The organism is Sorangium sp. KYC3313 (genome assembly GCF_052075895.1).
In the GTDB taxonomy this organism is placed as follows: domain Bacteria; phylum Myxococcota_A; class Polyangia; order Polyangiales; family Polyangiaceae; genus Sorangium; species Sorangium cellulosum_B.
Genome location: NZ_CP197255.1, coordinates 5,743,636 through 5,858,978 on the forward strand (window position 1 = coordinate 5,743,636; position 115,343 = coordinate 5,858,978).

A 115,343-nucleotide genomic window follows, 5' to 3' on the forward strand; every position below is an offset into this window, starting at 1 on the left:
GGAGGGCACGCGGTGGAGCTGTCCGACGGCGATCCGATGATCGCGCCGCTCCGGCCGCTCCTGGCCGCCGCGCCGGCGTCCGCGATCTTCGTGCCCATCCGCGTCGGCGCGGCGACCGTGGGCGGCGCTGCGCTGTTCTCGCACGAGGCGCCCCTCGGCGGGCGGGAGCTCGACCTGGCCGAGCGGCTGGCCGAGGTCCTCGCGCTCACCGTGGAGTCGTTCCGCACCGAGCGCGTCGTCTTCGAGCTCTTCGCGCGCGCGATGCCCGACCTGCTCGCGCAGGCGCCGGGCCAGCCGGCGGCGGCGCCGGGCGGGCGCGCAGCGTCGAGCGCGGAACCTCCCATCCCGGAAGGGGCGGCCCCGCCGCCCACCTCGCTCCGCGCCGCGCTGGAGCGGCACATCCACGCGCTGCGCCTCACGCCCGAGTACCGCCGCCGCCTGGAGCTCGCCGCGGTGGTGGGCAGGCTCGCCGAGCGCGGCGAGGCGGAGGCCCGCCTGGCTCTCGACCTCCTCGCGCGGATCGACGCCTACGCGAGCGGCGCCGGCGATGCAGGGGAGCCGGCCTCCGCGGGGGAGGGGAGCTCCGCGTGACCATGGCCTCTCCGGCAGGACCGGGCGGCGAGCTCCACGGTGCGCCACGCCCGGGCGCGCGAAGCGGCGCCGGCGTGCGCGTCGCGCTGATCGACTCCGGCGTCGATGCCTCGCACCCCGCGCTGCGCGCAGCGGCGCTGCGGCACGTCGCCCTGGTCCAGCGCGGCGCTGGCGGTGGCGCGCACGGGGTCGCGCCGTGCGCTCCGGGAGATCTCAGCGGGCACGGGACGGCGTGCGCGGGCATCGTCCACCGCATGGCGCCCGCGGCCGAGATCACGAGCGTTCGTGCGCTCGGTGACGACGGGCGGTGCTCGCGTGACGGGCTCGTCGCCGCGCTGCGCTTCTGCGTCCGCGAGCGATTCTCCGTGGTCAACCTGAGCCTCGGCATCGACATCCCGAAGAACGCGCCGCTCCGCCCGGGCGACTACCGCTCGCTGGTCGAGCTCTACGAGGTCGCGGACGCCGCCTACACCGCGGAGGTAGTGCTCGTGGCCGCCGGCCCGAACGCGGCGGCGTTCCGCACCTATCCAGGGCGCTTCAAGTCGCTGATCGGCGTCGGCAGAGGGGCCTTCCAGGACCCGGAGGGGCTCCGGAGCGAGCTCACGCTCGATCACGAGATCCTCGCGCCCGGCGACGAGGTGCTCGCGCCCGCGCCCGGCGGCGGCGAGCGGCGCTGGACCGGTACGTCGTTCGCGGCGCCCCACGTGACCGCGCACGTCGCGCGCATCCGCGCCGCGTGGCCGGAGCTCTCGATCGAGGCGGTGAAGGCGGCGTTGCACGGGCTCGCGCGTGGGGCGCGCGGCGACGGGGTGGAGGCGCGCGGTGCTCCCGCTTGATCCGATCGACAGCGTGTCGCCGCTGTCGCCGCTGTCGCGGCTGCTGCGGAGCGCGCCGGGCGCAGAGGTCCGCGCCGAGCTCGATCGCGTCGAGGCGCTCCTCGGTGCCGGCCGCGATCCTGCGGCGGCGGTGCTTGACGGCGGGCCGCTCGTCGCGGCGGCGCTCGGCTTTGGGCGCGGCGCGCTCGCGTTGCGTGAGGGAGCGCTGGACGCCGCCGTGCTGCACCTCGAGGGCGCTGCCGCGGCGTTCGACCGAGGAGGGGCCGCCGAGGCGCGGGACCTCGCGCGGTGCGAGGCGGCGCTCGCTCGCTTGCGCCGCGACGCACGATCGGCCTGTGCGTCCGCCATCGAGGAGCTCGACGCCATCGCGGCCGCAGGCGATCCCGGACGCCGCGCCGCGGTCGTCGCCGCCCATTACCGCGGTACGGCCGAGCGGCTCCTCGGCGACGCGGCGGCTGCGCAGCGCACGCTGCTGTCGGCGCTGCGCCGCTCGGAGCCGTTCCTCGGCGAGCGCGCGCAGATCCTGAACTCGCTCGGCACGCTCTACGTGACCCTCGGCGCGCACGGCGCGGCCGAGGCGCTGCTCGAGCACGCGGCCGAGCTCCACCGCCGCCGGGGCGACGCCGTGGGCGAGGCGATCGCCTGCGGCCAGCTCGGCGCGGCGGCGCTCGGCCTCGGCGCCCTGGAGCGCGCCCGAGCCCCGCTCCAGCGACAGGAGTGGCTGTGCGCGCGCCTGGGCGACGCGTTCGGCCGTGCGCGCGCACTCACGTTCCTCTCCGAGCTTGCGCTCGAGCTCGGCCGCGCCGACGACGCCCTTGCACTCGCGATCTCCGCCCGCGACGTTGCCGAGCACGCTGTGCCGCCACTCCGAACCTGGGTCGCTTACGCTTCGAGGGCGATCGGGCGCGCGCGGCGGGATCTCGGCGATCCGGGCGCGGCGGCGGCGCTGGATGAGGCGGGCGCACTCTTCCGCGCGCTCGGCCTTTCGCTTGGCGAGGCGCTCGCCGCCTGGGATCGCGCCTCGACCGAGGCGCTCGCGCTCGCGGAGCCAGCGGACTGGTTCTCCGCCGCCTGGTCGCTCGGCTCCCTGGGTCTGTCCTCGCGGGTGGCGCAGCTCCTCCGGGAGTGTCTGGAAATTAAGGAAGCCGCGCCGCTCCAGGAGAAGGGAGGGCCAACGTCGGACGGCGAGGCCCGCGAGCGGGCGCTTGCCGCGGCGGCGCAGACCTCGCCTCACGTGGCGATGCAGCGCGAGGTCGAGCTTGTTTACGATCGTCCCGACCACCTTGCCGCGATCGCCGCTCGCAGGACGGCGGCTCAGCGCAACCTCGGTCGGCTCGCGGCGTTGACGCTCGCCCGGCCGGGGCTCATCGTCGCCGCGATCGCGGCATCGCCCCTCGGTGCCCGTGGCCGCGCGCTCCCCCCCGAGCGCGCGATGGCGGTCTGCGTGGCCGACCTGCCCGGCCTCGCGGTATGGATCTGGCCGGCGGCTGCCACACCGGCCACCATCGGCAACGATCTCGCCGTGCTGCGCGCGACGCTGGGCGAGCCGCTGCGCGCAGCGCTGGCGTTCGCGCCGGCAGGGCGCGTGCTGTGTCCCCCGTTCGCGGGAGACACTGGCGCGGAGCTCGATGCGGTCGAGCTCGTTGGTCTGATAGCGCTGCCCGTCGTGCTCGCGCCGGGCGAGCTTCGCCTAGATCCGCGGCTCGGCTGGGACGGCGACGCTCGCGCGAGCGTGGAGGCACTGGGATTCGTCGTCACGAACAACCCGTGCCATCCAGGTTGACCCGCGAGCCGCGCGCGCTGCCTCACCCAGGTTGTCCCTGCCCTTTTACCCTCGACGAAGTACCTACATCGTGAGCACAGCATCGGCCATGTTGGCGCCGTGAAACGTGCACATCCACCACGTCCCTGCCGGGAATACCACGCTGCGCACGCCGGCTCGCCACCGCTCGAGCGCCGCGCGGTACAAGGCGCGAAATCCGCGTACAGCGGCACGAGCCGAGCGCCACGCGTCACCCTGCTTGGGGCCGACAGCAAACGTCGGATTGCCAGCGCGCGGCGCCTCGAGGCTCGTGATGCGCTCATGGGGCGAGACCTTGCCGGCTTGTTCGGCGCCGAGGAAGCGGCCCCCTCGCTGCTTCACCTCCGCTTGCGCCTGCAATTCTTGCCTCTCGAGCTCGGCGGCGATGGCCTGGCGAAAGTCTTCCGCGCTGTCTTGCTCGATGGTCGGCGGCAGCGTGATTGACAGCGTTGCTTCCTCCGGCCACTGTGGATTTTGGGGGTCGAAGTATGCGGCGGGACGCGCCGCGCACAACACGCCCCTGCCGATCTCGCCCACCTTCACCTTGGCGCCCGGCCACTCATGCGCATGCGGGACGAGTCCAGCGGCCACAGGGTTTGCGAGGACATAGGCGATCTTCTCCACGACGGCCGCGCGTGTCAGCAGCCGCACCACGCTCGTGGCCTCATGATCCCATACCGGCCCTTCCCACGCACGGAGCACCTTCGTGCCGAGCGCGACGATGCGATGGAAGAACTGCAGGAAGCGCGGCAGAACGCCGTTCACGTCGGTCACGACGAGGTGCAGGTGCGTCGACATCGCGCAATGCGCATGGACCTTGATGCCGTAGCGGCGGGTCGAGACCGCGAGGGCGTAGACCAAGAGCTGAGTGATGGCTGCGTCGGGGCGGAAGAGGAGATGTCGGCGCAGGACGCGACGGGTGATCAGGTAGGTTACGCCGGGCGCGATCTGGCGGGGCTGGCTCATGGTCGGGCAGAATTCCAAGAGCCGTGCCGGCGATCGTGGTGAACGATTTCAAGTGCTTACCAAGTCCTTACCGATGCCTGCAGGTGGCGGCGCCATGGCGGACCGTGCTCCGTCACCCCGTGGGTCGGGCCAACCTGGGTGGGTCGACCTGGCTCGGGTCAACCTGGTTCGATCTGGCTCGGGTCAACCTGGTTGGGTCAGGTCAACCTGGTTGGGTCGCGCCCGCGTGGTTGGGTCGCGCCCGCGCGGATCGCCTTGCTGAGCCAGGAGCGCAGCCAGCGATGGCCCGGATCGTCGTGCACACGCTCGTGCCAGACCGCCGAAGATCGGTCCACGCCGAGCTCGACGGGGGGCCGGGCCGCGCGTAGGCCAAAGGGCGTCGACACCGCCGCGACCATCGCTGGACACGTCACCACGAGGTCCGAGGCCGCGATCAGGAAAGGCACCGTCACGAAGTGCTGGACCTGCGCGACGATCCGCCGCCGCCGCCCACGAGCTTCCAGCGCGCGATCGACGAGGCTGCCCGGCATGCCGTGCGGAGCGACCAGCACGTGCCCGAGCTCCAGGTAGCGCTCCAGGGTCAGCCGCCGTGACGCTGCGGGGTGGTCCCTGCGCATCAGCGTCACGAATCCCTCCTCCGGCAAGCGCAGCTGTCGTGACGACGGGGGCACGAGGAACTCCGGGACGAACGCCAGATCCGCCGTTCCCCGCTCGAGCCGCCTCACGAAGTCCGCATCGGCGCGGTCGACCTGCACCGTGATGTACGGTGCCTCGCGCGCCAGCATGGGCAAGAGCCGCGGCAACGCAACCGCCTCCAGCAGGTCGTTGCCGAGCAGCACGAAACGGCGCTCGGACGTCGCTGGGTCGAACGGCGCGCCGGCCTGGACCGCCGCCCGCAAGCTCGCGAGCGCCTGAGCCAGCGGGTCGGCGAGCGCCTCGGCGCGCGGCGTGAGGGCCAGCAGCGGCCGCCCCGGAGCGAGCAGCGCATCGCCGAAGAACTCGCGCAACCGCCCGAGCCGCTGGCTCGCAGCCGACTGCGTGATGCCGAGCCGCTTCGCCGCGCGCGTCACGTGCCGCTCGCGCAGCAGCACGTCAAGCGCGAGCAGGAGATTCAGGTCGTCGGGGAGTGCCTCGATCATTAGACACAATAATATATCATATTAGAGAGATGTCTTTTACTAATCGTCAGAACCGCCTCAGTCTCTGCGCATGGCCGTCGCTCGCGGAGCCCGGTCAAACGTCCTCTGGAGGATGGAGCGCATCATGGAGAGGAAATTCAAGGTCTCGCGGCGGCGCCTGCTGGAAGGCGTCGCGACGCTCGCCGTGGCGGCGGGAGCGGGCTGGTACGCTGCCGGCCGGGGTGTGTTCGACGCTCGGACGGGCGAGCCGTTCGCCCCTTGGACCGCGTTCCGCGGGCAGCGCGGCGGCGAGCTCGCCGAGCTCGTGCGCGCGGCGGTGCTCGCCGCGAGCCCGCACAACACGCAACCCTGGCTGTTCGAGGTCCACCCGGATCGCATCGACGTGTTCTCGGACAGGTCTCGATCGCTCGGCACCATGGATCCGTTCCTGCGCGAGATGCACATCGGGCTCGGTTGCGCGATAGAGAACCTGGCGCTCGCGGCGGGTTCGATGGGATGGGCCCCCCGCGTTGAGCTCGAAGCCGGCCCTCTGCCGGGCTCCGACCCGGAGGGATCTCGCGCTCTCGAGCGCACGGCGCCGCGGGCGATCCGGGTGGCGAGCGTCCGTATCGAGCCAGGCGCAGCGGCGTCCCCGCTCGCGGAGGTCATCGCACGGCGACACACGAACCGCGGCCCGTATCAGGCGCAGCGTGTGCCTGGTTCGGCGCTCCAGGAGCTCTCGCGCCTGAGCGAAGCGGGCTCCGATGGTGAGGTCGTCTGGCTGGAGCACCCCGATCAGCGCGAGAGCTTCGCCGCTCACACGCTGCGGGCCACCGAGACCATCGTCCGCGACGCGGCGATGGTGCGGGACAGCGACGCGTGGTTCCGGCTGGCGCCGGAGGCGGTACCGAGCCATAGAGACGGGCTGACCCTCGATGTGATGGGGCTCGGCCCGCTGCTCACCGCGGCGGTCAAGCTGCTGCCGCGTCCGTCGGCGGAACAGATGCACGACGACTGGCTCCGCGTCACCCGCGAGGTCCACCTCGCCGGCGATCCCGGCGTCGGCGTCATCGCGGTCCGCGACCGCTACGACCTGGGCGCGACGCTCCGCGCCGGGCGCCTGTGGCAGCGCATGCATCTCTGGGCGACTGCGCGTGGCATCGCGATGCACCCGCTGAACCAGGTGCCAGAGGTCATCGACCGGGAGCGTATGCTCGGACGAGCGCCGGCGATGGAGCGCTCGTTCACCGAGGCGCTGGGTCTAGGCGACCGGCAGCTCACCTTCGCGTTCCGGCTGGGCTTTCCGGAGCGAGAGGGCGTGTGCGGCCCGCGCCGCGCAGCGGAGGAGGTGATCCGCGCCGCGTGAGCGTCGCGCTCCGGCTGGCGTGCTGACCGAGCGCGGCGAACCCTGGACGTCGAGGAACGACCGTCACAGCACGGCGATGCCCTGGGCGCCGCCGCCGGGCGTCAATCCACCCGCCTCCCCGCGCGGGATCAGGTCGCCGTCGCGGCTCACCTGGAATCGGGAAGTCGCCGCCCGAGTCGACCACGTCGAGCAGCGTCAGGCCGTGCGGGCCGACGCGGAACATCGACACCTCGCTGCTGCCCGCGTTCACGGCGAACAGGAGCTTCCCGTCCTCGCTGAGGACGAGCGAGCTCTGGGATCCGAGCGCGTTGATCGGCCGGGTCGGCGCGCGGAGCCCTCCGGTTGCGTACGTGCCGGCGTACGAGAGCGAGCCGTCCGACGCCCGGTCATACGCCGTCACGGAGTTGCCGTCTCCGGCGTTGGTCATGACGAAGATCTGGCCGCGCCGGTGGACGCCGTTGCCGTGCGCCATGGCGTCGCCGGGCGCGCCCGCCGCGAAGAGACCGAAGCTCAGGGCCGTGATGCCCATCGTGCTGCGAAACATGAGAAAGCTTCTGGGGAACGGCGCCGTGAACTCAGCGGCGCGGGCTTGTCGGTGCGTCGATCGTCGAGGCGCATCTCGGTCGTGACGACGGGCACGGCGCGCCCCGAGCTCGTGGGCGCGCGGCTCTGCGCGCTCCGCCGGGCGGGTTCATCCGCGGCTACGCGGAAGCCCCTCCGCGGTTTCGCTGCCGTCGACCGGCCCGCTCCGGCGCGCCTCAGCCCTTCACCCGGGCGCCGATCCGCCTGCGATGCCAAAGCCACCCCAACCTGGGTAGCCAAAGCCACCCCAACCTGGGTCGGGTCGACCCCGGGGTCGCCTGCCGCCTGCCGCGCCAACCTGGGTCGGGTCGCCCCCTGCCCCAACCTGGGTCGCTCCGCTGGGTCGCTCCGCTCCACGCTCTGCTTCTTGCGTACCTGAGCAACCGTTCGCCGGGCGCCACGGCACCCCCGCCCTCGGCGGCCCGGATCCAGCGCGAGGTGCCGCGGAAACCACGCTTCTCCCACGGCGATGACGCGTGGCATCGCCGATGCTTCGGACGCGATCGCGAAAGTCCATCCACTCTCCAATGGGAGTTGAACCATGTCCGTCCCGAACGCCCCTCTCCCTGGAACCCCCGAAGCTCGCCGGCCCGCCCGCGGCTGCGAGCCCGACGCAGGCGCCAGTGTTCGGGACGAGTTCCTCACGCTCGCGTCGCACGAGCTCCTGACGCCGCTGACCTCGCTCAGCTTGCAGGTGCAGCGGATGAAGCGGCTGAGCGAGCAACGGGCGGAGGACGGGTCAACGTGGGTCGCCTCGCTCGAGGTCGTCGGCCGGCAGGTCAACCGCCTCACCCGGCTCTGCGATGACATGCTCCAGGCGATCCGGCTCCGATCGTGCCCGCTCGATCCCGAGCGCGAGGCCGTTGATCTCGGGGCGCTCGTCCGGGAGGTGATCGCCGGGCTCCCGGTGGAGCTCCGCTCCCCGTCCTCCACGATCTCCATCGACGCGCCGGAGGGCATCGTCGGCCGCTGGGACCGCGAGCAGATGGGACGCCTCGTGTTCCATCTCGTCAAGAACGCCATCCAGTTCGGCGCGGACCGGCCGATATCCATCGAGGTGAAGGCCTGTCCCGGCGGAGCGGAGCTCCTCGTCCGCGATCGAGGCGCGGGCATCGCGGAGGAGGACCAGGCCCGCATCTTCAGGTGCTTCGAGCGCGCGGGCGGCGTTGCGCACTTCGGCGGCCTCGGGCTCGGGCTCTACATCGCGCGCGAGATCGTGCGCGCTCACGGCGGAACCATCGGCGTGGAGAGCTCGCCGGGCTGCGGCTCGACCTTCATGGTCGAGCTCCCCCTCGAGCCCGAGCCCGCCAGTCGGGCCGCCATCTCGCTCGCTCCCTGACACCGTCGCTCCCTGCGACGCCCGCCCACACGCCGTCGCCCTCCCCATCCCCTCGTCGAGCGCCCGCCCACACCGCGAGGCGCCGCGCATCCCCCACCATCGACGCGAGCTCGCCGGTCGCGCGCGACGCGCCCGACGCCCGCCGCCACGCGAGGTCCGCCGCGCGAGGCAGCGCAGGCGTGCGCCCTCCCTGGCACGCACTCCATTGCTCGATCGTGCAGCGGTCCGCGCGCTCATCCCCGCTCGCGCGACCAGCGCGCCGATATCCCCGTGAATCTGCGTGGGCGCGGCCGGCACGAGGTGTGCTCTGATTCACGTGAGAGCAGGGGCCAGATAGGCAATCCGCGTTCGGCGAATGCGCGAGCGAAGCAGCGCCGATCGATGGGGCGTCGTCGTGGCGCCCGCGTCGCAGGGAGAACCATGAAGATCGAAGCGACCGGCGACCTCATCCGCATTGTGCTCGGCAAAGAGGTCACCTATCCATCGTCTCGGAGGCTGCGAAGAACACCGAGGCGCACGGCGCGCGTCATCCCACGAGCGTTCGACCCGCCGACCTCGCGGAGCTCGGCGGGGAGAGGAAGGCTTGCGGCCGCACCGCCGCCTACCTCCGCGCGAGCGTCCACGCCAAGCCCGGCTGTCTGCGGCCCGCCCTCAGCGTCTGCCCTGCCCTGGCGCCGGTCGCCCTCTTGCCGATGCACGCCCTCGGCGTGCGCGTGATCGACGAGACGCCTCGCTGGGGGCTCTCGTTCGATGTCGTCGGGCGGATGCGCGGCTGGCAGGCCGTCTGCGAGGCGACCACCGGGCGCTTCCTGTTCTATGAAACGACCGCAGGAAGGCGTGGAGATGGGGGGCGCCTGTTCCGCGCGGGCGGCCGCGTGACAGCGCCGTGGAGGCCGGCGGGGAGCCGGCCTCATCCCCTGTCCAGGAACCGAGGAGGAACCGCGTGCGAGAGTTCGATACGATCGTGGCCGGCGCCGCCATCACCGGCCTCTACTGCAGCTTTCGCCTCGCCCGGCGGGACCCCCGCCGCACCGTCTGGCGCTTCGAAGCCTCGGAGCGGTTCGGGGGCCGGATCGAGACGGTCGACCTCGATGGTTTCCTCGCCGAGCGCGGCCTCATCCGGGATCAGGGCACGTCGCGCGCGTGGACGCGCGTGGAGAAGGGAAGGGCAGAGCGGCCAGCCAGCGTGGCCGGCCGCTCCCCGGCCGCGCGCTACGGCTCCCGGGGGGGCGCGTACCCGAGCCGCTTGATGCCGAGCGCCTTGAGCTTGTACACGAGCGTGCGCAGCGGCATGCCCAGCGCGCGCGCCGCCTCCGTCTGGTTCCCGCTCGCCTTGCGGAGCGCCTCGACGATCAGCTCGGCCTCGCAGCGCTGCAGCCGCGTCTTCAGGTAGTCCCCGCCCGGGGACGCGGCGGTGAGCTCTCCGACCTGGTACGGCAGCTCCCCCTCCGCCGCCGGCTCGGAGGAGGGCGCCGCCCGGGCGCGCTCCGGCAGATCCTCCTCGGCGATCCACTCGCCCTCGGCGATGACCACGGCCCGCTCGATCGCGTTCCGCAGCTCCCGCGCGTTCCCCGGCCAGGAGTACGCCCGGAGCCGCGCGAGCGACTCGGGGTCGAAGCCGCGGATCGACCGGCCGTTCGCCTGGTTCGCCTGGTCGAGGAAGCGCAGCGCGAGCGGCTCGATGTCCTCCGGGCGCGCCCGGAGCGGCGGGATCGTCATCGTCATCGTGTTCAGGCGGTAGAACAGATCGCTGCGGAACGCGCCGGACGCGCACATCGCCTCGACGTCGCGGTGGGTCGCCGCGACGACGCGCGCGTCGACGTCGATCGGCTTGTTCGAGCCGACGCGGGTCACCTGCCGCGTCTCGAGGACGCGCAGGAGCGCGGCCTGCACCGCGGCCGGCAGCTCGCCGATCTCGTCGAGGAAGACCGTCCCGCCGTCCGCCGCCTCGAACACCCCTCGCTGCTGCTGCCACGCGCCGGTGAACGCGCCGCGCTCGTGGCCGAAGAGCGTGCTCTCGACGAGCTGCTGCGGGATCGCCCCGCAGTTGACGCACACCATCGGCTTGCCGCTCCGCGGGCCGCTGTCGTGGATCGCCCGCGCCACGACCTCCTTGCCCGTCCCCGTCTCGCCCAGCAAGAGGACCGGGATCGACGAGCGCGAGACCCGCTTGACGATCTCGAAGACGCGGCGCATCGCGGAGCTCACGACGACCGGCTCGAAATTGCAGGTGCCCGGGTTGCTCTTCCATGTCCCGCCCGGCGCCGAGCGCACCGGCTGCTCCACCGTCGCGCTGCGCACGGCGCTCCAGCACCGATCGAGCAGCTCCTCCGCCACGGTCCCCGCGTCGGGGAACGTCGCGAACCCCGCGAGCACGACGGGCGACCCGCCCCCGGGCGGCGCGGCGAGCGCGCGCGCCACGTCGAGCGCCACCTCCGTCCCGGCCTCGAGCAGCAGCGCCGCCACCACGTCCGAGCTGTAGAGCGCGATCCGGTCCACGGGGCGCAGCAGCGCCCGCACGCGCGGGAACAGGTGGCTCACGTGGGCGCCGGGCTGGCGGGCGACCCGGGCCATCACGACGGCGAAGCTCCGCCCGAAGTACCGCGCGCGCTTCACCTCCTCCTCGAGGGCGACGCGGAGCTGCTCGTGGCTCATCAGCCCTGGCAGCTCGTCCTCGGCCGCCGTGATCGAGCGGACGGCGACCACCACCTTGCCGAGGATCACCTCCTCGCCCGGCTTCACCTCGCCTCGCGTGATGCGCTCGCCGCCGAGCCACGTGCCGTTGGTCGAGCGCAGATCCTCGATGACGACCTTGTCGCCGGACTGGGTGAAGCGGGCGTGCTCGCGCGAGAGGCTGACGTCGCCGATCTGGACCTGCGAGGGCGGCGCCCGGCCGATCACGACCGGCGCGCCCGGGCTCAGCACGGCGCGCTCGGCGCCGTCGCGGTGGTAGACGAGCAGGGCGACGCGCCGATCGTCCTGCCTCACCCCCTGGATCGCATCGATGAAGCTGCTGGACAGCGGCGTTGTCTCCGGGCCGATGTCCGTCTCGCGAATGACTGCCACGCTGCTCACCCCCTTCTCACGCGACCTCGCCCCCGGGCACGCGGGCGGCGCGTCGCGCGCGCTCCCGCGGCGTGCGCCGGCGAGCCCGCTCGCCCGTGCTCCAGGCAGGCGCCCGCTGACGCTGAATTGCGCATCAGCACGGGCGTCTCCGGCGGGCGGCGACGCACCAGCTTGTCCATCAGGGTCCGGTGTTCATGAAGCGCATCCCACGCACCCCGCGCCTCCAACGCGTCCAATGCACCCGGCGCACCTTGCAATTCAAGCACCACCTGGGCGTCGAGCTCGCTGGTGACAAGGAGACGGTGTTCCTGATCGGCGAGCGTGAGCGCACCATGCCCGGCCTCCGGCACTTCTGGCCCCGCTTCGGGCCGGGGCGCCTCTACGACGTTCCGGTCCGCCTCGGGTGGCTCGAGCGGGCGAACCGGGAAGAGGACCTGAACCCTGTGCCGCTGGTCGTCTAGAACATCGAGCCGTTTGGAAACAGAGAAATGGACGCCAAGACGCCAAGAGACGCCAAAAAAACAACAAAAATCTTGGTGTCTCTTGGCGTCTTTTGGCGTCTTGGCGGTTCAACTTCTCGCTGTTTGCATGCGACTTCAACCCGATTGTCGCTCCAGGCCAGGTTCGGTGGATCCGACGGAAGCAGAAGAGGAGAACTCCCGTGCGCGACGGCTATCGCATCCTCGACGCGGATCGTCACGTGATCGAGCCGCTCTCTTTGTGGAAGACCCACCTCGAGCCGGAGCTCCGCGCTCACGCGCCGTACCTCGCGTACGCCGGCGACGGCGAGCCCCTGGCCGACCGCGTGGCGCACCTCGGGCCGGAGGGGCTGCTCCGGCTCCCCCCGCAGCCGATCGTGGATGGCCGGCCGGTCTATCACCGCATGAGCGCGCGGACCTGGCGCGCGATCGCCGCCGCCGGCCGCCGGCGGCTCGGGGCGCTCGCGTCGCTCGGGCCGCTGGATCAGCCGCGAGCGCAGCTCGACGACATGGATCGCGAGGGCATCGACGTGGCGTTCCTCTACCCGACGCTCGCGCTGGCGCTCCTCGGCATGACCCCGCTGGAGCCCGCCCTGGCGAGCGCGCTCGCCAGCGCGTACAATACCTGGTTACGGGGCTTCTGCGATCACGACCCCTCGCGCCTCCGGGGCGTGGCCCTGATGAGCCCGCACGATCCGGCGCAGATGGTGCCCGAGCTCGCGCGCGCGGCCGCGCTCGGCTTCCGCGCCGTCGTGCTCCGGCCGAACCCCGTCGCGGGGCGGACGCTGGGCGACCCTGCTTACGAGGCGTTCTGGGCCGAGTGCGAGCGGCGCTCGATCGCTGTCGCCATCCACGAGGGCACCCACGCCTCCTTGCCGGCGGCCGGCGCCGATCGCTTCCGCACCCGCTTCGCCCTGCACGCCTGCTCGCACCCGATGGAGCAGATGATGGCCTTGCTCGCGCTGATCGAGGGCGGCGTGCTCGAGCGCCACCCCGGCCTGCGGGTGGCCTTCCTCGAGGCCGGCTGCGGGTGGCTGCCCTACTGGCTCTGGCGCCTCGACGAGATCGAGTACCGGGGCCTCGCCGAGGAGGTCGCGCCGCACGTCCGCCGCGAGCCGTCCGCGTACTTCCGCCGCCAGTGCTTCGTCGAGATCGAGCCGGACGAGCCGTGCCTGGAGCAGGCGATCCCATGGCTCGGCGAGGACAGGGCGATCTTCGGGACGGACTTCCCCCACATCGATCACGACGCAGGCATGGTGGAGCGGGCGCTCGCGCTCCGCCGCAAGCTCCCCGGAGAGGGCCTCCGCAAGATCCTCTGGGACAACGCCGCCAGCTTCTACGGCATCGACGGATGACTCAGCAGATGATGCAAGACGAACCGGGGTCGCCCGTGAGCTCGGCCAGCGCGACGGGCCGATCCTCCAGCTCCGGCGGCGGTGGAATATAGAGCGTGATGGCGCCCGCCGACGGGTCCCAGCCCCTGCGCTGCTCGCAGAAGCGCAGCGCGTCGCCGCCCGGCGAGCCTGGCTCCCCCGCCTCGCGGACGGTCAGCTCGACGCCTGGCGGCAACGCATAGCCGCAGCGAGCCATCAAGTACCCCCGCGGGTCGCTCTTCAACCGATCGCGCTGCGTCGGGTCTTCCCAGCAGAGCGCGACGGCGCGCAACCAGGCTCCTTCCAGCTCCGAGAGCCCTTCCTCCATCGCTCCTCGCTCGCGCGGGGGCGGCGCCTCCTCGCTGGGATGCGCGGGAGCGCCGTCGGTCTCCGCGATCCTGGACGTGGACTTGGATGACTGATGGGAAAACATGGCCACCTCCAATCGCCGGTGCCGCAGGCCCTGGCGTGGGATATGGAGCTCATGGAACCGGCGCCGCGCGCCGTCGAGCCCCTCGCGCATCCAGCGCAGATAAACGCAGCTGCAAATGCGCTGAAAGCGACCGGGGCGCCGCCGCGGTAGATCAATCGGTCACTTCCTGGAGCAGCGCCCGCGCCCTGGCAAAATCGGGAAGATCGGCGCACTCCACAGGCCAGTCGGTGAGCTGCTTGAGCAGGGGGCGCGCCTCGTCGCGCCGGGCCTGCTGCACGAGCAGCTGGCAGAGCGCCAGCGTCGAGCGCAGCTCGAACGTCCTCGCGCCCTGCTCCCGCGCCACGGCGATCGATCGCCGCAAGCACCGCTCGCTCTCCTGCTCCGCGCCGGCGCCCAAGGCGTGAAGAGACAGCCCCTTCATGCGGTAGAGCTCCGCGACGTAGTACACGTCCCCCGACTCCTCGGCGAGCAGCAGGCAGCCCGCGAGCTGCTCCACCGCGGCCTCGTGCTGCCCGCGCTCGGCCTCGAGCTCTGCCACGAGAGAGAGCCAGTACGGCAGGCCGCTCTGCTGGCCGCCGTCCCGGATCGTCTCGATGTGCTGTCTCAGCTGCTCGAGGTCTCGCTGCGTCCAGCAGCGCAGGGCCCAGCAGTGAGCCGTGACCCAGAGCTGATGATGCTCCGTCAGCTGGAGGAGGGCGTCGATCATCGCCGAGACCTGCTCCCGTTCGCGGGCATAGTGGTAGACGCCGGCCAGGTGGAGCAGCGCCATCCCGAGGCTGTTCAGGTGATCGAGCTCGCGTGCCCACGCCACCGCGGCCTGCCCGTGGGCGAGCGCCTGAGCTGGACAGCCCATCAGGTAGAGCACCACCGCGAGCGTGTACTGGGCCCACACCTTGACGTCGACGCCGGAGAAGAAGGCGTGCTCTCGATGGGCCTGCGGGTCGTAGAGCGCGATGCCGCCGTCGAGTTGCTCGCGGGCCTCGGAGAGCTTTCCTTCGAAGAACGAGCACTGTCCCAGCAGCACCATCGACGAGACCAGCTGCGCGGCGTCCTGCGACCGCCTGGCCAGGTCGAGCCACCGCTCTGCTGTCGCCCGCGCCTCGCGGCGATGGCTCAGCATATGGTGGTACCAGAACATCGCCCACAGCGTCGGCGGGGTCATCGAGCTCTCCCCGAGCTCGCCGCTCAGCTCCTCGCAGCGGTGGACCGCCGCCTCGAGCTCCCTCGGCATGTACCCGCGCCGGCGTACGAGCGCCAGGATCAGCAGGCCGTTCAGGCGCAGCTCCAAAAGCGCGCGCTCCCGCGCGTCCGCGATCGCCGACAGCCAGCCGAGCGCCTGCGTCACGTGGACGATCGCCTCGGTGTCGTCGGCGTTCGCGGGCCGCTTCAGCGCGCGCTCCGCCGCGATCTCCGCGTACGCGATCGCCCGCTCCAGCTGCTCGGCCGCCGCGTGGTGGTGCGCGAGCAGCTGGGGCCGCGCCGCGACGATCTCGGGGAAGCGCGCCTCGAGCGTCCGGGCGATGATCGCGTGCACCTTCCGCCGGCTCCGCTTCGAGAGCGACTCGTAGGCCGCGTCCCGGATGAGCACGTGCTTGAACTGGTACGTCGGGTTGTTCAGCCGCCGCTTCCTGTGGATGAGATCCGCGGCCATCAGCCGCTCGAGGTCCTCCTGGACCTGCTCCCCGTCGAGCGAGGACACGGCGCAGAGCACCTCCTGGCAGAACTCCCGGCCGAGCGCCGCGGCGACGCGGGCCGTCTCCTTGGCCCTGCCGAGCCGGTCGAGGCGCGCCACCAGGAGGCCCCGCAGCGTCGTGGGGATCGCGAGCGCCGAGAGCGGCTCGGCGAGGCGGTAGTGGTCCCCCTCCTCAACGAGCGCCCCGGACTCGAGCACCATCCGCGTCAGCTCCTCGACGTAGAGCGGGACGCCGTCGGTCCGGTCGACCACCTGCGAGAGCACGGGCCCAGGCAGGGCGCGGCCGCCGGCGAGGCGCGCCACCAGGTGCTCGACGTCCGACCGATCCAGGCGGCTCAGCTGGATCTGGAGCATGCTCGACATCGACCAGGGCGGCGAGAACTCGGGCCGCGCTGTGAAGACCGCCATCAGCCGCGCCGAGGGCACGTCGGCGATCATCACGCCCAGCCACTCGAGGGTCGTCGGATCGGCCCACTGCAGGTCCTCGACCAGGAACAGGACGGGCTGCTCCTCGGCCATGTCGAAGAGCATCGTCACGAGCACGTTGAGCGTCCGCTCCTTCTGCCGCGGCGGCGGGTCCAGCGGGGCGGCGTAGCGCCCGTCCAGCGGGATCGACAGCAGCGCCGCCAGCAGCGGCGCCGTCTCCGGAAGGTCGAAGCCGCGGCGCGCGAGGAGCGCCTCGAGCCGGGCGAGCCGGCGCCCCGGCGCGTCGTCCCGGCCCGTCTCGATCAACCGCTCCAGGAGCTCGATCAACGGGTAGAGCGCGCTGCTCCGCTGATCGGGCACGCAGCGGCACTCCAGGCAGCTGTGCCGCTCGCCGCGGAGCCGCCGGACGAGCTCCCCGGTGAGGCGCGACTTGCCGATCCCGGGGCCGCCGGTGACGAGGATGCTCTGCCCGATGCCCTGCCGGACCTGGCCCCAGCGCTGGAGCAGGAGATCGAGCTCCTGGCTCCTCCCGATCAGCGGCTCGGTGTCGCGGCCGGCGATGTCCTGGTCCTGGGCCGGGGGAGGGATCTCCTGCCCCATGCGGTAGATCGCGAGCGGGCGCGCGACGGACGAGAGATCGGGCGGCGCCATCGGCTCGAGCGCGAACCGGCTCCGGAGGAGCCTGAAGGTCTCGCCGCTGACCACGACCGTGCCCGGCGCCGCGACCGCGCTCAGCCGGGCCGCGATCTGCGGTGTCGTCCCGAGGTGCTGCGTGTACCGATGGAGCTGGCCGGCGACCACGAGGCCGGTGTGGAGCCCGATCCGGACCTCGAGCGCCACGCCCCGCGCCGCCGTGAGCTGCGCGCTGCGCGCCTCCACGTCCGCCACGACCTCCAGCGCCGCGCGGGCGGCGCGCCGGGCGTCGTCCTCCTGCGCGGAGGGATAGCCGAAGTGCAAGAGGACCTGATCCCCCAGCGCGCCGGCGAAGCGCCCCCGGTGGCGGCGGGCGATCTCGGCGCAGGCGTCCTGTTGCTCGTCGAGCAGATCGTCGATCTCCTCGACGTCGGTGGTCTTCAGCCCCGGGCCCGAGGCCGTGAAGGTGCAGCAGACGACGGTGAGGGGCCGCCGCTCGCCGTCGGGTCGCTCCAGCGCCGGTGCCTCTGGCTCCGGCGGGGCCGGCGCGTCCACGCGCCGGGGCGTGGCCGGAGACGGCATCGTCTCGGCCGCCGCCTGGCCGCTCGGCGGCGCCCGGAACTCCCGCGAGGGCGCGTCGAGCGGCGCCGTCTCGCTCGCGACGCGGCGCCACGGGCTCGCGTCCGCCGCGCCTCGGGTCGGGGCCGGCGGCGAGCGCGGCGCTCGCGCGGGCTCGACGAGGTCCTCGCGGCTCAGCGCGTCCACGTCGCAGGCCTCGAGCTCGCGCAGCAGGCTCGAGGCCGTGACGACGCGCGCGGCCATGTCCTTGAGGGTCGCGCGCCGGAGGAGGGCGCCGAGCGGGTGCCCGAGCAGCGCCGGGGGGATCGGGATCGGCTCGGGGCTGGCCTGCCGGAAGAGCACCTCTTGCAGCGACCTGCCGGTGATCGACGGCCTGCCGGTGAGGCACTCGAGGAAGACGAGCCCCCAGGCGTACAGGTCCGAACGCACGCTCACCGGCTGTCCGAGGAGCTGCTCCGGCGCCGCGTAGGCGGGCGTGCAGAGGATCTCGTTGCTCGGGGTGAGCTTGGGATCCACGCCCTCCATGGCCCCGGCGATGAGCGCGCCGATGCCGAAGTCGAGCACCAGCGCGTTTCGCCGCGCGCCGGTCGAGACGATCATGATGTTGCTGGGCTTGAGGTCGCGGTGGACGACATGCTGCCCGTGGGCGCAGCCGAGGGCGTCGAGGACCTGGAGCATCAGGTACCGCGCCTCGCGCGGATCGAGGGCGATCTCTTCGGCCAGCACCTCCGCCAGGTTCTGGCCGGGCACGAACTCGAAGATGGTGTAGAGGGTGCCGTCGTCCGTCTGTCCGGCGTCGATGAGCCGGACGATGTTGGGGTGGTGGAGCTGCGCGCAGAACCGCGCCTCCTGGTGGAAGCGGGCGCAGCGCCGCGCGACGTCGGCGGATTTGCTGCCCCGGATCGGGTGCATGACCTTGATGGCCACCGTCTGTCCGGTGGCGAGCTGACGCCCCTTGTAGACGTCGGCGAAGCCGCTCTCGCGCAGCGCGGAGACGATCTCGTAGCGCTCCTGGAACACGGCGCCCGAGGCGATGGCGCTGCGGCTCATCCCCTCTCCCTCCTTCGGGCGGCCCGGCGCGACCGGGGGAGCGGGCATGAGCCGGGGAGGGCGGCGCGCAGCGCCGGCCGGCCCGCCTCATCGATGAGGCGTCTGGACAGAGCGGCTGTCGATCTCGTCAGCACACCTTGTCCACGGCCGACCTCGCTGCTCACGTTGGTTCATATAGGGTGGTACTCCGCCGACGTCCGTCGATGCCGATCGGGTTCCGGCGCTTCGGCGAAGAAACCCCGGAAGACGCTCGCGCCCGGCCGGCTCCGTGGGGATCGGCTTCGGGGATCCGGGCAGGCGCGCGCAAGCGCGCCGCTCGCGGGGCGGCGGCCGAGCTCCGCCTGCATGTTCGATTCGGCTACAATCTTCTATCGTGACTGCTGTCGCGGCGACCGAGCAAGTCGCGGTGAACAGCGGCGAGTTGACCTCTGGCACGGCCGGTGAGAGGGCGGTGAAGCGGACTTCGTCGGCGCTCGACGCGCGCGGGGAGCCGAGAGCGTTCCTTGGGCGGTGAGCGACGATTCAATGCTTTTCAATCCTTTGTGGAAGGAGCACGAAACATGCTGAGGCAACTGGCGACCCACATCGTTCTGCTCGCGCTCGCGGCGGCTGGTCCGGTCGCGTGCGGGGGCTCGGGTGACAGCCCCGCGGACGCCGGCAGCGTCGCCAGCGGGAGCGGCGGCGCCGCGGCTTCCGGCGGACAGACCTCGGGGAGCGGCGCGACCGGCGGAGGCGAAGACGGCGGAACGGGCGGCAGCGCCTCGGGGAGCGGCGGCGCGGACGCGGGCGAAGCAGGCACCGGTGGCGCGGGCAACGGCGGCGCGGGCGCAGGCGAAGCGGGCACCGGCGGCGCGGGTGACGGCGGCACGGGCGCGGGCGCGGGCGGCGCGGGCGACGGCGGCGCGGGCGGCGCGGGCGCCGGCTGCCCGGGGACGGGGGGAATCACCTACACGCTCGCGAAGGTCGCCTCGCCGACGGCGGAGCAGCAGTCTGCGTACGACAAGATCACGAGCGCGATGGATGAGGCGCTGTCGTACTACAACTGTCAAACGAGCATCGAGAAGCGCCTGTCGGTGTCCTACGTGCCGTCGGTCGCGACGGCCGATGGCAACGTCAATGGGTCCATCCGGTTCGGCGCGACGAGCTCCATGAACTACATCACCGCGATGCACGAGATCGGTCACACCCTGGGGGTCGGCAGCCGCGAGTTCGGCGCGCTGGTGGTGGACGGCGTCTTCACGGGCGAGGCGGCGACGCGCCAGCTCAGGGCCATCACGGGCAACGAGAGCGACGTCGTGCACGCGGACACGCAGCACTTCTGGCCGTACGGCCTCAACTACACGACCGAGGTCAAGACGACGGACGATCTCGTGAACCACTGCAAGATCGTGGTCGCCATCCGCGAGGACATCGGGTTCTGACGGAACGATTCCGCGGGAGAGAGCTCTTGCGATCCGTCGGATCGCAAGAGCTCTCGCATCTGACCCATGAAGAGCGCGCCCCCGGCGCAGGCGCGGGCGGGTCAGTACGTGAGCGAGGGTGTCGTGCAGCCCAGGCCGAAGGCGCCGATGGCTCCGCCCTCGACGACGGTCTGAACGAGGTTCGCGACCTGGTCTGCACCGCAGAAGGTGTCCGGGAACTCGCCGCCGCCGTCGCCGCCCACGCCGTCCGGCCACGTGACGGGGCCGAGCTCGACGCGGAGATCGCCGGGAGGTCCCGTCACGAGGAGCGGCGCACAAGCGATGAAGAGGAGATCGAGGTACCTGCCAGATGAGCCGCTGAAGCCCACCACCACCTCGTTCCCCGGGCACAGCATCTCCCAGGGCTCGGTGCCCTCGCTGCCCCGGAAAGGGGTCATGTCGCCGGGCATCGTGGTGATGGTGTACGGGCCGTCTCCGGTGAGCTCCAGGTGGCCGCACTGCGCCTGGATCTTGGCATGGATGAGCGACTCCCCCAGCGGTCCGAGGGACCCCCGAAACCCGAGGAGCACCTGGCTCTCCGGGCACCGGTCCATGGCAGGGGTGGCCGTACCGGGGCTGCCGCGCACCTCCGTGTAGGTCTGCTCCACGACGTCGACGCCTGTCGGCGCCGGGCACGGCTCCCCGTCGCACGCGCCGCCGCCCGCGCCGCCCGCCTCACCACCGCCGCCCGCGCCGCCCGCCTCACCGCCGCCGCTCGCGCCGCCCGCCTCGCCGCCGCCGCCCGCCTCACCGCCGCCGCCGCCCGGCCCGCCACCCCCATCGCCAGGCGGGGCGCCGCCTCCTCCGCTCGCGCCCACGCCGTCGAAGGTCAGGCTGCCGATACCCGAGATCGCGTTGCATCCGGCGAGGACGAGACCGGAGATCAGCGCGGAGAGGCCGAGCAGATGGCGCGTCACCGAGACCAAGTACCCGATCCGCGGCCGGACCGGTAGCTGGTCACCCGAATGCCACGCGGACATGGCGTGGAACGAGACGGCCAGCACCCCGGCCGGGAACGCCGCCGCTTCGTCCTCGATCGCGGTGGGCTCGGCCGCGACATCGACGCCTGTCGAGCCCCGATGGGCACCCCATGTGCGCGCGCCGGCTCGCACGTCCGAGAATCACGACCGATGGAGCGCTGAAAGGCAACGGATCCCAATAAGATTCGGTTCGATGATCCGACAGGTCTTCGGCGCCACCCGCTTCAACGCGCCCGGCAACTTCACTGGTCTCGATTTTTCTCCGGACTCCAGAACGCTCGTGGCCCTCGTGACCGGCGAGGAGCGCACGAAGGTGCATCGCTTCGCGGTCGACGACGGTCGTGCCCTCGACGAGCAGACGGTGAGCGGTCGCTTCACTGGCGTCTCCGCGTTGCCTGACGGCGACCTTCTCCTGTGGGCGCGTGGCTCCATCGCGCGCCTCGGCCAGGACGGCGAGCTCTCGTGGAAGCTCGGAGAGAAGGCGACGAGGAAGTTCGCCTTCGCGACCGTGAGCGCCGACGGTGCGACCGTCGCGACCTACGGCGGAGACTCCGTCGCCAGCGTCTTCGACGCGCGTACCGGCAAACGACTTCACGACCTGAGCGAGCCCGCAGGGGAGATCTTCGCGTTCGCCTTCTCACCCGACGGAGCGAGGTTTGCGACCGGCGGACAGAAGGGCATCGTCCGCGTCTTCGATCGCGAGTCGAAGAAGGAGCTCGCCCGACGAAAGAGCTCCAAGATCCTCGTACTCGCGTTCTCACCCGAGGGCAGCGTGCTCGCCGGCGGCCACGGACAAGGCGACGTCCACCTCTGGGACGGCGCATCGCTCGAGCCCGTACGCTTCCTGGGCTCGCATCGCTTCCAGGAAGATTACGGCTCGGGCGAGCAGGACCGGGGGCCGGCCGGCTGTCGCTGGCTCGCGTTCCTGGCCGACGGCAAGACGGTGGTCTCACAGGGCAACGATCGCTGCTTTCGCTGGTGGAACCGCAGCGGCGCGGAGATCCGTCGCGTCCGCACGCCTCGCCGCCACGCGTACGGCCAGGGCCCCGCGATGGCGCTCTCGCGCGACGGGAAGTGGCTCGCCGCCGGCTCGACGGCGTCTGGCATCGGCCTCTGGACCTCGGACGGTGAGCCGGCTTCGAGCGAGCTCGGGATCGACGCGCCACGCGCGATCGCGCTGAGCCGTGAACGCGTCGTCGTCTCCGGCTCGTCGGGGATCTGGTCCTGGCGAAGGACCGACGGCGCGGTCAGCGAGCGGCGCGCGAGCGGCCCGGCGGCGCTCGCGAACCTCCCGCAGGGAGAGCTGCTCCTCGTCGCGCCCGAGAACGCCGTCGTGGTGCGCGAGATCAGCGACGAGGGCGAGGCGATCTTCGCGAACGACGCGATCTCTCCCCAGGGCGTGGTGGCGGTCTCGCGCGACGGAAAGACGGTGATGCTCCCCGTCGCGTCGAACGTCGAGCTCTGGGACCGCGCGCGCGGCGTCCGCACCGCGACGCTCTCGCACGACGCCAAGGTGTCGGCCTGCACGTTCGGGTCCGACGACACCTGGGCCGTTTCGGTGTCCGACGCGGTCCGGATCTGGCGGCTCGACGATCCGGAGACACCCGTCCATACGATCGAGCTGGAGCGCGGCGCGCCCGAGCGCTGCGGCGGCGTCGCCGTCTCGCGCGCCGGATGGATCGCCGTCAGCATCGAGCGTGACATCAGCAATCATTCGTCGGACAGCGCGCTCGTCTTCATCGATCCGCGTTCGGGCGAGGTGACAGCGACCCTCTCCCATCCAGACAAGCGCCTCGGGCAGGTCGCGTTCGTCGACGATGTCCGCGCGGTCGTCGTCGACTCCGCGGGCCGTACGAGGACGGCCGACGCCGAGGAGGGCCAATGGCTCGACGAGCCCGGGGCTCCGGAGGACGTCGAGTTCCACGGCTTCGAGATCCTCCCGCTCACCGCCTCGGAGGACGGGACCGAGATCGCGTACATCGACGGGCACGGCAACCTCGCCATCCGCGCGATCGAAGGCACGAAGAAGCGTGTCACTCCCTTCGATCTCGGCTTCACCCCGCTGGCGGAGAAGAAGCCGCAAGGCATGTTCGAGAGGCGCCTCGCCGGGACATGCATCCTCTACGCAGGCAGATTCCAGAGCTCGGCGATGGATGTGCGCACGTCGCGCGAGCTCCGCGAAGACATGCTGCTCGAGCTCGGCGGCACGGTCGCGAAGAAGGCGAAGGACGCGACGCACTTCGTCGGCGCGCATATTCCGTACGTGGAGCACGTCCCGTCGAAGGCGGAGACCGAGATCGACGCGCGCATCGCCAGGGGCGACAAGGTCATCAAGCTGAGCGAGAAGAAGCTCATCGAGATGCTGCTTCCTACGTTCGAAGAGTCGCGCGCGATGCTGCGCGGTGAGGTCAAAGACGGCATCGAGCGCTGGAACCGCTGGCGGTCGCGCTGGCGCACGTTGAGCGGCGGGTTCGTGCAGCTCCCGGGCATCGATCTCACGGGAGCCGACCTGCGAAAGGCAGACCTCGCGGTGATCCCGTTCGAGGAGGCGAAGCTCTCGAGCGTGCGCCTCGAGGGGGTCAATCTCTTCGACTGCGTCTTCCGCCGCGCCGACCTCCGCGGGGCGGATCTCGAAGGCGCTCGCTGCGGCCGCGTCGTCTTCTCGAACGCCGACCTCCGCGAAGCGAAGCTGGCCGGCGCCGAGTTCACCGGCGCCGAGTTCGACGGCGCCGACCTCCGCGGCGCCGACCTCCGCGACGCGGACCTGCGGTACGCGAAGCTCACCGGCGCCAAGCTCGACGGCGCCAAGCTCGACGGCGCCAGGCTCCCGCCGTAGAGCTACCCGGGCGTCGAGCTGAAAGTCGCCGCCGGCGACGGCGAAGTCAGCCTGCCGCGGGCGCGCAGAGAAGCGCTCGAGCTGCACAGGAGCCGTGTGATCGTGCGATAGGGCACAAAAATGGGTGCGCAGGAGGGCTGCCGGGGCCGCGCAGGAGCCATGCGATCGTACGATAGGGCACAAAAATGGGTGCGCAGGAGGGTCGCGGGGGCCGCGCAGGAGCCATACGATCGTACGATAGGGCACAAAAATGGGTGCGCAGGAGGGTCGCGGGGGCTGCGTAGGAGGGCGCCGAGGCTGCACAGGAGGGCGGCGCGGCTCTGGCCGGCGCGCGCCGGCGGGGATCACTCGAGGTACGCGGCCAGGCCGAGCTTCTGATCGCGGACAGCGCCGGCCATGACCTTCGCGATCTGCTCCGCGCCGGAGCGCGAGAAGTGCGTGTGATCATCGCAGAAGAACTCGCCGACGGGGCCGTTTGTCGTCGCGCTCACGTCGCCCCCGGGGACCGGGCAGAAGCCCAGGGTGTCGTAGAGCGCGACGCTGAGCTCGTGCAGGTCGATCACCGGCACGCCGTACTCCTTGCCCGCCTCGTGGGTCGCGGTCACGTAGCCGCCGCGCGTCCCCCGGGCCGTGCTCCCGCTGCAGGAGATCGCGCTCACGGGGGTCACGAACACGGGCTGAGCGCCTCGCTCCTTCGCGGCGCGGGCCATCATCCCGTAGCTCGACTTGAAGGCGTCGAGCCCCACGTGCCGATCGCACGTGCGCGAGCCGTCGTTGATGCCGAACTGGATGAACAGATAATCGCCCCGCTTCATGCCGTCGAGCATCTGGACCCACCTGGCCTGCAGCAAGGGCTCGCCGCTCGAGTCGCGCGCGAGCTCGCACTCCCCCGCGCTATCCATGGTGGTCTGCACGTTGTAGAGCCACGTGCGCACGCTGCGGCCGCCGACGGCGCTGTTCACCACGGTGACCCGGTCGTCGAAGAGCGCCGCGAGCTGGCCGCCCCAGCCGGCCGGGCAGGGGGTCTGCCCGTTGGCGACTGTGGAGTCCCCCGCGATCCAGATCGTGATGTCCGGCAGCGGCCCCGCGCCGCCCGCGCCGCCCGCGCCGCTGGCGCCCGCGCCGCCGCTGCCGCTCGGCCCACCTGAAGATCCCGCCGAGCCTCCCGAGCCGGCGGGCGCGTCGCCGCCGGCCCCCGCGCTGCCCGTGGAGCCGGCCGAGATCGCCGTGCTGCCCGCGCTCGCGCTGCTCCCTTCCGGCTGGGAGCTCCCGCCCGCGCCGCCCGTCCCCCCGCCTCCGCCGGCGCCGCCCGGGGCCGCCTCCGGATCAGGGGAGCAGGCGGCGGTGAGCAGCGCGAGGCAGGACACCAGGGCAAGCATCCGGCTGCGCGTGCGGGCGGTCGATCGAACGTTCCAGTCCATGAACATGCCTTTCCTCCAGTCACGACACGAGCATCAGCCCATCCACGCCGGATGGCGCTGGCCCTTCGCCTCCCGGTCCCGCAGGCCGCCAGGGCACGCTCGGTCGAGGTGCCGGGCCGGCGGCACGACGAGCGCGCACCGCCGCGGGCGCAGGGCGCGCCGAGAGCGGCAAGGCCAACGCCGGCGAGGCGAGCGGCGGGGGTGACGGGGAGCGAGCACGGCTCGCGTCACTGTGCCGGGAACGGCTCCCAACCAATCACGGACAGGCGTTTTTTTTTTCGGATCTGGGTGCCGGGGTGCGCTCCGGAGCACACCCATCACAAATCTGAAGCAGTGGCAGAATCGAGGCCGGCGCGAGGGCGCCCGCCCGTCCACCCACCGCACCGGCCCCACGCTCGTGGAGAGGAGACCCGCGGCGGTTCGTTCACGACACACGGCGATGTCCGGCGACGGATTGGCCAGTTGGCTGTGCGACCAGGGCAATCAGGGTGATGCAGGGCGGGGCAGCGCAAGGAGCATGAGGGCGGAAGGCGGACGGAAATCCGTTGAACGGAGATGTGCAGTGGAGGGCATTGTTATGCCGTTGACTGACACAAACTTTGTCACGTATGTTTATCAAGGGTGACGCTGATTGGGGGTAGCGTCGCACCAGACGTGCAGACGTGCAGACGTGCAAACGTGACCGACGGCACGGATCAGCCAGACGCGCTCTCGTGCGCCCGCGACACAGCGGCGCGAGGCTCGGGCGCGCGATGGCCCCAGGGAGACGGCGCTTGTGTCAGTGTCTTTACGAACTCATCCCAGGCTCTACCACGGTCGAGGCGACGGCGGCCTCGGCGCGATGGTGCAGAGAAGGATTCGAGTGCTCCTCGCCGGCGGCGACGGGCGAGCCGCGCTGCGCGCGAGGGCCGAGGAGCGAGGATCGGCATGAACAGCTGGGATCCCCTGGGTGCGGCGGAGCAGGCCGCGGTCGCGGACGAGATCCTGTCCGTGCTGCGTCACGACCTGCGCAACCGCTTTGCGATCGTCCGGAATGCGTCGTTCTACATCAAGCGGAAGGTCGCGCGTGACGCGGCCTACGCGGCGGATCCGAGGATCGAGGAGTTCTTCGGGATCATCGACGAGGAGGTGATCGCGGCGAGCGCGCGGCTCGAGGAGGCGGTCGACGCCGCGAGGCTCTTCACCCGCAGGAGCGCGTGCGTGAGCGCGGCGGGCTGCGTGCGCCGCGCGGCGGCGTGCGCGCGCATCGGCGCGTCCGGGGCCCGCGTCGTCCTCTCGGCTCAGGACGGCGACGTCGAGGCGGACCCGATCGAGCTCGCCGTCGCGGTGCGGTGCCTGATCGAGAGCGCCGTGGAGTCGACGCCGGGGGACGGCGTGGTCACGGTCCGGGGCACCTCGAGCGCCGCGCGGTACTGCATCGAGGTCACGGACGCGGCGGCTGTCCCCTGCGAGGCGGACAGCGAGGCGATCCTTCGGCCGTTCATCACGACCAAGCCGGGTCACACCGGCCTCGGGCTGAACATCGCGAGGCGGGTCGCCCGTCGCTACCGCGGGTCGCTCGCCGTCGAGCCCCGGGCGCACGGCTCGTCGGTCGTCATCGCGCTGCCGCTCGCCGCCGCGCCGGTGCTCGGCGACGCCGGATCGGAGCCGGCGCCGTGAGCGCGGGCGGTCCGCCCGCAGGGCGCGCGCCGGCGGCCCGGGAGCCGGCGGCCGGGCCCTCCGCGCGGCGGGCGCGCCCCCGGGCCTCGCTGGGCTTGATCCTGCCGCTCGGCGACGCGGTGCCGACGATCGCGCTCGCCGCCGAGATCGAAGACACGACGTCGCTGCTCCTCGCGCCCGGCGTACTCTGGCACCCGGCGCCCGGCCTGGAGCTCGGCGCCGCGCTCGAGCTCGGCCTCGCGGGGGAGACGCCCGACGCCGGGCTCATGCTCCTCGTCACGAGGGAGATCGAGCTCGCGGGCGACGGCGACGACCACGTGAAGCACGCGAGCAGGAGCCGCTCCCCATGAGCATTCGAGCCACACTGGCCGCCATCTTCGGCGTCGCGCTGGCGGCGGTCCTCGTCGCCGGCGGCGCCTTCTACTTCGCCATCGCGGAGATGCTCGTCTTTCAGCGGCGCGCCGAGGCGTCCTACGACGACCTGAAGCTGCACGTCACCCTCGCCAGCAACGCCAGCCGCTACATGAACGAGGCGGTCAAATCGGTGCTCCACGGCAGCGTCAGCGAGGAGCTCTCGAGCGCGGCCGAGGCCACGGCGCGCGATCTCGACGCCATCGAGGCGCGCAAGAGGGCGATGATCGCCGACGAGGAGATCAGGGAGAGCGACGAGGAATCGACGGAGGAGATCGAGCACATCGGCTTCATGCGAGCGAGCTTCGCGCGGATCGTCGGAGGCGTGACGGCCGCGGCCCATGTCGAGCGCGAGCGCACGAACGAGCGGCACGAGATGCTCGTGCAGCTCGCCGACCGCGAGTACAAGGCGGAGTTCCTCCCGCACATCAGCGCGGCCGTGCACGACGCGGAGCGCGACGTGGCCAGGATCCTCGACGACGAGCGCCACCTCCGGGCGCGGGTGGCGTTGCTCGGCGCGGCGGCGACCGGCGGCGCGCTGCTCGTCCTCGTCGTGCTGCTCGGGCGGCTCCTCCGCTCGGTGGACCGCGGCTTCAACGCGCTGCTCGAAGGCTCCCGGCGGATCGCCCAGGGGGATCTCGAGCTGCGCCTCTCGGTGCGCGATGAGCACGAGTTCGGTCGCATGAGCGCGGCGTTCAACGAGATGGCGTCCAGCCTCCGCGACGCCCAGGCGTCCAGGATGCGCATGGAGAAGCTCGCGGCGGTGGGGCAGCTCGCGGCGAGCGTCGGGCACGACCTGAGGAACCCGCTCGGCGCCGTCCGGAACGCGAACCACTACCTCAAGAAGCGGATTGTAGGGACCGAGCTCGGCGCGGAGCCCCGCGTGGCGCAGTTCCTCTCGATCATCGAGAGAGAGCTCGCGGCGTGCGCCAAGATCATCGACAACCTGCTCGACTTCGCGCGCGAGCGGCGGCCGCGCTTCGCGGCGTGCGCGCTGAGGCCCCTCGTGGACGACGCCATCTCGGTCGTCGAGATCCCGCCGCGCGTGCGCGTCGACAACGACGTACCGGACACGCTCCCTGTCGTGGAGATCGACAAGGACCAGTTCCGGCAGGTGCTCGTGAACCTGATCCAGAACGCGGCCGAGGCGATCCCGGCCGAGCGCGAGGGGCGCGTGCGCGTCGCCGCGGAGCGGACGGGCGGCGGGGTGACGCTCTCGGTCGTCGACGATGGGACGGGCATCTCCGAGGAGACGCTCGCGCGGATCTTCGAGCCGCTGTTCAGCACCAAGCTGAAGGGGACGGGCCTCGGCCTGGCGATCAGCGCCGGGATCGTGGAGCGGCACGGCGGCACGATCGAGGCGACGAGCGCGCTCGGCAACGGCACGACCTTCGTCGTGCGGCTGCCGGCGCGCGAGGAGCCCGAGGCCGCGGAGCCAGCGCTGACGCCGACCGGGACTCAGGGCGTATGACGAGGGGGCAAGCCATGCAGGTGCAGGAGCCCGCGCAGCGGGGCAAGCGGGTGCTCGTGATCGACGACGAGGAGGGCATGCGCGTCACGCTCGCCGCCAGCCTCGAGCTCGAGGGCTACGAGGTGGTGGAGGCGAGGGACGGCATCCACGCGCTCGAGCTCGTCCGGCAGCAGGCGTTCACGCTGGTCATCAGCGACATCCGCATGCCCGGGCTCAACGGCGTCGAGACGTTCCGGGAGCTCAAGAGGATCCAGCCGGAGCTCACCGTCGTGCTGATGACGGCGTTCGCGCTCGAGAGGCTCATCGAGGAGGCGATCGCCGAGGGCGTGTACACGGTGATCCACAAGCCGTTCTCGATGGACCACCTCGCGCGCATCGTCGCTCGCGCGGTGGACTCGCCGGCCGTCCTCGTGGTCGACGACATCCCGAGGGTCGCCGACGCGATCGTGGCGGTGCTCCGGGACGCGGGGCTGTCGGCCCACGCCGTCCACGATGGGCGGGCCGCCGTCCAGTACGTCGTCGAGCGGGGCATCGACGTCTGCGTGCTCGATCTCGTCATGCCCGATCAGGACGGCGTGACGACGTGCGCGCAGATGCGGGGGCTGAAGAAGCGCGTCACGGTGATCGCCATGACCGGCCACGCGGTCCCGGAGATGGTCAGCGCGATCATGAGCAAGGGCGGGTACGCGTGCCTGCACAAGCCGTTCGACGCGCGCGAGCTCATCCACACGATCGCCCGCGCGCGCGGGGACGCGGCGTATGGATGAGCGCGTGCGCCCGCCTCACGCGGGCGCGCGCCCGGCCGGGGAGGGGATCTCGCCGCGCGCGGGGTCGTCGCCCCGCGCGAAGTGGTCGGCCAGCACCATCGGGTCCTGCTCGCCGGCCTCGAGCAGCCACTCGCCGGCGAGCCGGTGGCCGAGCGCCCGGTCGCGATCCGTCAGCATCGCGTAGGCCGCCTCCCGCAAGAGCGGGTGGCAGAAGGCGATCTCCTCCTCACCCGCGAACCGGGAGCTCGGCCGGCGCTCGATGATCTCGCGCTCGACCAGCTCGGCCCACGCGTCGCGCTCGCTCGTCCCCGACGCCCCGGCGCCGAGCAGCGCGCGCACGCCGCCCACCCAGGCGACCTCCCCGAAGACGCTCGCCGCCCGCAGCTGCCGCCGCGCCTCGAGCCCGAGCGCCGCGAGGCGCGCCTCCGCCATGCCCAGCACCGTCTCCGGCAGCGCGCCGCCGCGCCCCTCCGAAAGGGCCCGGATGAGCTCCTCGAGATAGAAGGCGTTGCCCCCGGCCCGCTGGATGAGCGCGGAGATCTCCCCGGGCGCGAGCTGCCTGCCCGCGCCGCCGAGCGCGCTCCGCACGAGCTGCTCGGCCGCGCGGGCGGGCAGCTCGCGCAACCGGAGCTCCGAGAGGCCCCGCTCGGCCCAGAGCCTCGGGAAGACCGCGTGAACCTCGGGCCGGGCGAAGGCGAGCACCGCGTACGGCCGGTCGCCGAGCTCCCGCAGCGCCCGGTCGAAGATCCCCATCGAGGGCGCGTCCCCCCAGTGGAGATCCTCGAGCACGACGAGCACGGGGCGCGCGGCGGTCACGGCGCGCGCGTAGTCGAGGTACGCGCGCTGGATCCCCTCGGCCATCAGCGCCGGGCTGTGCCGCGCGGCCCGGAGCGCCGGCAGGTCCTCGTCGGGGAGGGGGGCGACGCCGAGCAGCTCGCCCAGGAACCCGCCCACCCGTAGCCCTTCCTCGCCCGAGAAGAGCGGCGCGAGGGCCTGCGCGAGCCTCCGTCGCCGCGCGTCGACGGCCTCGCCCGCGGCGATCCCGAGCGCGCCCCGCAGCGATCCGGCGAGCATGGCGAACGCGGCGCCCGTGCCGATGGAGTCGCCGCGGACGACGCTCAGGCTCACGTCGGGGTGGCGCTGGCGCAGCACCTCGACGGCCTCGTGGCGCAGGCGCGATTTGCCCATGCCCGCCGCGGCGGTCACCAGCGCCACCGCGGCGCGCCGCTCGGCGAAGCTCTCGTCGACGAGGTCGAGCAGGTGGCGCAGCTCCCGCTCGCGCCCGACGTGGGGGCTCGGCTTGCCCAGGAGCTTGCGCGGCCCCTCGCCGATCTCGCGCTCCGCCCTGAGCCAGGAGAGCCCGCCCCGCTCCACGACCTCGAAGCGCACGTCGAGCAGGGCGCGCGTCACCGCGTCGATGTGGACCCCCTCGCGCCGGCCCTCCGCGCGGCCGGGCGCGGCGGCTTCGTCCAGCAGGGCGGCCGCCCTGTCCAGCACCTCGCTGAGCGGCGATCGACCCGCCGGGTCGCCCCACCCCGTCACCAGCACGACCGCCGCGCCGGGGAGCTGCGCGCAGATCTCGAGCGCGCAGCGCGCCGCGAGCGCCGCCTGGTCGGTCGCGTTGCCCGCGCTCACCACGAGCGTCACCACCATCTCGTCGCCGAGCTCCTCCACCTGCGCGCCCAGCGGCATCGCCGCGCGGCGCACCACGGCGAGCGTGTTCGGCGGCGACGCGTGCAGATCGAGCGACTCTGTCGACTCGAAGAACGAGGCTTGCGCCGGCCGGACCGCCACCATCGAGATCAGGCGCTTCTCGCCCGTGGTGATGACCGCGCCGGGAACGGGGGCCGAGGACGCCTTGCTCCTCGTCCAGGCGCCGAGCGTGTCCAGGGTGCGCGCCACGGCCGCGCCGTCCTCGGGCCGCGCCGCGGGATCCTTGGCCAGCATCTGCGCGACGAGCTCGTCGAGCGCGTGGGGCACGTCGGGCCGCAGCTCCCTCGCCCTCGGCGGCTCCTCCAGGAGCAGCTTCCACACGAGCGCCATCGGGTGTTGCTTGCGGAACGCCGGCTTCCCGGTGAGGCACTCGTAGAGCACGCATCCGAGCGAGAAGATGTCCGCGCGCGCGTCCAGGTTGTCCCGCTCGCCCCGCGCCTGCTCCGGCGCCATGTAGCCCAGCGTGCCCAGCACCGCCGCCGTCCGCGTCAGCCGCGTCGAGGCGTCCGCCAGCTGCGCGATGCCGAAGTCGAGGAGCTTGACCCGATCGAGCGCGCCTTCGACCAGGAAGAGGTTGCTGGGCTTGATGTCGCGGTGCACGATCCCGCGCGCGTGCGCCGCGCCGAGCGCGTCTGCCACCGTCCTCACGAGGGCGATCGACTCGTCGATGCGCAGCTCCTGCCGCGCCAGCCGATCCGAGAGGCTCTCGCCGGAGAGCCACTCCATCGCGAGGTACAGCTCCCCCGTCGGCGCCATGCCGTGCGTCGCGTACCGCACGATGTGGGGGTGCTCCAGCCGGGAGAGCGTCTCTGCCTCGCGGAGAAAGCGCGCCTGCGCGCGCGCGTCCGCCGCCTTGCGCAGCAGCTTGACGGCGACCACCGTCCCGCTCGCGCGATCGACGGCCCGGTAAACGGTGCCCATGCCTCCGGATCCGGCGATCTCCGCCAGCTCGAAGCGGCCGTCCAGCAGCCTGCCAGCCAGCATGCGCGTGAAGGATGCACTCTCACTGGAGCGCGAGGCAAGGCGGACGAACGGCGCGAATGTGCCGTGGCACCTGCGCGGGGCGCGATGGCGGGCTCGGCCGGCGCGGGGGCGCGCCGTTCCGTTGTCGGGCCGGCGCCCGATCCGCGCCGAAGTGCTTCTGTCGAATCGGAACGACCCAGTCCCACGCGGTGCTGATGGATCGAGCCCTATCATGGCGGCTCGCTCCACCCCAAGAAGGCCGGCCGCGGACGCGCCCAGTCCGTTCAAAGGCCCGATCGCGGCGTGGACCGCGTTGGACAGGAGTCGTTACGAAGCGCTGTCTCCGCGATCGAGGTCGAGCCGCATGGCGCAGCGCTGCGCCGGGTCGAGGCCCTGGCGCGCCTCGTTCTCGAGGATCTCCGCGAGACGCGGGGACGCCTCGGCCGGCGACAGCTCGCGGAAGCCCATGGAGGCGTAGAACGGCCCGTTCCAGGGGACGGTCCGGAAGGTGGTCAAGGTCACCGCCTTCAGCCTCGCAGTCTGCGCCCACGCGATGACATGGGCGAGCAGGCGTCGCCCCAGCCCTTGCCCCTGGCGGTCGAGGACGACGTCGAGCTCGCGGACGTGGAGCTCGTCGCCGGCCACCTCGGCGCCCAGGAACGCGATCGGCGCGCCGGCGCCGTCGTCCATCACCCAGAGCGTCCCGGCCCGGAGCGCGCCGCGCCAGCCCTCCGCCGGCGTCACGTTCGTCAGGGCCTCGACGTCGAGGTCCGTCCCCCGGAACGCGTCGCTCGCCGAGCGCTCGATCTCGGGCAGGTGAGGCAGGTCGGACTCGACGGCAGGTCGGGTGAACGTTGATGTCATCGGGCTGCGCGGCGGTGCTAGGCAACCACGGGCGCCGCCGCAACCTCGGGGCGCGACGGGGCTCCGGGGGGGCGACCCCGGGGGGGCCGTCGGCGCCGCGCGCCGCGGCTGCTCGGGCCGTCGTGCACGGAAAGAGCGGCGTCGATTGAACGTTCCGCGGGCGTCCGGGAACTGAGGTCCATCCAGTCACGCAGCGGCGCCCCCACGGCGGGAGGCCCGAGGCGTGCTCGCAAGGAGCCACAGATGACGCTCGTCTCCTCGGCCCGCGCGGCGCGGAGCTCCGCGCCGCGATCCGCCCGGCGCCGGCTCGTGAAGCCGCTCCTCGGCCTCACGGTCTTCACGGCGCTCTTCGTCGTGCTCGCGTGGCGGCTCGACAGGCCCTCTGTGGCCGCCGGGCCGCTCGACGCGGCGGCCGGGAACCCGCTCGGCCAGCTCTCCCGCGCCGCCGCCGACCGGGCGCCCATCGCCGGCCTCGTCGAGGAGCGACTCCCGGCCGGCTCGTACACCTATGTCGCCGTGCGCACCGGCGAGGACCTCACATGGGCTGTCACCGTCGGCGACGCGCCGCCGCCCGGCACCCCGGTGCAGGTGCGGAGCATGGGTCGCAAGGCGAATTTCCACTCCCGCCGCCTCGCGCGGACGTTCCCGGACCTCGTCTTCGGGATCGTCTCGCGCGCTGACTGAGCCCCCGACAACGGACACAGCCTCCGGCAACGGACAAGAGCAGAGAGGACCATGATCATGACGACACGTGGATTCGACCAGATGCCGAGCGCGACGATCGCGCGATCCTCGGGCGCGCTCGCCGCCGCCGTCATCGCGGCGCTCGGCGCGATCCTGTCGGGGTGCAGCTCCGAGCCCGGCGGGAAGACGACCGACGCTCCCCTCACCGCGTGCACGGGGGGCGTGCTCGAAGCCGATCTGGAGGCAAGCCCGCTGAGCGGGCCCGGCGTCGACCCGGAGACCGGGAAGCTCCGGCCGCCTCCGGAGGGGTCGTCGTACGCGGTCAGCGCGACGTACGGGGTTCCACGGTCGGGCGACGCCGTGATGCAGCGATACGTGCAGATCTTCGGGGCGGTCCAGGCGGAGCTCGCGTCGCAGCCCGGCCTCCTGGCCATCCAGCTGGGCCAGTCGTCGTCCTGCGGCTCCGGGCGCACGCTGGCCGTGTGGGCCTCGACCGACGCGATGTACGAGTTCGTCATGGGCCCCGCCCACCTCGCGGCGATCGACGCCGCGGACGAGCTGCTCGAGCCCACCTACGTGGTCACCCACTGGGAGACGGCCGAGACCGATGGCATCACGCTGGCCGACTCGGTCCGTCGCATCCAGGCGCTCGACGCTCCGGCGCCATGAGCCGGCGCAGCGGCGGCCGCGCCCTGCGCGCGCCGGCGACGCCTGGGCCGGCGGGGCGAGCCCCCGGGCTCAGCGGGCGGCCGCGCGCTGCGCGCTGAGGCGGCTCATCGCGTAGGCGAGCCCGCTCTGGAGCGTGCCTTGCGTGGTGATCCGGCCGAAGTCGATGCCCAGCCCGACCAGCGTCCTGGCGATCTCCGGGCCGATGCCCACCATCACGCTCCGGCAGCCGAGCAGCTCTGCCGCCTGCACGGCGCGCATCAGGTGGCGCGCCACGGCGGAGTCGATCACCGGCACGCCGGTGATGTCGAGGATCACGAACTCCGCGCGCCGCTGGCCGATGGCCGCGAGCAGGCTCTCCAGCGCCTGGGCCGCGCGCCGATCGCTCATCTCGCCGACCAGCGGGATGAGCAGGATCCCCTCCCAGACCTGGATGACCGGCATGGCCACCCGATCGAGCAGCTCCGCCTGCATCTGGATGATCGCGCGCTGCTCCCGGTTCTCGGCCGCCATCCGCTCGGCCTCCATGTGCCGCTGCTTCAGGTCGGTGATGTCCGTGATGAGCCCGCACAGGCCGACCACCTCCCCCTGAGCGTTCTTCATGGGGAACTTGCGGGTCCAGATCGTGCGCGCCACCCCGTCCGAGCCCGTGGCGCTCTCCTCGTTCTCGTTCGGCTCACCCGAGTTGAAGACGCCGTCGTCGTAGCTCCAGAAGACATCGGCCTGCTCCTTCGGCCAGTAGTCCGGGTCGCTGCGGCCGATCAGATCCTCGTAGCGCTGCCCGATCAACCTGCAGAAGCCCGGGTTGCAGGCGATCCAGCGATGTCGCCGATCTTTGACGAAGATGGGATCCGGGATGGTGTCGATCACGAGCTGGAGCAGCCCGAAGGTCTTCCAGTCCGAGACGTCGATGCAGCGGAGTGTGAACGCCATTCAGCCAAGCCCATCTCCCCCGACCCCGACCAGCCTCCCTTTATCAGGCATCGTGGATGGCCATGCAAGGGCAGAAATGCGGCGGATCACCGCGAAGACGCCGGAGGCGTGTGCGTGCCCCGCCCGATTCAGGGAGCGCCTGAGTGTGCCTCGCCTTGCTAGCTGCCGCTACATGATGACGCGAGGGTTCGACGGCAGGCGCGCGCGAACTCGATGTTTGCTTCCTTTGCCTCGTCTGCCTTGTCTGCTTCGTCTGCTTCGTCTGCTTCGTCTTCAGCGCTCGTCGCGGCCGAGGGGGGACCCTGCCGCTGTCCTCTCGCGGCGTCTGCTCGCCGGCAGCAAGCCGGAGGGGGCGGCGACCTCGGCGCGCCCTCCCGGAGGTCCCCCGTCGCGTCGTCGACGAGAGCCAGCCCTCCGTCCAGATTCGACCGCGAGGCGTGATCACCACGGCACCGTCCGGGAATTCATCGGGGCCGTATGGCAGACCACCGCGCAGGCGAAACGTCCACAGAGAGAACTCGCCACCTCGTCGATTCATTCCCCGCACTCTGCACAAGGAAGATCGAGCGAGGCGCGCCGAGGCAGGTGTCCCTGCCCGCTGGGACGCCTTTTTCGAGGTGCATTGGACCGCTGGAGGCCCTGGAGTCCCGTCCCGCATGAAAATCGTCGAACTCCGCGCCACCACCGTCACCGTGCCGCTAGAAGCGCCCCTGCGTCACGCCAACGGCTGTCACTGGGGCCGCTTCGTGCGCACGATCGTCGAGATCGAGGCGGACAACGGGCTGATCGGCCTCGGTGAGATGGGCGGCGGCGGCGAGTCGGCCGAGGCCGTGTTCCGGGCGATGAAGGGCTACCTCGTCGGCCACGATCCCGCCCGCCTCGAGGAGATGCGGTTCAAGATCGCGAACCCGACGGCCTCTCTTTATAACAACCGCACCCAGGTCCTCGCCGCGCTGGAGTTCGCGTGCCTCGACCTGCTCGGACAGGCCTTCGGCGTGCCGGTCCACGATCTCCTCGGCGGCAAGCTGCAGGACGAGGTGCCGTTCGCGTCCTACCTCTTCTTCCGCTACCCGAACGCCGACGGGTCAGGCGAGGTGCGGACGCCAACGCAGCTCGTCGAGCAGGCGAAGGCGCTGAAGAAGACGTACGGGTTCACCTCGCACAAGCTCAAGGGCGGCGTGTTCCACCCGGACTACGAGCTCGAGTGTTACCGCGCTGTCGCCGCCGCCGTGGGCGAGGATCGCGTCCGCTTCGATCCGAACGCGGTCTGGTCGACGGAGCAGGGCATCCGCTTCGGGCAGGCGATCGAGGACCTGAACAACGACTACCTCGAGGACCCCGTCTTCGGCCTCCACGCGATGCGACGCACCCGCGAGAAGGTGCGGATGCCGCTCGCGACGAACACCGTGGTCGTGGGCTTCGAGCAGCTCGCCGCGAACGTCCTCGACACGGCGGTGGACGTCATCCTGCTCGACACGACGTTCTGGGGCGGCATCCGGCCGTGCGTGAAGGCGGCGGGGATCTGCGAGACCTTCGGCCTCGGCGTCGCCGTCCACTCCTCGGGCGAGCTCGGCGTGCAGCTCGCGACGATGCTGCACCTCGGCGCCGTCATCCCGAACCTCTCGTTCGCCGCCGACGCGCACTATCACCACCTGCGCGACGACGTGATCCAGGGAGGCCCGCTCCCGTACCGGAACGGCCGTATCCGCGTCCCCGCCGGTCCCGGCCTGGGCGTCCGCCTCGATCGCGAGAAGCTCGCTCACTACGCCGAGGAGTACCGCCGGCTGGGCGCTTATCCGTACGACAAGGACCCGCTGCGGCCGGCCTGGTGCGCGACCGTGCCGAACGACCGCTGGGCCGATCCGAAGGACGACCGAATCCCCGAGGTGCCGAGATGACCCTCGCCGAGCGCGTGGCCGCGGCCGTCGACGCCGCGCCCATCATCGATCTTCACACCCACCTCTTCGCGCCCCAGTTCCCCGCGCTGAACCTCTGGGGCGTCGACGAGCTCCTCACGTACCATTACCTCGTCGCCGAGGCCCTGCGCGCCGAGCCGAAGGTCACGCCCGAGGCGTTCTTCGCGCTCGACAAGAAGGCGCAGGCCGATCTCGTGTGGGCGTCGCTCTTCGTCCGCCGATCGCCGCTGTCCGAGGCCACCGCGGGCGTCGCGACGGTGCTCGCCGCGTTCGGGCTCGACCCCGCCGCGCCCGATCTTCGCGAGGCCCGCGCCTTCTTCGCCGAGCGCCGGGTCGAGGATCACCTGGAGGACGTGCTGCGGCTCTCGGGCGTGAGCGCGCTCGCGATGACGAACGATCCGACCGACCCGGCGGAGCGCGCGATCTGGGACGCGGGCGCCACGCCGGATCCTCGGTTCTACACGGCGCTGCGCCTCGATCGGCTCATCCACGCGGACGATCTCGCGCCCGAGCTCGAGCGGTGGATCGCCCGCATGCGGCCGCGCTACCTGGCGATCTCGGTCAACGAGGTCTCGGCGCCGCCCCGGGCCGTGCTGGACGCGTGCCGCGATCACGGGCTGCCGTTCGCCATGATGATCGGCGTCCGGCGCGCGGTGAACCCCCGCCTCGGCGTGGCCGGCGACGGGGTGAGCACGGTCGACCTGACCCCGCTCGAGCGGCTCGCCGGGGAGAACCCCGACGTGCGCTTCCTCGTCACGACGCTCGCGCGCGAGAACACGCACCCCCTCTGCGTCGTGGCGCGCAAGTTCGCCAACGTCCTGCCGTTCGGCTGCTGGTGGTTCATGAACAACCCGAGCCTCATCGAGGAGACGACGATGATGCGCCTGGAGATGCTCGGGCCGACCTTCGTGCCGCAGCACTCCGACGCGCGCGTCCTCGACCAGCTCATCTACAAGTGGCGCCACTCGCGGCGGTCGATCGCTTCAGCGCTGGCCCGGCGCTACGGGGCGATGCCCGTCCCGCCGACCGACGCGCAGATCGAGCGCGACGCGCGGGCGCTCCTCGGGGGCATCGCGAAGGACTGGCTGGGAGCATGACGGACCGCTTCGACATCTCGGGCCGCACGGCCGTCGTCGTCGGTGGCACCTCCGGTACCGGGCGCGCGATCGCCCTCGGCCTCGCCGAGGCGGGCGCCCACACCGTCGCGACGGGCACCCGCGCGGACCGCATCCAGGCGGTCGCCGCCGAGATCCGCGAGCGGGGCGTCCGCTCGATCGAGGCGGCGTGCGACGTCGGCGATCGCGCGACGCTCGACGCCCTGCGCGACCGCGTGATCGAGGCGTTCGGCGGCGTCGACATCCTCGTCAACTGCGCCGGTCGGACCTTCCGGAAGCCCACCGCCGAGGTCGGAGAGGCCGAGTGGGGCAGCCTGCTCGACACGAACGTCACCGGCATGCTGCGCGCCTGCCAGGCCTTCCATGGCCCGTTGAAGGACAGCGGCCGGGGCCGCATCGTCAACATCGCCTCGCTGTCGAGCTTCGTCGCGTTCCACGAGGTCGCGGCCTACGGAGCGTCGAAGGCGGCGGTGCTGGCGCTCACCCGGAGCCTCGGCGCCGAGTGGGCGAAGCACGGTATCCGGACGAACGCGCTCGTGCCGGGCGTGTTCGTGACGGACCTCAACCGCGCCCTCCTCAACGGCACAGGGCGCGGGCAGGAGCTGCTCGCTCGCACGCCCCTCGGCCGCTTCGGCGACACGCAGGAGCTGGTCGGCGCGGCCCTCTTTCTCTGCTCCGACGCGGTGAGCTTCATCACTGGCACGAGCATCACAGTCGACGGTGGATTCCTCGCCTCCGGGGTGAACCAATGACCGCAGCGTCTCCCGTGGCCCCGGCGACCGCCGGCGTCATGTCCCGCACGCGCTGGACCATCTGCGCGCTCCTCTTCTTCGCGACGACGATCAACTACCTCGATCGGCAGCTGTTCTCCCTGCTGATCCCGTTCTTCGAGAGCGAGCTGAAGCTCGGGCCGACGGATCTCGCGCTCATCAACGTGAGCTTCCTGCTCGCCTACGGCTTCGGCATGGTGTTCGTCGGTCGCTGGATCGACCGCGTCGGGCCGCGCAAGGGGCTCAGCGCGACGTTCCTTCTCTGGAACATCGCCTCGGCCGGCCACGCCGTCGTCGGCAGCTTCGCCGGCTTCGCCGGGATCCGCTTCCTGCTCGGGGTCGGCGAGGCCGGCAACTTCCCGGCCGCCGTCCGCACCGTGGCGGAGTGGTTCCCCAAGAAGGAGAGGGCGCTCGCGACAGGGCTGTTCAACTGCGGCTCCAACGTCGGCGCCATCCTGGCCCCGCTCCTGGCGGTGCGCATCGCGGAGGCGTACGGGTGGCGGACCTGCTTCCTCCTCCTGAGCGGCGTCGGCGTCGTGTGGATCTTCTTCTGGACGCGCCTCTACCGGCGGCCCGAGGACCACCCGAAGGTGTCGCCCGAGGAGCTCGCGCACATCCGCTCCGACCCGAAGGAGGCGACAGAGTCCCTCGGCGTCGGCGAGGTGTTCGGGATGCGGCCCGTCTACGCGGTCGCGGCGGCGAAGTTCTTCACCGACGCGCCGTGGTGGTTCTACCTCACCTGGCTGCCGAAGTTCCTTGTCAGCGAGTTCAACCTGAAGCCGACCTTCATGGCCTACGCCATCCCCGTCGTGTTCCTCGTGGCGGACGGCGGCGCGGTCGGCGGCGGCTGGCTGTCCTCCAGGCTCATCGCGAGCGGCCGCTCGGTCGGCGCGGCGCGGAAGCTCGCGATGCTCGCGTGCGCGCTCTCCGCGGTGCCCGTCATGTCCGTCGGGCTCCTCGTCGATGTCCCGAGCGTCGCGGGCATCCCCACGATCTACGTCGCGGTCGCGATCCTGTCGCTCGCCGCGGCAGCGCACCAGGGCTGGAGCAGCAACCTCTACACGCTCGTCTCGGACGCCCTCCCGCGCCCGGCGATGGCCACGGTGGTCGGCGTCATGACGGCGTTCGGCGTCGTCGGCGGGGCGCTCTTCCAGATCTTCGTCGGCTGGGCGCTCACGGCCACGGGCTCGTACGTCCTGCCGTTCCTGCTCGCGGGGACGCTGTACCTCGTCGGACTGCTCGCGCTGCACCTCATCCTGCCGCGCGTCGAGCCGGTCGCGCCGAAGCGGCGCGTGCCGAACGCGGCGGTCGTCGCCGGCGGCCTGGTGATGCTCGCCAGCATCGCGGGGCTGCAGTTCGCCCTCAACCGCCCTGCGTACACCTCGGTCGACCAGTACCGGGCGACCCGGCCGGCCCAGCTGAATGCGACGGGCGCGCCGGTCGAGGGCCCCGCCGCCCACGTGGGCTGGATGGACGCGCGCTGGTACCTCTGGCCGACGGCCGCGGGGACCAAGGCGGAGCTCGTCAAGTTCGACCGCGATGGGCGGCCCATCGTCGAGGGGAAGGGCGCTGCCGCCAAGGGCTACACGGGCCCGTCCGCCGCAGAGGTCGAGTCGTCCCGCGCGCCAGGAGGCGATCGGTAATCACCGCCGTCGGCCCGCCCCATCGCATCTCCGCGACTGCGGCGGCCCTTGAACCCTGCTTGTCCACCAGCTCTTCCGCCACGCGGCCTGAACCACTGCAAGTAAGCCATGTCCTTCACGCTCCGTGATCCTTCCACCTGCCGCTGGGATCTCGTGTCCCTCGGCGAGGTCATGCTGCGCCTCGATCCCGGCGACGGGCGGATCTCCACCGCCCGCAGCTTCCAGGCCTGGGAGGGAGGCGGCGAGTACAACGTCGCCCGCGGCCTGCGCCGCTGTTTCCGGCTCAGGTCGGCCATCGTGACCGCCCTCGCGGACAACCCCGTCGGCCGCCTGCTCGAAGACCTGATGCTGCAGGGCGGCGTGGATCTCACGCACGTCCGCTGGGCGACGCACGACGGCGTGGGGCGCCTCGTGCGCAACGGCCTGAACTTCACCGAGCGGGGCTTCGGCATCCGCGGGGCGGTCGGCCTCTCGGACCGTGGCCACACGGCCGCGTCCCAGCTGAAGCCCGGCGAGATCGACTGGGATACGATCTTCGGCGCCGAGGGCACGCGGTGGTTCCATACCGGCGGTATCTTCGCCGCGCTCTCCGAGACCACGCCTTCCGTGGCGAAGGAGGCGATGGAGGCGGCCAGGCGGCACGGCGTCGTCGTCTCCTACGATCTCAACTACCGTCCGTCGCTCTGGAAGTCGATCGGTGGTCAGGCCCGCGCGCAGGAGGTCAATCGAGCGCTCGCGCCGTACGTCGACGTGATGCTGGGCAACGAGGAGGATTTCACGGCTGCCCTGGGCTTCGAGGTCGAGGGCGTCGACGAGGGGCACGCCAACCTGCGCGTCGGCGCGTTCGAGAGCATGATCGAGCGCGTCCTCTCGGTGTTTCCGAACATCCGGGCGGTGGCGACGACGCTCCGCGTGGCGACCTCGGCGACGCGCAACGACTGGAGCGCGGTGCTGTACCAGGGCGGCCAGCTCTACAGGGCGCCCGAGCGCAAGGACCTGGAGATCTTCGATCGCGTGGGCGGCGGCGACTCGTTCGCCTCGGGGCTCATCTACGGCTTTTTGATGGGCAAGGGGCCGCAGTGGGCGGTCGATTGCGGCGCGGCGCACGGGGCGCTCGCGATGACGACGCCCGGCGACACGACGATGGCGACCCTCGACGAGGTGCTCAAGGCGATGAAGATGGGCACTTCCCGGGTGGACCGATGAACAAGCAATCCGTGCTCGAGTGGATCGCGCGTGGCCGCATCGTCCCTGTCGTGCGCGCCGGCTCGGCCGACGAGGCGCTGCAGGCGGTCGAGGCCCTCCTCGAGGGGGGGATCGACGTGCTCGAGATCACGATGACCGTGCCCGGCGCGGTCGAGGTCGTGCGCGAGGTCGCCGCGCGCCACGGCGATCGGGCGCTCGTGGGCGCCGGGACGGTGCTCGACGCCCGCACCGCCGAGGCGTGCGTCGAGGCCGGGGCGCGCTTCGTCGTCAGCCCTGCGCTCGACGAGGCGACGGTGAGGGCGTGCGTCGCGATGAACGTCGTCCACGCCCCGGGCGCGCTCACGCCCACCGAGGTCGTGGCGGCGCACCGGGCGGGCGGAGACGTCGTGAAGGTGTTCCCGTGCGACGCCCTCGGCGGCGCCTCGTACCTCAAGGCGCTCAAGGCGCCGCTGCCCCATATCCCGCTCATGCCCACGGGCGGCGTGACGCTGCAGAACGTGGGCACCTTCTTCGCGGCGGGCGCGGTGGCGGTCGGCGTCGGCGGCAACCTCGTGGATCTCAAGCTCCTGCGCGACGGGCGGCGCGACGAGCTCGTCGCCCGCGCCCGTGCGTTCTGCGACGCGGGCCGCGCGTCCTGAGGGAGCGCGCAGGAGGCGCGCCCGCCGTTCACCCTGTCGTTTCCAGCGGCTCCCCGGGGGGAGACGGGCGTGGTGCGCGCGCTGCGCGGTGCGACGTAAAATGTAGTTAAAACAAATAGTTACGGCGTTTGCAGGGGATTCCCGGCGCCATGGATAACCCAGGGGCTTCGAACATGAATCAATCGAAGGTTGCGAACCTAGTCGGTGCGTCGATTTTCTTCGTGGCGGCGGTCGCGCGCGCCCAGACTCCCCCGCCGGCGCCGGACGCGGCCGCCCCGCAGGCCGCTGCGCCGGCCCAGCCGGCGGACGCGCAGGCGCCGGCCACGCCGCCGCCGGACGCGGCTGCACCGGCGGCGCCGCCGGTGGAGGCCGTCAAGCCGGCCTCCAAGGATCCGGTCCCCGTCACCGCCAAGTGGAAGGCCACGATCTACGGGATGGCGGAGTTCGACATCATGCACGACTCCACCCAGAGCTTCGGGGAGTCGGTCGGGGCCACGGTGATCCAGCGCGAGGACACCTACGCCGGCTCGCACGGCCGCACGCACTTCACGACGCGGAACTCCAGGTTCGGCGTCAAGGTGACCGCGCCCGAGGTGTCCGGGATCAAGACCACGGCCATGCTGGAGCTCGACTTCTTCGGCAATCAGCCGCCCACCGTCTCCGAGGCCTCGCTGGTGAGCAGCGGCACCTTCCGTTTGCGTCAGGCCAACATCAAGGTCGAAACGGACTACGTCGACCTGTTGATTGGACAGGGCTATCACCTGTTCGGGTGGCAGCCGTACTTCTTCCCGGCCACGACGTCCTTCTTCCCGGTGATGAACCAGGTGTTCGGGCGGATGCCGCAGCTGCGCGTCGGCCACAACTTCAAGTCGGACGCCGCCAATGTGGAGCTCGCCGCTGCCGTCCTCAAGCCGCCGCAGCGCGACTCCGAGGTGCCTGACATGCAGGCGGGGTTGCGCGTCGGCTTCAACGGCTGGAAGGGGATCCACACGCTCGGCGCCGCCGGGATGCTGCACGACCCGCTGACGCTCGGCGTCTCGGGCATCTTCCGCCGTTTCAGGGTCAACGAGCACTCCGCCGCCCCGATCGAGTCGAGCTCGGCCAGCGGCTACGGGATCTCCGTCGATGCGCTGCTCCCGATCCTCCCGGCCAAGTCGCTGGAGGAGTCCGGCAACGCGCTGACATTGACCGGCTCGTTCTTCACGGGCACGGGCATCTCGGACGTGGTCGGCGTGGCGAGCAACGTGCCGAACCCGGCGCTCCCTGACGCCGGAGCGACCTATACGCCGAACATCGACAGCGGCCTCGCCGTGTACGACGCGAACAACAAGCTGAAGACGATCGGCTGGACGGGGTTCATGGTCGGGCTCCAGTACTATCTGCCGCCCTCGGGGCGCTTCTCCGTCTCCGGCAACTACACCCAGGGCTCGAACGACCGGGTGACCGAGGAGAACGACTACGGCGCGCTCCGCGCGGCCTACCACGAGTCGCGCTACATCGACGGGAACCTGTTCGCCGACATCACGCCGGCCGTCCGCGCGGGCCTCTCGTTCCAGTACTCGGAGCAGACCTTCGCGGACGACGTGACCGCGACCAACGAGCGCATCAAGCTGTCCCTCTACAGCTTCTTCTGAGCGACGGCGGTGGGCGGCCCGGGCCGCGTTCGATCCGCGCGCTCTCGCGCGACGCCTTCGCGAGCCAGCTCGCGGGGGCAGTGCTCGCGCTGCTCGACCAAGGCGCCGGGGCTTGCTCCCGCTCGCGAGATTGCTTCGGATGGCGCGCTCGGGAGCGTACCATCGGCTCCGACCCATCATGGACGCCGCCACCACGACGTACGAGGTCTTCGCCGCTGCGCAGTGGGGCTGCCTGCGCGCGGCCACGCCGCTCACCCTCACCGAGGCCGACCTCGTGGTCTTGCGGGGCCTCAATGATCGGCTCTCGCTCGACGAGGTCGCGACGATTTACTTGCCGCTCTCGCGGCTGCTCAACCTTCACGTAGGCGCGGCGCAGCAGCTCCGCCGCGTGAAGGACACCTTCCTTGGCCGCCCCACCGCGCGGCGGCCTTTCGTGATCGGCATTGCCGGGTCGGTCGCGGTGGGCAAGAGCACGACCGCGCGCGTGCTGCAAGCGCTGCTCGCGCGATGGCCTGACCACCCGCGGGTGGACCTGGTGACCACCGACGGCTTCCTGTACCCCAACGCGGTGCTCGCCTCGCGCGGCGGCCTGCACCGCAAGGGGTTTCCCGAGAGCTACGATCTCGGGCGGCTGGTGAAGTTCCTCGCCGACCTCGAGGCGGGCGTCGAAGCGATCGACGTGCCGGTCTACTCGCACGCCACCTACGACGTGATCGCCGGGAAGGTGCAGACCGTGAGGCAGCCCGACGTCGTGATCCTCGAGGGCCTGAACGTGCTGCAGGGCCCCGACCGCGCCGCGGCGATCGCCGTCAGCGACTTCTTCGACATCGGGCTCTATGTCCACGCGGACGAGGCCGACATCGAGCGATGGTACGTCGAGCGCTTCTTCGCGCTGCGGGCCACGGCGTTCCGTGACCCCTCCTCGTATTTCCACCGTTATGCGGCGATGGGGGACGACGAGGCGCGCGCCTTCGCGTTGGAGGTCTGGCGCACGATCAACGGCCCCAACCTCACGGAGAACATCCTGCCGACGCGGGCACGCGCCGACGTCGTGCTGGAGAAGGGGCCCGACCACGCCGTGCGCGCCGTGTGGCTCCGCCGGCTCTGACGTGGAGGTCCACGGCCGGCGCAGAGCGTCTGTCGTGCCCAGGTCCACGCGCTTCCCGTCGGTGGGCGTCTCGACACCGCTGTCGGCGGCGAGCGCCGCGAACTGTTGTATGCTGGTTTCATGGACTGGAAAGAGAGCTGTCGCTCCCGCCTCCGCGAGCACGTCGACCAGCACGGCGACATCGCTCCTCCATGGGAGCGCTTCCCCGACTACGAGCGCTACACGATCGGCTGGCGAATGGGCTCCGGTGAAGACTGGTTGGGGATGTGGAGCGTCTTTCTCGAACAGCTCGCGCCGGACCGCGAAACACGCATCGCCTACCTGCGACGCCACCCTCCCGCGCCGATCACCTGGGCAGAGGCCGTTCACAAGGTCCTGCACCCGACGGAGGAACAGGCAGACGACGAGGAGGAGGAGGGCGGCGACGAGGAGGACCCGATCGCGGCGGCCTCGCGTCGATCGGCGCTCCTGGAGCAGGGGCTCATCGCGGTCGACGTCTCCTTCACCACATGGCTCAGCCAGCAGGACGGCGTGCGTTGGCCGTGGGAATCGTACGAGACGCCCGAGAAGGCGGCCCGCTACAACACCCGCGAGCTCTGGTTCTGGTCGCGCCAGGTCGCGGCGCTCCGGAGAGGCGACGGATGGATGCCTCCCGCCGTACCGGAGGGCTGGCGAGCGTGCGCGACCGCGCTCGCGAGCGGCGACGCAGATCCGATCGAGCCTCGCGACGGGCTCCTTTCGCTGGCGCGGCTGCTCTGCGCCGGGGACGTCAAGGCGCCCTGGCAGCTCGGCCTGGGGCTCGCCGACTTCGCCGATTCGTTCGAGGACGACATGGGTTATGTCGACGCGTTTCGCCTGTGGGGAATGTCCGTCTTCGACGACGCCCACCAGCTGCGTCGCTACCTCGAGGCCACCCGAGTCCCGCCGGGCTGGGAGGCCTGGATCGCGGAACAATTCCCGCTGGACTGAGCAGCGGAGCCGGCTCCGGGCGCCTCACGAGCGCTCGCGCGTCGTGGCGCGGTGTTCGCGGGCGTCGGCGCGGCCCGGGCGATCGGGCCCGCCGCGGCGAGGTGTCGCTGGATCGTGCGAAGGCTGATACCGAGCCTCTCCGCCGCCCTCGAGCGGTTGCCGCTCTCCAGCGCCAGCTGCTCCAGCGGCGGCGGCGTCGCGCAGACGATGCGGGCCTTCACGGAGAGCTTCTCGGTCCCGCCCACGCGCATGAACTTCCGGTTCTCCAGGAAGCGCAGGAGCTTCGCCTGAACCGAGATCGGCATCTCGCCGCTCTCGCCGACGAGCGAGATGCCCACCTCCTTCGGGGCGACCGTGCGACGAATGCGGCCGAGCTCCCGCATCGCGGCCGACCGCATCACAGGCTCGATAACCACGTCAATATGTCGTTATCGGCGACTCACGACGAGATTATAGAGACATTTTGTCGTAATGTCACATCCATCCCGCGGTTCGCCGTCAACGGGCGGGCATCGCGCGACAAACAGGGGCATTCCTGCGTGGCACCGATTTTGCTAAGTGCCTTGCTACGTCATGCTAGGTAACTCAGCTGCCAAGGCCAAGATTGCTTTGGTGTCGCTAAGGGAGCGCTGATGTCGCGGTGGCTGGAGGAGGCGCATCGCGTCGCCGCGCGCCGGTCGCCATCGAAGCAGCGAAGATGCACTTGAAGGAAGGGACAAGGATGCAGAACGAAGAGCTCGATTCATGGGTGCTCTCGATCGCGACGCACGTCCGGCCCTCGAACATCCACTGGTGTGACGGCTCGGACGCGGAGATCAGGTGGCTCCAGAAGCGAATGGTCGCGAAGGGCGCGCTGGCGCCGCTCGATCCGGACAGATATCCGCGAAGCTTCCTGCATCGCTCCCATCGGGCCGACGTGGCTCGCGCGGAGTCTTCCTCGTTCCTCTGCACCGAGCAGCGCGTCGACGCCGGGCCCACGAACACGTGGATGTCGGAAGAAGACGCGAACCAGACCGTGTGGCCTCTGTTCGCCGGAGCGATGACAGGTAAGACCCTGTTCGTGGTCCCGTACCTCCTCGGCCCGCGCGGCTCGCGCTACAGCCGCGTGGGGGTGCAGCTCACGGACAGCCCCTACGTCGTCGCGAGCCTCCGGCTCATGACGCGCATGGGGAAGGCGGCCCTGGAGCACTGCGGCAGCTCGGCCGATTTGGTTCGAGGTCTTCACTGCACGGGTGACCTCTCCACCGACCGTCGGTACGTCGTCCACTTCCCCTCGACGAAGACGATCTGGAGCATCGGCTCCGGGTACGGGGACAGCGCGATCCTCGGCACGAAGTACCACGCCATCTGCATGGCCAGCGTGCAGGCACGCAATGAAGGTTGGCTCGCGGAGCGCATGCTCATCATGGAGCTGACCGATCCGGAGGGAAGCAAGCATTACATCGCCGTGGCCCGGCCAGGCGCCGGCGGGAACGCGAGCCTGTCGATGCTGGTCCAGGACCTGCCCGGATGGACGGTGAAAGTGGCCGGCGACGACGTCTGCTGGATGCACGTGGGGGAGGACGGGCAGCTCTGGGCCATCAACCCGCTGGCCGGGATGTCCGGCGTCGTGCCCGGGACGAGCCTCAAGGAGAACCCCAGCGTCGAGCTGCTCTTCGGTCACGATGTCCTGTTCACGAACACCGCGCTTCAGCAGGACGGCACGCCGTGGTGGGAGGGCATGGGCGAGGAGCCGAGGGAAGGGCTCGTCGACTGGCGGGGGCATCCGTGGTCGGCCTCGTCGCCGGAGAAGGCGGCGCACCCGGACGCTCGGTTCACGGTCGCGGCGAGCCAGTGCCCCTTCGTGACGGGCGCGATCCACGATCCGAGGGGCGTGCCCATTTCCGCCATCGTCTTTGCCGGCGGCGGGGCGGAGGTGGCGCCGCTCGTGTACGAGGCCACGAGCTGGGCGCACGGCGTGTACATCGGAGCCACCCTGCTCTCGCAGACGGCGCCCGCCGCGGTGCCGCGGAACGACCCGATGGGGATGCTCTCCTGTTGCGGCTACAACATGGGCGACTACTTCGCTCACTGGCTATCCCTCGGCGCACGGCTGCGGAAGGCGCCGCGGGTCTTCCACGTCAACTGGCTCCGGGCCGACAGAGGCAAGCTCCTGTGGCCCGGCCTCGGGCACGAGGCTCGCGTCCTGAAGTGGATCGTCCAGCGCGTGCAGCGGAATGCCCCCGCGCGGATCACGCCGATCGGGTTCGTTCCGATCGAGCTGGACGTGGCAGGTCTCGGCCTGTCCGCGGAGCAGATCCAGAAGCTGCACGAGGTCGATCTTCGCGCCTGGTCCGAGCAGATGGCTCGCAATCAGGAGTTCCTCGCGCGCTTCGGGAGCCGCTTGCCGGAGCCGCTGCGCGGCGAGCACGACGGCATCGTCCGCCGGCTGAAGATGGCGTCAAACTGATGGTGAGGAAAGCCAGGGCTGCGGTGCGCTCCAGTGTGCGAAGGCGACGGGGCGATCCGCTTCACGTGGTGATCGTCTCCGACAACGCGGAGACGCTGGATGGGCTGCAAGAGTACCTCCAGCGCGCCGGCGTGACCGCGCACGTGACGCGCCACCTGCGCGGAGCGGTGCTGGACGGCGCCGTCATCTCGGCGGTCGTGCTGTTCCCGGACGATTATCCGCCGGCGGACGTCGATGAGGCGGTCGAGAGCATCCTGCGAGACCATCCCGGCGTGCTCACCCTCCTCGTGACCCGGAACCCCCAGTTTTTCGCGAAGCGCGCGACCGCCGCGGGCGCGCGCGATGTCCTCACGATCATCCCGAAGCCCGCCTGGGGTTGGACGATCCTGGATACCATCCGCGCGCGGGTGGAGGTGTAACGATGCATTCCTCTCGGCCTGCTCCGTCGCTGCCTCGGATCCCGGTGGCGTCGGCGCTCCGGCGCTGCCTTGGCAAGGGGTACGGCCTCGGGGATCTCCAGGCCGACCTCCTGGCAGGCATCGTCGTCGGCGTCGTGGCGCTCCCTCTCTCCATGGCCCTCGCCATCGCGGTGGGGGCTCCTCCTCAGCACGGGCTCTACACGGCGATCTTGGCCGGCGCGCTGGTGGCGCTGCTGGGCGGCTGCAAGTTCCAGGTCACCGGCCCGACGGCGGCCTTCGTGGTGATCCTCGCGCCGATCGTGGCGGAGCACGGGCTGGCCGGGCTGCTGACGGCGGGGCTCCTGGCCGGCGTGCTGCTCGTGATCATGGGGCTCATGCGGCTCGGCCGGCTCATCGAATTCATCCCGTACCCGGTGACCACAGGCTTCACGGCCGGGATAGCCACCGTGATCGCGACGCTTCAGGTGAAGGACGTCCTGGGCCTCCAGGCCGGGCCGCTCCCGGAGCACTACACGGCCAAGGTGGAGGCCTTGTGGGCGGCGCGCGGGACGGCCGACCTCTTCGAGCTGGCCGTCGCCGCCTCGACGGTCGCCCTGCTCTTGCTCGTCCCGCGCGTCGTCAAGAAGGTGCCGGCGCCCCTCATCGCCATCTCCGTCGTGTCGCTCGCCGCGGTGGTCGTCGACGCGGTCTACCCCGCGTTCTCCGTGGCGACGATCGGCAGCCGCTTTCGCTCCACCGTCGACGGCGTGGAGATCGCCGGGATCCCATCGATCCTCCCGACGCCCTCGCTGCCGTGGGGCGATGGGCTCTCGCTCGAGCTCGTGAGGAAGCTGCTCCCCGCCGCCTTCGCGATCGCCGTGCTCGGCGCCATCGAATCGCTGCTGTCGGCGGTCATCGCCGACGGCATGACGGGGACCAAGCACGATCCGGACTCCGAGCTCATCGGCCTCGGTATCGGGAACATCGTCGCGCCGATCTTCGGCGGTATCGCGGCGACCGGAGCGCTCGCGCGGACGGCCACGAACATCCGGGCCGGCGCGCGCTCTCCGATCGCGTCCGTGACACACTCCGCGGTCGTCCTTCTTTCGATCCTCGTCTTCGCCCCGCTCGTGGCCTACGTCCCCATGGCGTCGCTGGCGGCCCTGCTGCTGCTCGTCGCGTGGAACATGTCCGAGCTCCACCATTTCATCCGTATCGTGAAGCTCGCGCCGAGGAGCGATGTGTTCGTACTCCTGACCTGTTATGGGCTCACCGTCGTCCTGGACATGGTGATCGCGGTGTCGGCCGGCGTGATCCTCGCCGCCATCCTCTTCATGCGCCGGATGGCCGAGCTGACAGGGAGCCGAACGGTGCTGGACGCCGCCGGCGGATCGAGCGAAGTCGAGCTCCCGAGGCGGGTCGCCCTCTACGAGATCAACGGCCCGCTGTTCTTCGGCGCCGCCCAGAAGGCGATGGCGGCGCTGCACGCCATCCGCGGGGACAGCTACGAGGTGATGGTCCTCGACCTCGGCAAGGTGCCGTTCATCGACAGCACGGGGTTCGTCGCCCTCGAGAACGCGCTCGACGAGCTCGCGCGGCGCCAGAAGGCGGTGATCCTGGCCGGTCCGCTGCCCAGGCCGCGCGAGATCTTCGACAAGGCGCGCCTCCCGGAGCGGTCCCAGCGCGTGTACCTCGCGGAGGATCTGGAGGCGGCGATCCGCCTCGCCGGCGAGCTGGTGAGCGGCTGAGCGCTCGCCCAGGCGTCACGTGCGGTCAGGTCCGCGGCGTCGCTCGGTCCTCGCGGGACACGCTCGCCGCGTTTGCGCGCGCCGCGCGGCTCGCTACTTGAGCGCGTCGCTCAGCCGGGCCGCCTGCGTCGCCAGGTAGTTCTGCTCCGGGATGCTCGTCGTGCGGCTGGCCGCGCGCCTGTAGTGCGCGATCGCCGCCTCGCGATCGCCGGCCCGCTCCAGGAGGTGCGCGCGGGCGGCGTCGAGGCGGTGATGACCCGAGAGGCGCGCGTCGGCGTCGAGCGCGTTCAGCCGATCGAGCCCCGCCCGAGGGCCGTGCACCATGGCCGTCGCGATCGCGTGGCTGAGCGCCACCATCGGGTTGTCGGACATCCGCATCAGCACGCCGTACAGCGCCAGGATCTGCGGCCAGTCCGTGTCCTCGGCCCGCGCTGCCTCGTCGTGCACCGCCGCGATCGCGGCTTGCAGCTGGTAGGCGCCGATCGAGCCCCTGGACAGCGCCGCCGTGACGAGCGCGACGCCCTCGGCGATCGCGCGCTGATCCCACAGGCCTCGATCCTGCTCCGCGAGCGGGATCAGCTCGCCCAGAGGCCCGGTCCGCGCCGCGCGCCGCGCGTCGGTCAGGAGCATGAGCGCGAGGAGGCCCGCGACCTCGCCGTCGTCCGGGAGGAGCGCGTGCACGGCGCGCGTCAGGCGGATCGCCTCGCCCGACAGATCGTCGCGGTGCAGCGCGGGGCCGGAGCTCGAGGTGTAACCCTCGTTGAAGATCAGGTAGAGCACGTGCAGGACGGCGCCGAGGCGCGCTGTTCGCGCCTCGGGCGTCGGCCGCTCGAACGGCACGCCGGACGCCTTGATGCTCTGCTTCGCCCGGCTGATCCGCTGCGCCATGGTCGCCTCCGGGACCAGGAACGCCCTTGCGATCTCGGCCGTCGTCAGGCCGCCGACGGCGCGCAGGGTCAGCGCGATCGCGGACGGCGCGGACAGCGCGGGGTGGCAGCACATGAACAGCAAGGTGAGCGTGTCGTCCTCGAGCGCCGCCTCGTCGCTGTCGGCGGCGAGGGCGATCTGCAGCTCGGGCGGCACGAGGCTGACCACGATCGCCTCGCGGCGGCGGCGCGCCGCCTCGCTCCGGACGTGATCGGCGATGCGCCGCGACGCCACGTGGATCAGCCAGGCGCGCGGCTCGTCGGGCACACCCTCGCGCGGCCACTGCGTGGCCGCCGCGATCAGCGCCTCCTGGACCGCGTCCTCGGCGGCGCCGAAATCTCGGAATCGCCGCATGACGGCGCCGAGCACCTGCGGCGCGAGGTCACGCAGCAGGCGCTCGGCCGTGGCGCCCTGGGACGGAGAGGTCACTAGAGATCGCTGGGCGGCGCGCTCATCACCTCGCGCACCTCGATCCCCATGTTGAGCGGCGCGCCGCCGGGGCCGGGCGCGGCGGACGCTTGCGCGGCGATCTCGTACGCGCGCTCGGGGCTCTCGACGTCCACGATCCAGTACCCGGCGAGGAACTCCTTGGTCTCCGGGAACACCCCGTCGGTGATCGGCGCGCCGTCCTTGCCAGCGCGCACGAGCTTGGCCTGATCGGGCCCCGCCAGGCCCTCGGCCGCCACGAGCTCGCCCGACGCGCTGAGCTTCCTGTGGAAGCTCTTCATGAACGCGATGTGCGCCTGGAAGTCCTTCTGCTGCCAGTTGGCGACCTGGTACGGCCCCCCGCGCGGGGTGTTCATCATCAGGATGTACTTCATGATCGGCTCCTTCTCTTCGCTGTCGCCCCGGGATCGGGCGCGCGTTCGTGGGGATGTCGGAGCCGAGGGCGGGTCCTCGACATCCCGGGAGACGATAGCGAAGAAATCCGAACCTCGACACGAGGGACGGCCGCATGTAGGTGTGGGTGCGTCTGCGGCGTCCGCGGGAGGTGTGCAGGTCCGTCGCCGCGAGCGCGTGCTCCGCGGCGTGATGTGCTCCATGGTCGCAGATGGTCGGTGAAGAAGGGGTAATGTGCGCCATCTTCGCAGGTCGCCGAGCGCAGGGCGGCCCATCACGGGCGGATTCCGCGGATGACGTCCGGCGCGCCCCCACGCGACCTCTCTGCTGACGAAGCGCTCGGGCGTGGTGATTCCGCGCGTCGCCGGCCGTCGTGATCGGTGAGGCGCGCGCCGGCGGACCGCCCTGCGAGTCGACTCTTTGGCTCAGGCGCGGGACATGCACCCTCGCGCTCCGATTCTCACGGATGCATGAACCTGGAGGAGCGTCGATGGAGAAGCGTGTTCCGCAAGGGAAACTTGGACGCCGGCGATTCGCCGGCGGCGCGATGGCCACCGCGGGGGTCTCGCTGCTCGCAACACCGAGCCTCGCGCTGCCCGACAAGAGCTACGCTGCCTGCGAGTCGATCGGGCCCCTCGCCCTCCCGGCAGGGGCCGCCTATACGCCCGGCATCTCGGTCGACCGGCGCTCGAGGAAGCCGGTCTTCCTGCCCGCCCCGGGCGCCGGCTATGCAGCGCACGCCGTCTCGGAGGTCCTCTTCTGGACGGACCAGCTGATGGAACATGCGTTGTTCATCACGCTGCTCATGCCCGGCGATCACCTCCGCGGGCCTCGGGACGAGGCGCGGCAGTACCAGAACCTCTTCGCCAGGCACTTCCTCGCGGCGCGCGACAGGGGGTATGGCGATTACGGGATCTCCTCGCTCCTCGCCCCGATGCGGCCGAACGTCCAGCGGTTCATCGAGTACCAGCGCCGCATGCAGCGCGCGCAGGAGAGCGGCTCGCTCCGGAGCCTCGTCTGGCCGCTCTTCTTCGACCACCTCGCGCGGGAGGCCGAGCGCTTCGTCGCCCGGCTCGATCGGCTCGCGTACGGCGACATCGCGCTCCAGAGCGACGAGGTCTCGGCGTTCTGGACGACGATCATGGCGGATCACCTCGAGTTCATCGCGCACCTGCTCGACCCGCAGGAGCGCGTGCTCATCGACCAGGCGACCGCGCGCGCCGGGCAGCTGTACCAGGCGCACGCGTTCCGCGTCGACAGCGGGCAGCTCGCGACGATGGCCGACGAGGTCATCGACTTCAAGACGGCCGCGGAGCAGGGCATCGAGACGGGGCAGATCAAGAGCATCATCGATCCGGCGCTCGCCGATCACGTGCTCCGCGAGGCGGTGAGGTTCTCCGACGAGGTCAGGCGCGCGCAGTGACGAATGACGCCCTGGGCCCCGCGCGGCGGGGGCGAGCCTGGCCCCTCCTCCTGCTCGCCGCGCGATGCCTGTACAGCGGCCGCTCGCCGGGATACCCCTGGTCGCGGGTCGAGCGGAGCTCTCCGCCGAGCCCGCGGCGCAGAGGCCGTGTCGGAGGGATGCCATGGAGCTGACGGTGGTCGACGAGGGCGGTGTGCAGTTCGTGGAGGGGTCGCCGGATCACGGGCTCATGGAGAGCGTCCGCGACGTCGATCGCGTGATCGAGGCCTGTTTCTCGGGCGGCGTGCTGTGTGCGCTCCTCTACCCGGCGAACCTGACGGCGGCCTTCTTCGACCTCAGCTCGGGGGAGGCCGGGGAGATCCTGCAGAAGCTAAGGAACTACTGGATCCGGCTCGCGGTGGTGTGCCCTCCGGGGGCCGCTGATTTCAGCAGCCGGTTCGGCGAGATGGTGGCCGAGGAGCGCGGCGGCCAGCATTTCGGCGTGTTCGAGACGCGCAACGCCGCGGTCGAGTGGCTCCGCGGGCCGTAGCCGTGGCGGTCTGGCCGACTGCTCCTCCATCAAGATCCCCTCGAATTTTCGGGAGAATTCACCGGGAGGCGGGGAGACGGGGAGAAAAATCCAACCAATCTCCCCGTCTCCCCGCCTCCCTGTTCAATTCCTCTCGCAAGCTGAACGGATCGTAGCCGGCGATCGCCATCGCGCCGGCCGCCCGTCAACGGCGCGCCTCCCTCAGCGAGGAGGCGGGGTGCAGGTGAAGCACCCGCCGCACTCGTAGTGCTGCGTCGTGGTGCCCCACGCGATCCGGTTGTTGCAGCAGTCGCGGCCGTACTGGCCGACGACGGTGGTGTAGCTCTCGTCGCTGTAATAGGTGCAGTTTCCCCCCGGCGCCGCCTCGCTCGAGGGGACCAGCAGGGCCGTGGTGCCCAACATCGCTGCGCCTGCCGTCAGGGCAGCAAAGAGGTAACGAACGCGGGCAGCAGGGCTGAGACGACGCATGGACGCTCCTCTTGCAATGGGGGGCCTGTTTCGGCCTCCGAAGTTATGCGAAGCAGCTTAGACCGCTTGCTCGGCTCGAGCAAGCGCTCCGGCCGGAGTGACCTTTGCGAGTTCTGTAAAGTTTCATTCGGCGGTGGGAGGCGGCGAGCTCGTGAGGGTACCCATCGAGACGGGTTCATCGAGGCGCCGGGGCACGAGGCGACGGCGGCGGCGCCCGCTCACCGGCGGCCAGCCGGGCTCATTGCTGCTGCAGCTGCGCGACCAGCGCTTCGAGGCGGTCGTAGCTGATCCCTGCGCCCTTGGGCATCCCGGACGCGAGGACCATGTCGCGCACTTCCGTCGACGGATAACGCACCGTGGCCGTGAGCCGCGTCTTTGTGCCCTCCTCGGTGTAGGTCGCCGTCACCACCGTGACCGTGTCCGGAAACTGCTCGAAGATCTCGGTGAACACGAGCCGGCTCGGCGGCGTGATCTCCTGGTTCTCGCCGTGGAAGGCGGCCTCGCCGCCCGGGTGGCGGTTCACGAAGCGCCACTTGCCGCCCGGGCGGAGGTCCATCTCGCAGACGGGCACCGAGTAGCCCTCGCCCAGACAGCCCCACCACCGCTTGATGTGCTCGGGCCTCGTCATCGCCTCGAACACGAGGTGCCTCGGCGCGTCGAACAGGCGCGTCATGCGGACCTCGTCCGCCGACGGTGTCGTGACCTGGAAGCTATCGCTGTTCGCTGTGCGGCTCTCGACCATGGCTCTCCTCCTTCTCCTTCGTCGATGCGCCGGCTACGACTGGATCGCCTCGGGGGCCATCCAGACGACCTCCCAGTGGTGACCATCGATGTCGTAGAAGCTCCAGCCGTACATGAAGCCGTGATCCTGCGGATCCATCGCGTGCGACCCGCCCGCCGCGATCGCCTTCTTCACGATCTCGTCGACCTCGGCCCGGCTGCTGCACGAGAGCGCGAACAACCCCTCCGTGTGCGTGCTCGTGTTGCAGATCTCCCTCTTCGTGAAACCCTTGAAGAACGGCTCCACGAGGAGCATCACGAAGGCTCCCTGGCTGACGATCATGCAGGCGGCGTTGTTGTCCGTGAACTGGGGGTTGAACTCGAAGCCGAGCTTCGCGAAGAACTCCATCGACCGCTTCAGGTCGCGGACGGCCAGGTTGACGAAGATCTTGCGAGCGCTGTTCGTTGTCATGGTCCTCTTCTCCTGTTCGCGTGGACGCAGGGTGATGCCGGCCACGATCGCGGCCATGAGGGCCGTCGTGCCGGAGTTCACCCCATAGACCCCGGCCTGCGCCGGGACTCATCGGTCGACCGGAAAAAAAGATCGCCGCCCCGATCCGGCCGGGCGCGGCGGCTACGCCGGGAGCTCGAGCGGCAGGCCGAACCGCGGGAAGATCGTCTCGGTGTCGAGGAAGGACGTCATGCTGGCGATGCGGTCCCCCGCGAGCTCGAGCACGATGAGCGCCCAGGCCCGGTGGCCGCCCTCCGGCGCCGGGCGGTACTGGGCGAACGCCGGCGAGCCGCAGGCGGCCGTCGGCACGAGCCGCGACCCGCGGCAGCCCGCGCCCCGGCCCAGCAGCCACGCGCGGATGGCGTCGGGGCCGCGGAGCCAGAGGGTGAACGGCGGCATCGACAGGGTCGCGTCCTCGTGCAGCAGCGCCGCGAGCCGGTCCACGTCGTACTGCTCGAAGGCGGTGACGTAGCGGTCGAGCAAGGCGGCCTCTGGCTCCGGCAGCGTGGCGCGCATGTCGCCGAGATCGCGGCTCGCGAGCGTCGCCCGCGCGCGCTGGAGCGCGCTGTTGATCGCGGCGACCGAGGTGCTGAGGCTGTCGGCGACCTCCGCGGCGGACCACCCGAGCACCTCGGTCAGCAAGAGCGCGGCGCGCTGCTTCGGCGGCAGGTGCTGGAGCGCCGCGACGAACGCGAGGCGGATGCTCTGGCGGAGCACCGCCCGCTCCGCGGCGTCGATGTCCGCCGGGAGGGCGTGCGCGTCGGGGACGGGCTCCAGCCAGTGCGTGCGCGGGCGCGTCTGGAGCTCGTCGTCCACGGTGCCGACCGGGCCTTCCTCGATGGGGCGCGCCCGGCGCGCGCGATCGGCCCGCGCGTCGAGGCAGACGTTCGTCGCGATGCGGTACAGCCAGGTGCGCAGCGACGACCGCCCGTCGAACTTGTCGAGGCTCCGCCAGGCGCGCACCATGGTCTCCTGGACGGCGTCGTCGGCGTCGACCACGGAACCGAGCATCCTGTAGCAGTGCCCGGTGAGCGCCGCGCGGTGTTCCTCGAGCTGGTCCACGCTCCCCATCGCGGCGACGGTACCATCGGCCTCCCGCCAGATCCACGGTCACGCTCCCTCGCCGCGTGACACCCGCGCCTCGGGCAGGGCGCTGGTCTCGACTCGGGCACTTTTTCTTGGCCTGGTCGGCCTGCGGCCGCGCTCGGTCGGCGACACACCCGGGACGGCATGCCGAGCGTCGCGCGGTCACGACGCCATGGCCAATCGGCTAGGATGGGCGACGGGCGGTGCTGGGGCGCCGCGAGGACTCCGTTCGGCAAATTAGCAAACCCGATACCGGATATGGACGACCAGGAACTGCAGCGCAGAGTCGGCACAGTGTTGTGCGGGAAGTGGACGCTCGAGCGGTTGTTGGGCTCGGGCGGCATGGCCGCTGTCTACGTCGGCGTGCACAAGATCGGGCGGCGAGATGCCATCAAGATCCTCCACCCCGAGATCGCGCGCATGCCCGAGCTGCGTGCGCGGTTCGATCAGGAAGCGCAAGCCGTCAATCGATTCGTCCATCCCGGCGCGGTGGAAATACGCGATATCGACGCGACCGCGGACGGCTGCCCCTTCCTCGTCATGGAGCTGCTCGATGGTGAGTCGCTCGCCGGGTACGCCAGGCGCCTGGGCAGGATGGACATGGCCGAGCTGCTGGCCATGGTGGACGGGCTGCTGGACGTGCTGGCAGCGGCCCATGCGCACGGCATCATCCACCGCGACATCAAGCCAGACAACCTGTTCCGCCTCCGCGACGGGCGCCTGAAAGTGCTCGACTTCGGCGTCGCCCGTGTCAGGCAGGCCGCGGCCGACTACGTTCGGACGCGCACTGGAACGACGCTCGGCACGGTCGCCTACATGCCACCGGAGCAAGTCAGAGGCGACGAGATCGATGCGCGTGCCGACCTGTTCGCGGTCGGAGCGACGATGTTTCGTCTGATCACGAAGCGGCGCATCCATGACGCGAGCTCCGACACCGATCTGGTCGTCAAGATGGCCACGCTGCCTGCGCCGCCGCTCGCGAGCGTCGCTCCGGAGACCCCGCAGTGGGTGTGTGCCGTCGTCGATCGCGCGCTCGCGTTCGATCGAGGCGAGCGCTACCCGAGCGCGACGGTCATGCAGCAGGACGTGCGCGCGGTCCTGGCCGGTCAGCCGCCCGCTTTTGCTCTCCGGTTCGGCGCGGCCGGGCTTCCCGCCCCCGCGGCGGATCCGCTCAGCACCGCCACGACGGTGTGGATGCCACAGGGGCTCGCCCCTTCCTCGGCCGTCTCGGTGCGCGCCTCGGGCGCCGGTGGCCTGCATCCCGCCCCGCCGCCGGCAGGTGCCATGGGGAGCGTCATCCGCGATGTCTCCGTCGCCAGCGCCCCGAATACGTCGAGCGCGCCGGGCGTCCCGGGCGGCGGATCGGCCGTCGCTCCGGCGGGTGCCCCCTCACCGGCCGCATCGGCGTTCACCCAGGCGACGCAGTGGACGGCGACCACGGTACGTGGACGGAGGCTGCGATGGGCCGTGCTGGCGTTCCCGCTGCTCGCCGCAGGCGTGCTCGCCGCCGTGTACCTGCGTGCGGTGAACGTCGAGCCCGACGCGAAATCGCCGGGGGTGACCGGCGCGCAGCGACCGGCGGCGTCACCGCCCGCCAAGGTTCCCGGCGGTCCGGCGGCGGATCGCCTCCTGGCGAAGGCGCCGGATCCCGGCCCCGAGAAGAAGGGCGACACGCGAGCTCGCCTCCCTGGCTCACCGAGCCGCGGCCCCGAGGAAGGGCGCGGCGCGTCGCAGCGGACCAGCTGTATGCTGACAAACGACTGCGATCACGTGTGCGACGAAGCGTGCCAGATTGCTTGTCAGGACGGGAGCGTCTGCGACATCGGAGCGCGCCGAGACGCGCTGGTCAACTGCATGGGATCGGGGATGCACAAGGTCTGGTGCGAAGGCGATTGCTCGGTCAATTGCATGACGAGCGCTCCATGTTTTGTGTACTGCACGCCTGGCTCCGATTGCGTCATCGGCACGTGTCTCGGGCAGATAGAAGCCTGTCCTGGCAACGTCACGGCGTGCGGAGCCCCATGCCCCGACTGATCGTCGCGCCGGGCTCGTGCGCTGCTCTCATGGCGTCTGCGGGGAGGGCGCCGCGGCACGCGCGCTCAGCCCGCACCGCGGAGGAGTTGGATGGATATGGACCGGTTCGGCCGTCGTGACGACCTCGCGTCCCCCTCGCAGCGCGGCGAGGAGCCCCGCCGTGACGACGCGGAGGAGGGGGAGCCCGCGACACGGCTCTGGGTGCGCTCGCCCCAGGCCACGCCGCCGATCCCCGAAGAGAGGGCTCGCCAGGCCGGACCGGAGCGACCGACGCTGCCGTGGTCGCCGCCGCCCGGGGGCGGCGCCGCAAGATCGTCGCCGGCCGAGGCCTCCGCCCAGCCGACCGTACAACGCGCGCTGCCCGCACGGCGGCTCGCGAGGGCCGCTGTTCGGATCGCCTCGGCGCTAGGTGCTCTGGCGAGCGCGCTCAGCCGCGCCGTGGCGGTCCGCCGGGCGCGGGAGCAAGGTGATCCGCGCCGGCGAAAAGTCCAGTGGAAACGACGCTTGCGGCGATGGGCGTGGCGCATCGTGATGGCCGCTTCGACGCTGCTGGGTCTTGGTCTGCTGATGTTTGCGGGGCTCATCTGGTACTACGGCCACGACCTGCCGCGGACCTCGGAGCTGAGGAGCTATCATCCGCCGGAGGTCACGCGCATCCTTGCGCGCGACGGGACACCGCTCGCGGAGCTCTTCGTCGAGCGACGCACCGTCGTTCCGATCTCGGCGGTGCCGACGAGCATGAAGCTCGCCGTGTTGGCCGCGGAGGACGCGAACTTCTACAAGCACGAAGGGCTGAACTACCTCGGCATCCTGCGGGCGCTCCTCGTGAACCTGCGGTCCGCGCGGGCCCGCCAGGGAGGCAGCACGATCACCCAGCAGGTGATCAAGAACGTGCTCCTCACGCCGGAGCGCACCTTCGCGCGCAAGATCCGTGAGCTCATCCTCGCGCGCCGCATCGAACAGGAGCTCACGAAGGACGAGATCCTGGAGCTTTATCTCAACGACATCTATTTCGGGCACGGGCGCTACGGCGTCGAGGAAGCCGCGCGGTACTACTTCGGGAAGAGCGTTCGCGACGTGCAGCTCGCCGAAGCGGCCCTGCTCGCAGGTCTGGTCAAGGGGCCCAGCGTCTACTCTCCGCGCGTGGATCTCGCCCGCGCCGAGGAGCGGCGCAGCTACGTGCTCCAGCAGCTGGGCGACAAGAAGTTCGTAGCACGCGCCGACGTGGACGCCGCCGCTCGCCAGAAGATCGTCCTGGCCCCCCCGCCCGAACACGCCGCCGAGCTGGCGCCCGAGGTCGTCGCCGAGGTCGAGCGCGCGCTGGTCGCGGCGGTGGGCCCGCAGGCCAACCGCGGTGGGTACACGGTGACGACCACGATCGATCCGGCGCTGCAGAGGGCCGCGAGAGCGGCGGTGCGCAGCAATCTCGATGCGTACGCCGCGCGCCGCGGGCTCATCGCTCCGCTGAAGCGTGGCAAGGGAGATCCGGCCCCCTTCGAAGGAACGCCCACGCAGGGCAGCGAGCGCGTCTACCACGGCGTCGTCACGAAGGCCGACGACGCGGCAGGCACGCTCGCCGTGCGCGTGGGTACGGCGCAAGGCGTCGTGAAGCTGGAGAGAGCGGCGCGCTACAATCCACGCAACCTGCCCCCGAGCCAGTTCGCCGAGATCGGCAAGGTCGTACGCGTCACCTTTGCCGGCGGCGATCCGCGCAGCGGACGGCTGGAGCTCGCGCTCGGGCCCCAGGGTGCGCTCGTCGCCCTCGACGTCCGGACGGCCGAGGTGCTCGCGGTCGTCGGCGGCTACGACGCGGCGCGCGGCGCCCTCAACCGGGCAAGGTCGGCGCGCCGCCAGCCCGCCTCGACGTTCAAGCCGATCGTGTACAGCTACGGGATCCAGACGCGGGCATTCACCGCGGCGTCCATCCTCGAGACCCATCCGTCCGCGCTCGGAGGGAAATACAGGCCCGACAACTACGACGAGAGCGACGGACAGGCGCCGCGCCGGCTGCGCGAGGCGCTCGCCCAGAGCGTCAATGTCGCCGCGGTATGGGTCCTCGATCGGCTCGGCCCGGCCAAGGTCGCCGAGTGGGCGCAATCGCTCGGAGTCACGTCGAAGCTCGGCGCGGACCTGTCGTTGGCGCTCGGCGCTTACGAGGTGACGCCGTTCGAGATGGTCGGTGTGTTCAACGTGTTCGCCGCGGGCGGCACGTACCGCGATCCAGCGCTCATTCGCAGCATCATCGGCCCGGGCGGCCAGCCGCTGCCGCTGCCCGGCGTGGCGCCAGCGCGCCGGGTGATGGGCGAAGCCGAGGCCTACATCATGACGAGCCTCCTGCGTTCCGTCGTCGACTCGGGGACAGCCAAGCGCGCGCGATCCATGAGCACACCGGTCGCGGGCAAGACGGGCACCTCGAACGCCGCGAAGGACGCGTGGTTCGTGGGCTACTCGACCGACATCGCGTGCGCCGTCTGGACGGGCTACGATGACGCCTCTCCGCTCGGCCCCGGCGAGACGGGCGGCGCGACCTCCCTGCCGGCCTTCATCGCGTTCATGCAGGACGCGCACAAGGCGAGACCACGCACCGACTTCGCCGCGCCTCCGGACGGGCTCGTGCGCGTGTTGATCGACGCGACGACCGGTCAACTCGCGCTGCCGGGGGCCGCGGGCGCGATCGAGGAGGTGTTCCTTGCAGGCACGGAGCCGACGGCGTACGCCGAGCTGCCGTCGAGCGACGAGCCTGCTCCCTCGATGTGGCCCTTTTGAGCCTCTGTCAGCTGAGCAGGATGGCGATCGAGAGCGCGACGCTGAGCGAGAGCGATACGACGATGGACGCAATGAGCCACGGCCGCATCGCCGGCGAGTTCCACCTGGACGCGAGCGATGTCGCGCTCGTCTGGCGCCCCGGAGCGCCGGGGTGCATCGCGACGGTCGGCTCGAGCTGCCTCGGCGCGCCCTCCATCGCCGCGATGGCCCCGTCGACGGCCGCGATCACGTTGGTGGCCGTCGGATATCGCTGGATCGGGGCTCGCTGGACGAGCCGCATCACGAGCGCCTCCACTTCGGGGCGGATACCTGATCCCGGAGCACGCTGGCGGAGCGGGGGCGCGTCCTCGAGGAGCCGCCGCCGGAAGGAAGATTGGCCGTCGCTCGCGTCGAACGGGCTTCTCCCGGACAGCATTTCGTACAAGATGATTCCAAGCGCATAAAGATCTGCGCGGGCATCGACGGCATCCATGCCGCGCACGGCCTCCGGCGCGAGATAACTGAGCGTGCCGAGGACCTGGTCGGCAGCGGTGAGGTCCTGGCCTTTGCGCGCGGCCTCGCGGCTCTCGGTGGACAGGAGCTCCACGTTCACCTTGGCGAGGCCGAAATCGATGAGCTTCACCTGGTCACGGGACAAGGCCGCCGCTCCTCACAAAGATATTACCATTGAAGCTCGGAGGGGTGGTAGGCTTTGAGGCCGTCAATCGGAATAGGCCCGTCGGGGGTGCCGATGCACGCTTTGACGCCCTCGTCATTCGTGCGTACTGGATAGGCATGTCTCAATTTCGACGTGACGCAGAATGGATATTTGCCGTCTTTGACGAGGAGGCGATACTTGCCATTGGGGGCGGGCCGGCGCGTCGATGGGGGCTCAGCGGTCGAGGATGGCGTGGATGGCGTGGATGGCGTGGATGGCGTGCCGGTAATGGACGACGTCGCCATCGTGCGAGAGCTGCCGCTCGCCTTGTCCTCTTGCGATGTCTCTTCGTCCGCGCTCTCACGAGTGTCTTCGGCGGAGTCTCGCGAACGAACAACGAAGAAGACAGCGGCGAGGCAAACGGCGACAGCAAACGAGCCAATCACTGCAATCATCAAGAATGGCGAATTCGAGCTCGCTCGTGGGCTGGTTGCAGCAGATTGAGGCGGCACGGATACGACGATCGGTGCCTGCATCGCTTGGCCGGGAGCAGGAGCAGCCATCGTCGGGCCATCGACGCTGATCGGAGACGACACGTCGGCTCGGATCGACACCGGGGCTGGCGCGTGAGGAGCAGCATCGGCACCCAAAACTCGCTCGATGTCTTCGCGCATGGTGCGGGCCGCTGGATAGCGGCGCGACGGATCGAAAGCGAGCGCGCGATCGACGATGGCGCAAACCTCTGGGCTGACAGAGGGGGCAACGGTGCGCAGGGCCGGCGCAGGCTGCGTCGCCATCTTGATGAGGAGCTCACTTTCCATGGAGCCCTCGTGCACATGGCGTTTTGCCAGGATTCGAAACATCGTCGCGCCAACGGCGAAGACGTCGGCCCGCCCATCGATCTGGCCACCAGCGATCTGTTCGGGCGACATGTAAGGTATGGTCCCGAGCATCGCGCCGATGCGTGTGCGAACATTGGAGCCGCCCTGTTTCATTCGAGCGATCCCGAAATCGAGGACCTTGACGCCGCCTGAAGAGGTCAAAAACAGATTGTCAGGCTTGATGTCTCGATGAACGATGCCGAGCCCGTGCGCGACATCGAGCACTTCGAGCACGGTCGAGACAACGCGGAGCAGCTCGCGCTCCTCGATGCCGCCGGAGCCGTGGGCGCGCTTGCCGAGCGATTCGCCGTCGAGCAACTCCATCACCAAGAACGGCGAGCCATCTTCGCTCGTGTCAATGTCGAGGACATTGACGGCTGCGGGGTGGCCGAGCTGGTTTACTGCGAGCGCCTCTTGCTCGAACCTGGCTCGAAGCTCCTTGGAGACCGCGATTTCCGGATGGAGGATCTTGATCGCGCAGCGCCGGCCGATCCTGTGTGTCGCCTCGTAAACCGCAGCCATCCCGCCGACGCCGATAAGCGAATCGATGCGCCATTTGCCCCGGAGGACCGTCCCGACTCGTGCTGTACAGTGTGCTGGCTGGGGATCATCAGTCATTGAGGTTCAGGCTCGAATGTATACCGGATGCGAGGAGCTGAACAACATGCTCGGCGTGGCCACGGGGAGCGCCGGCGCGCGCCCTCGCGCTTGCCTCCCTGGCACAGGCCAACACGTTGCCGGAGGCCTCCGGGGCGCTTCGGCACGCAACCACTGCGCACGGGCGGCCTCAGCAGAGCCCGCGGGCGCTGGCGAGCCGCAAGCGCCCGCGCCGGCCGCTTCCCGCGCCCCGCGGTTCGCGCGAGCATGGGACCATGAGCATCGACCGCGCCGTGCTGGAGCAGCTCGATCGGGTCGGCGCCCGCCTCTGCGAGGGCAAGGCGCTCCGGCCGCTCGAGGACATCGCCTGGCCTCGCGAGGTCGAGGAGCGCTTCTTCGCCGCCGGCGAGGGCCGCCTCCCCGAGGTCGAGCACCGCGTGGATCGCGACGGGCTCGCGCGGCGCATCACCGAGCTGCGCGAGCTCCTCGGCTCGATCGACGGCGACGCGCCCGCGCTCGACTGGCTCCGGGACAACGTCCGCGCGCAGATCCAGGCCGCGGAGCTGCTCGAGGCGGCGGGGACCCGCGAGTTCGCCGAGCGCTCGCGGGCGCTCTACGGCGGCGCGCGCTCGCGGTTCTTCGGCGGCGAGGTCCGCAACATCGACCTCGCCGAGCACCTCACCGCGCGCCTGCGCGTCCACGGCTGGGACGAGGCCAGCGATCCCGACGAGGAGCCGCTCGACGCCGGCGCGCTCCGGGAGCTGCTCGCCGCCCGCGTCGCCGCGCGGACGCCGCCGCTCGACATCGAGATCGTGCTCGACCCGCGGATCACGGCCAAGGTGGTGGCGGGCATGAGCCGCGTCCGCATCCGCCCGGAGGCCACGTTCGCGTCCTGGGAGGCCGAGGGGCTGTGGCACCACGAGGTGGAGACGCACGCGCTCACCGCGCACAACGGCGCGGCGCAGCCGCGGTGCGCGTTCCTGCGGTCGGGCGGCCCGCGCACCACGCGCACGCAGGAGGGGCTCGCCATCTTCGCCGAGCTGTACAGCCGCTCGCTCTCCATCGGCCGCCTCACCCGGCTCGCCGAGCGGGTGCGGCTCGTGGACATGGCCGAGCAGGGCGCGAGCTTCCTCGATCTCTACCGGTACCTGCGCGAGCGCGGCGCCGGGCGCCGCGACGCCTATTTCGACGCCCAGCGCGTCTGCCGCGGCGGGCTCGTCGAGGGCGGCGCGCCGTTCACGAAGGACGCCTGTTACCTGGCCGGCCTGCTCGAGGTCTATGCCTTCCTGGCCGCGGTCCTGCGCGGCGGCCTGCGCGACGAGGTGGAGCTGCTCGTCTGCGGCCGGATCGCGCTCGACGACATCGCGGTGCTGGCGGAGCTGCGCGCGGCCGGCGTGCTGGAGCGGCCGCGCTACCTGCCGGGCTGGCTGCGCGCCTGGCAGACGTTGCTGCCCTATTTCGCGTTCACCTCGTTCATGGATGGCATCGACCTCGGCCCGGTGGAGCGGCACTTCCAGGAGCTGCTCCGCGTGGCCGCCGAGGCGCGGCCGGCCGGGGGCGGGGAGGGGAGCAGGCGCCGCGGCCGGCCGCGGGAGGGGTGAGGGCGCCGCGATCGCGGGCGCCGGCCGGGCGAGCGGGACGCGACGGATGTCCCTGCGCCACGGTTGAGGTATGCCGCTCGCTGATGGGACGAGTCCATTCCCTTTTCGCGCATCCCTCCGCGCCCCCGGCGCGCGTGTCCTCCACTTCCGCGGCCGCGGTGCGCCGCCGCCTCGTCGCGTGGGCGCTCGCCCTCGCCGGCGCGGCGCTCGCGTCGAGCGCGGCCGCGCAGACGCCGGCGGAGGGCGCGGACCGCACGCCGCCCCCGCAGCTCGCGCCCTCCGCGCCCCCTGCCGCGCCGGCCGTGGAGGGGCTCCCGTCGCAGGCCATGTGGGAGGCGACGGTCGCTGCGTACGAGGCAAGGATCAAGGCGCTCAAGTACGAGGCGGACGCCGTCCACGATTTTGTTGAAGACGAAGCCATGCGAGACGCCCACGGGCGCCAGATCGAGCTGGAGATCGAGGCGACGAAGAGAGAGCTCCGCAACTTCGTGGAGCGGACGACCGAGCGGAACAGCACGGTCATGATGGTCTCGGGGATCGTCCTCGCGAGCCTCGGAGCAGCCGCCCTCGTCACCGGCGCCGTGCTGATCACCGCCAACCACGACGAGGCCGCCACCGAGCACCGTGACACGTACACGGTGGCCGTCGCGACGGCGGTCGGCGGCGTGGCCGCGGTCGGCGTCGGCCTGCCGCTCTACGTGATCGGCAAGAGGCGGGTGCTGCGGAAGGGACTCGAACTGCGCGGGCTGGCCGCTGCGAGCCTCCTCGTCGGCCCGGCCGCCGTCGCTGCGTCGCCTGGCGCGGTGCCCCTCGGCGTGGGGCTGCGCATCGCGTTCTGAGCTGCGGCCCGGCGCCCAGCGCGCCCGCGCGAGCTCCTGCCGCTCGTGGAGCGGGGGGAGAGGCAGACGTTTGATGAGGAGAGGAACGCTCTGCGAGGACAGCGCTCCTCCATGGACACAGAACGTGCGTGGTGGGGGAATCCCCCCGCCCTGCCGGAATGACCGCCAAGACGCCAAAAGACGCCAAGAAAACGCAAAAAATTGACGTCTTTGGGCGGTTCAAAAGACCCCCTTCTCGGCCGAAGCACCCCACCACCAGAAAGTGCTGGGCGATCTCTGGCTCCGGTGCTAGCGTTGCTGTCGACGCGTCGCCCGCGTCAATTATGCACACTTTTCTCTGATACCACCGCTCCGTCACGCGGCCCCGAGGGCTGAGCGCCTGTTGCCCAGGTAGGCACGGCGCCCCTCGGCTGCCGCACGTGAGCAGCCACGACGGCCGCCCGCAGCCTTCCCGCGCGGGCGTGGGTCGTGTGCTCGTGGGGACGGAGCGTGGCCGACATGCGAACGAGTCCGATGCGCTGGAGGTCGCTGACCTCGCGGGCGCAGCCCCTCGCTCGCTGGCCGCTCGCGCGAAGCACCGAGCCGGATGGTTCGTGGCGCGGCGGGCCGACTCGCCATCTCTCCTGACGGCGAGGCGCTGAGGCGCCTCGCGAGGGGGCGTGTGGCGATTCGGACCGTCCTGCCCCGGCGATGCGTGGAGGTGTGTCCATCGCGCGAGAGCGCCAGTCGAGCGGCCTTTGGGCGGCGTCCTGAGCCGGCGTCCGTCGCGGCATCGGTGTGCCTGCAATCCGTGGTCGTACGATGAATGGAGGGTGTATGAGAGCTGGTTCTTCGAAGGGTTCGTTCAGCCTTGGTGCTCTTTCTGCCGTGGTGATGAGTGATCGAATGGAGGATCCTATGACCGAGCGACCCGCCCATCTCCCCGAGCGCGCACCGCAGCTCGGCTCGGCCAAGACGCCCGAGCGGCGCCCGCCGCAGACGGGGCCTGTCCCCGCGCCGAAGCCCGCGCACCGGGAGCCCCGCCCGCCGAGCAAGCTCCCCCACCAGGATCGCTCCCGGCCGGCGCTGAACATCCCGCAGCGCCGCCGCATGGGCGTGCAGCGGTAGATCCGCCGCCGCTCCGGCGCCGGGGCGCCGCGAACGGGCGGCGGCCCGGCCGTGCGCGCCGGCGGCGTGGAGCCGGAAGGCCCAGACTTCCGCGACTCCGCGCCGTCCGGCGGCGCCATGACGGCTCCGATCGTGATTGGGCCAGGGCGAGGGCTGCGGTAAGACCTCGCCACCCGCGCGGCCCAGCAGCCTGTGGCCGCGCAGAGGCCCGATCATGATCCAAGCCGAACCGTTCGAAGCCCGCCTCGTCGCCGTCCGGCCTCTCAGCCCCTCCGTGCGAGAGCTCTCGTTCGAGCGCGCCGATGGCGGGGCGTTCCTGTTCGAGGCCGGGCAATGGGTCAACCTCGTCCTCCCGCTCCCGGGCGGTGAGGTGAAGCGCGCCTACTCGATCGCCTCTGCCCCCGACGGCTCGCCTCGCTTCGATCTGGCGGTCACCCGCGTGGAGGGCGGGGCCGGCTCGGAGTACCTGCACCGGCTGGAGCCCGGCGCGGCGCTCCGCGCCGTCGGCCCGCACGGGCTCTTCACGCGCGATCCCGGGAGCCCTGCGCCCTCGCTGTTCGTCGCCACCGGCACCGGCGTCACGCCGCTCCGGAGCATGCTGCGCGCGTCGCTGCGCGCCGGGGCGGCCGCGCACCTGTGGGTCCTGTTCGGCGCGCGCTTCGAGGAGGACATCATCTACCGCGACGAGATCGAGGCGCTCGCGCGCGGCTCGGACCGGATCCGCTACGAGATCACGCTCTCGCGCGGCGGCCCGTCCTGGTCGGGCCGCCGCGGCTACGTGCAGGCGCACGTGCCCGAGCTCTACCGGGAGCTGGCCGGGGTGAGCGGGGATCCGGCCCCGCACGTCTTCATCTGCGGCCTCGATCGGATGGTCTCGCTCGTGCGCGAGCTCGCCCGCGGCGAGCTCGGCGTCCCCCGCAAGCACGTCCACGTCGAGCGTTACGACTGAGCCGCCGCCTCGGCTGGCGCGTCGGCGTCGAGCGCCGCGACGGAGAGGATTTCTTCTGGCGCTGGTTCACCGACGCGTCCCTGGAGCTGGCCAAGGCGCGGGCGCGCGGCGAGGGCGGCGCCGGTGATGCGGCGCGAGGCTCGGCGGTGGCTGCGCTGCGGCTCGGGCTCTCGGTGCTGCTGCGGCTGTTCGCGCCGGTGCTCCCGTACATCACCGACGAGGTCTGGGCCTGGGTGTACGCGGAGGAGACGGGGCAGCGGTCGATCCACCGGGCGAAGTGGCCGGCGGCGGGGGATTTCGCGGAGGTCGCGGCGCCGGCGGACGCGGGGCTGCTGGAGCTGGCGGCGGCGGCGATGGCGGCGGTCAGCAAGCGGAAGAGCGAGCTCGGCGCGAGCGTGGGGCGCGTGGTGCCGGAGCTGGCGCCGGGGGCGAGCGCGGCGGCGCTGGCGCGCAACTCTTCGGAGGCGACTCGGCGGTTGAGGTTGAAACCAAGCGTGGTGCGCACCGCGGGCCAGGGCGCTGACCCCGCGGCCGCATGGATATGCGCGGTGGTCATCAGGACATGCCAGGCGGCCATCAGGACATGCCAGGCGGCCATCAGGACATGCCAGGCGGCCATCAGGACATGCCAGGCGGCCGCCAGGACACGCCGGTGCCCACCAGGACACGTCAGGCGGCTATCAGGACATGCCGGGCGCCCATCAGGACACGCCAGCCTCTCATCAGGACACGCACGTGCCCGTCAGGACATGCCACGGCGCGTGCCGTGCGGGTCCACTGGCCCTGCGGCCGGCGTCGGGGCCGGAAGGCACGCCGAGGGCGTCCCGGGACAGCTCCTGAACGACGAGCGCGCTCAGGCGCGAATCACGACGACCTCGCCATGACCACGAGGTGCGGCGCGATCTCGTGGTAGGGCGCTGCCCTGAGCAGCGGCTCGCCGTGCCGGCGCCAGAAGGAGAGAAAGGCGTCGAGCAGGCGGTCGGCGTCGAGGCGGCCGTCCTGGGTGAGCCACGTGGCCTTGATCTGAGGGAGAGGCGCCCGGATCGGGAACGCGAGCTCGCGGACGATGATCTCGCGGCAGATGGGGTTGGCGACGTCGGGGCCGACCTCCGCCGAGACGAGGACCGCCACGCAGCGCCCTTCAGCCGTGAGATCCTGGGCGAGCGTACGCAGCGAGGTCGTCTTGCCGACCTGTCGCGGCGCGCGCAGGGAGAAGCATGCCTTGCGATCGACGAGGTCGCGCACCGCGGGCAAGCGCTCCTCGGCCGGGAGCATGTAGTGATCGGCCGGGTTGCAGGGACCTGCGGTGTTGAACCAGCGGGGCATCGCGGAGGTGAGCCTAGCGGAGGTGAGCCCAAGTGCGGCGGCGCCGGGTGACCAGCGCTGCGGCGCCGGTCGCGTTCGCCCGGCGGCGGCGAACCTCGATGGGATAGGATGCGTGGCAATGTCGAACGGGCGATTCGGAAGCGGCGCGGCGGGGCTGGGCGCGATCGCCCTGGCGGCGGCGATCGGGGGCTGCAGCGGCGCGCCGCCGGCGCCGTCGCAGCGAACACAGCACACGCCGGCCGCCCCTCCGGAGGTCTGGCTGCCGCCGGGAGCGCGGCTGGCGAGGCCGGAGGGGCACCTCGCGGAGGTCAGCTGCCTGGCGTTCTCGCCGGACGGTCGGCAGATCGTGTCCGGGAGTGAGGATCGGGTGCTGCTCGTCTGGGATGTGGCGACCGGCCAGGTCGTCCAGCGGCTGGAGGGGCACGGAGGATGGATTCGTGACTGTGCGTTCCTGCCGGACGGGCGCGGGGTGGTGAGCGGCGGCTGGGGCGGCGAGGTCTTCGTCTGGGATCGCCGGAGCGGCGAGCGGCGGCGGCTCGAGCTGCTGAGCCCGACCGATGCCGTCAATTCGCTCAGCGTGCGACCCGATGGCGGCGAGATCCTCGTCGGTACGCTCTTCGGTGTGGCGAGGGCCTGGGAGCTGGGCTCGGGCGCGGCCACCCTCGAGCAGGACGCGCTCATCCGCCCTGGTGAGAGGAACGTCGTGTGGGCTACGGGGTACCTCGACGACGGGCGCGCATTCGCGGGCGGGAACGCCGGTGTCGTGGTGTGGAATGAGCAACACGCGGTGACAGTCCGGTACGACGCCGCGAGCGCGGTGGCGTTGCCCGGCGGCCTCCTGGCGCTCGGCGGCGAGGGCGAGGTGACGCTGCTTCAGCCCGGCGGCGCGATCGAACGCCTCGGCGCGCTGGAGCGCTGGGTGTACGGGCTCGCCGTGAGCCCGCGGCGCGATCTGCTGCTCGCCGGAGACGCCGCCGGCAACGCTCGCGTCTTCCGCCTCGCCGACAGGTCGCTCCGGTGTCAGCTGAAGCGATCTGCGGGCCTCTCCGCCGCTGCGTTCGACCCCACCGGGACCTGGTTCGCGGTGGGCGGCGACGATGGCTCGGTCGCGCTCGCCAGGGTCGCGGACTGCACGGGCGCGGATCGCCGGCTCGCCGTGCGGCAGCTGGGGATCGCGCAGCGGCGGATGCACAGCGTGGCGGCGGGGCAAGCCGTGCTCGTCGGCGACGGCGCCGGCAACGTCAGCGCGTGGTCGACGGCCACGTGGTCGCTCGTGAGCCGGTGGTCCGCACACGCGGGCGCGGTGAGCGCGCTGGCCGCGCTGCCCGATGGCGGCTGGGTCTCTGGAGGCCGCGACCATGCCGTCGTCGCGATGCCCGGCGTCTCCAGCGCTCCCCCTCGTCGGATTGGCCGGCTGCGCAACTTCCCCTGGGCGGTCCGCCCCGGCCCTGACGGCATGTCCGTCCTGTCGGCCGATGCGGCAGGGGATCTGACGCGCCTGCCGCTTGGCGAGGGCGGGGCGCCGGCCACGCTGCTCTCCGAGCAGCGGCCGCTTTATGCCCTCGCCGTGGACCCCGGCCGTCCTGAAGCGGTCGTCGCCGGGATGGCAGGACGAGTGCTCCGGGTGAGCCTTGTCCAGGAGGAAGACCGGAACGCATCCTGGCCAAGGGCCACCATGCTCCGCGAGAGCGTGATGGCGCTGGCCTACAGCCCCGACGGCCGCTGGCTCGCCGAAGCCGGCACCGACGGCACCGTCGCGGTCCGCGACGCCGAGCCCGGCGACGCCCCGCCCCGCCGCTTCGAGGGGCTCAAACGTCAGGTCCACGCCCTGGTCCTCACGCCCGACCACCTCTGGGCCGGCGGTGCCGACGAAGTGCTCGCCCGCTGGTCGATTCACGCCGATGCCGCCGCAGCGCCGCTCCGCATCGAGGAGCACGCGCCCATCCACTCCCTCGCCGCCACGCCCGACGGCAAGCACCTCATCGCCGCCCTCGGCCACGGCCGCGTCTCGGTGCGCGCGCTCCCGTCGGGCGACCTCGTCGCCCACCTCCTCCCGCTCAGCGACGGCAGCTGGGCCACGGCGTTCGCCGACGGCCGCTTCATCAGCTCCGGCAGCGGCGCCGCCCTCGGCCTGCGCTTCGAGGACCCCGCCACCCGCAAGGTCACGACGCTCGGCGGGCTCCCCCACGTCGGCGTCAGCCCGCCGTCGGCGACGCGCACCGCCGAGGGACACCTCCTCGTCCGGGCCACCGTCTTCTCCCCGCGCGGCGTCCCCCGCGTGCGCCTCGACGGCCGCTGGGATGTGCGCGGCGTGATCCCGAGCCCGACCGCCCTGTCCGCGTACGAGGTCGAGCTCCTCCTCGGCGAAAGGTCCACGGCGCCCCACCGCCTCGACGTGCTCGGCCCCGGCGGCGAGACCGCCCGCGCCGACATCCTGCCCGAGCCCGACCTCCGCGCCCGCGCGTTCCGCCCGCGCGCCCTGCTGATCGGCAACGCCGCGTACCGCGCCCCGGGCGTCAAGCGCCTCCCGGGCGCGCTCGCCGACGTGGACGCGATGCGCCGCGCCCTGCAGCGCAGCGACGGCTGGGCCCTCGACGACGACCGCATCAAGGCCTCCAAGGACCTCGACGCGGCCAACCTGGAGGCGACCGTGACCGGTTTTCTCGCCGGCGCCGCCGAGGGGGAGACGCTGCTCGTCTACTTCGCCGGCCACGGCCTCGACCAGCGCGGCGAGGGCTTCCTCCTGCCCATCGATTTCGACCCTGCCAGGCCCGCCGAGCCTCGCAACGCGCTGCCCGCCGCGCGCCTCTTCCAGGCCATCGCCGCCTCGAAGGCGGGGCGCGTGCTGGTCATCCTCGACGCGGGCCGCGCCGGAGCCTTCTCGCTGCCCGAGGATCTCGGTGTGGAGCACGACCACAGCGAGCGCATCGGCGTCGTCATCGCGGCCAGCGCCGGCAGCGACGCCGCCGAGACGCCGCGCGGGGGCGTGTTCACGCAGGCGCTCGCCGAGGCCTGGACCGACCCGGCGGCCGTGGATCCCGAGCGCGAGGCGGTCACGCTCGGCCTGGCGTTCAACCGGGCGCAGGACCGCACCTACGCGCAGCGCCCGCGCCTGTTCGGCGGGCTCGATACGCTGCCGCTCGCGTGGCCGCTGCGCGGGGCCGCCGAGGCGCCCGCGGTGATGGCGAGCGAGGAGGCCGCCGCCTCAGGCTCCACGCTCGCGCGCGTGAAGGCGACGGTCGTCGGGACAAGGCAGCTGACCGCGTTCGGGCGCCGGATCGACGGGACCCTGGAGGTCGAGATCGCCTTTGGCCAAGATACGGAGTTCGTGCGCATCGGCGTGTACGCGGTCGACAAGGCGCCTCCGGCGGCGCGGCCCGAGGTGTTCGCGCCGGGGCCATGGAAGGGCGGCCAGGTCCAGCGCCTCCGTGTGCCGCTCAAGGATCACGAGCCCGGCGAGTACCGCGTCGAGGTCGAGCCTTGCCGGGCGGGAACGGCGTGCGGACACGAGCCTGCCTCGACATTCCGGATCCCACTCGGCGGTTGAGAACACGCCGCGCGCTGCCCTGCGCGGCGAGCCAGGAGCTCGGTGCCCGGGCACCGGAACGCGCTGTGGTCGCTCTGCGATCCTGGTGCCCGCGATAGACCACTCACCGGGGTGATGGTGGTATAGGTTACATTCGTTCCGTCAGGGCACCGTGATCCTGCGGGTGAGGGCCGTCGCAGGAGGCCCGCGTGAGCGACATCGCAGACGCAATGCGCGAATTGGACGTGGTCGAGGATCGGTTCGAGATCGAGCGGTTCGCCGGATCCGGCGGGATGGGGGAGGTCTATCGCGCGCGGGACCGGCGCTCGGGGGAGGCGGTCGCGCTCAAGGTGCTGCACAGCGCGAGCGCGGGCGATCTGCGCCGGTTCGCGCGGGAGGCGAGGGCGCTCGTCACGCTCCGGCTGCCAGGGGTCGTGCGGTACGTGGCGCACGGGACGACGGGCGCAGGGCGGCCGTACCTGGCGATGGAGTGGCTGGAGGGCGTGACGCTGGAGCAGAGGCTCGCCCAAGGGCCGCTGTCGATGGCGGAGAGCGTGACGCTGGCGGCGCAGGTGGCGACGACGCTGGGCGCGGTCCACCAGCAGGGCATCGTCCACCGCGACCTGAAGCCGAGCAACCTGATGCTGGTGAGCGGCGCGGTCGAGCGAGCGACGCTGCTCGACTTCGGCATCGCGCGCGAGCTCTGGCTCACGCAGAGCCTGACGGCGCCCGGAGCGATCCTTGGAACGCCCGGGTACATGGCCCCCGAGCAGGCGAGCGGCGAGGCGCCGGTGGACGCCCGCGCGGATGTGTTCGCGCTCGGGTGCATCCTGTTCGAGTGCCTCGCGGGGCGCCGGCCGTTCCTGGGCGACAACCTGCTGTCGCTCCTCGTGAAGGTCGTGCTGGAAGATCCGCCGCGGCTCGGGGAGCTGCGCGACGGCATCCCCGAGCCGCTCGAGCTCCTCGTGGCCCGGATGCTGGCGAAGTCGGCGGAGCACCGGCCGCGCGACGGCGCCGCCGTCGCGGCGGAGCTGGCCGCCTTCGCCGGCGAGGGGCTCGCCGCGGGAGGGAGCGCGGTCGCGGCGCCACGCGCGCCCGGCGAGGAGATCACGACGTCGGAGCGGCGGGTCATGTGCGTCATCCTGGCCGCCCACGGCAGCGAGGAGACCGGCGCGACGCTGGCGGAGGCCGATGGGGTCGCGCAGGCCCAGGCGCTGCGGGACATCGCGGCGCGCCACGGGGGGAGGCTCGATTTCCTGCAGTCGAAGTGGCTGCTCGTCGCGCTGTCGGGGGCCGAGTCCCCGACGGACCTCGCGGTGCGAGCGGCCCATTGCGCGCTCGCGCTCCGGACCGTGGTTGGCGGCGTGCCCGTGTCGATCGCGACGGGGCTGGCGGCGATCGAGGGGCGGCTGCCTGTCGGTGAGCTGGTCGATCGGGTGGCCCAGCTGATCGTGGCGCGCGACGGCCCGCCGTCCGGGGGTATCCGGCTCGACAGCGCGACGGCGAGCCTGCTCGCGAGCCGCTTCGAGACCGTCCAGGGCCCGGATGGGTGCTGGCTGCGGGGCCGGAAGGAGGAGCCGGACACGGTGCCGAGGCTGCTCGGGAAGCCGACGCCGTGCGTGGGGCGCGAGCGAGAGCTCTCGCAGCTCGCGGCCGAGTGGCGCCATTGCGTGGACGAGCCCGCCGCGAGCGCGGTGGTCGTCGTGGGGGCCGCGGGCATGGGCAAGTCGCGCCTCGCCTGGGAGTTCCTGCGCGCCATCGAGGAGCAGCGCGAGGCCGCCGAGGTCTGGATCGGCAGGGCCGATCCGATGGCGGCCGGCTCGGCGTTCGGCTTGCTCGCCCAGGCGCTCCGCCGCGCCATGGGGCTGCTCGACGGCGAGGCGCTGGAGGTGCGGCGGAGCAAGGTGCTGGCGCGGGTAGAACGGCTCGACGGGCTCGGGAGCAAGGGGCCGCACGTCGCGGCGTTCCTCGGCGAGCTGGTGGGGGCGCCCTTCCCTGACGAGGGCGATGTGCAGCTGCAGGCGGCGCGGCAGAGCCCGGTGCTGATGGGCGACCGCATCCGCCAGGCGTTCGAGGACTTCGTTCGGGCCGAGTGCCAGCGGCAGCCGGTGCTGCTGGTGCTGGAGGATCTGCACTGGGGCGACCTGCCGACGGTGCGGCTGATCGACGCGGCGCTCCAGCACGCGAGGGACCTGCCGCTGCTGGTGCTGGCGCTGGCGCGCCCCGAGGTGGACGAGCTGTTTCCGGAGCTGTGGCGCCAGCGGGTCGGGCTTCGGCTGCGGCTCGCGGCGCTGCCCCGGCGCGCGAGCGAGCGGCTGGTGCGGGAGGTGCTGGGCGACGGCGTGAGCGCGGCGCAGGTGGACGAGCTGCTGGCGCGCGCCGAGGGCAACGCGTTCGTGCTGGAGGAGCAGATCCGCGCGGTGGCCGAGGGGCGGGGCGAGGGGATGCCGGAGACGGCGCTGGCGATGGTGCAGGCGCGGCTGGAGGCGCTGGGCGTGGAGGAGCGGCGGGTGCTGCGCGCGGCGAGCGTGTTCGGCGAGACGTCGTGGGAAGGCGCGGTGGCCGCGCTGGTGGGCGGCGCGCCGGTGGCGCAGCCGCTCGCGGAGCTGGGGCGGCGGGAGCTGCTGGTGCGGCGGCGCGAGGCGCGGATCGCGGGCGAGGTGGAGTACGAGTTCCGGCACGCGCTGGTGCGGGAGGCGGCCTACGGCATGCTGACCGAGCGCGACCGCCGCGTCGGGCACGGCCTTGCGGGCGACTGGCTGGCCCGCGCTGGCGGGGCGGACGCGACGGCGCTGGCGGAGCACTTCGAGCTCGGCGGCGCGCCGGCGCGGGCGGCGGAGGCGTACCTGCGCGCTGCGGAGGAGGCGCTCCGCGGCGGCGATCTCGACGCGGCGATCGCGCGGGCCGACCGGGGTCTCGGCTGCGGCGCGGCCGGGGACGCCGCCGGCAGGCTCCGCTGGGTCCAGGCGGAGGCTCATGTGTGGCGCGGCGATCTCGCGCTCTCCGCGGAGCGGGGGAGCGAGGCGCTGGGCCTGGTGGAGCGCGGCTCGGCCGCGTGGTTCTCGGCCATCATCTCCCTCGTATGGGCCACGTCCAAGCTGGGGCGGCTGGACGAGGTTGAACGCTGGACGACCGAGGCGGTGGGCGTGGCCGCCTCCGGCGACGCGCAGGACGCAAAGCACCGCTGCCTGTCCGCGGGCGCGAGCGCGCTGTCGCTGGGGGGGCGGTACGCCGAAGGCGCGGCGCTGCTCGATGTGGTCCAGCGCGCCCTCGCGAGCGCGGAGACGACGGATATCGAGGTGGTCGCGCACCTCCACGACGCGCGCGCGGCCCATGAGATGTGCAGAGGCGACCTGGGCTCCTGTGCCGCCAGCCAGGAAGCCGCGTTGCTCGCCTTCGAGCAGGCTGGCGATCATCGCAACGCGCTCAGCGCCCGGGCGAGCCTGGGCTCCGTGTGCACGGAGCTCGGCGACTTCGAGATGGCCCAGTCGATGCTGCGGGCAGCCATGGAGGCGGCCGACCGGTTGCACCTGGACGAGCTGAAGGTCACTGTGCAGGCCAACCTCGCGCACGCGCTCGGGTACCGTGGTCAGCTCGCCGAGGGGCGGGCGCTCGCCGAGGAGGCGGTCGCGTCGAGCCAGGGGGCGGGCATGGTGCGCACGGAGCTCTTCGCTCGCTGCTACCTGGCGAAGATCGCCCTCGCCATGGGTGATCTCGAGGCCGCCGAGCGCGAGGCGCGCGCCGCCATCGCGCTCTTCGAGAGCGCGCCGACGCTCTGCGTGCAGGCCTTCTCCATCCTCGCGCGCGCGCTGCTCGGGCTCGGGCGCACCGGCGAGGCGATCCGGGCCGCCGCCGAGGCGACCGCGCGGCTCTCGGAGTTCGGCACGCTGGAAGAGGGCGAGTCGCTCGTCCGCCTGGCGTATGTCGAGGCGCTCGCCGCGAGCGGGAGGCGCGCCGAGGCCGAGGTCGCGATTTCGTCGGCCAGGGCGGCGCTGCTCGCGCGCGCCGAGCAGCTCAGCGATCCGGCCTGGCGCGAGCGCTTCCTCCGCGACGTGCCGGACAACGCCCGCACGCTCGAGCTCGCGCGGCAGTGGCTCGGCGGCTGAGCCCGCGGTGCACGAAGCGGCACGCCGCCGTCGGCGCCACGGGCCCCTCGCTTGCCGGCGCTTACTTCTTGGCGAGCTTCGTCAGGTCGAGCATTTCGTCGACGTCCGGCATCACGATCAGGTCGCACCGGCGGTTCTTCTGCTTGCCGGCCGGCGTGTTGTTGCTCGCGATGGGGTCCGTGTCCGCGAACCCTGCCGCGCTCCAGTGCCTCGTCGGCAGCTGGCCCTCCTTGCCGATCAGGAACAGCAGCACGGCCCGGGCGCGCATCAGCGACAGCCCCCAGTTGTCCTGGAACGGGCCGCTCTTGTAGGGCTGGCTGTCGGTGTGCCCGGCGACCTGGTAGTCGCGGTCCACGAGCGACTTGTCGCCCCGGATGACGTCCGAGATCTTCTTCAGGATCTGCTGGCCGTCCTTGCTCAGCGTGTCCTTGCCCGAGTCGAACAGGACGTCTCCGGGGAGCGAGATGACCATCCGGTTCCTGCGGACCTGGACCTCCAGGCCGAGCTTGACGAGCTCCTCGAGCTTCTTCCGGAGCAGGTCGAACCGCGCCTGGATCGCCTCGAGCTGCTTCGCGCGCGCCTTGTACTCGGCCAGCGCCTTCTCGCGGTCCTCCAGCGTCGAGCTCATCTTCGAGATGTCGGCGCCCTGGTCCGCGAGCTTCTTCTCGAGCTCCTCGACGCGCTGCTTCGCGTCGGCGAGCTCCTTCTCGAGCTCGGCCTCCCTCTTCTGGCTCCGGTTCTGGAGCTGGTTGTACTTGTCGAGCTGCGACTTCCACTCCTGCTCGGAGTGGCCGCAGCCCGCGGCGAGCAGCGACGACAGCGCGAGGGGTAGTGCAATGAGTGTCCGGTTCATGAGCGCTTTCTCCATGGCTCCGTCGGCGGGAGCGGGATGCTGCGGGCGAGAGGGTCGCTCAGCTCGGGCGAGAGATCCAGAGGGGAGGACGACGAGATCCGCAGGTCCGCGCGGCCGTGCGCCGCAGGCGAGGCGGGATCAGGGCTCCGGCGGCACAGGTGAGAGCGGCGGCGGCGCGGCGCGAGCGAGGTGGCCCCGACGAGGTGGTCCCGACCGAGGTTGAGGCGGACCCGACCGACCGAGGTTGAGGCGGACCCGACCGACCGAGGTTGAGGCGGACCCGACCGACCGAGGTTGAGGCGGACCCGACCGACCGAGGTTGAGGCGGACCCGACCGACCGAGGTTGAGGCGGAGGCGGACCCGACCGACCGAGGTTGAGGCGGACCCGACCGAGGTTGAGGCGGACCCTCCAGCCGTCCCTGCCAGGCGACCGAGGTTGAGGCTGAGGCGGACCCGACCGAGGTTGAGGCGGACCCTCCAGCCGTCCCTGCCAGGCGACCGGGGTTGAGGTAGCCGGTGGCCCCCGCTCCGGTGCGTCCCGGGTGTGTATCCGTGACCGGGTTCCAGGGCCCGGGGCCGAGCGGTGCCTTGACCACACAGGCCGGGCGTGAGACATCGGCCCCCGGCCTCCGGGCCACCGAGAGCTCGGATCTTCAACCTCTTCCTGCGCGCGGGGCGAAACGCGCGAACGAAACCAAGCAGATGCCCATCTCGTCGCGGTCTCCGGGTACGTCGTACCGCCCTGGCACCCCTCGCCGTCGCCTCCGGTCGGGCCTCGCGCTCGCGCTCGTGCTGGGCGCGTCTTCCGCGTCCGCCCAGCCGGTACGCCGGCCGGCCCAGCCGCCGGCGGCCCCAGCGCAGCCGCCCGCCGGACAGGCAGGCACCCCCGCTGCGCAGCCCGCCGCGCCGGCCCAGCCCGGCGCAGCGCCGGCCCAGCCCGGCGCGACGCCTGCGCAGCCCGGCGCCGCGCCGGCCAGCGCCGAGACGCCCGAACCCCCGTCGGCGCGCCAGCCGCTCCTGCCGCCGGCCGACACGGCCGACACGGCCGCTCCCTCCGCGCCGCAGCCGGCCACGCCGGCGGCCTCGGAGGGGCCCGCAGCCGCTGCGGCGGCCGAGCAGCCCGAGCGACAGGCGATCCAGGCGGAGATCGGCGCCCGGCCCAGCGAGGTCTACGCCGAGGACTGGTGGTCCCACGCGCGACCGACGTTCGAGTTCCACGGCTACTACCGGCTCCGCTGGGAGCTCTTCAACAGCTTCGCCCTCGGCCGCATCGACCCCCGCAGTCAGGCGCTCTGGCCGCAGCCGGCCGACAACTCCTACAAGGGAAACGTGGTCTCGCTCTGCAACCCGAGCGAGACCACGAGCGGCGGCTCCCGCTCGTTCGAGTCGTGCAAGAACGACACCCAGGCCGGCGCGAACATGCGGTTCCGCCTCAATCCCGAGCTGCACATCAGCGACAACCTGCGCATCCTCACTCAGGTCGATCTCCTCGACAACGTGGTGCTCGGCTCGACCCCGGACGGCTACGCGAACCAGCCGGCGGCGGGCGGCGGCTACCAGGTCGCCCGCCGGGGCGGCTACTCGCCGCTCGGGGCCTTCTCCAGCACCCAGTGGGCGCCCAGCGCCGGCATCAACGCGACGAAGGACTCCATCTCCGTCAAGCGGATCTGGGGAGAGTACATGACCCCCGTCGGTCTCCTCCGCTTCGGCCGCATGCCGAACCACTGGGGCCTCGGTATGGTGGCGAACAGCGGTGACGGGTACGACTCAGACTACCAGTCGACCGTCGACCGGCTGATGTTCGTCACGGGCATCAAGAAATACGACATCTACTTCGCCGGTGCGTGGGACTGGGCCAACGAGGGCGCGACGAGCGCGTCGATCCAGGACCTCGAGGGCCAGCCGTACGACCTCGCCCAGTCCGATGACGTCGATCAGTACGTGTTCGTCGCCGTCCGCCGCAAGAATCCCGAGCTCCAGAAGCTCGAGCTCGCCCGCGGCAACATGGTCGTGAACGGCGGCGTCTACTTCGCTTACCGGCAGCAGACGCTGGCGAACGACATCACCGCCGGCGACAACAACGCCAACCTGTCCGCGTCGCTCGGCCAGAGCGCCGACAACGTCGCGGCGGGGTACGTGCATCGGGGTGCGGAGATGATCATCCCCGACGTGTGGTTCCAGCTGCTCTACAAGAAGTTCCGCTTCGAGCTAGAGGCGGCGATGATCTACGGATCCCTCGATCTGCGCGGCCAGGACGAGAGCGATTATGCGAACGTCATCTCGCCGAAGGACACCGGCTGGGGCGTCCGGCAGTTCGGGCTCGCCACGCAGGCCGAGCTCACCGAGATGGAGGGCCGGCTGCGCGTCCACTTCGGCTTCGGGTACGCGACCGGCGACGACGACGCGCCCGCCCTCGAGCCGCGGGGGACGCAGCTCGGGGCCATGGATCCCCAGCTTTCGACCGATCGCACGTACTCCACATTCCGCTTCCACCCCGATTACCGGGTCGATCAGATCCTCTTCAGGAACATCCTCTCTCGGGTCCAGGGCGCGTATTATTTCCGCCCTGGCGTCGACTGGGATTTCGCCCGCGACAAGAACGGCCAGCGCGCCGGCCTCGGCGCCGCGGCCATCTGGAGCCGCGCCTCGGAGTTCCTCCAGGCTCCCGGCAACTCCCGGGATCTCGGCATCGAGCTGAACGCGCAGCTGTACTTCCAGTCCAAGGACGGGACGCTCAACGACGACCCCGACAAGATGGGCGGCTTCTACACGGCGGTGCAGTACGGCGTGCTGTTTCCTCTCGGCGGGCTCGGCCAGCTCAGGGGTGAAGAGGCGGTCCAGAAGCTCGATCTCGAGACCGCACAGACGGTGCGCTGGTATCTCGGTATCCTCTTCTGAGCCGAACCCGCCCGGCGCTCAGCCAGCCTCGCGCGTCGCCGTGTGTCTGGAAATGAGCGCTCGGGGCGGCGGAGCGGCGCGGAGCCGTGTCAAACGGTGCGAAACGGCGACGTCGTCGCTCTCGTCATGAGTCCTGCATGAGCCATCCGGGGCCAAACAGCCCTTGATCTCGCGACCGTCCTGGCCAAGGATAGGATTGTCTGGACGCCAGGCGCGTCGCGATACTTCCGTGGTTCACCGAGGAGAACGGGTGGCGTGAGCCGCCGCTCTCCGGAGGGACGTGATGGTTCGTCGTCTCTTCATTGCGATGTTCTTGGCGGCGTCGATGGTGCTCGGGTCGACCGCCCTGTCCGTCGCCCAGGACGCAGACACGTCCGCTTTCCGCGACATCGCGGTCGGCAAGGACTATCGGCTCCGTGTCGCGGCGGCGCTGTCGCTCAGCAGGTCGAAGAGCCCCGGCGCGCGCCCTGCCCTCGAGAAGGCGCTCAGGGATCCGCACCCGGCGGTGCGCGCGTCGGCCGCGGCGGCGCTCGGCGCGCTGGGCAACCCCGCGGCGGTCCCGGCGCTCAAGGCGGCGCTCAGGCTCGAGCCCGCCCCCAACCTGAAGCGCCCGATCGAGGCCGCCATCGAGAAGCTGTCGCGCTCGTCGTCCAAGGCGCGCTTCCTGGTCAGCCTGGGCAAGTTCGAGAACCGCTCCGGCGTGAAGGACGCGAAGCTCGGACCGCAGCTCAAGCAGCAGACGCGCAGCCGCGTGGCGCAGTTCGCCGACATCGAGATCGTGGCCGACGGCACGGACTTGGCTGCGGAAGGCAAGAGCCGCAAGCTGCCGGCCTTCACGCTGGACGGCTCGGTCACGCACCTGAGCAAGCGCCATGGGGCGGACGGGGTCGGCTTCGCCGCCAAGGTCGAGTACGTGATCCGCGAGATGCCGAGCCAGACGCTGAAGGGCTCGATGACCGGCTCGGCCCAGGCGCTCGCCGAGGCGAAGCGCGCCAAGGGCCTGAGGGAGCTCGCCCAGCTGCAGAGCGACGCCGTCGCGGGCGCGATCGAGAGCGCGCTCCAGAGGGCGCCGCTCGCCCTCGAGGCCGCCTCCGGCAGCAGCGTCGTCGCCTCCGGCCGCTGACCCGGCGGTCCGGCCTCGCCGGCGTGAGCCGGCGGGCCCGGCGCGGGCGGGATGGCGCGCCGGCCCGGCGCAAACCGGCCCGGCGCGCGCGTCTTCCGCCGCGGGCGCGCGTCGAGCAGGCGGAAGCCGCTCTCCGGTCGTGCTAGACCGCGCGTCCTCCTATGTCCATCGCAACGCCTGCCAGCTCTGACCTGCTCCGCCGCACATTCCTCGAGTTCTTCGCCCAGCGCGGGCACGAGATCGTCCCGAGCGCGCCGCTCGTGCCCCAGAACGATCCGACGCTGATGTTCGTGAACGCGGGCATGGTGCAGTTCAAGGACGTCTTCACGGGCAAGGACAGGCGCCCGTACCAGCGCGCCGCCTCGAGCCAGAAGTGCATCCGGATCAGCGGCAAGCACAACGATCTCGAGAACGTCGGCGTCACCGCGCGCCACCAGACGTTCTTCGAGATGCTCGGCAACTTCAGCTTTGGCGACTACTTCAAGGAAGACGCGATCGCCTTCGCCTGGGAGCTCCTGACGAAGGTCTACGATATCTCGCCGTCGCGGCTCGTGGTCACCGTCTACAACGGCGAAGGGGGCTTCCCGGCCGACGACGAGGCCGCGGCGATCTGGCGCAAGGTCACGGGCTTCGGCGACGACCGGATCCTCCGGCTCGGCCTGGCCGACAACTTCTGGACGATGGGTGACGTCGGCCCGTGCGGCCCTTGCTCGGAGATCCACTTCTTCCACGGGAACGAGCCCGACGTCGCGCGCTTCGGCGAGGAGCCGCGCATCGACGGCACGGGCTGGACCGAGATCTGGAACAACGTGTTCATGCAGTACGAGCGCGTCGAGAAGGACGGCCCGCTCGTGCCCCTGCCGGCGCCGAGCATCGACACAGGCATGGGCCTGGAGCGGCTCGCGAGCGTGCTCCAGGGCGTGACGTCGAACTACGACACGGACCTGCTCCGCGGGCTCGTCGACAAGGCCGCCGAGCTCAGCGGCAAGCCGTACACGGGGGGCAGCGCCGACGACGACGTGTCGATGCGGGTCATCGCGGATCACGCGCGCACGGCCGCGTTCCTGATCGCCGAAGGGGTGATGCCCGAGAAGCAGCGGCGCGAGTACGTGCTCCGCCGGGTGATGCGCCGCGCGATCCGCCACGGGCACCGGCTCGGGATCGATCGGCCGTTCCTTCACGAGGTCGCGCTCGAGGTGGTCCGCCGGATGGGCGAGACGTACCCCGAGCTCCGCGACCGGCGAGAGCTCATCGCCCGCGTCACCGAGGACGAGGAGGTCCGCTTCCGCTCCACGCTGAAGCGCGGGATGAAGATCCTCGACGAGCGCTTCGACGAGATGCGCTCGTCCGGCGAGCGGACGCTCCCGGCCGCCGCCGCGGCCGATCTCTACACCACCTATGGCTTCCCGCTCGATCTGACCCAGGTCATCTGCGCCGAGTCGAACTTCGGCGTCGACGTCCCGGGGGCCGAGGCGATCATCAAGGGCGCCGGCGAGGCGGACGGCCCGATCGATCCGACCGCCGCGGTGGATCCCGCGCACCGCGAGGCCCGCGCCAAGCTCGCGCAGCCGGTGGTGTTCACGGGTTACGAGCACGAGGAGGGCGACAGCGAGATCGTCGCGATCGTCCGGGTCGACGTCCAGGGCGAAGGCGACCGGGCGCGCAAGGTCCGTGCGCTGGTCGAGCGCGCGGAGGCGGGGGCGACGGTCGAGATCGTCGTGCGCGAGACGCCGTTCTACGCCGAGTCGGGCGGTCAGGTCGGCGACGCCGGCGAGGTGACGGCGGACGGGGCGCGCGTCGAGGTGAAAGACACGCAGAAGCCGCTCGCCGGGCTGGTCGTGCACGAGGGCGTGGTCAGCGAGGGGGCGCTCGCGGTGGGGCAGCGCGTCCACCTGGCGGTGGACCACGCGGCGCGGTCGGCGACGCGGCGCAACCACTCCGCCACCCACGTCCTGCACTGGGCGCTGCGCAAGGTGCTCGGCGAGCACGCGCAGCAGAAGGGCTCGCGGGTCGGCCCGGACGTCCTCCGCTTCGACTTCACGCACAACCGGCCCCTCACCCGCGAGGAGATCTCGCGGATCGAGGATCTGGTGAACGAGAAGGTCCTGACGAACGCGAAGGTGACGACCGAGATCCTGCCGATGGACGAGGCGCGGCGGCGGGGCGCGATGGCGATCTTCGAGGAGAAGTACGGCGACACGGTGCGGATGCTCACGATGACGCCCGAGGTGGTGGAGCTCTGCGGCGGCACGCACGCGTGCGCGCTGGGGGACATCGGGCTGTTCAAGATCACGAGCGAGGGCGGCGTGGCCGCGGGCGTGCGGCGGATCCTCGCGTCGACGGGGCTGAACGCGCTCGCGTACGCGCGGGGCGTCGAGGCCGAGCTCGCCCGGGCGCGCCAGGTCGCGAAGGCGCAGGGCGGCGATCTCGCCGAGAAGATCGGGAAGATCGTGGCGCACGAGCGGGAGCTCGAGAAGAAGGTCGTCGAGCTCGAGCGCCGGATCCTGGAGGGGGCGGGCCCCGCGCAGGGCGGCGGCGGCGGCATCGACGCGATGCTGGACGGCGCCCGGGACATCGGCGGGATCAAGGTGCTCGCGCGCCGGGTGCCGGACGGCACCAACCCGGGCGCGCTGCGCGATCTCGCGGAGAAGCTGCGCGACAAGCTCGGCGATCGCTCGGCGGTGCTGCTCGGCGCGGCCGTGGGCGACAAGGCGCAGCTCGCGGTGATGCTCTCGAAGGCGGCCACCGAGCGGCTCAAGGCCGGCGAGCTCATCAAGCCGATCGCCCGCATCGTGGGCGGCTCCGGCGGCGGCCGTCCGGACATGGCGCAGGCTGGCGGGACCGACGTGGCGCAGCTCGACGCGGCGATCGCGGCGCTCTACACCGAGGTCGAGCGGGCGCTCGCGCCGTAACGCGTGCTGTCTGCGCGCTGCCGGGACCGTCGTTCAGGCGTCACGCCACTTGGTGCGGGCGAGCGGGAGCAGCTTCGGGGCCTTCCCGCCCCGCGCGGGGCGCGCCGGCAGCCGCGCTGGCTCGCCCGGCGCGGCCGCCCGGGGCCGCGCGCCGCGGGCGTGGGCGCCGATGGTCGCGCGCACGATCGGCGGCAGGAACACGGACTCCAGATCGACGCGCGCGAGCGCGGCCGCGACCGTGGCGATGCGATCCGGCAGCGACGCGTTGGCGTCGACCAGGATGAGCCGCCGGCCGAGCACCGTGCAGAGCCCGCCCCGCGGATTGCGCGCGTCCGACAGGTGCGGATCGAACGCTTCCATCCTGACGGCGATGCCGACCTTGTCCGCCGCCAGGGTGAGCTCGTCGAGCAACCGCGAAAGCTCCACCCACAGAGCGTAACCCTCCTGTCCGGCAGATGGCAAAGCGCAAAAGCGCTGTCGCCCGCGCCGCGCCGCGCAACCGCTGGCCGGGCGCGCCGCGGCCGTGACGACCGCGTGACATCGCGCCGCGCCGTCCGGGAGCGCGTGTCCACGTGCGTCCACGCGCGGTTACGCGCGGTTACGCGTGTTTGCGCAGGATTACGCGTGTTTGCGCAGGATTACGCGCGGTCACGCATGAACACGCGCGGTCGTGTACGGTGATGCCCGGTCCGTCCGGCGCGCTCCGGCCAATCGCTTCCTCCCTCATCGCATAGCGCTCCTCGGCCGCGCGGTGGTGGTGCGGTCGTGCGGCGATGCGGTGAGTTGAGGGAGGGCCTTCGACTCCAGGACATATCGACGCGATCAACACCTCAACAGATCAACGCATCAACTCCTCTTCTCCCGTGGTCTTCTCCCGTGCTCCGGACGGGCCGACATCGGCTCACGCGCCACATCGATGCTCGTCCAGGGGGCCGCGCGCCGTTGACTGCGCGCCGCGCGTTCATCGTTCATCCAGCCTGCCGTCGCCGGCCGCCGCGCGCTCGCCTCGGCGCGGCGCCCGGTCGATCCGGGCCTCGCGCCGCCCGGCCCCCGGTTCCGCGCCCTAGAGGTCGGTCAGCGGCTTCTCTTGAGCCGGATCGCGCGTTCCGTTGACCGCCGTTTCCGAGCATGCTACGAGCAGGCCGTTCCGCGCGTCGTGGTCGAGTGGGAGCGAATGTGCGTTTCCCGGCTGCGGTGGGGTATCCCGCGCGCTTCGTCAGCCACTTTGGACGGGGCGGCCGCGATGGGGACGACGAGGGCGCCCGCCGGGCGGCGCGCCCGAAGGGCGAACAAAGATGACGTTCACGGATGCAGCCGCCGAGGTGCTTCGCCTCATCGGTAGACCGCTTCACTATAAAGAGATCACCGATATCGCGATCGAGAAGAACCTCCTTAGCCACGTTGGAAAGAGCCCAGAGGTGACGATGGGCGCCCGCCTGGCGGCGACGTTGAAGAAGGACACGGCGGACAACCCCCTGGTGCGCGTGAAGCCGGGCGTGTTCGCGCTGCGCGAGTGGGACGAGAAGACCATCAAGTCCGGGCTCGACGGCAAGAAGGCGAAGCGCGGCGGAAAGCCCGAGGCGGCCAAGGCGCGCAAGGACGAGGAGCAGCCGACCCTGTTCGACGCGGGCGCCGACGACGACGCGGTGGAAGAGAGCGAGCTCGGCGCTCCCGCGGCGCTCGAGGCGGAGCGCGGCGCGGTCGAGGTCGAGGGCGGAGCCGCAAACGCGGCGGCGCAGGCCGCGCCTGCGATCGACGATGAGGACGAGGACGACGAGAGGGTCGTGGCCGGCGCGACGGGCGCGGTCGGGCTGAACGGCGTGGACATCGCGGCAGCGCGCGAGCCCGTGCCGCCGCCGACGCCGTCGTCCCCGCGCGCCGCGAGCGCCTACGTCGACGAGGAAGAGGGCGAGCTCGACGACGCGGAGCCGCCGGGCCCGGACGAGGCGATGCGGGCCGAGGCCGTCGCCGGCGCCGCGGAGCTCTTCGACGAAGAGGACGACGACGATCAGCCGATCCTCGGCGGCGAGGACCGCGCGACGCCCGGCTCGTCGGGCGAGCAGGGCGAGGGCCGCCGCCGCCGCCGCCGTCGCCGCCGCGGCCGCGGGACCGCGGAGGCCAACCCGAGCACCGGTGGGCTACCTTCCTACGTCGCGACGCCGGTGTTCGAGGCGCGGCGCGAGAACGGCCGCGAGCCGCCGCGCTCCGACCGGACCGAGCGCTCCGACCGGACCGAGCGCTTCGATCGTCCCGACCGGGCCGAGCGCACCGACCGGGTCGAGCGCACCGACCGGGTCGAGCGCGCCGACCGAGCGGACCGCCCCGACAGCTTCGGCGCCGAGCCCGTCTACCGCGGGCCGCAGGTCATCGAGCTCACGGGCGGCGAAGGGCACGCGCTCGACGACCTGGCCGGCCGTGATCTCGCCGATGCGGTCGCCGGCATCCTCTCGACCTTCGATCGGAACGCGGGCGCGGTTTCGCTCCGGCAGATCGCCGAGACGGCGCAGCGCCGCGGCCGCCTCGTCGGCGACGTGCAGCTCGTGCAGTCCCAGGTCGCGGCCGCCGTGCGCGCCGACAACGCGCGCCGCACCGCCGCGGGGCAGCGGCCCCGGTTCCGCTTCGCCGGCGGCAGGATCGCGCTGACGGACTGGCTGCTGCCGGGCGACCTGGCGCGGCTGGAGCAGGAGGCGCTCGCCGCGGTGGAGCGCTACCGCGACGCCGCGCGGCGCGCCTTCGTGCGCAAGCTCTCCGAGCTCCCGGGCCATGCCTTCGTCGAGGTCTGCGTCCTCGCCCTCGAGCGCATCGGCATCGGCCAGCTGCGCGCGGTGCGCCGCGCCGGGGCGCCGGGCGGCGAGAGCCACTTCTCCGGCGCGCTCCGCACGGCGGGTGACGAGATCAAGCTCGCGCTGGTCATCCGGCGGGACGGCCGCGAGGTCGGCCGCGAGCGGGTCACCGAGCTGCGCGGCTCGCTCCACCACTACGGCCCCGCGACCGCCGGCTGGATCCTGACCGCCGGTCAGATGCTCTCCGGTGCGCGCGAAGAGGCCGCGATCGTGGGGACCGCGCCCATCTCCCTCTTCGATGGGCTCGCGGTGGCTCGCCTCTGCGAGGACAACGACGTCGCCGTCCTCCGCGCCCGCCTCCCGGTCGCGATCCCCGACGTCGATCTGCTCGAGGCGCTCCGGGCGTCCTGATCCCGCTCGCGCGCGTCCGGCCGGGGGCTCGCTCCGGGCCGGGCGCGCGGCCCTCCTCGCGGCCGTCTCCTGGGCCCTCGGCCCTCCCTCGACAACTCTCCTCCACGGCCACGCCCTCGCGCCGCTCCGGCGGTGGATGGGCTCGGCGCCGCTTCCGCGGTTGACGGGCTCGGCGATCCTTGCCAGCGTCCGCGCCCATGCGCCATCGCGCGATCGCCTGGGCAGCGCCCCTCGCCGTGCTCGTGACCGGCTGTGCCTCCGTGGCTCCGCCCGCGTCCCGGTTCCCCACCGCCGACGCGGCGCTCGACCGGATGAAGGCCTCCTATGCCTGCGTGAACGGCGTCCAGGGCACCGCCAAGGTCGACCATTTCTCGCGCCAGGGGCGGCTCCGCGGGGACATGTACATCCTCGCGCTCAACCCGGATCGGGTGCGCTTCGACGTGGTGAGCCCGTTCGGCGCGACGCTCTTCACGCTCACGTCGAATGGCACCCAGTTCCAGATGCTCGATGTCCGGGAGAAGCAGTTCCTGCACGGGCCCGCGAGCGCGTGCAACCTGGCGCGGCTCACCCAGGTGCCCATCCCCGGGCACGCCCTCGTCTCGCTGCTCCGCGGCGAGGCGCCGGTGCTCGCTCACGAGCCGCACGGCGCCTCGATCGCCTGGGACGGCGACGGGTTCTACCGTGTGCTGATCCAGGGCTCCCGCGACGCGGTGGAGGAGATCCACCTCGAGCCGCACCCCCGCGACTTTCTCGCGCCGTGGAGCCAGCAGCGCCTGCGCGTCCGCGAGGTCCGGGTCGCGCAGCGCGGGACGGACCTCTATCAGGTGGAGCTGAGCCATCACGAGGCGATCCGCACCGCGCCGCCGCGCGTCGATCCGGAGGGGATCGACGATCCGATCCCGCCGAGCGGCGGCGCCTGCATGGCCGAGATCCCCCGATCGATCCGCATGCGGGTGCCCAACACCGCGGACGACGTGATCTTTCAGTACAAGGAGGCGAAGTGGAATCCGCCCATCATCTCGGGGGCGTTCACGCAGCCGGTCCCGGGCGGCGTCGTCCGCCGTCATGTCGACTGCCAGGACTAACGTGCTCTTGGCAGGCGCGCTCAGGCGGCTCCTGAAAGGACAATGGCCATCTCGGGTGGCGCTGGCTGGCGTACCGCAGCGCTCGCCTGATGGCGTGGACGCCGCTCGCTCGAGCGTCTAGACAGACGCAATCCACCTCGCCGTGGCGGGAGGAGTCGGCGATGGACGTCGAGCCGGGAACGATCGTCGGCGATAAATACCGCCTGGAAGGGCCGCTCTCGCGGGGCGGGATGGGCTCGGTGTGGCTGGCCCGGCACCTCCAGCTGGGGGCGCCGGCGGCGATCAAGTTCATGGATCCCGAGCACGCGGCCTCGCCGGAGTTCCGCGCGCGCTTCTACCGCGAGGCGCGGACCGCGGCGAACCTCGATAGCCCGCACGTGGTGAGCGTGCAGGACTACGGGATCTGGGGGGCTGTCCCGTACCTCGTCATGGAGCTGCTCCGGGGCGAGGATCTCAGTCGTCGCCTGAGGCGGGTCCGCCGCCTCTCCCTCGCCGAGGCGGCGCGCATCGCGGTCCAGACCGGCAAGGCGCTGCGCCGCGCGCACGAGTCCGGGCTCGTCCACCGCGATCTCAAGCCCGGCAACCTGTTCCTCTCGCGCGTCGACGAGGACGAGGAGATCGTCAAGATCCTCGACTTCGGCATCGCCAAGCAGCTCACCGGCAAGCTCCTCACCGACGAGACCACGAGGACCGGCGAGCTCCTGGGCTCGCCGTTCTACATGAGCCCGGAGCAGGCGCGCGGCGACAGGAACCTCGACGCGCGGAGCGACCTGTGGTCGCTCGGGGTGATCCTCTTCCGCGCGGTCACGGGCAAGCTCCCGTTCGAGGGCGACGTGCTCGGCGCGGTCCTGTCGCGCATCCTCGTCGAGCCGATCCCGCTCGCGACGCACCTCGCGCCCGACGTGCCGGCCGATCTCGATCTCTTCTTCCTGCGCGCCCTCTCGCGCGACAGAGCCCAGCGGTTCCAGTCGGCGCAGGAGATGGTGCACGCCTTCGTCGTCGCGGCGGGCGATCCGGGCATCCCGCTGCCCGTGCCCTCGGCGCCGCAGCCGGCGCCCGTGACGTCGCGCACGGGGACGCTGCTCGGGCTGTCGCCGGGCAGCACCGGCGCGCTGGAGGGCTCAGGGGAGCTCGGCCCGCTCTCTCGACCCGGGGAAGAGGGCCCGCGCCCGCGGCAGGACACGCTCGCCTCGCTGGCCGATCCGTCCCAGCCCGGCACGCTGACGGCGGCGGCGGCCGGGGAGGTCCGCGCGGACCGCAGGCCTCACGCGAGCGCGACGCTCCGCTGGCTCGTGGCGTGCGGCCTGCTGTCCGCGACCAGCGCGACGGTCGCGGTCACGGCGCTGCGGCCCGTCGGCGAGGAGGGCGCCGCGCCCTACCACGTGATCGCGCCGAGCGAGCCCGAGAGCGTGAGCTCGGCCGCGCCGACCCTGGAGGTGGTCCGCGCATCGACCCCTGTGATGGCGCGCTTGCCCCTGGCCGAGGACGTGCCCGCCGCGAGCGCCGCGCTGCCCGCGGCCACGGCGGAGCCGGCTGCGTCCGCCGAGCGAAAGGCCCCGCCGGCTCCGTCGGCCCCGCGCCGGAAGCCGCGCCGCTCGCGCGAGATCATCGACCCCTGGCAGCGAAGGTAGCGCGCGGTCGCGCTGGTCCGACGAGGCCGGCTACGCGAGCGCGTCGCGGATGCGGCGCGGCGCGTCGGTGATGAGCCCGTCGACGCCGAGCGCCGCGAGGTCCTGCGCTTCCCGCGGATCGTTCACGGTCCACACGTTGATCACGCGGCCCTGCCGCTTCAGGAGCGCGATGCGCTCGGGGGACGCGATCGTCCGCTCGATGTGCGCGGCGAGCGCGCCGAGCGCCGGCGCGAGGCGCACGGCCGCGTCGTGGTAGCGGCTGCGGTGCACGAGGAGCGCGCGCGGGACGGCCGGCACCAGGGCGCCGAAGGAGGCGATCATGACCGGATCGAACGAGGAGACGAGCAAGGCGTGGCGCGGATCCCAGGCGCGCACGAGCCGCGCGGTCGCGAGCACGACGGCGGTGCGATCGGGCACGTCCCGCTTCATCTCGATGTTGACGGCGAGCCGCCGGCCGCGCGCGAACGCGAGCACCTCGGACAGGAGCGGCACCCGCTCGCCGCGGAGGTCGACCCGCCGGAGCTCGTCCCAGGGGAGCGCCGCGGCGGCGCGCGGATCCGCGCCCTCGGTCATCCGCGCGAGGTCCGGATCGTGCAGCGCCACGAGCTCGCCCGAGCCGCACACCCGCACGTCGAGCTCGATCCCGTCGGCCCCCTGCGCCGCGGCTTCCTCGAAGGCGGCGAGGGTGTTCTCCGCGGGGGCGCCCTCGCCGCGCACGCCGCGGTGCCCGAAGAGGAGCGGCGCGCGCGTGGCCGCCGCTCCGGCCCGCGCGCGTGATGACGCTGCCCGCCCCGTCTCGCGCGCGCTCCTGCGGAAGCGCTGCTCGGCCCAGGTCACCGCGCGGGCTCCCCGTCGAGCTCCTCGGCGACGGCGCGGGCCGCCTCGCGCGCGCGATCGAGCGCGGAGAGCGGGAAGGACGCCGCGCCGACCGCCGGGTGCCCGCCGCCCTCGTAGCGGCGGCAGATGGGGGCGATGTCGCGATCGCGGGGGACGCCGCACCAGGGGTTGTAGCCGATCGAGAGCTTGTAGTGCTGCTTCTGCCGGGAGAGCGTGACCGAGTACACGCAGTCCGGGTACATCGCGTACGTCATGAACTTGCCGACCGCCTCGAGCGGCGCGTCGGAGAGGTCGACGAGCACCACGCGGCCGAGCTTCCGCGCGCCGCGCGCGATGCGCGTGACGAACGTCTGCCGCGAGACGGAGAGGGGGCGCCAGAGATCCTGGATGTCCGCCTCGCGCGCCACCTCGCTCACGGGCCGCTCGACGAGCCGGGGCACCACGGAGGCGAGGAACGGCCCGTCCCCGTGGTGCTCCACCACGGAGGCGAGCTGCATGATCGGCTCCTCCCGGCTCACGGCGGCCTCGGCCGAGGGGAAGCGCGCGGTGTCGATGAGGTCGGCCCACCGGATGAGCTCATCGGCGCCGGACATCTCGACGCCGAAGTGATCGCGGGCGACGTCCGCGATGAGCTTCGTGCACGAGCCGTAGGCGGCGTCGTAGAAGACCTGAGGCGCGTCGCCCGCGACCTTCGCGCGCGACGCGCCGGCGAGCGCCGCGTCGCGCTCCTCGTCCGAGCCGAACCCGGTGACGTGGTGGTCGAAATACCACGTCAGCTTCTTCGTCGGCGTGTAGCGGAAGTCGAGGATCGCGTTCTCGTCGCCGTCGAGCCACGAAGGCGGGATCATCGTCATGCCCGGGCCGTACCCGCAGGAGCGGTACCGCAGCGCGAGCGGCTCTCCGGGGCGGAGCGCCTGCATCAGGCGGGTGAACAGCGCCGCGCTCGCCATGCCGTCGAAGCAGTGACCATGCGTCGCGACGACGATGACCCTGGGTTTCATCGGGCGAGTGGGTAGCACGACCCACGGCCGGCCGCTCGCAGACCGAGCGCGGCGCGGCGGTTCTGGTAGGCTCCGCGCGGTGCGGCGCGCTCTCGCTCTCGTCGAACAGCATCCGTTCGGGCCGGCGCGCCGCCTGCTCGCTACGTCGCTCGCGCTCGCCGCGTCGGCTTGCGGCGGAGGCCGCGCCGAGGTCCTGCGCCCTAGCCCGCCGCCTCCGCCGCCCTCCGCGCCCGCGCCCGACGCGCCGCGGAACCCGCCGCCTCCGCGCGACGCGCCCGAGCCGGGTCCGGAGGCGTTGCGCCTGTTCCTGAGCCGCGCGGCGGAGCAGCGGCCCGCGGCGAGCGCGCCGGTGCCGCGCGTGACGGCGCTCGCGCTCGCCAACACCGCGCGCGGGGAGGCGAGGGGCATGGCGCCCCTCGGCGACGTCGTGTCGCTCGCGCTCGCGGAAGGAGAGAGCGCCGCGATCCCCGTGCGCGTCCCGCGCGGTGAGTGCGCGGTGTTCATCGCGCAGGGCGGGCTCGGCGTGATCGAGGTCGATCTCTTCGTCACGAAGGGCGCGCCGCCCGCGCTCGAGATCGTCGCCCAGGACGCGGATCGCGGGCCGGTCGCGGTGATCGGCGGCCGGGGGGCGTGCCTCCCGGCGCCCGGCGCCGCGCCGCTCGCCGTGGAGCTCCACGCGCAGGTGCGGCGCGGCGCGGGCGTCGTGCTCGTCCAGGGCTTCCTGGGCGCGCGCCCGGCCCCGCCGCCCGGCGCCGCGCCGCCCGGCGCGACCCCGCCCGACACGGCGCCGCCGAGCGCCGCGCCCCGCGTGCCGCCCCGGTAGCGCGGCGATCGCGCCGGGGGCGGGCGGCCGCCCGCTCCTCGTGCCGCGGTCCTCATTTCGCGCAACTCGCCCCGGGCGTCGGTCGACACGCCGCGTATGGCGTCGATCGAGATCCAGCCCGCAGATCCATCCTACCCCGCGCAGCTCTGGGCCCTCGTGACGGAGACCGAGGCCGCGCCGCCGACGCTCTACCTCCGCGGCGCGCTCCCGGCGCGCCCGGGCGTCGCGATCGTCGGGACGCGCGCCGCGAGCGACGAGGCGCTCCGGTTCACCCGCGCGCTCGCCGCGGCGCTCGGCGAGGCGGGCTTCTCGATCTGGTCGGGCGGCGCGCGCGGCGTCGACGCCGCCGCGCACGAGGGCGCGCTCGACGCGCGCGCGCCGACGGTCGTCGTCGGCGGCGGCGGCCACGCGCACCCGTACCCGCGCGAGCACACGGCGCTGTTCGCGCGCGTCCTCGCCGCGGGCGGCGCGCTGCTCGCGCGCGTCCCCGACGACACGCCGCCGCTGCCGGGGCTGTTCCTCCAGCGCAACGCGGTCCTCGCCGCGCTCACGCTCGCGACCGTCGTGGTCGAGGCGGGCATCGAGAGCGGCGCCCGCTCCGCCGCCGCCGCGGCCCGCCGCCTCGGCCGCCACCTCTGCGTCGTCCCCCACGCCCCGTGGAGCCCGCGCGGCGTGGGCTGCGCGCTGGAGCTCGTCTCCGGCGCGCGCCCCATCACGCGCGCGGCCGACGTCATCGACGTCCTCGGCGGGCAGGCGCCGCCGCCCCGCCGGCGGGCGCGGCGCCCGGCGCGCAGCAGGTCGCCCGGCGGGGGCACGCTGCCGCTCCCCGAGGCCGCCTTCGGGGCGCCGACGGGCGTTTTGCCCGAGGAAAGCGGGCCACCTCCGTCGATGAGCGCGGCCGAACGCGCGGTCCTCGACGCCCTGGACGCCCGGCCGGCGCACGTGGATGAGGTCTGCGAGAGGACGGGGCTTCCGCCCAGACGCGCCGTGGAGGCACTCTTGACGTTGACGCTCCAGGCCGTAGTAGTAGAGGGGCCCGCCGGGTTGTTTCGGCGGGCTCTTCGTTGAAGGGGCGCGTCGGCTCACCCTGCCCAGTGCGGTTTCGGGTGGCCGCCTCCTCGCGGGGGGGCCTCCCTCGCACCGAAGGGCGCCCTTCAATCCTCACAAGCCCGATCTCGTTGCTCAGAAGGTGGTGATGGCCAAGACGCTCGTCATCGTGGAGTCGCCGGCGAAGGCGAAGACCATCAAGAAATATCTCGGCAACGGGTACGAGGTGTTCGCCTCGAAGGGGCACGTCAAGGACCTGCCCAAGAAGCAGAACGCCGTCGACGTGCAGAACGATTTTGCCGAGACCTACGAGGTCATCGAGGGCAAGGAGAAGGTCCTGGAGGAGCTGAAGTCCGCCGCGAAGAGGGCGGACGAGGTGCTCCTGGCGACCGACCCCGATCGCGAAGGGGAGGCGATCGCGTTCCACATCTCGGAGGAGATCAAGAACCCGAAGCTGAAGGTGGCGCGGGTCGAGTTCCACGAGATCACGAAGAAGGGGGTCGACCACGGCGTCCACAACCCCCGCAAGCTCGACGAGAACCTGTACGACGCGCAGCGTGCGCGGCGCGTGCTCGACCGCATCGTCGGCTACGACGTCTCGGCGCTCGTCTGGTCGAAGCTCGCGTTCGGCCTCTCGGCGGGGCGGGTGCAGTCGGTCGCGCTGCGGCTCATCGTGGACCGCGAGCGCGAGGTCGAGGCGTTCGTCCCGGAGGAGTACTGGAACATCGCGGTCGGCCTCGGCGCGGCGAGCCCGCCGCAGCGCGCCCCGTTCGTCGCGAAGCTCGCCTCCGCCGACGGCAAGAAGCTCGAGGTGACGAACGGCGAGGTCGCCGGGAAGGTGCGCGCCGACCTCGAGACCGCCCGCTACAAGGTGGCGAAGGTCGTGCGGCGCGAGCAGAAGCGCAACCCGCCCGCCCCGTACACCACCTCGAAGCTCCAGCAGGACGCGACGAACTACCTGCACTTCGGCGCCAAGCGGACGATGCAGATCGCCCAGGCGCTCTACGAGGGCATCGACCTCAAGCGCGACGGCGGCCCGGTCGGCCTCATCACGTACATGCGTACCGACTCGACGCGCGTCAGCGACGACGCGGTCGCCGAGGTGCGGGGCGTGGTCGCGAAGCGGTACGGCAAGGAGTTCGTCCCCGAGCGCCCGAACGTCTACAAGTCGAAGAAGAACGCGCAGGACGCGCACGAGGCGATCCGGCCGACGAGCGTCGAGATCCACCCGGACTCGATCAAGAAGCACCTCAAGGACGAGCAGTACAAGCTGTACAAGCTCATCTGGAACCGCTTCGTCGCCTCGCAGATGACCCCGGCCGTGTACGACCGCACGACGGTCGAGATCGACGTCGCGCCGACGGTCGCGGCGCCCGCGTACCGGAGCTACCTCGCCCGGGCGACCGGGCGGATCCTCAAGTTCGCCGGCTGGCTGCAGGTGACCGAAGGCCAGCAGGAGTTCGCCGGCGAGGAGGAGAGCGCAGGCGCCGCCGCGGAGGGCGGCGCCGCAGCGCCGGCGCCCGAGGCGACCGCCGCGGAGGCGGAGCGCGCGGCGCCGGGGCCGTCGGCCGAGGAGGACTCGGAGGCGCTCCTGCCCGACATGAAGGAGGGCGAGGCGCTCGCCGTGTCGCCCCCGGGGGTCATCACCGACCAGAAGTTCACGCAGCCGCCGCCCCGCTACAACGAGGGCTCGCTCGTGCGCGAGCTGGAGAAGCGCGGCATCGGCCGCCCGTCGACGTACGCCGAGATCATCAGCAAGGTGCAGCAGCGCGCGTACGTCGAGAAGCGGGACGGCGGCGCCTTCCAGCCGACGCTCCTCGGGAAGTTCGTGGTCGACGGCCTCGTCCGGTCGAACCTCGACATCATGGATCCGAACTTCACGGCGCAGATGGAGGAGGAGCTCGACGCCGTCGGCGCCGGCAGCCTGAAGCGCGAGCAGCTGCTCAAGACCTTCTACAAGAAGTTCAGGGAGCAGCTCGACAAGTCCAAGAAGCTCGCGCCGTGGAAGCCCGAGGCGGAGAAGACCGACATCGTCTGCGACGAGTGCGGGTCGATGATGCTCAAGAAGTGGGGCAAGAACGGCTGGTTCTTGAGCTGCGAGCGCTACCCGAAGTGCAAGGCGACGCGCGACCTGTCCGACGCGCGGGGGACCGCCGCCGTCCGCGAGACCGACATCTCGTGCGACAAGTGCGGGAAGCCGATGATCATCAAGACGGGCCGCTTCGGCGACTTCCTGTCCTGCACGGGGTACCCGGCCTGCAAGAACACGCGCCCGATTCCGCTCGGCGTCGCGTGCCCGAGCTGCGGCGGCGATCTCATCGAGATCCGGCCCCGCAAGAAGGGCGGGCGCACCTTCTACGGCTGCTCCAACTGGAACGCCGAGCAGAAGTGCGAGTTCAAGCTCTGGCAGAAGCCGGTGCCGGTCCCGTGCCCGCAGTGCGGCGCGAAGTTCGTCACCCGCACCGCCGGCAAGAAGGCGATGCTCGTCTGCGCGACGAAGGACTGCGGCTTCAAGCAGGAGATCGTCGAGGGGGAAGGGGAGGACGGCGCCGCCGACGGCGCCGCCACCCCGGACGCCGCGGCGGTCGTCGCGAGCGCCGCCCCGGCGCCGGCCGTCCGGCCCGCGCCGGCGGAGCCCACGCCGGCCGTCCGGCCCGAGGCCGCTCCGCAAGGGGCCGGCGCGGCCCCCGGGGCCGCCGAAAAGCCCGCGCGGGCCGTGCGCGCCCGCCGCACGGCGAGCTAGGAAGCCCGCAAGACCCCCCCCCCACCTAGGTGAGCTGTATGAACGGAGCGGAGAGCCCGCACGACGTCGTCGTCGTCGGAGGCGGCCTGGCCGGTTGCGAGGCGGCGTACCAGCTCGCGCAGCGCGGGCTGCGCGTGCGCCTCGTCGAGATGAAACCTCACCGGCGCACGCCTGCGCAGACGAGCGATCGGCTGGCCGAGCTCGTGTGCTCGAACTCGCTGCGCGGCGCCGCGCTGAGCAACGCGGTGGGGCTCCTCAAGGAGGAGCTCCGGCGCGTGGGCTCGCTCGCCTTGCGGTGCGCCGACGAGACCTCGGTGCCGGCCGGCGGCGCGCTGGCGGTCGACCGCGAGCGGTTCGCCGAGGCGATGACGCGGGCGATCGAGGCCCACCCCCGGATCACCGTCGAGCACCGGGAGGTGACGGAGATCCCCGCCGACCGGCCCGTGATCCTCGCGACGGGGCCGCTCACCTCCGACGCCCTCGCGGCGAGCCTCGCCGCGGCCGTCGGCGCCGAGCACCTCGCCTACTACGACGCGATCGCGCCGATCGTCAGCGCCGACTCGATCGACTGGTCGCGCGTGTGGAAGCAGTCGCGCTACGGCAAGGGGAGCGCGGTCCGCGGCGACCGGGCCGCGCAGCGGGAGCAAACCGCGCCGCCGGAGCGGGCCGCGCCGGCGGAGGACGCGGCCGAGCGCCGCGACGACGCCGAGGCCGGCGACGAGGCGTACGTGAACTGCCCCTTCGACGAGGCGCAGTACAAGGCGTTCGTCCAGGCCCTCGTCGCGTCGGAGAAGGTGGAGGCCCGCGCCTTCGAGGAGGTGCGCTACTTCGAGGGGTGCCTGCCGTGCGAGGTGATGGCGGCGCGCGGCGAGCAGACGCTCGCGTTCGGGCCGATGAAGCCGGTGGGGCTCACCGATCCGCGCACAGGCCGGCGCCCCTACGCGGTGCTCCAGCTGCGCCCGGAGGACGAGGCGGCGACGGCGTACAACCTGGTCGGCTTCCAGACGCGCATGAAGTACGCCGAGCAGCTGCGGGTGTTCCGGATGGTGCCCGGCCTCGAGGAGGCCGAGTTCCTCCGCATGGGCTCCGTGCACCGCAACACCTTCGTCGACGCTCCGGCGCTCCTCGGCCCCGCGATGGAGCTCCGCGCGCTGCCGGGCGTGCACCTGGCCGGCCAGATCTCGGGCGTCGAGGGCTACGTGGAGAGCGCCGCGGCCGGGTTCGTGTGCGCGATCCTCCTCGCGCAGCAGCTGCGGAACGAGCCGCTCCGGCCGCCGCCGCCCACGACGGCCCTCGGCGGCATCCTCACGCACCTCGGCAGGAAGCAGCCCACGTATCAGCCGTCCAACATCACCTGGGCGCACATCGCGCCGCTCGATCCAGCGCACGGCAAGCTGCGCAAGCGCGCCCGCTACGAGGTGATGGCCGAGCGCGCCCTCCGCGACCTCGACGCGTGGTGGGCCGCGGGCTGACGGCGGCTCGCCACGCGCTCGCATGGCAGGCGGCGCGCCAATCGTGCGCAGGCTGCCCGCAAGCGCGCAGGCTCGGATAGCCTGGCGGTGGTGCGCCGCGCGCCGCCCGCGCGCTTCGAGAGCCCGCCCGCGCGGACCCGCGCCCATGGAGGTAGCCGATGAAACTTCGCTTGTTCGCGCTCCTTGCGCTCGCCGTTCCTTCCGCGACGCTCCTGTCGCCGCGCGAGGCGCTCGCCTGCGGCGGGTGCTTCGCCCCGCCCACCGAGACGACGGTCGTCAACGCGCACCGGATGGTGCTCTCCGTGTCGCCCGTCCAGTCGGTGCTCTGGGATCAGATCCAGTACTCCGGCGATCCGAGCGCGTTCGGGTGGGTGCTCCCGGTGAAGCGCGGGGCGATCCTCGAGGAAGGCTCGGATGCCTGGTTCGAGACGCTCGACGCGGCCACGTCGGTGCGCATCACCGCGCCGAGCTCCACCTGCGCGCGGAGCGGCGGGGGCTGCGGCGCGAGCCTCAGCTCCGCGGACGCGGCGGGGAGGGCGTTCGGCGGCGATGACGTCGTGGTGCTTCACCGCGGCACCGTCGGTCCGTACGACACCGTGACGCTCGCGACCGATACGCCCGGCGTGCTGAACGCGTGGTTCGACAAGAACGGCTTCAACGTCGACGAGTCCACGCAGCCGATCCTCGATGCCTATGTCGACGAGGGCTTCGACTTCATCGCCATCAGGCTCCAGCCGGGCAAGGACGTGAAGGAGATGACGCCGGTGCGGGTCGTCACGCCGGGGGCGAACCCCGCGCTCCCGCTCCGGATGGTCGCCGCCGGGACGGGCGCGAACGTCGCGATCACCCTCTTCACCATCAGCGAGGCGCGGCTCGCCCCCGAGGGGTTCGCGGCCGCGGCCGTTCCCATCGACCTCCTCGCGTGGGACTTCGCCTCGCAGGAGTCGAACTACGGCGTGCTCCGCGAGAAGGCGATCGCGGCGTCCGACGGCGGCCGCGCGTTCCTCACCCCCTACGCGCAGCAGGGCTCGCTGTTCTCGCCCGTGTCGAGCCCCGCGGCGCCGTTCGGCGTGCGCTACACCACGAGCGGCTCGACCACCCCGGTCGACACGATCGCCGCCGCGTTCGCCCAGCAGGGGCTCGCCAACGGCGAGACCGGCGAGGTCCAGGACGCCGCGTGCGCCGTGCGCTTCGCCGAGATCGCGACGGAGAGCCGCGCCGTGGCGAACCCGTGCCCGGCCGGCGTCCCGCTGTCCGATCCGCGCTGCGGGGAGGTCGCCGCCGACCAGATCGACGCGCGCGAGCTCGCGTGCGGGGAGCTCGACGACCTCGCGATCGCGATGGTCGGCCTGCACCCGAAGGACGTCTGGCTGACGCGTCTCGAGGCGAACCTGCCGCGCGCCGCGCTCGACACGGACCTCGTCCTGAGCCCCGCGCCGCAGGAGCGGGTCGACAACTGGCTGCGCGCCCGCGTCAGCGTCCACGCCGACGTGCTCTGCGGCGCGGCGATCCCGGTCCTCGACGGCGACCGCCCCTCGCGGACCCGCGGGCAGGGCACGCTCGTGGGCATGACGCTCGGCGCCCTCGCCCTCGCGGCGGCGATCGCCCGACGCGGCGCGCGCCGCCTCGCCTCCCGCCCGGCCTGACCGGCGCTCACACGCCTTTGTCCCGCGTCCTGGCCCGGGCGACGGGCAGGGCGTGGCCCTGCTCCGGGACGATGGTGAGCGCGCCGTCCGCCTCCAGGATGGCCCATCGCACCTGGGAGAGGTGCTCCGGCCCGCTCTTGTGCATCTCGGACAGGATCTCCTCCGGCTGGATCCGCTCGCGATTGCACGCCTCCTCCAGGATACGGCCCTTCGCGACCAGCACCGTGGGCGAGCCGTCGATGACCTCGGACGCCGCCCCGCCCGCAGGGCCGGTATCCGGTCCGCTACGGCGCCGCTGGAGCGCTCGAAGAGCCCTCCGCTGCGCCGGCATCCGCGGCCGGCGGCGCCTCCTCGGTGGCCGCCGGAGGGGGGTCGCCCGGCTCCTTCTCGGCCGTCCCGGCGTCATCGTAGACCTCCACGGCGCTCGTCGACGCCTCGGCGGCCGGCGGGCAGGCCGCTTCGCCGCCTTCCCGGCCTCCGCCAGCCGGACAGCCGGCGCTCCCCGGCGCCTGCGCCGAGCCGGCGGAGGCCGGCTGCGCAGGCGAGGCCGGCCCCTCCGCGCCCGCGCTGGGCCCGGACGACCCGGGCGACGCGCTCGCCGCCGGCGCCGTCGGCTTCCCGGCCGCGGCCGGCGCGCTCGCCGCCGGCGCCGCGATCGCAGCCCGCGCGGCCGGCGCCTGAGGCGCGGGGACCGCGGCCTTCAGCGCGCGCGCCGGGCGCGACGGCGTGGGTCCGACCGGCGGCGCCGCGCTCTCCTGCGCCGCGCCGGCCGGACGGGACGCCTCGAGCGCTGGCGGCGCCGGAGACGGCGCCGCGGCGACCATCGCCACGGGCTGGACCAGCGGCGCCGGCGTCGGCTCGCCCGCGCGACCCGCCGTGCCCAGCGCGACGCTCCACACCCCTGCTCCCGCCAGGGCCACGAGCCCGGCCGCCGCGACGCCGCGGAGCGGAAAGCGCTCCCGCCACGACGACCGCGGCGAGGGCGACGCCGCCCCCGGCAGATTCACCATCGCGGTCGCCTCGGACCACGCGCGCTCCCCGCTCTCCTCGATCCCCTTGCGCTCCGCCGTCCCCGGCGCGCCGTGACCCGCCGCCGCCCCCGGCGCGCCGTGACCCGCCGCGGCCGTCGCGGGCAGCTGCAGCTCCAGGGAGTCGTCCGCGCGGCGCGAGTGCAGCGTCGGCGCGGAGCTCACCGCATTCAGCCGCGGCGACGGCGACGGGATCTGGCTGGCCCGCTCGTCCAGCCATTGCGCGCGGAGCGACGCGCCGCACACGTCCTCCGAGACTCCCCTCGAGACGAGCCACGCCGCGAGCGCGCTGCCCAGCTCGCGCATGCTCCCCCAGCGATCCGCCGGATCCTTGCGCAGCCCGCGCTCGATGATCGACCACAGCGCCGGATCCGAGCCGCACCGCTCGACGAGCGAGCGCACCGGATCCTGGACGATCGCGCGCAGCGTCCCGAACCCGTGCTCCCCGGCATACGGCGTCTCGCCCGCGATCGCCTCGTACAGCATCGTGCAGAGCGCCCAGATGTCCGCGCGATGATCGATGTGGCCTTGTCCCAGCGCCTGCTCCGGCGGCATGTACTGCGGAGTCCCGATCACGGCCGCGCCCGTCGATCCGGACTCGGGCTCGGTCCACGTCACCTTCGCGATCCCGAAATCGACGACCTTGGGCCTTATCCGCCCGTCGCCCTGATGCGCGAGCATCACGTTGTCCGGCTTGAGATCCCGGTGAACGACGCCCCGTTCGTGGGCCGCGTGCATCGCGCTCGCGACCGGCAGCAGGACCGCGAGCGCCACCTCGGGAGCGAGCCGGTGCTCGCGGCAGAGCACGTCCCGGAGGGCCTCGCCCTCCAGGAGCTCCATCACGATGTACGGGGTGCCGCCCGCGGTCTTGCCGAGATCGAAGACACGCACGATCCCGGGGTGGCTGAGCTTCGCCGCGGCCCGCGCCTCGCGCAGCAGGCGCTCGGCGATCGCGGGAGAGCGCATCTCCGGCCGCAGCACCTTGATGGCCACATTGGCCTCGAGCGCCGTGTTCGTGGCGACCCAGACAGACCCCATCGCGCCCTCTCCCGCTTTGCCGAGGAGCTGGTACTTCTCGCCCACCACCGTGCCCACCTCGAAGCATTCGCCTGAGGTGTGCTCGAACGCCTGGGTCATGTTGCTCGACATGCGCTCTCCTGCCGTCTGCTCCGGCCATGCGCCGCTCGCCACGCAACGGCACGCGCCGAGTCTGGAGCATCGCGTGTGCCAGGCGATCGGCTCGGGGAGCTCCTGAAACCCTGCGCGAGCGCGCCAGCGGCAGCGCGCCTCAGCGAGGCAAGTTGCCACGTGCCTTCCGCCTTCCCGCGACCGCTCAGATGAAGCTGTCGTAAGGACGCCGCTGCGAGCTCTCGCTCCGGACGTCCTCGGCGCCCGCATACTCGAGGATCAATTCCAGGATCTCTGCGTCTCGCTCGGAGGAAGCATTTACGCCCACGAGGATCGCACCCTGTCGCAGGCCGCTGTCGTAGATGCTCGCCCGGTGCTCGGGAATGCCGGCGCTGACGAGCGCGTCGACGAGCCCGCCGGCCGCGCCGCGCGCGCCAGCTCCGGCGAGCGCGGCCCCGATGGGCCCCGCCGCCACGAGCCCCAGGCCAGGGAACGCCACGCTCGCGCCGAGCCCCACGAGCGCGGCCGAGACCGCCCCCGCCGTTCCGTCCACGGCGCGATGGTCGCTCCCCGCGTCGCCCATGACAAGGCTGATGGTGTCACGCGTGTATCCGCAGCTCATCACGCGCTCAACCGACCTCTCGGCGTCCGACCACGTCCTGACAAGACCGGTTACCAGCTTTGGCCTCACCTACAGCTCCTTTCCCGATGAACGCCCTCGCGCGCGTGCCCTGCCTGTATTCTGGAAACCCACATCGCCACAGCAGGCGACAGCAGGCGGCATGCCAAATGAAAATGCGGGAAATGCTCGGTACTCTGCGCCGTCGATCGCCCGTGTGCCGCGCAAGAGCTTGCGCAGGTGCGCCACACGGAGGCGTCATTGCAGCACGGACGAAACCGCCGGGCGTGCTCGGGGGCGATCGCAGGGCGTGGTGTTGGAGAGCGGCGGTGACGGGAGATGAAGCGAGCTCAGCGATGCAGCCAGATGCGGAGCTGCGCCAGCAGCTGCTCCGTGTCGACCGGCTTCGATGTGTAGTCGGTCGCGCCCGCCTCCAGGCACTTCTCCCGGTCGCCTTTCATCGCCCTCGCCGTGACGGCGATGATCGGTAGCGTCTGGAATGCCGGCTGTTTGCGGATTGCGCGGATCGTGTCGTATCCGTCCATCTCCGGCATCATGATGTCCATGAGCACGACGTCGATGCCGCTCGTGCTCTCCAGGCGCTCGATGGCGGCCTTCCCCGTCTCGGCGGTGAGGGTGGTCATCCCGTAGCTCTCGAGGACGGTCTTCAGCGCATAGATGTTGCGGAAATCGTCGTCGACGATCAGCGCACACTTGCCGGAGAGCGCGGCGGCCGACTCGTGGAGCTGCTCCACGATGCGCCGCGCCGGCTCCGGCAGATCCGAGAGCCGGCGGTGCAGCGCGAGTGTAACCTCGTCGAGCAGGCGCTCTCTCGACTGGACATGCTTCACGGGCAGCTTCTGCGCGAGCCGGGAGAGCTGCGCCTCGCCGTCCCCGGCGACGCCGGCCGGCGCGTACACGATGACCGTGAGATCGGCGAGGCGCCCTGCGCGATCGAGGCGCTCGATGAGCTCGAGGCCGGGCATGTCCGGCAGGTGCAGCTCGATCACGATCGCGTCGAACGCCTCGCGATCGAGCGCGCCGAGCGCCTCCTGGGCCGTCGTCGCGCTTTTTACCGTGACCGCCGCGTCCCCGAGCAGCTCGGTCGCCGGGGCGAAGGAGGCCTCGTCCGGCGCGACGACGAGCAGCCGGCGCCGCGGCGAGCCGATCAGCCCGGCGAGCCGCGCGAACGCCTCGTCGAGCGCCGTCCTGCTGCTGAGCGGCTTGTTGAGCAGGCCCACCGCGCCCATCCGCCGCGCGCGGCTCCGCTCCTCCTCCGTCTCTGTCGTGATCACCTGGACCGGGATGTGCCGCGCCGAGAGATCGCGCTTCAGGCAGTCGAGCACGCGCCACCCGTCGACGTCGGGCATGTTGATGTCCAGCGTGATCGCCGCGGGCCGGATCTCTCGCACCAGCGCGAGCGCGGTCGCGCTGCGGAGCGCGACGACCGCCTTGAAGCCGTGCTCCCGCGCGACATCCACGAGGAAGCGGGCGAACACGGTGTCGTTCTCCACGATCAGGATCGCGCGGTCGCCGGGGCGGACGCTCTCGCTGTCGTCGATGATCTGGACGTCCGCGCTCGCGGACGTGCGATCCGACGGCCGGCTGCTGTGGACGGCATCATCGATGGACGGCGGCGCGTCAAGGACGTGAGTCGGCTGCCGCCGCGCCGCCCGCACGGGCCGGAAGGTGCGCGGCAGGTAGAGCGTGAACGTGCTGCCGCGGCCCGGCGCGCTGACCAGCGTGAGATCGCCGCCGAGCATCCCCGCGATCTCCCGGCTGATCGCGAGCCCGAGCCCGGTGCCGCCGTACTTGCGGCTCGTGCTGCCGTCCGCCTGCTGGAACGCCTCGAAGACGATCTGCTGCTTGTCCGGCGCAATCCCGATCCCTGTGTCATGGACGGAGAGCGCGATCACCGCGTCGGCGCGGTTGAGCACTTCGTTCTCACCGCTCCAGCCGCCGCGGGCCACTGTCACCTCCAGGACCACCTTGCCGCGCTCGGTGAACTTGAAGGCGTTGGAGAGCAGGTTCTTGATCACCTGCTGAAGCCGCTTCGCGTCGGTGAACATCGACGCCGGCAGCGTCGACGAGAAGGAGAGCTCGAAATCGAGCTTCTTCGCCTCGGCGACGTGCCGGAACGTGCGGCGCACGTAGTCCGACAGGTCCGTGAAGCCGATCTCTCCGACGTCGACCACGACGGTGCCCGACTCGATCTTCGTGAGATCGAGGATGTCGTTGATGAGCCCGAGGAGATCGGTGCCTGACGCGTGGATCGTCTTCGCGTACTCGACCTGCCTCGCGGTGAGGTTCTGGTCGTTGTTCCTGGAGAGCTGGTCCGACAGGATGAGCAGGCTGTTCAGCGGGGTCCTGAGCTCATGGGACATGTTGGCCATGAACTCCGACTTGTACTTGGACGTGAGGGCGAGCTGGCGCGCCTTCTCCTCGAGGGCCTGGCGGGCCTGCTCGACCTCGTGGTTCTTCCGCTCGACCTCGACGTTCTGCTCCGCCAGGAGCCGCGCCTTCTCGCCGAGCGCGGCGTTCGTCTCCTGGAGCTCCTCCTGCTGGCTCTGGAGCTCGCGCGCCAGCGACTGGGACTGCTTGAGCAGGTCCTCGGTGCGCATGTTGGCCTCGATCGTGTTGAGCACGATGCCGATCGACTCGGTGAGCTGGTCGAGGAACGCCTGGTGGGTCGGGCTGAAGCGCTCGAGCGACGCGAGCTCGATGACGGCCTTCACCTGCCCCTCGAAGAGCACGGGCATCACGATGATGTTGACCGGGGGCGCGTCGCCGAGGCCGCTCGTGATCGTGATGTAATCGGGGGGCGCGTTGACGAGGAGGATCTTCTCCTTCTCGAGCGCGCACTGCCCGACGAGCCCCTCGCCCAGCTTGAACTGGTTGTCGACGTGCTTGCGCTCCTTGAACGCGTAGCTCGCGAGCAGCTTCAGGACAGGCTCCTCGCCGGAGGCATCCATGATGTAAAAGACGCCCTGCTGCGCCGTGACGACGGTGGCGAGCTCGGACAGGATCCTCCGGCCGACGGTGAGCAGATCCTTCTGCCCCTGGAGCATGCGCGAGAACTTGGCGAGGTTGCTCTTGAGCCAGTCCGTCTCGCTGTTCTTCAGCGTCGTGTCCTTGAGGTTCCGGATCATCTCGTTGATGTTGTCCTTCAGCGCGGCGACCTCGCCCTGCGCCTCGACCTTGATGGACCGGGTGAGATCGCCCTTGGTCACGGCGGTGGCGACCTCGGCGATCGCGCGCACCTGCGTGGTGAGGTTCGCCGCGAGCTGGTTCACGTTGTCGGTGAGGTCCTTCCACGTGCCGGCCGCGCCGGGCACGCTCGCCTGCCCGCCGAGCTTGCCCTCGACGCCGACCTCGCGCGCCACCGTCGTCACCTGATCCGCGAACGTCGCGAGCGTCTCGATCATGCCGTTGATGGTGTCCGCGAGCGCGGCGATCTCCCCCTTGGCGTCGACGACCAGCTTGCGCTTGAGATCGCCGTTGGCGACCGCGGTCACGACCTTGGCGATGCCGCGCACCTGGTTCGTCAGGTTGCCGGCCATCGAGTTCACGTTGTCGGTGAGGTCCTTCCATGTGCCGGCGACGCCGCGGACGTCGGCCTGCCCGCCGAGCTTGCCCTCGGTGCCGACCTCGCGGGCGACGCGGGTGACCTCGGAGGCGAAGGAGCGGAGCTGATCGACCATCGTGTTGATCGTGTTCTTGAGCTCCAGGATCTCTCCCTTCACGTCGACCGTGATCTTCTCGGAGAGATCGCCGTTGGCGACGGCGGTGGTGACGGCGGCGATGTTGCGCACCTGGGAGGTGAGGTTGCCGGCCATCGAGTTGACGGAGTCGGTGAGGTCCTTCCATGTGCCTGCGACGCCGCGGACGTCGGCCTGCCCGCCGAGCTTGCCCTCGGTGCCGACCTCGCGGGCGACGCGGGTGACCTCGGAGGCGAAGGAGTTGAGCTGGTCCACCATCGTGTTGATGGTGTTCTTGAGCTCCAGGATCTCGCCCTTGACGTCGACGGTGATCTTCTTCGAGAGATCGCCCTTGGCGACGGCGGTGGTGACGGTCGCGATGTTGCGCACCTGGGCCGTGAGGTTCGACGCCATCGAGTTGACGGAGTCGGTGAGGTCCTTCCATGTGCCTGCGACGCCGCGGACGTCGGCCTGCCCGCCGAGCTTGCCCTCGGTGCCGACCTCGCGGGCGACGCGGGTGACCTCGGAGGCGAAGGAGTTGAGCTGATCGACCATCGTGTTGATGGTGTTCTTGAGCTCGAGGATCTCGCCCTTGACGTCGACGGTGATCTTCTTCGAGAGATCGCCGTTGGCGACGGCGGTGGTGACGGCGGCGATGTTGCGCACCTGGGAGGTGAGGTTGCCGGCCATCGAGTTGACGGAGTCGGTGAGGTCCTTCCATGTGCCTGCGACGCCGCGGACGTCGGCCTGCCCGCCGAGCTTGCCCTCGGTGCCGACCTCGCGGGCGACGCGGGTGACCTCGGAGGCGAAGGAGCGGAGCTGATCGACCATCGTGTTGATGGTGTCCTTGAGCTCGAGGATCTCGCCCTTGACGTCGACGGTGATCTTCTTCGAGAGATCGCCCGTGGCGACGGCGGTGGTGACGGCGGCGATGTTGCGCACCTGGGAGGTGAGGTTGCCGGCCATCGAGTTGACGGAGTCGGTGAGGTCCTTCCAGCTGCCTGCGACGCCGCGGACGTCGGCCTGCCCGCCGAGCTTGCCCTCGGTGCCGACCTCGCGGGCGACGCGGATGACCTCGGAGGCGAAGGAGCCGAGCTGCTCGACCATCGTGTTGACGGTCTTGGCGGTCCGGAGGAACTCGCCGTCGAGCGGCCTGCCGTCCACCTCGAGGGCCATCGTCTGCGAGAGATCGCCCTTGGCCACGGCGCCGATGACGCGCGCCGTCTCGGCGGTGGGGTGGACGAGATCGCCGATCAGCGCGTTGATGCACGCGATCTCGTCGGCCCATGCGCCGCTCACCTCGCCGATGAAGGCGCGCTGGGAGAGCTTGCCCTCCTTGCCCACCGCGCGGCTCAGGCGGGCGAGCTCCTTCGCGAGCTTCTCGTTGCGCTCGACGACGTCGTTGAACGTATCGGCGATCTTCCCGTCGAGCCCGAGCCAGTGGACGGGCAGCCGCACCGAGAAATCGCCCTTCTTCAGGCCCGTCAGCGACATCAGCAGCGTCCGCCGGTCGAGCTCGTCGCTCTCGAGCGGCGCGGCGGCGCGGGGGCGCTCGGCCGGGCGAGCCTTCCTCGCGGCGCCGTGCTGCAGCCCATCCCCGGACGCGGCCTTCTTGCTCTTGCCATTGCCGGCTCTCGCCTTGCGGGCCGCCTTGTCGAGGTCGCTTCGCTGCTCCATGCCGCTGTTCTCCTGGCCCCGCCCGCGGGCAGGACCGATCGGTCAATAAGGGAAATGAGCGCGCGCCCCGGGCGCGGAGGGGCCCAGGGGCGCAGGAGGCCATCGGACCCGGCGCCCCGGCGTGATCCCAGGGCGCCGCGCGAGAGGACGGCAGGAGGACAGGCCCTCTCGCGTGGATGGCGGCCTCATCGGTCGAGGCTGCGCTGGGGCTCCGCGCGACGCTTCCCGCAGGCGAGGAGCGGGGCCCTCGCTGCCAGGCCGCGAGGCGGCCGCCGGGGTCCCCTCGGGTTCAGGCTTCATGGCACGTCGGCCATGCGCTTCTGCTCCCACCGCGCAGCAGCATGGGCTCGTATTACTAGCAGGCGCTCAGCTGGGCAAGCTTCGCGCCACGCGCAGCACGCAGCGCGCGCGTGCGGCGCGCAAGGCGCGCGTGCTGCGCGCAAGGCGCGCGGTCGGGCCGAGCGCGCGCGTGAGGCCGCGGCGGGACAACGCGGGAAAGGGCCCCCGCGCCGACGCGGCGGCCCTCCGGGGCCGGCGCCTCAGGCCACGTCGGATTTGGGCGAGCGGCGCTTCGTCGGGAGATCGCTCGGCTTGTTGCGCGGCGTGATGATGCTGTAACGCCCTGCCTCTCCCACCCTCTCGTGGACGCCCGACTCCATGGCATCTCTCGCGGTCCTGAGCGGCGGCAGCCATCGCGACACGTTCGCGAGGCACGAGGGGCGCTCGGGAAAGGGAGAGTGACGGGGCGGCGGCCTCTCCGTCGCTCCGCGCAGCGGCCGCTCCGACGCCGCGTCGTGCGTCCGCTCTTCGGCGGCGTCATGCGGCCGCTCCGGTGGCCCGTCATACGGCCGTTCCACGGCGGTGTCATACGGCCGCTCCGCGACGGCGTCGCACGGCCGCTCCGGCGTCGCGCTGTGCGTCCGCTCCGAGGGGGAGCCGTGCGGCGGTGCGAACGGGGCGGCGCTCTGCGCAGGGAGCGTGCCGGAGGACGCGCGCCGCTTCGCGGTCGTCGCGGCGATCCGGTGCCGGAGATCCTCGACGTGCTTCGCGAGCCGCTCGGTCTCCTGCGTGAGCCGCGTGAAATCCTCCTCGGTGAGCCGAGTGAAATCATCGACCTGGCTTCTGCGCTCTGACATAAACGATCCTTTGCCGCGTCTCTTCAGCCGATCTCGACACCCCGTCGGCTCCGCTGCTCATCGCCTGTCATCGCCTGTGCACACCGCATGCCGCGCCGCTCGGGTCGGTCGCACGCACCCGGCGGGGGTCGAGCGACGCTGGCGCGGATCGCCGCAACGGGGCGCGCCTGCCTCCATCCGTCCTCGCGAGCTCTGGTCGGCGAGCGGCGGAGATCGGACTGGGCACGCGGGGGCGGGTGCGGCGGCACGCCCTGTGCCGTGGGGACGCCGAACACACGATGGATGAGCCCGGCGCGCCTCGCTCGGTCACAGCCCTCTTCGCCGCTCTCCAGAGCGCGGCGGAGAGGCCCGTGACCCTGGGGCTCCACGCCACGGAGGCGCGCGCGGCGCGGGTGCGCTGGTGAAGGAGTGGACGCATGCAGAACTCGAACGTTGAATCGCTCGGCGCCCGGCTGGGGAGCCCGGATATGGCGCCGTGACGGTGTGCGCCCACGATGTAGCGGAACGCCACACCGCGGCATTCAGGCGACGTGTGATGAGCCCGGCATCCGCTGCGTTCCTCGGAATGGCTCCGCGCGCCGCCCCCTCGCAAGCGAGGCGCAGGAAAACGGCATGTCATTTGCAATAAAATCAGAAAAATCTGGGACAAGTGCCCGTCAGCCGAGCGGTCGATCGCGCGACGAGGTGTTCGCCACGCCCCGGGGGAGGGGGCAGTGGCACGTCGGAACTGCGCCTCCCGCCATGTGCAGGTGCCTGCGGGAACCCAGGAGCAAGACACCATGAAGTCGGTCATCAGGATCACGCGGCTCGGCGGTGTTGATGTGTTTGCGCATGCGGCGTTCGGCCTGCTGCTCCCGATCGGGGCGCTCCAGTGGGGGGCGCGGTACGGCTGGAGCGGCGCGCTCTTCGGCTGCGCGCTGGGCGCGGCGCTGCTCGGGTGCGTGGGGCTCCAGGCGCTCGTGCAGGGGATCGTGGCCAGGCAGCTGGGGCTGAGGGTGCGGGAGATCCAGCTCTCGCCGCTCGGCCCGATCGTCAGCCGCTCACGTCCTGCTGCGGGACGGGCGCAGGGCGGCGCGCTCGGCCTTGCGGCGAACGTGGCCCTCGCGGCGCTCTTCGCGCTGGCCGTCGAGGCCCAGCGCGGGGTGGGCGAGCTCGGATGGGCCTCGGTCCTCAAGGCCGCCGAGGCGCCCTCGCGCGAGGCCGCGGTCGTGTGGATCGCCAGCGCCAACCTGGGGATCGCCCTGCTCGGCCTGCTGCCGGTGTTGCCGCTCGAGGGGGGGCGCGCGCTGCGCGAGGCGCTCTCGCCGCTCACCGGCGCCTGGCTCGCGACGTCGTTGACGGCGGCGCTCGGGCAAGCGGCGGCGGCGGCGCTGTTCTTCGTGGGCCTGTTCGGCGGTCAGCTCGTCGTGGCCGCGCTGTCGGCGCTCTTCTTCGTGGAGGCGCGGCGGGAGTGGCGCGCGGCGCAGGCGGTGATGGCGCCCGCGGCGCCGCCCGAAGAGCCTCCGAGCGAGGGCAGGGCGGTCCAGCTGTGGCCTGGCGAGCTCGGGGGCGACGCCGCGCGGCGGATGCTCGCGAGCCAGGAGCCGGACTTCCCGGTCGTCTACGAGGACCGCGTGATCGGGGTCGTGACGCGCACGGACGTCATGCGCGCGCTGGCCGGGGGCTCGGCGGGATGCCCGGCCCCCTCCGGGATCGCGAGGTAACGGGCGAGGGTGATTCGGACACAACGACGCTCGAGCGAAGCGCCCCGCCAACCCGGAGAGGGGGCGGGGCGCTTGTCGGCAACCGCGAAGCTCAATCGCCTCGAACGAAATTGAGCTTGAAGGAGACCACGAGCACGAGCGCGTCCTGACTGATGCGGCGCTTGCCCCAGGCGACCCCGATGTGCAGCCCCTCGATCGGATCGAGGTTGGAGGGGAGCCCCACGGTGTGCGTGAGCGTCTTCGTGAAGTTCCACTCAGGCCGCTTGTTCGCGAGCGCCGCGTTGACCGCCTTCATGACGGTGTGGTCGAGGATCGAGGGGATGCCGCGGATGTCCGCCTCCTCGAGCTCGACGTTGAACGCCAGGACGCTCCCCTTGTTCCTCTCGATGATCTCGGGGCAAATCAGCACCTTGAGCTCATCGAGCCGGATGGTGGGGTTGACGCCCGCGATGGACCACTGGAGCTCCGCCGGGCAGGTGACCCGCAAGCCCAGGTCGTCGGCCAGGGCAATCTCGGTCGCCTTGCCCAGGTACAGCCAGCGATCGGTCGTCTCGTCGTCGTCCAGGTGGATCTTCACCGGGAGGAACTCGCCCAGGATCTGCGCGAGATCCTCCCGCGTGATGATGGCTTCGAGCCACACGGCCAGCGCCTCAGCTCAGGTGATGGCCGCTCTCGCCGCCGTGGGACAGCCCAGCTCCCTCGATGCCGTAATGCGAGTTCGCGGAGCTCGCGTCGGGCGGCGCGACCGCGCCCTTCACCGCGTCGACCGCGCTGCCGACCTTGTCCTGGACCTTGCGCTCGGCCTGCTCGACCCCGCGGGTCGCCTGCCGCTTCAGGCCGTCGAGGCGGGTCAGGAGCTCGCGGCGCAGCGCCTCGCCCGACGTCGGCGAGAGCAGCAGGGCCACGCCCGCGCCCACCGCGAGGCCGGCGCCGAAGAGGCCGATCGCCGTGAGCGGGCTCCGCTTGCGCGAGAGCCCGACCCAGCCGAGCACGTCGTCGAAGCCGAGCGCCCCGACCGTGGCGGCGACGCCGGCGACCGCCTTCGCGACGTCGAACGCCGTCGTCCTGGCCGCCGTCGCGGCGACGCCCGCGCCGGACGCCGCCGACTCGACCACACCCTTCGCAGTCCCCACCGCGCTGTTCATTCGGTTCGTCATGGCTCTTGTCTCCTCGTGACGGACATGACATCCGCCGGTTCGTGTCGGGAAACCATTGCAGGGCCCGGACCAACCGAGAGCTTGCGCCCGGAGCGCCTGTCCCCGGGGCCGCGGCGCGCCGCCGTGGCGCTCGCGTGACGAAACGCCACAGCTGTCGTGACGCGCCTCGGGCGCGACACGCGCCGTGAACCGTGAACCGTGAACCGTGAACCGTGAAGACGAGCGCCGGTGAACCAAGGGCCGCGGCGCGCGGCGCCGTCACCAACGGAAGAGGTGGGATTGGAGGAGGAGAGCCGCCCTGCCGAGAGGGAGAGCGCCAGCTGCAGCGCCGCTCCGGCAGGGCTCCGAGCCGCGTCCGCGGAGCGGGCGAGCGCGCGCGTCACCGGGGGGCATGGGCGACGCCGATCAGCGCGACGTCGACCCTGCGATCATAGCCATAGGAGTACATCGGTTGAGCTCCGACCGCCCCGGCGGCGCCGGTCGCGCGCGTCGTGATGCGATCCGCGGGGATGCCCTCCTCCACGAGGATCTCCTTCACCCGCGCGGCGCGGCGGAGCGAGAGATCCTGGTTGTACGCCGCGGTGCCGCGCGGATCGGCGCGGCCGACGAGCTCTATCCTCGCGCCCTTCAGGCTCGATGCGCGCAGGCAGTCGACGAGCGCCCGGAGCTCCACGTGCTCCTGCGGGAGCGGCTCGGAGGAGTCGAAGGCGAAGCTCGTCTTGGGAAGGCGGCAGACGTCGGCGATGTCGGCCCCGAGGGTGAGGTCGATGAATCGATCTTCGCCTTCCCTGAGATCGGGCCATTCAACCTTGTAGACTCCATCCGGGCCCGGGTTCGGCAACCTCGGCTCAGGCCGAGCCTGCTCCGGGGGAGGCGCCGCGGCGCACGCGGTGAACAGCGAGAGCGCAAGCGCGCCCAGGCAGAGCCTGGGCAGGTTGGACATCGACAGCATGGGAACCCTCCTTTCGAGGTCGGCCGCGACAAGCCGCCTTGTGTTTCGAGGAGGTCGTTCAAGCTCCGTGCCTGTCCGGCGAGCGAGGCGCGTCGCCGCGCGCCACGCCCCGCGCTCGAGGCGGGCTCATCAGGGGGATGAAGGCTCTCTGGCCTCGATCTTGGGCCAGGTGAACCGGAAGGTGGCGCCGGCGCCGACGGCGGACTCGACCCAGGCGCGCCCGCCCTTGCTCTGGACGATCTTCTGCACGACCGACAGGCCGATTCCGGTGCCCTCGACCTTGTCGCGCGCCTTCAGCGTCTGAAAGATGCCCCAGATGCGGTCGTGGTACTCGGGCGCGATGCCCGCCCCGTTGTCGGAGACCGAGAACTCCCAGAACGGCCCGGCGTCGCGCGCGCTGATCCGGACCTCCGGATCGGTGCCCCCGGCGTGCTTCAGCGCGTTGCCGATCAGGTTCAAAAACGTCTGCTGGAGCGGAGCGCGCTCCGTGACGAGGACGGGCATGTCGGGGGCGATCTCCACGCGCGTCTCCGGCGGGGGCGCGAGCAGCTCGATGACCTCCCGGAGGAGCTTGCCCACGTCGATCGCCTCGGGCTTCTCGCGGGCGCGGCCCGCCCGCGAGTAGCTCAGGATCCCGTCGATGAGGTTCTCGAGCCGGTGGACGCGCCCGCGCAGCAGATCGAGCTGCTTGCGGCTCTCCGCCGTCATCTTGTCGTTCAGGTCCTCCTCGATCCACTGCGAGAGGTTGGCGATGCCCCTGAGCGGCGCCTTGAGGTCGTGGCTCGTGACGTACGCGAACTGATCGAGCTCCTTGTTGCTGCGCTCGAGCGCCTGGACGAGCCGCTGCCGCTCCTCCTCGGCGCGCTTCTGATCGTCGATGTCCGTGTACGTGCCGAACCAGCGGACGATGCGGCCCGACCCGTCGCGCGCGGCGACCGCCCGGCCGATGAACCAGCGGTACACGCCGTCCGCGCGCCGGAGCCGGCACTGGCTCTCGTACGGCTCGCCCGTGCGGAGGGCCTCCCGGAAGGCCTCGATCGCCCGCTCGTGCTCGTCGGCGTGGATGATCCGGCTCCAGCCCTCGCCGCCGGTGTCCTCCGCGGTGAGCCCGGTGTAGTCGTACCAGCGCCGGTTGAAGTACTCGTGGTGGCCGTCCGGGCGGTTCGTCCACACGAGCTGCGGCATCGTCTCGGCGAGCAGCCGGAACTGCGCCTCGCTGTGCTTCAGCTCCTCCGCGAGCGTCTCGACCTCCTTGCGCACGGTGACCTCGCGCTCGAAGAGGAGGGCGTTGTCGACGCTGAGGGCGGCGCGCCGGGCGAGCTCCTCGGCGAACTGCACGTCGACCTTCGTGTA

General features: G+C 71.8%; 84 protein-coding genes and 1 pseudogene (2 of these 85 only partly in view). 51 read left to right on the forward strand and 34 right to left on the reverse strand.

The features are described from left to right. The 3 genes in view from ACSRUE_RS22410 to ACSRUE_RS22420 are tightly spaced (at most 2 nt apart) and all read left to right on the forward strand, a layout consistent with a single transcriptional unit that may run on beyond the window. A protein-coding gene (locus tag ACSRUE_RS22410) for a hypothetical protein (protein ID WP_441292773.1) crosses the window boundary here: on the forward strand, positions 1 to 591 show its 3' portion. The gene continues 360 nt to the left of window position 1, outside the view; the window shows 591 of its 951 coding nt (coding positions 361-951); its start codon lies off the left edge, out of view; the stop codon is at positions 589 to 591. Between the two features lie 2 nt (positions 592 to 593). After that, complete coding sequence (locus ACSRUE_RS22415) at positions 594 to 1,427, forward strand: S8 family peptidase (RefSeq protein WP_441293115.1); 834 nt, start codon at positions 594 to 596, stop codon at positions 1,425 to 1,427. Next, positions 1,414 to 3,210: a hypothetical protein gene (locus ACSRUE_RS22420; RefSeq protein WP_441292774.1), complete on the forward strand. Its 1,797-nt coding sequence runs from the start codon at positions 1,414 to 1,416 to the stop codon at positions 3,208 to 3,210. The genes ACSRUE_RS22415 and ACSRUE_RS22420 overlap by 14 nt, the downstream gene beginning before the upstream one ends. A gap of 63 nt (positions 3,211 to 3,273) precedes the next feature. Here ACSRUE_RS22420 and ACSRUE_RS22425 read toward each other — a convergent pair whose 3' ends face one another. Next, positions 3,274 to 4,194, reverse strand: coding sequence for a transposase (locus ACSRUE_RS22425; RefSeq protein WP_441292775.1), 921 nt, complete (start codon positions 4,192 to 4,194; stop codon positions 3,274 to 3,276). Positions 4,195 to 4,391: 197 nt separating this feature from the next. Then, complete coding sequence (locus ACSRUE_RS22430; protein ID WP_441292776.1) at positions 4,392 to 5,333, reverse strand: LysR family transcriptional regulator; 942 nt, start codon at positions 5,331 to 5,333, stop codon at positions 4,392 to 4,394. Between the two features lie 124 nt (positions 5,334 to 5,457). On the opposite strand from ACSRUE_RS22430, the gene ACSRUE_RS22435 reads away from it, so the two are divergent. Next, on the forward strand, positions 5,458 to 6,678 hold the full coding sequence (locus ACSRUE_RS22435) for an Acg family FMN-binding oxidoreductase (protein WP_441292777.1): 1,221 nt from the start codon (positions 5,458 to 5,460) through the stop codon (positions 6,676 to 6,678). On the opposite strand, the gene ACSRUE_RS22440 is transcribed toward ACSRUE_RS22435, so the two are convergent. Then, positions 6,590 to 7,222: a hypothetical protein gene (locus ACSRUE_RS22440; RefSeq protein ID WP_441292778.1), complete on the reverse strand. Its 633-nt coding sequence runs from the start codon at positions 7,220 to 7,222 to the stop codon at positions 6,590 to 6,592. The two genes, ACSRUE_RS22435 and ACSRUE_RS22440, sit on opposite strands and share 89 nt — an antisense overlap. Before the next feature lie 579 nt (positions 7,223 to 7,801). Here ACSRUE_RS22440 and ACSRUE_RS22445 point away from each other — a divergent pair. Both ACSRUE_RS22445 and ACSRUE_RS22450 read left to right on the forward strand, forming a co-directional pair. Beyond that, positions 7,802 to 8,599, forward strand: coding sequence for a sensor histidine kinase (locus ACSRUE_RS22445; protein WP_441292779.1), 798 nt, complete (start codon positions 7,802 to 7,804; stop codon positions 8,597 to 8,599). Positions 8,600 to 9,563: 964 nt separating this feature from the next. Continuing rightward, a pseudogene (locus ACSRUE_RS22450) lies at positions 9,564 to 9,662 on the forward strand (hypothetical protein); the annotation flags it as partial. Positions 9,663 to 9,811: 149 nt separating this feature from the next. On the opposite strand, the gene ACSRUE_RS22455 reads toward ACSRUE_RS22450, so the two are convergent. Next, positions 9,812 to 11,665, reverse strand: a complete 1,854-nt coding sequence (locus ACSRUE_RS22455; RefSeq protein ID WP_441292780.1) for a sigma 54-interacting transcriptional regulator — start codon at positions 11,663 to 11,665, stop codon at positions 9,812 to 9,814. Positions 11,666 to 11,859: 194 nt separating this feature from the next. On the opposite strand from ACSRUE_RS22455, the gene ACSRUE_RS22460 reads away from it, so the two are divergent. Further along, a complete protein-coding gene (locus ACSRUE_RS22460) occupies positions 11,860 to 12,126 on the forward strand; it encodes a hypothetical protein (protein WP_441293212.1) in 267 nt (88 codons plus the stop codon). A gap of 200 nt (positions 12,127 to 12,326) precedes the next feature. Beyond that, positions 12,327 to 13,499, forward strand: coding sequence for an amidohydrolase family protein (locus ACSRUE_RS22465; RefSeq protein ID WP_441292781.1), 1,173 nt, complete (start codon positions 12,327 to 12,329; stop codon positions 13,497 to 13,499). A gap of 1 nt (position 13,500) precedes the next feature. On the opposite strand, the gene ACSRUE_RS22470 is transcribed toward ACSRUE_RS22465, so the two are convergent. Both ACSRUE_RS22470 and ACSRUE_RS22475 read right to left on the reverse strand, forming a co-directional pair. Further along, positions 13,501 to 13,950 carry a BMA_0021/BMA_0022 family TOMM bacteriocin gene (locus tag ACSRUE_RS22470; protein WP_441292782.1) on the reverse strand — a complete coding sequence of 150 codons (450 nt, stop codon included), beginning with the start codon at positions 13,948 to 13,950 and terminating at the stop codon, positions 13,501 to 13,503. A gap of 151 nt (positions 13,951 to 14,101) precedes the next feature. Then, positions 14,102 to 18,331 (reverse strand): TOMM system kinase/cyclase fusion protein, encoded by a 4,230-nt coding sequence (locus tag ACSRUE_RS22475; protein WP_441292783.1) that lies wholly within the window; start codon positions 18,329 to 18,331, stop codon positions 14,102 to 14,104. Positions 18,332 to 18,891: 560 nt separating this feature from the next. Between ACSRUE_RS22475 and ACSRUE_RS22480 the strand changes: the two genes are divergently transcribed. Continuing rightward, positions 18,892 to 19,752: a hypothetical protein gene (locus tag ACSRUE_RS22480; protein ID WP_441292784.1), complete on the forward strand. Its 861-nt coding sequence runs from the start codon at positions 18,892 to 18,894 to the stop codon at positions 19,750 to 19,752. 101 nt (positions 19,753 to 19,853) lie between these two features. Here the strand turns inward: ACSRUE_RS22480 and ACSRUE_RS22485 are convergent, their stop codons facing one another. Continuing rightward, on the reverse strand, positions 19,854 to 20,717 hold the full coding sequence (locus tag ACSRUE_RS22485) for a hypothetical protein (RefSeq protein WP_441292785.1): 864 nt from the start codon (positions 20,715 to 20,717) through the stop codon (positions 19,854 to 19,856). Between the two features lie 52 nt (positions 20,718 to 20,769). Here ACSRUE_RS22485 and ACSRUE_RS22490 point away from each other — a divergent pair, with 52 nt between their 5' ends. Beyond that, positions 20,770 to 23,607, forward strand: coding sequence for a pentapeptide repeat-containing protein (locus tag ACSRUE_RS22490; RefSeq protein ID WP_441292786.1), 2,838 nt, complete (start codon positions 20,770 to 20,772; stop codon positions 23,605 to 23,607). Between the two features lie 344 nt (positions 23,608 to 23,951). On the opposite strand, the gene ACSRUE_RS22495 is transcribed toward ACSRUE_RS22490, so the two are convergent. Next, complete coding sequence (locus tag ACSRUE_RS22495; protein ID WP_441292787.1) at positions 23,952 to 25,028, reverse strand: GDSL-type esterase/lipase family protein; 1,077 nt, start codon at positions 25,026 to 25,028, stop codon at positions 23,952 to 23,954. A gap of 927 nt (positions 25,029 to 25,955) precedes the next feature. Here ACSRUE_RS22495 and ACSRUE_RS22500 point away from each other — a divergent pair. The 4 genes from ACSRUE_RS22500 to ACSRUE_RS22515 are packed head-to-tail and all read left to right on the forward strand — an operon-like array spanning position 25,956 to position 29,336. Beyond that, complete coding sequence (locus tag ACSRUE_RS22500; RefSeq protein WP_441292788.1) at positions 25,956 to 26,687, forward strand: sensor histidine kinase; 732 nt, start codon at positions 25,956 to 25,958, stop codon at positions 26,685 to 26,687. Continuing rightward, entirely contained in the window at positions 26,684 to 27,037 is a 354-nt protein-coding gene (locus ACSRUE_RS22505) for a hypothetical protein (protein ID WP_441292789.1), read from the forward strand. Before ACSRUE_RS22500 ends, ACSRUE_RS22505 begins: the two co-directional genes overlap by 4 nt. Continuing rightward, on the forward strand, positions 27,034 to 28,569 hold the full coding sequence (locus tag ACSRUE_RS22510) for an ATP-binding protein (protein WP_441292790.1): 1,536 nt from the start codon (positions 27,034 to 27,036) through the stop codon (positions 28,567 to 28,569). The genes ACSRUE_RS22505 and ACSRUE_RS22510 overlap by 4 nt, the downstream gene beginning before the upstream one ends. A 14-nt stretch (positions 28,570 to 28,583) precedes the next feature. Continuing rightward, entirely contained in the window at positions 28,584 to 29,336 is a 753-nt protein-coding gene (locus ACSRUE_RS22515; protein ID WP_437766255.1) for a response regulator, read from the forward strand. Between the two features lie 15 nt (positions 29,337 to 29,351). On the opposite strand, the gene ACSRUE_RS22520 is transcribed toward ACSRUE_RS22515, so the two are convergent. Both ACSRUE_RS22520 and ACSRUE_RS22525 read right to left on the reverse strand, forming a co-directional pair. After that, positions 29,352 to 32,033 (reverse strand): protein kinase domain-containing protein, encoded by a 2,682-nt coding sequence (locus tag ACSRUE_RS22520; protein WP_441292791.1) that lies wholly within the window; start codon positions 32,031 to 32,033, stop codon positions 29,352 to 29,354. Between the two features lie 306 nt (positions 32,034 to 32,339). Continuing rightward, positions 32,340 to 32,876 (reverse strand): GNAT family N-acetyltransferase, encoded by a 537-nt coding sequence (locus ACSRUE_RS22525; RefSeq protein ID WP_441292792.1) that lies wholly within the window; start codon positions 32,874 to 32,876, stop codon positions 32,340 to 32,342. A gap of 243 nt (positions 32,877 to 33,119) precedes the next feature. Here ACSRUE_RS22525 and ACSRUE_RS22530 point away from each other — a divergent pair, with 243 nt between their 5' ends. Together ACSRUE_RS22530 and ACSRUE_RS22535 are read left to right on the forward strand one after the other, a co-directional pair. Then, the gene (locus ACSRUE_RS22530) at positions 33,120 to 33,560 is read left to right on the forward strand and encodes a hypothetical protein (protein ID WP_441292793.1); all 441 of its coding nucleotides are present in this window, start codon (positions 33,120 to 33,122) and stop codon (positions 33,558 to 33,560) included. A gap of 57 nt (positions 33,561 to 33,617) precedes the next feature. Continuing rightward, positions 33,618 to 34,229 carry an antibiotic biosynthesis monooxygenase family protein gene (locus ACSRUE_RS22535; RefSeq protein ID WP_441292794.1) on the forward strand — a complete coding sequence of 204 codons (612 nt, stop codon included), beginning with the start codon at positions 33,618 to 33,620 and terminating at the stop codon, positions 34,227 to 34,229. Positions 34,230 to 34,298: 69 nt separating this feature from the next. On the opposite strand, the gene ACSRUE_RS22540 is transcribed toward ACSRUE_RS22535, so the two are convergent. Beyond that, positions 34,299 to 35,159, reverse strand: a complete 861-nt coding sequence (locus tag ACSRUE_RS22540; RefSeq protein WP_441292795.1) for a PAS domain-containing protein — start codon at positions 35,157 to 35,159, stop codon at positions 34,299 to 34,301. Positions 35,160 to 35,815: 656 nt separating this feature from the next. Here ACSRUE_RS22540 and ACSRUE_RS22545 point away from each other — a divergent pair. The 9 genes from ACSRUE_RS22545 to ACSRUE_RS22585 all read left to right on the forward strand — a co-directional run bounded on the left by ACSRUE_RS22545 (position 35,816) and on the right by ACSRUE_RS22585 (position 46,158). Next, the gene (locus tag ACSRUE_RS22545) at positions 35,816 to 37,057 is read left to right on the forward strand and encodes an enolase C-terminal domain-like protein (protein ID WP_437766261.1); all 1,242 of its coding nucleotides are present in this window, start codon (positions 35,816 to 35,818) and stop codon (positions 37,055 to 37,057) included. Next, positions 37,054 to 38,172, forward strand: coding sequence for a hypothetical protein (locus tag ACSRUE_RS22550; protein WP_441292796.1), 1,119 nt, complete (start codon positions 37,054 to 37,056; stop codon positions 38,170 to 38,172). Before ACSRUE_RS22545 ends, ACSRUE_RS22550 begins: the two co-directional genes overlap by 4 nt. Then, entirely contained in the window at positions 38,169 to 38,942 is a 774-nt protein-coding gene (locus ACSRUE_RS22555; protein WP_441292797.1) for an SDR family NAD(P)-dependent oxidoreductase, read from the forward strand. The genes ACSRUE_RS22550 and ACSRUE_RS22555 overlap by 4 nt, the downstream gene beginning before the upstream one ends. Then, positions 38,939 to 40,603, forward strand: a complete 1,665-nt coding sequence (locus ACSRUE_RS22560) for an MFS transporter (protein ID WP_441292798.1) — start codon at positions 38,939 to 38,941, stop codon at positions 40,601 to 40,603. The genes ACSRUE_RS22555 and ACSRUE_RS22560 overlap by 4 nt, the downstream gene beginning before the upstream one ends. 108 nt (positions 40,604 to 40,711) lie before the next feature. Next, complete coding sequence (locus tag ACSRUE_RS22565; protein WP_441292799.1) at positions 40,712 to 41,809, forward strand: PfkB family carbohydrate kinase; 1,098 nt, start codon at positions 40,712 to 40,714, stop codon at positions 41,807 to 41,809. Continuing rightward, entirely contained in the window at positions 41,806 to 42,447 is a 642-nt protein-coding gene (locus ACSRUE_RS22570; RefSeq protein ID WP_441292800.1) for a bifunctional 4-hydroxy-2-oxoglutarate aldolase/2-dehydro-3-deoxy-phosphogluconate aldolase, read from the forward strand. Before ACSRUE_RS22565 ends, ACSRUE_RS22570 begins: the two co-directional genes overlap by 4 nt. 221 nt (positions 42,448 to 42,668) lie before the next feature. Next, positions 42,669 to 44,081 (forward strand): hypothetical protein, encoded by a 1,413-nt coding sequence (locus tag ACSRUE_RS22575; RefSeq protein WP_441292801.1) that lies wholly within the window; start codon positions 42,669 to 42,671, stop codon positions 44,079 to 44,081. Positions 44,082 to 44,259: 178 nt separating this feature from the next. Continuing rightward, on the forward strand, positions 44,260 to 45,189 hold the full coding sequence (gene coaA / locus ACSRUE_RS22580; protein ID WP_441292802.1) for a type I pantothenate kinase: 930 nt from the start codon (positions 44,260 to 44,262) through the stop codon (positions 45,187 to 45,189). 120 nt (positions 45,190 to 45,309) lie between these two features. Then, positions 45,310 to 46,158, forward strand: coding sequence for a hypothetical protein (locus tag ACSRUE_RS22585; RefSeq protein WP_441292803.1), 849 nt, complete (start codon positions 45,310 to 45,312; stop codon positions 46,156 to 46,158). Here ACSRUE_RS22585 and ACSRUE_RS22590 read toward each other — a convergent pair. After that, the gene (locus ACSRUE_RS22590) at positions 46,089 to 46,574 is read right to left on the reverse strand and encodes a sigma 54-interacting transcriptional regulator (protein WP_441292804.1); all 486 of its coding nucleotides are present in this window, start codon (positions 46,572 to 46,574) and stop codon (positions 46,089 to 46,091) included. The two genes, ACSRUE_RS22585 and ACSRUE_RS22590, sit on opposite strands and share 70 nt — an antisense overlap. 305 nt (positions 46,575 to 46,879) lie before the next feature. Between ACSRUE_RS22590 and ACSRUE_RS22595 the strand changes: the two genes are divergently transcribed. From ACSRUE_RS22595 to dauA, 3 genes are all read left to right on the forward strand, one after another. Next, a complete protein-coding gene (locus ACSRUE_RS22595) occupies positions 46,880 to 48,607 on the forward strand; it encodes a phosphoenolpyruvate carboxykinase (GTP) (protein WP_441292805.1) in 1,728 nt (575 codons plus the stop codon). A 65-nt stretch (positions 48,608 to 48,672) separates the two neighbouring features. After that, a complete protein-coding gene (locus ACSRUE_RS22600; protein WP_441292806.1) occupies positions 48,673 to 49,026 on the forward strand; it encodes a hypothetical protein in 354 nt (117 codons plus the stop codon). 2 nt (positions 49,027 to 49,028) lie between these two features. Continuing rightward, complete coding sequence (gene dauA, locus ACSRUE_RS22605; RefSeq protein WP_441292807.1) at positions 49,029 to 50,753, forward strand: C4-dicarboxylic acid transporter DauA; 1,725 nt, start codon at positions 49,029 to 49,031, stop codon at positions 50,751 to 50,753. A 93-nt stretch (positions 50,754 to 50,846) separates the two neighbouring features. On the opposite strand, the gene ACSRUE_RS22610 is transcribed toward dauA, so the two are convergent. Together ACSRUE_RS22610 and ACSRUE_RS22615 are read right to left on the reverse strand one after the other, a co-directional pair. Then, positions 50,847 to 52,109 carry an RNA polymerase sigma factor gene (locus ACSRUE_RS22610; RefSeq protein WP_441292808.1) on the reverse strand — a complete coding sequence of 421 codons (1,263 nt, stop codon included), beginning with the start codon at positions 52,107 to 52,109 and terminating at the stop codon, positions 50,847 to 50,849. Then, on the reverse strand, positions 52,109 to 52,501 hold the full coding sequence (locus ACSRUE_RS22615) for a YciI family protein (protein WP_441292809.1): 393 nt from the start codon (positions 52,499 to 52,501) through the stop codon (positions 52,109 to 52,111). The genes ACSRUE_RS22610 and ACSRUE_RS22615 overlap by 1 nt, the downstream gene beginning before the upstream one ends. Before the next feature lie 509 nt (positions 52,502 to 53,010). On the opposite strand from ACSRUE_RS22615, the gene ACSRUE_RS22620 reads away from it, so the two are divergent. Both ACSRUE_RS22620 and ACSRUE_RS22625 read left to right on the forward strand, forming a co-directional pair. Beyond that, positions 53,011 to 53,943 carry a DUF2935 domain-containing protein gene (locus ACSRUE_RS22620; RefSeq protein WP_441292810.1) on the forward strand — a complete coding sequence of 311 codons (933 nt, stop codon included), beginning with the start codon at positions 53,011 to 53,013 and terminating at the stop codon, positions 53,941 to 53,943. A gap of 163 nt (positions 53,944 to 54,106) precedes the next feature. Further along, positions 54,107 to 54,472, forward strand: a complete 366-nt coding sequence (locus ACSRUE_RS22625) for a DUF4180 domain-containing protein (protein WP_441292811.1) — start codon at positions 54,107 to 54,109, stop codon at positions 54,470 to 54,472. Between the two features lie 201 nt (positions 54,473 to 54,673). Here the strand turns inward: ACSRUE_RS22625 and ACSRUE_RS22630 are convergent, their stop codons facing one another. The 4 genes from ACSRUE_RS22630 to ACSRUE_RS22645 all read right to left on the reverse strand — a co-directional run bounded on the left by ACSRUE_RS22630 (position 54,674) and on the right by ACSRUE_RS22645 (position 57,242). Further along, positions 54,674 to 54,874, reverse strand: coding sequence for a DUF6289 family protein (locus ACSRUE_RS22630; RefSeq protein ID WP_437707920.1), 201 nt, complete (start codon positions 54,872 to 54,874; stop codon positions 54,674 to 54,676). A 304-nt stretch (positions 54,875 to 55,178) separates the two neighbouring features. Beyond that, positions 55,179 to 55,682: an SRPBCC family protein gene (locus tag ACSRUE_RS22635; protein ID WP_441292812.1), complete on the reverse strand. Its 504-nt coding sequence runs from the start codon at positions 55,680 to 55,682 to the stop codon at positions 55,179 to 55,181. 33 nt (positions 55,683 to 55,715) lie between these two features. After that, on the reverse strand, positions 55,716 to 56,132 hold the full coding sequence (locus tag ACSRUE_RS22640; protein ID WP_441292813.1) for a VOC family protein: 417 nt from the start codon (positions 56,130 to 56,132) through the stop codon (positions 55,716 to 55,718). A 162-nt stretch (positions 56,133 to 56,294) separates the two neighbouring features. Then, positions 56,295 to 57,242, reverse strand: a complete 948-nt coding sequence (locus ACSRUE_RS22645; RefSeq protein ID WP_441292814.1) for a sigma-70 family RNA polymerase sigma factor — start codon at positions 57,240 to 57,242, stop codon at positions 56,295 to 56,297. 273 nt (positions 57,243 to 57,515) lie between these two features. On the opposite strand from ACSRUE_RS22645, the gene ACSRUE_RS22650 reads away from it, so the two are divergent. Both ACSRUE_RS22650 and ACSRUE_RS22655 read left to right on the forward strand, forming a co-directional pair. Beyond that, on the forward strand, positions 57,516 to 59,291 hold the full coding sequence (locus ACSRUE_RS22650) for a serine/threonine protein kinase (RefSeq protein WP_441292815.1): 1,776 nt from the start codon (positions 57,516 to 57,518) through the stop codon (positions 59,289 to 59,291). Between the two features lie 531 nt (positions 59,292 to 59,822). Beyond that, on the forward strand, positions 59,823 to 62,057 hold the full coding sequence (locus ACSRUE_RS22655) for a penicillin-binding protein 1A (protein ID WP_441292816.1): 2,235 nt from the start codon (positions 59,823 to 59,825) through the stop codon (positions 62,055 to 62,057). A gap of 7 nt (positions 62,058 to 62,064) precedes the next feature. Here ACSRUE_RS22655 and ACSRUE_RS22660 read toward each other — a convergent pair whose 3' ends face one another. Together ACSRUE_RS22660 and ACSRUE_RS22665 are read right to left on the reverse strand one after the other, a co-directional pair. After that, a complete protein-coding gene (locus tag ACSRUE_RS22660) occupies positions 62,065 to 62,694 on the reverse strand; it encodes a protein kinase domain-containing protein (protein WP_441292817.1) in 630 nt (209 codons plus the stop codon). A 23-nt stretch (positions 62,695 to 62,717) separates the two neighbouring features. Then, on the reverse strand, positions 62,718 to 64,097 hold the full coding sequence (locus ACSRUE_RS22665) for a serine/threonine protein kinase (RefSeq protein WP_441292818.1): 1,380 nt from the start codon (positions 64,095 to 64,097) through the stop codon (positions 62,718 to 62,720). 350 nt (positions 64,098 to 64,447) lie between these two features. Here ACSRUE_RS22665 and ACSRUE_RS22670 point away from each other — a divergent pair, with 350 nt between their 5' ends. From ACSRUE_RS22670 to ACSRUE_RS22690, 5 genes are all read left to right on the forward strand, one after another. Continuing rightward, positions 64,448 to 65,773 carry a flavohemoglobin expression-modulating QEGLA motif protein gene (locus ACSRUE_RS22670; RefSeq protein WP_441292819.1) on the forward strand — a complete coding sequence of 442 codons (1,326 nt, stop codon included), beginning with the start codon at positions 64,448 to 64,450 and terminating at the stop codon, positions 65,771 to 65,773. A gap of 134 nt (positions 65,774 to 65,907) precedes the next feature. After that, positions 65,908 to 66,612, forward strand: a complete 705-nt coding sequence (locus ACSRUE_RS22675; protein ID WP_441292820.1) for a hypothetical protein — start codon at positions 65,908 to 65,910, stop codon at positions 66,610 to 66,612. Between the two features lie 897 nt (positions 66,613 to 67,509). Continuing rightward, on the forward strand, positions 67,510 to 67,719 hold the full coding sequence (locus ACSRUE_RS22680; protein WP_441292821.1) for a hypothetical protein: 210 nt from the start codon (positions 67,510 to 67,512) through the stop codon (positions 67,717 to 67,719). A 214-nt stretch (positions 67,720 to 67,933) separates the two neighbouring features. Then, positions 67,934 to 68,668, forward strand: a complete 735-nt coding sequence (locus ACSRUE_RS22685; protein ID WP_441292822.1) for a ferredoxin--NADP reductase — start codon at positions 67,934 to 67,936, stop codon at positions 68,666 to 68,668. An 86-nt stretch (positions 68,669 to 68,754) separates the two neighbouring features. Continuing rightward, positions 68,755 to 69,552, forward strand: coding sequence for a class I tRNA ligase family protein (locus tag ACSRUE_RS22690; protein WP_441293116.1), 798 nt, complete (start codon positions 68,755 to 68,757; stop codon positions 69,550 to 69,552). Here the strand turns inward: ACSRUE_RS22690 and ACSRUE_RS22695 are convergent. Next, the gene (locus ACSRUE_RS22695) at positions 69,533 to 69,994 is read right to left on the reverse strand and encodes a hypothetical protein (protein WP_441292823.1); all 462 of its coding nucleotides are present in this window, start codon (positions 69,992 to 69,994) and stop codon (positions 69,533 to 69,535) included. The genes ACSRUE_RS22690 and ACSRUE_RS22695 overlap by 20 nt on opposite strands. 118 nt (positions 69,995 to 70,112) lie before the next feature. Between ACSRUE_RS22695 and ACSRUE_RS22700 the strand changes: the two genes are divergently transcribed. Next, positions 70,113 to 73,541, forward strand: a complete 3,429-nt coding sequence (locus ACSRUE_RS22700) for a caspase family protein (RefSeq protein WP_441292824.1) — start codon at positions 70,113 to 70,115, stop codon at positions 73,539 to 73,541. Positions 73,542 to 73,750: 209 nt separating this feature from the next. After that, positions 73,751 to 77,626 carry a protein kinase domain-containing protein gene (locus ACSRUE_RS22705; RefSeq protein WP_441293117.1) on the forward strand — a complete coding sequence of 1,292 codons (3,876 nt, stop codon included), beginning with the start codon at positions 73,751 to 73,753 and terminating at the stop codon, positions 77,624 to 77,626. Between the two features lie 61 nt (positions 77,627 to 77,687). Here ACSRUE_RS22705 and ACSRUE_RS22710 read toward each other — a convergent pair whose 3' ends face one another. Next, complete coding sequence (locus ACSRUE_RS22710) at positions 77,688 to 78,479, reverse strand: OmpA family protein (protein ID WP_437766292.1); 792 nt, start codon at positions 78,477 to 78,479, stop codon at positions 77,688 to 77,690. 703 nt (positions 78,480 to 79,182) lie between these two features. Here ACSRUE_RS22710 and ACSRUE_RS22715 point away from each other — a divergent pair. The 3 genes from ACSRUE_RS22715 (at position 79,183) to alaS (ending at position 85,413) form a co-directional block, all read left to right on the forward strand. Continuing rightward, complete coding sequence (locus tag ACSRUE_RS22715) at positions 79,183 to 81,378, forward strand: TIGR04551 family protein (RefSeq protein WP_441292825.1); 2,196 nt, start codon at positions 79,183 to 79,185, stop codon at positions 81,376 to 81,378. Positions 81,379 to 81,661: 283 nt separating this feature from the next. Continuing rightward, a complete protein-coding gene (locus tag ACSRUE_RS22720) occupies positions 81,662 to 82,501 on the forward strand; it encodes a HEAT repeat domain-containing protein (protein WP_441292826.1) in 840 nt (279 codons plus the stop codon). Positions 82,502 to 82,662: 161 nt separating this feature from the next. Then, a complete protein-coding gene (gene alaS, locus ACSRUE_RS22725; RefSeq protein ID WP_441292827.1) occupies positions 82,663 to 85,413 on the forward strand; it encodes an alanine--tRNA ligase in 2,751 nt (916 codons plus the stop codon). A 33-nt stretch (positions 85,414 to 85,446) separates the two neighbouring features. Here the strand turns inward: alaS and ACSRUE_RS22730 are convergent, their stop codons facing one another. Then, positions 85,447 to 85,839, reverse strand: a complete 393-nt coding sequence (locus tag ACSRUE_RS22730; protein ID WP_441292828.1) for a hypothetical protein — start codon at positions 85,837 to 85,839, stop codon at positions 85,447 to 85,449. Positions 85,840 to 86,708: 869 nt separating this feature from the next. On the opposite strand from ACSRUE_RS22730, the gene ACSRUE_RS22735 reads away from it, so the two are divergent. The 3 genes from ACSRUE_RS22735 to ACSRUE_RS22745 all read left to right on the forward strand — a co-directional run bounded on the left by ACSRUE_RS22735 (position 86,709) and on the right by ACSRUE_RS22745 (position 91,323). Continuing rightward, on the forward strand, positions 86,709 to 88,607 hold the full coding sequence (locus tag ACSRUE_RS22735; RefSeq protein ID WP_441292829.1) for an HTH domain-containing protein: 1,899 nt from the start codon (positions 86,709 to 86,711) through the stop codon (positions 88,605 to 88,607). Positions 88,608 to 88,804: 197 nt separating this feature from the next. After that, complete coding sequence (locus ACSRUE_RS22740) at positions 88,805 to 89,692, forward strand: LolA family protein (RefSeq protein WP_441292830.1); 888 nt, start codon at positions 88,805 to 88,807, stop codon at positions 89,690 to 89,692. A gap of 161 nt (positions 89,693 to 89,853) precedes the next feature. Beyond that, positions 89,854 to 91,323: a protein kinase domain-containing protein gene (locus ACSRUE_RS22745; protein WP_441292831.1), complete on the forward strand. Its 1,470-nt coding sequence runs from the start codon at positions 89,854 to 89,856 to the stop codon at positions 91,321 to 91,323. 30 nt (positions 91,324 to 91,353) lie between these two features. On the opposite strand, the gene ACSRUE_RS22750 is transcribed toward ACSRUE_RS22745, so the two are convergent. Next, positions 91,354 to 92,160 carry a glycerophosphodiester phosphodiesterase gene (locus tag ACSRUE_RS22750; RefSeq protein WP_441292832.1) on the reverse strand — a complete coding sequence of 269 codons (807 nt, stop codon included), beginning with the start codon at positions 92,158 to 92,160 and terminating at the stop codon, positions 91,354 to 91,356. Further along, positions 92,157 to 93,161, reverse strand: a complete 1,005-nt coding sequence (locus ACSRUE_RS22755) for a hypothetical protein (RefSeq protein WP_441292833.1) — start codon at positions 93,159 to 93,161, stop codon at positions 92,157 to 92,159. The genes ACSRUE_RS22750 and ACSRUE_RS22755 overlap by 4 nt, the downstream gene beginning before the upstream one ends. Positions 93,162 to 93,240: 79 nt before the next feature. Here ACSRUE_RS22755 and ACSRUE_RS22760 point away from each other — a divergent pair, with 79 nt between their 5' ends. The 5 genes from ACSRUE_RS22760 to ACSRUE_RS22780 all read left to right on the forward strand — a co-directional run bounded on the left by ACSRUE_RS22760 (position 93,241) and on the right by ACSRUE_RS22780 (position 100,892). Continuing rightward, on the forward strand, positions 93,241 to 93,984 hold the full coding sequence (locus ACSRUE_RS22760; protein ID WP_441292834.1) for a hypothetical protein: 744 nt from the start codon (positions 93,241 to 93,243) through the stop codon (positions 93,982 to 93,984). Positions 93,985 to 94,080: 96 nt separating this feature from the next. Beyond that, positions 94,081 to 95,052 (forward strand): DNA-processing protein DprA, encoded by a 972-nt coding sequence (locus tag ACSRUE_RS22765; protein ID WP_441292835.1) that lies wholly within the window; start codon positions 94,081 to 94,083, stop codon positions 95,050 to 95,052. A gap of 127 nt (positions 95,053 to 95,179) precedes the next feature. After that, positions 95,180 to 97,774: a type I DNA topoisomerase gene (gene topA / locus ACSRUE_RS22770; protein WP_441292836.1), complete on the forward strand. Its 2,595-nt coding sequence runs from the start codon at positions 95,180 to 95,182 to the stop codon at positions 97,772 to 97,774. 38 nt (positions 97,775 to 97,812) lie between these two features. Next, positions 97,813 to 99,246, forward strand: a complete 1,434-nt coding sequence (gene trmFO / locus ACSRUE_RS22775; RefSeq protein ID WP_441292837.1) for a methylenetetrahydrofolate--tRNA-(uracil(54)-C(5))-methyltransferase (FADH(2)-oxidizing) TrmFO — start codon at positions 97,813 to 97,815, stop codon at positions 99,244 to 99,246. A 158-nt stretch (positions 99,247 to 99,404) separates the two neighbouring features. Continuing rightward, a complete protein-coding gene (locus ACSRUE_RS22780) occupies positions 99,405 to 100,892 on the forward strand; it encodes a DUF2330 domain-containing protein (protein ID WP_441292838.1) in 1,488 nt (495 codons plus the stop codon). A gap of 7 nt (positions 100,893 to 100,899) precedes the next feature. On the opposite strand, the gene ACSRUE_RS22785 is transcribed toward ACSRUE_RS22780, so the two are convergent. From ACSRUE_RS22785 to ACSRUE_RS22805, 5 genes are all read right to left on the reverse strand, one after another. Beyond that, the gene (locus ACSRUE_RS22785; RefSeq protein WP_441292839.1) at positions 100,900 to 101,115 is read right to left on the reverse strand and encodes a YetF domain-containing protein; all 216 of its coding nucleotides are present in this window, start codon (positions 101,113 to 101,115) and stop codon (positions 100,900 to 100,902) included. Positions 101,116 to 101,176: 61 nt separating this feature from the next. Continuing rightward, complete coding sequence (locus tag ACSRUE_RS22790) at positions 101,177 to 103,069, reverse strand: serine/threonine-protein kinase (RefSeq protein ID WP_441292840.1); 1,893 nt, start codon at positions 103,067 to 103,069, stop codon at positions 101,177 to 101,179. A gap of 184 nt (positions 103,070 to 103,253) precedes the next feature. Then, positions 103,254 to 103,670 (reverse strand): hypothetical protein, encoded by a 417-nt coding sequence (locus ACSRUE_RS22795; protein WP_441292841.1) that lies wholly within the window; start codon positions 103,668 to 103,670, stop codon positions 103,254 to 103,256. Positions 103,671 to 104,017: 347 nt separating this feature from the next. Beyond that, positions 104,018 to 109,042: a HAMP domain-containing protein gene (locus ACSRUE_RS22800; protein ID WP_441292842.1), complete on the reverse strand. Its 5,025-nt coding sequence runs from the start codon at positions 109,040 to 109,042 to the stop codon at positions 104,018 to 104,020. Between the two features lie 539 nt (positions 109,043 to 109,581). Beyond that, entirely contained in the window at positions 109,582 to 110,178 is a 597-nt protein-coding gene (locus ACSRUE_RS22805; RefSeq protein WP_441292843.1) for a hypothetical protein, read from the reverse strand. 779 nt (positions 110,179 to 110,957) lie between these two features. Here ACSRUE_RS22805 and ACSRUE_RS22810 point away from each other — a divergent pair. Next, positions 110,958 to 111,881, forward strand: coding sequence for a CBS domain-containing protein (locus ACSRUE_RS22810; protein WP_441292844.1), 924 nt, complete (start codon positions 110,958 to 110,960; stop codon positions 111,879 to 111,881). Between the two features lie 91 nt (positions 111,882 to 111,972). On the opposite strand, the gene ACSRUE_RS22815 is transcribed toward ACSRUE_RS22810, so the two are convergent. The 4 genes from ACSRUE_RS22815 to ACSRUE_RS22830 form a co-directional block, all read right to left on the reverse strand. Further along, positions 111,973 to 112,521 (reverse strand): hypothetical protein, encoded by a 549-nt coding sequence (locus ACSRUE_RS22815; protein WP_012237734.1) that lies wholly within the window; start codon positions 112,519 to 112,521, stop codon positions 111,973 to 111,975. A 10-nt stretch (positions 112,522 to 112,531) separates the two neighbouring features. Continuing rightward, the gene (locus tag ACSRUE_RS22820) at positions 112,532 to 113,038 is read right to left on the reverse strand and encodes a YtxH domain-containing protein (RefSeq protein WP_441292845.1); all 507 of its coding nucleotides are present in this window, start codon (positions 113,036 to 113,038) and stop codon (positions 112,532 to 112,534) included. Positions 113,039 to 113,417: 379 nt separating this feature from the next. Continuing rightward, entirely contained in the window at positions 113,418 to 113,990 is a 573-nt protein-coding gene (locus ACSRUE_RS22825; RefSeq protein WP_437766314.1) for an OmpA family protein, read from the reverse strand. A 129-nt stretch (positions 113,991 to 114,119) separates the two neighbouring features. Continuing rightward, positions 114,120 to 115,343: the end of a PAS domain S-box protein gene (locus tag ACSRUE_RS22830; protein WP_441292846.1), read on the reverse strand. The gene runs 1,311 nt beyond the window's last position; the window shows 1,224 of its 2,535 coding nt (coding positions 1,312-2,535); the start codon falls outside the window, past its right edge — the gene reads right to left on this strand; the stop codon is at positions 114,120 to 114,122.

Coding starts and splice junctions, on each gene's coding strand:
- ACSRUE_RS22415 (WP_441293115.1), top strand. CDS start 594: ATGGCCTCTCCGGCAGGACCGGGCGGCGAGCTCCACGGTGCGCCACGC.
- ACSRUE_RS22425 (WP_441292775.1), bottom strand. CDS start 4,194: ATGAGCCAGCCCCGCCAGATCGCGCCCGGCGTAACCTACCTGATCACC.
- ACSRUE_RS22430 (WP_441292776.1), bottom strand. CDS start 5,333: ATGATCGAGGCACTCCCCGACGACCTGAATCTCCTGCTCGCGCTTGAC.
- ACSRUE_RS22435 (WP_441292777.1), top strand. CDS start 5,458: ATGGAGAGGAAATTCAAGGTCTCGCGGCGGCGCCTGCTGGAAGGCGTC.
- ACSRUE_RS22440 (WP_441292778.1), bottom strand. CDS start 7,222: ATGTTTCGCAGCACGATGGGCATCACGGCCCTGAGCTTCGGTCTCTTC.
- ACSRUE_RS22445 (WP_441292779.1), top strand. CDS start 7,802: ATGTCCGTCCCGAACGCCCCTCTCCCTGGAACCCCCGAAGCTCGCCGG.
- ACSRUE_RS22460 (WP_441293212.1), top strand. CDS start 11,860: ATGAAGCGCATCCCACGCACCCCGCGCCTCCAACGCGTCCAATGCACC.
- ACSRUE_RS22470 (WP_441292782.1), bottom strand. CDS start 13,950: ATGTTTTCCCATCAGTCATCCAAGTCCACGTCCAGGATCGCGGAGACC.
- ACSRUE_RS22475 (WP_441292783.1), bottom strand. CDS start 18,331: ATGAGCCGCAGCGCCATCGCCTCGGGCGCCGTGTTCCAGGAGCGCTAC.
- ACSRUE_RS22480 (WP_441292784.1), top strand. CDS start 18,892: ATGCTGAGGCAACTGGCGACCCACATCGTTCTGCTCGCGCTCGCGGCG.
- ACSRUE_RS22490 (WP_441292786.1), top strand. CDS start 20,770: ATGGCGTGGAACGAGACGGCCAGCACCCCGGCCGGGAACGCCGCCGCT.
- ACSRUE_RS22495 (WP_441292787.1), bottom strand. CDS start 25,028: ATGGACTGGAACGTTCGATCGACCGCCCGCACGCGCAGCCGGATGCTT.
- ACSRUE_RS22500 (WP_441292788.1), top strand. CDS start 25,956: ATGAACAGCTGGGATCCCCTGGGTGCGGCGGAGCAGGCCGCGGTCGCG.
- ACSRUE_RS22510 (WP_441292790.1), top strand. CDS start 27,034: ATGAGCATTCGAGCCACACTGGCCGCCATCTTCGGCGTCGCGCTGGCG.
- ACSRUE_RS22515 (WP_437766255.1), top strand. CDS start 28,584: ATGCAGGTGCAGGAGCCCGCGCAGCGGGGCAAGCGGGTGCTCGTGATC.
- ACSRUE_RS22520 (WP_441292791.1), bottom strand. CDS start 32,033: ATGCTGGCTGGCAGGCTGCTGGACGGCCGCTTCGAGCTGGCGGAGATC.
- ACSRUE_RS22525 (WP_441292792.1), bottom strand. CDS start 32,876: ATGACATCAACGTTCACCCGACCTGCCGTCGAGTCCGACCTGCCTCAC.
- ACSRUE_RS22530 (WP_441292793.1), top strand. CDS start 33,120: ATGACGCTCGTCTCCTCGGCCCGCGCGGCGCGGAGCTCCGCGCCGCGA.
- ACSRUE_RS22535 (WP_441292794.1), top strand. CDS start 33,618: ATGACGACACGTGGATTCGACCAGATGCCGAGCGCGACGATCGCGCGA.
- ACSRUE_RS22540 (WP_441292795.1), bottom strand. CDS start 35,159: ATGGCGTTCACACTCCGCTGCATCGACGTCTCGGACTGGAAGACCTTC.
- ACSRUE_RS22545 (WP_437766261.1), top strand. CDS start 35,816: ATGAAAATCGTCGAACTCCGCGCCACCACCGTCACCGTGCCGCTAGAA.
- ACSRUE_RS22550 (WP_441292796.1), top strand. CDS start 37,054: ATGACCCTCGCCGAGCGCGTGGCCGCGGCCGTCGACGCCGCGCCCATC.
- ACSRUE_RS22555 (WP_441292797.1), top strand. CDS start 38,169: ATGACGGACCGCTTCGACATCTCGGGCCGCACGGCCGTCGTCGTCGGT.
- ACSRUE_RS22560 (WP_441292798.1), top strand. CDS start 38,939: ATGACCGCAGCGTCTCCCGTGGCCCCGGCGACCGCCGGCGTCATGTCC.
- ACSRUE_RS22565 (WP_441292799.1), top strand. CDS start 40,712: ATGTCCTTCACGCTCCGTGATCCTTCCACCTGCCGCTGGGATCTCGTG.
- ACSRUE_RS22570 (WP_441292800.1), top strand. CDS start 41,806: ATGAACAAGCAATCCGTGCTCGAGTGGATCGCGCGTGGCCGCATCGTC.
- coaA (WP_441292802.1), top strand. CDS start 44,260: ATGGACGCCGCCACCACGACGTACGAGGTCTTCGCCGCTGCGCAGTGG.
- ACSRUE_RS22585 (WP_441292803.1), top strand. CDS start 45,310: ATGGACTGGAAAGAGAGCTGTCGCTCCCGCCTCCGCGAGCACGTCGAC.
- ACSRUE_RS22595 (WP_441292805.1), top strand. CDS start 46,880: ATGCAGAACGAAGAGCTCGATTCATGGGTGCTCTCGATCGCGACGCAC.
- dauA (WP_441292807.1), top strand. CDS start 49,029: ATGCATTCCTCTCGGCCTGCTCCGTCGCTGCCTCGGATCCCGGTGGCG.
- ACSRUE_RS22615 (WP_441292809.1), bottom strand. CDS start 52,501: ATGAAGTACATCCTGATGATGAACACCCCGCGCGGGGGGCCGTACCAG.
- ACSRUE_RS22620 (WP_441292810.1), top strand. CDS start 53,011: ATGGAGAAGCGTGTTCCGCAAGGGAAACTTGGACGCCGGCGATTCGCC.
- ACSRUE_RS22625 (WP_441292811.1), top strand. CDS start 54,107: ATGGAGCTGACGGTGGTCGACGAGGGCGGTGTGCAGTTCGTGGAGGGG.
- ACSRUE_RS22630 (WP_437707920.1), bottom strand. CDS start 54,874: ATGTTGGGCACCACGGCCCTGCTGGTCCCCTCGAGCGAGGCGGCGCCG.
- ACSRUE_RS22635 (WP_441292812.1), bottom strand. CDS start 55,682: ATGGTCGAGAGCCGCACAGCGAACAGCGATAGCTTCCAGGTCACGACA.
- ACSRUE_RS22640 (WP_441292813.1), bottom strand. CDS start 56,132: ATGACAACGAACAGCGCTCGCAAGATCTTCGTCAACCTGGCCGTCCGC.
- ACSRUE_RS22645 (WP_441292814.1), bottom strand. CDS start 57,242: ATGGGGAGCGTGGACCAGCTCGAGGAACACCGCGCGGCGCTCACCGGG.
- ACSRUE_RS22650 (WP_441292815.1), top strand. CDS start 57,516: ATGGACGACCAGGAACTGCAGCGCAGAGTCGGCACAGTGTTGTGCGGG.
- ACSRUE_RS22655 (WP_441292816.1), top strand. CDS start 59,823: ATGGCCGCTTCGACGCTGCTGGGTCTTGGTCTGCTGATGTTTGCGGGG.
- ACSRUE_RS22665 (WP_441292818.1), bottom strand. CDS start 64,097: ATGGCTGCGGTTTACGAGGCGACACACAGGATCGGCCGGCGCTGCGCG.
- ACSRUE_RS22670 (WP_441292819.1), top strand. CDS start 64,448: ATGAGCATCGACCGCGCCGTGCTGGAGCAGCTCGATCGGGTCGGCGCC.
- ACSRUE_RS22680 (WP_441292821.1), top strand. CDS start 67,510: ATGACCGAGCGACCCGCCCATCTCCCCGAGCGCGCACCGCAGCTCGGC.
- ACSRUE_RS22685 (WP_441292822.1), top strand. CDS start 67,934: ATGATCCAAGCCGAACCGTTCGAAGCCCGCCTCGTCGCCGTCCGGCCT.
- ACSRUE_RS22695 (WP_441292823.1), bottom strand. CDS start 69,994: ATGCCCCGCTGGTTCAACACCGCAGGTCCCTGCAACCCGGCCGATCAC.
- ACSRUE_RS22700 (WP_441292824.1), top strand. CDS start 70,113: ATGTCGAACGGGCGATTCGGAAGCGGCGCGGCGGGGCTGGGCGCGATC.
- ACSRUE_RS22705 (WP_441293117.1), top strand. CDS start 73,751: ATGCGCGAATTGGACGTGGTCGAGGATCGGTTCGAGATCGAGCGGTTC.
- ACSRUE_RS22710 (WP_437766292.1), bottom strand. CDS start 78,479: ATGAACCGGACACTCATTGCACTACCCCTCGCGCTGTCGTCGCTGCTC.
- ACSRUE_RS22715 (WP_441292825.1), top strand. CDS start 79,183: ATGCCCATCTCGTCGCGGTCTCCGGGTACGTCGTACCGCCCTGGCACC.
- ACSRUE_RS22720 (WP_441292826.1), top strand. CDS start 81,662: ATGGTTCGTCGTCTCTTCATTGCGATGTTCTTGGCGGCGTCGATGGTG.
- alaS (WP_441292827.1), top strand. CDS start 82,663: ATGTCCATCGCAACGCCTGCCAGCTCTGACCTGCTCCGCCGCACATTC.
- ACSRUE_RS22735 (WP_441292829.1), top strand. CDS start 86,709: ATGACGTTCACGGATGCAGCCGCCGAGGTGCTTCGCCTCATCGGTAGA.
- ACSRUE_RS22740 (WP_441292830.1), top strand. CDS start 88,805: ATGCGCCATCGCGCGATCGCCTGGGCAGCGCCCCTCGCCGTGCTCGTG.
- ACSRUE_RS22745 (WP_441292831.1), top strand. CDS start 89,854: ATGGACGTCGAGCCGGGAACGATCGTCGGCGATAAATACCGCCTGGAA.
- ACSRUE_RS22755 (WP_441292833.1), bottom strand. CDS start 93,161: ATGAAACCCAGGGTCATCGTCGTCGCGACGCATGGTCACTGCTTCGAC.
- ACSRUE_RS22765 (WP_441292835.1), top strand. CDS start 94,081: ATGGCGTCGATCGAGATCCAGCCCGCAGATCCATCCTACCCCGCGCAG.
- topA (WP_441292836.1), top strand. CDS start 95,180: ATGGCCAAGACGCTCGTCATCGTGGAGTCGCCGGCGAAGGCGAAGACC.
- trmFO (WP_441292837.1), top strand. CDS start 97,813: ATGAACGGAGCGGAGAGCCCGCACGACGTCGTCGTCGTCGGAGGCGGC.
- ACSRUE_RS22780 (WP_441292838.1), top strand. CDS start 99,405: ATGAAACTTCGCTTGTTCGCGCTCCTTGCGCTCGCCGTTCCTTCCGCG.
- ACSRUE_RS22790 (WP_441292840.1), bottom strand. CDS start 103,069: ATGTCGAGCAACATGACCCAGGCGTTCGAGCACACCTCAGGCGAATGC.
- ACSRUE_RS22795 (WP_441292841.1), bottom strand. CDS start 103,670: ATGAGCTGCGGATACACGCGTGACACCATCAGCCTTGTCATGGGCGAC.
- ACSRUE_RS22800 (WP_441292842.1), bottom strand. CDS start 109,042: ATGGAGCAGCGAAGCGACCTCGACAAGGCGGCCCGCAAGGCGAGAGCC.
- ACSRUE_RS22805 (WP_441292843.1), bottom strand. CDS start 110,178: ATGTCAGAGCGCAGAAGCCAGGTCGATGATTTCACTCGGCTCACCGAG.
- ACSRUE_RS22810 (WP_441292844.1), top strand. CDS start 110,958: ATGAAGTCGGTCATCAGGATCACGCGGCTCGGCGGTGTTGATGTGTTT.
- ACSRUE_RS22820 (WP_441292845.1), bottom strand. CDS start 113,038: ATGACGAACCGAATGAACAGCGCGGTGGGGACTGCGAAGGGTGTGGTC.
- ACSRUE_RS22825 (WP_437766314.1), bottom strand. CDS start 113,990: ATGCTGTCGATGTCCAACCTGCCCAGGCTCTGCCTGGGCGCGCTTGCG.